Genomic DNA, 92,225 nt, shown 5'->3' on the forward strand with positions numbered 1-92,225 from the left:
TTGGGCACGGCTTGGCGAAGCGCTTGTCGACAGCCGGGACGCTATCGTCAGTGAGCATCAAGCCATGCCGGCGGCTCTGCAGGCAGGAGGGCGCCCATGAAGTTGGAACTGCGCCCTCAAGTTGCCAACACCGTCAAGGGCCAGTCAATCTGGTCGCTGGATTATGGTCGCCGCACCATTGGCCGCTCGCCGAACTGCGACTGGCAGGTGGCCGACGATCAGTGCCGTGTCTCCAAATTGCATTGCACGATTGCCCGGGACCGCGACGGCTATGAGCTGAGCGACCAAAGTGCCAACGGCACGCTGGTTGACGGAAAGCTCCTGCTGGAAGGCGACAAGATCCGCCTGCGCCACGGGGCTGTCATCGATCTGCGCGGCCACCGCTTTACCGTGTCGATCGTCGGCGAGCCATTGCCCGATTCCGCTGATGCCGATCCCGCCGTACCGCTTAGCAATGAGACGCCGACTATTTCGTCCATTCTGGCTGATATCGCACCGAACGGAACGACGGCGCGCAGCCTGCTTGGCGAACGTCAGGTGGAAGAGCCCTGGAAGCGGCCCGCGCAGGGAGACAGTCATTTCTCGGTTAGCTCCATTATCGGGAAGGCAGGACCGCAGAAGGAAAAAAGCATAAGCCGTAATGTTGATATCGGCTGGAGCGGCCCGCCTCAGGTCGACGGTTTGCAGCCTGTGCTGCCTGAAAACTGGCTCGACGACGATGCCGATGGCAGCAGCATGGAGCATCTTGCAGCTCCGAAGACCTTTGTGACCATTGCACCGCCGCTGCGCCGGGAAAGCCAGCCTGCGCCACAAGAACCGCGCGAGCCTCCAGCCGTCGACGATTTCGATGCCGTATTCGCCGATCGGCAAGAAGCGGCGGCTGCGCGTCCCGCCGGGATATCGCCAGCTGATCTCCAGGCGGAGCGGATGGGTGCTGCGCTTGTGCGAATTGAGGAGGCACTGGGCGACAGCATGGCGGCCTTCGATCTGCCATCGGACGCCCTGCCCTCTCTCTCCGTTGCGACGGGTGGTGGGATTGCCGACCGCCTCGAGGCAATAGCCGAACGGCAGGAGGCTCTGGCCGCCCTGCTGCAAACAATGATGCAGGTGGCGGGACGGGTTTTCGATCCGCGCCTCCTGGAGGCGCGGGTGGATGCGGCAATGCCGGTGCGGCTACCTTTCCTGGCCGGGCGCGATTACTGGGCCGCCTATCGGCAGATGTTTGAAGCCGAAGGTCGAATTTTGTCATTCAGAGATTTCATGCGTCGCGCCGCAACCGGCGAAACCGCACCGGAGACGGCTGCGGAACCAGCCGAACAGGCGCCGACGGAACACGTAATGGGGGTAGAACCGTCAAATGAGACATGAAAACAGGGTTGCCTGGAGCGAGGGCATGTTCCTTCGCGTGCAGCATTTCCAGCAATCGGATCGATGGACGGAGCGGCTGGTGCGCTCGGTGTCGCGCAGCCTCTCACCCTATCCCTGGGGCATTCTTGAGATCGGTCTCGATCGCAGCGCGCTCGCCATCGGCCAATTTGCCCTGTCCGGCCTGCGCGGCATCCTGCCCGATGGCACGCCCTTCGATGCGCCCGAAGATACCGATCTGCCGGCAGCACTCGAACTCGACGAATCCGTCAAGAACGCCATCGTTTACCTGGCGCTGCCGGCCCGTCAGCCCGGGAAAGCCGACATGGCCCAGACGGGAGCCGCAGCGGCAAACAGCGTACGCCTTCTCGGCTCGCCCTATGAGGCCCCGGATGCCAATGTCGAAACCGACTTCATCGCCCCTATCGATGTTGCGAGGCTCAATCTGCGGCTTTTGAAGACCGGCGACGATCTGGCTGGATACGAGCTGCTGGGTCTTGCGCGGGTGACGGAAGTGCGCTCCGACAAAGCGGTGCTGCTCGACCCGGATTTCATTCCGCCGAGCCTCAACTGTATGGCATCGTCCCGCCTCAACGAATTGATGACCGAATTGCTTGGCATCGTGCGTCACCGGGCCGAGGCAATTGCCGAGCGGATCGGCGATCCCACTATTCGCGGCACGGCTGAAGTTGGCGATTATTTCTTGCTGCAGATCCTCAACCGGGCTGACCCGATGCTGAAACATGCGCTCGCCAATGCGACGCGGCTGCATCCCATGAGCTTTTACGAGCTGTGCATTCAGCTGGCCGGTGAGCTCGCAACCTTCACTATGGACAGCAAGCGGGCGACGGATTTCCCTGCCTACCGTCATGACGACCTGAAGGCGACCTTCGGCGCCGTGTTCGAGGATCTGCGTACATCGCTCTCTTCGGTATTGGCCCAGTCGGCGGTTGCCATCGAACTGGTCGAACGTCGCCACGGCGTGCGTGTCGGCACCATCAACGACCGCACTCTTCTGCGCGATGCCGGCTTCGTACTGGCGGTTCGCGCCGACATGTCGGCGGAAGACGTGCGCCGCACCCTTCCAGCCCGCATCAAGATCGGTCCGGTCGAGCGCATCGCCGAACTCGTCAACGTCGCGCTGCCGGGCATTCCGGTCCGACCACTCCCTGTTCTCCCGCGCCAGTTGCCTTACCGCGCAGGCACGATCTATTTCGAACTCGATACCAAGACACCGCTGTGGAAACAGCTGGAAACATCAGGAGCTATCGCCCTGCATCTTGCCGGCGATTTCCCTGGCCTTGAACTCGAAATGTGGGCCTTGAGAGAATGAGCAACGACCGGCCTTCTTCTTGGCAGGATCTGCCGACCGTGGTGGAAGTAACGGAGGAAAAGCGCCTCCAGGACGACACCGCGCGCAAAGTCGCTGACCTGCTCGACGGTGAAACAGCACCTGCGGCGGCCGCCGAAAGCGGTCCGCGTTTGGCGGTCGCCCATTTGATCGACGATTTCCGCTTCGGCAGCAACGAGATGCCCGTTATGGTGCGATCGGCTGCACCGCTGCTCAATGTCGCGCATGAACTGCGGCTTCGGGCCGAGCAGCCCGATATCGCCGAGTTGCGTCAGGTGTGCATCAACGCTGTCAACCGCTATGAGCGCGATCTCGCCAGCGCCCGCATCAGCCCGGAGCGGGCGCGCGCCGCCCATTACGTGGTCTGCGCCACCATCGATGATGTGGTTCTCTCCACCCCCTGGGGAGTGCGAGCCGGTTGGGCGCGCTCGGGCCTGGTCTCGACCTTCCATAATGACGTAACCGGCGGCGACCGGGTGTTTGACATCCTAGACCATTTCCACCAGTCGCCAGGCGCCTCTAAGGACCTTCTGCTGCTGATTTACCTTTGCCTGTCGCTCGCCTTTGAAGGCCGCACCAGGGTTTCGTCCAAGGGTGCGCTGGAACTCGCCCGTATCCGCGACAGTCTCTACAAAACCTTGCTTGGCCAATATGGCGTGTTCGAGCGGGAACTGTCGCCGCATTGGAAAGGTGTCAACGCCCGCCATAAGCCGCTCCGCACTATGGCGGCGCTCTGGACGGTGCTGTCGCTGCTGGCCTTGGCGCTCGGGCTTGGCTACCTATTCTTCACGCTGACGCTCAACGACAGTTCCGATCGGACCTTCGAGCGGCTGGCAAAGCTTGGCCCAACCGACACGCCCGGCGTTCTGATCACCGTTCCCGTGCGGGAGGAGCCGGTTAAGGCTCAAGAGCCACCACCTCTGGTGGTCCCACCGATAAAGCAGACGCCGCCGCAGCCAAGCCGGCTGCAAAATCTCATAACCTTCCTCCAGCCGGAGGTGCAGAAGAACCTCGTTTCGCTCTCCGACGCAAATGGGCGGCTCAGGGTGCGCATCAACAATTCGGGTCTGTTCGACGTCGGCAGTGCCGATGTGAAAGACCAGTTCAAGGATCTACTGCAACGGATCGGTGGCGCCTTGGCGGCAGAGAAATTCCGTGCCGTGGTCATTGGTTACACCGATAATGTTCCGATCAAGACGATCCAGTTCCCGTCGAATTGGCATCTGTCGCAGGCCCGCGCCAAGGCCGTTGGTGATATTCTCTCTGCCTTTACCGGTCCTGATGCGATCCTGACCGAAGGTCGGGCAGACAGCGATCCGATAGCCAGTAACGACACGCCGGAAGGCCGTGAAAAGAACCGGCGCACCGAAATTCTGGTGCTGACCAACCCGGACGAAAGGATCACCGATGCCGGCATTCTGACGCCAGCCATCGAAAGCAAAGACCCCAACGACAATAATCAGGCTCCGGGCACGGGTGCCGGAGCGCCGCAGGGAGGCAAGCCGTGATCAATCCACTCAGCTGGTTCTATACGATCCGCTCCTATGTGGATTCCTATGCCGGTGTGCTCGGGCGGCGGTTCATTTCGCTGATCTGGGTCATCGCGCTCTGCGTCCTCATCTGGTTCTACGGCTATCTCGCCGCCTTCGGCAGCTTCAAGCCGCTGGCCAGCGTATCGGCTCGCATCTGGACCATGGTGGCGATCTTTGCCATCTGGGCCGCTTATATGATCGTTACCCTGGTGCGCGCCAAGCGGCAGGACAAGGAACTGGTCGACGATATCGAGGCGCAGGCCTTCGCCAACCGCGAGGCAGAAGTCAGCGAAATCCGCAATCGCTTGCAGGAAGCGCTGGCGCTGCTGCGGCGCATCACCAAGCGCCGGTTCGGCTATATCTACGAACTTCCCTGGTACGTGATCTTCGGCGCTCCCGGCTCCGGTAAAACGACGGCGCTCACCAATTCAGGCCTGCAATTTCCGCTTGGAGATGCGCTCGGCAGCGATGCGGTGAAAGGCATCGGCGGCACGCGCAATTGCAATTGGTGGTTCGCCGACCAGGCAATCCTGATCGACACCGCCGGACGCTACACCACCCAAGACGACCTTGATGGCTCATCCAAGGCTGGTTGGGAAGGATTTCTCAGCCTGCTGCGCCGTTACCGCCGCTCGCAGCCGGTCAATGGTGCCTTGCTGACGCTCTCGATCGGCGATCTCATGACCCGCGATCCGGAAGCCCAGCGCGAGGAATTAAGGGCAATCCGCAAACGCCTTGCGGAATTGGATGAGCGTCTGGGCGCCAGGGTGCCGGTCTACGTCCTGTTGACCAAAGCCGATCTTCTGACCGGGTTTGTCGAGTTCTTCGACAGCTTCAATAAGAGCGATCGCGAACAGGTCTGGGGCATGACCTTCGGGCTTGAGGAAAGCTACGGCGCCAAAACGCTGCCCGAGCGGTTCGGTGAAGAATTTGCCCTGCTGCAGCAGCGTGTCGACGCGATGTTGATCGAGCGACTGCAGCAGGAGCAGAGCGCCGACCTGCGCGGCCGGATCTTCCGCTTTCCGGCCGAACTGGCGGGCCTCCAGGAAAAGCTTGGCGAAGCGATCAGTGAGCTCTGCACCGGCTCCTCCCTCGTTGAAGCGCCGCTGATCCGTGGCATCTATTTCGTCTCGGCCACCCAGCCGGACGAGAGCCTGTCGCGCGCCATCGTCAGCCGCACGCGGCGCAGTTATTTCCTGCCGCGTCTGTTCAGCGAAGTAATCTTCAACGAAGCGGCGCTGGTTGCCCGTGACAAGCGGCTATCCTCTCGCCAGGTTCTTTTGCGTCAGTCCGTCTGGGGTCTGGCAGTTGCGGCCGTCGTCATCGTCTTTGCCGGCTGGACAGTCACCTTCTTCCAGAACCGGGCAGCCCTTGCCCAGGCGGAAGAGCATCTCGACGCCTATGACAAGCTGATCCAGGACGTACAGGTCCGTAATGTCTCCGATGCGGATTTTCTGCGCGTACTCCCGGCGCTGGATAATCTGCGTGCCGTGCCGGCGGGCTTTGAAAATCGTCCAGTTTGGGCCGCGAGTTTCGGTCTGAGCCAAGGCGACAAGATCGCTGGCCGCCAGCGTGATGCCTACCAGCGGGCTCTGAACGGTTTGCTGTTGCCGCGTATGCTGGTGCAGTTGCAGAAAGACCTAACGGTCGAACATGACGTGACGCGCACCTTCAACGCCCTGAAGCTTTATGAAATGCTCGGCGGCCTTGGACGGCTGGATCGCGATTTTGTCTCCGCTCAAGCGGCGCAGATGTTTAATGCGCTCTACCCCGGCGAAGGCCGGGCGATGGCTCGTAACGCTTTGATCCAGCATGCAAGCGCCATGGCGGGCGGTGTGCTACCGCCGGTCGAACTCGACAAGCGGCTGATCGACAAGGCGCGGGAAACGATCCAAAATCAAACTGTTGCCGAGCGCGCCTTCGACATTTTGGCGGGCTCACGCGCGGCCCGGGCATTGATGCCCTGGCAGCCGTCGCTGGCATTCGGTGGCCTTGGCGAAAAAGCCTTCATCCGCAAAACCGGTGCGCCACTAACCGATGGTGTGGAAGGCCTGTTCACCTCGACAGGTTACCGGACCGTGGTTCTTCCGCGTCTTGCCGATGCGGCACGGGAAGCCCTGCAGGAAGAATGGGTGCGCGGCTCCAATGCGCAGTTGCGTGGCCAGACTCTGGAATCGGTCGCCCAGGCTGCGATGCAGATCTATTATGATCGGTTCGAACAACGCTGGACCTCGGTGCTGGGGGATGTCGCTGTGCGCCCATCTCAAAACCTCAGCGATGCCGTCGAAACCACCCGCATTCTGTCCAATGAACGTAATATCGTTGCCCAGGCAGCGCGCTCGATTGCCGACGCCACGGATCTTCGCCCGAAGGGCGATACGTCAGGCATGTCGGTTCTGGTATCGTCTGCGAGCGGTGACACGGTTGCGGCCATGCTCAGTTCCTCGATGGCCGCGCCTGATCCGTTCGGCCGGCTACGCGAGGCGCTGGATACGCCGGCAGCGGATGATGGCCGAAAAGCTGCGACGACGTCCAAGAGCGGGAGCGACAAGCCGGCTTCTCAGGTCGATGCAGTGCTGCCTGTCATCACAGCCTTGCATGACCAACTCGCCCGAGCTGTGACCACCTCCGCTGAAGTGGCAAAGGTCTTCGACGTCGACAGCCAATTGACCCGCGCCAACCAGGACCTGTTGCAGGACGCCCGCCGCCTGCCCGGGCCGCTGGATGTGTGGATGGCTGGCCTTGCCGCCGATACCGGTTCGCTGGCCGTCAAATCGGCACGCGGCCGGATTTCCGATCTGTGGTCCACGGAAGGAGCAAGCCTTTGCTCGTCGATCGTCACCGGACGCTATCCTTTCGACCGATCGTCCAGCCGCGATGTTGCGATGAACGACTTTATCCGGCTGTTCGGGCCGAAGGGGCTGTTCCAGAGCTTCTTCAAACAGCGAATGGAGGCTTTTGTCGATCAAACCGTCTCGCCGTGGGCATGGAAGGGCACGTTTGGCGCAGCCGGGATGGCAAGCGATGGCGTTGCGCAGTTTGAGCGGGCCGACCAGATCACCCGCGCCTTTTTCCCCAATGGCAGCGAAACGCCGTCGATCGCCATCAACGTAAAGCCGGTATCGCTTGGGGACTCCTCGACAGCTGTCATGCTTGAAATCCAGGGAGAGCGGGTGGTGTATTTCCATGGTCCGGTGCAGGCAAAGACCATTACCTGGCCCTCAAAGGATGCCGCAAGCATGTCCCGCATCGCCTTCCAGCCAGGCGGCTGGCAGCAGGCGAAGACGGAAAACGGTGACTGGTCGGCGTTCCGGTTGTTCGACGACGCGCAGGTCGAAAATCAGAGTGACGACCTGTTCCGGGCGAAGTTCACCAACGACAATCAGGTAGCCGAGTTCGACGTACAATTCGGCTCGGTGCTGAATGCCTATAGGCTGAAGGCACTGAACGAATTTGCCTGCCCGACCCAGTTCTGATGTTGCGCCTCTGATCCCAAGCGATCAGGGGCCGGCAAACGATAGCCCGTAGCGAAGCTGCGGGCTGCACCGTTAGGAAAAAAGAGGCAATCCATGGCATTGCGACCTGCCCCGACAGAAAAGGCACCCGTCGCCGACCGGATCGGCTTTTTCGGTAAATTGCCGAGCCATGGCGACTTCCTGTCCGAAGGGCTGGAGCGCGATATGGTCGCGACGCTGGACGCTTGGATCAGAGGCGGTCTCTACGCCTGCGAGCAGGAGTTCGGCGCGGCTTGGGCCGAACTCTTTGCCGCCTCACCGCCATGGCGGTTTATCGTCGAGAAAGGCGTGTGGGACGGTGCCGCTCATGCCGGGGTGATGGTCCCGAGCCGCGACAGGGTCGGGCGCAGTTTTCCACTCATCGTCATGGCGCAGATGCATCGGTTCAGCTATCACCCCCGCACGCTGTTTCTTGACCATACCTGGTTCATGGCCGCCGAAGGCCTCGCAGAGTCGACGCTGACGAGGGAGTTCGATCTCGGTCGCTTTACCGAAAACCTGAAACGCATGCGGCTGCCGCGTCCGCAGGAAGATGAAGGTGCCGCCACCGCCAGCAAGGATGGCACGGCCCTGTGGTGGTATATCGATCCGCAGACTGCAAAGCCTCAGGGACTCCGGTTATCGGGCCAGCCAAAGCCTGAAGACTTCCTCAGGCTTTTCCGGCAGAGCACCGCAGCGCGGCAGCCAGCACCAGCAGCGCCGCAAGCTCCCTCACCTGCGTCCCCCGTTCCGGCGCGTGCGGCCACGGCCGCCGCACCTGTGCCGCCACCGCAGCGGGCGGCCACCACCTCTCGCCCAGTCACGGCCCGCTACAGCTACGCCAGCCACGCCGGTACACGCTTTTCCATCAATGCGGACGGACTGTTTTTATGTGACAAGCCAGCCGTATTCGCGATTGCCGACGGCGTGGGCGACGACACCGCTGCCCAAGAGGCTGCCCGCCATACCGCCGGTCAATTTGCGGGTATCGATGATGCTGGCGATCCCGAGGGCATGCTGCAGGCCATCAAGGGCAAACTTGGTCGCGCAAATAGCCTGCTTCTCGCCCGCAGCCAGAGAACCGACGGAAGCGCGCCGGCCGCAAGCGTCGTAGTCGCATCTGTCGTTGCGGATCAGCTCGTGCTGGTCTGGGCTGGCGACGCGCGTGCCTATTTGCTGCGCGACGGAACGATGGTGCCCCTTACCCGTGATCATGTGTCGGTGGGACTGCAAAAACGCCTGCGCCGTGGCGTCGGTTTGGAGCAGCAATTTCTGCCGGAGACATCGGTGAGCGCTGTTTCGCCGGGTGATCGCCTGCTGCTCTGCAGTTACCCGCTGGTGCAGGTCCTCTCCGAGCGTACGGTTGCGGAAATTCTGCAGGACTGTCATGGGAGCGACGGCGCCGAGCAATTGGTGCAAGAAGCATTGATTGCCAATGTCCGCGAAAATGTCAGCGCAATCCTCATAGACCCGGCGCCGCAACATGCTGGCAGCTGAGGAATTCGCCGAGATCGCGGCCCGCTTCACGACGCTGATGCATGCGGTCCGCGGTTTGGAAGGAGAGGGTCGACGTCTCGCGATTGACCAATTGCGCAACGCCCTTGACCGACAGGCAGAAGCACTATTCCCTTCCGAGCCCGGCTTTATCGCTGGCACGTTTTCCGTCGAAGACCTAATGCATCAGGGTCAGCATAGCCGGATCTTGAAGCTGCGCCATCGCGATATCGGTACGCTGCATGTCTTGAAAACCTTGGCAACAAGCGCCGCGATGGCTGGACCGAGCGAGGTCGAGCGGTTGATCGGCGAGGCGAAAATTGGACTCAGCTTGAACCACCCTACGCTGACGGCATGCACGATGCTGCTACGGCTACCGGATGGCAGTCCCGGCCTCCTTCAGCCGTGGGGAGGGCATTCGCTGCTACACCATCTTGAGGTGCGGCGCAGGAATGCTCTGGGTCTCGCTCAGTCACGGCAACAGACTGGTTCAGCTACGGGCACGACGGAACAATCCAGGCTAGATAAGGCGGATGGGCCTCCCGATCCCCGCCAGATCCTCACCGCTCTGTTGTGCAGCGTTGATGCCTTGCATAACAAAGGCTTGGTCCATGGTGATATCAGCCCTGCAAATATCCTAATCAACGAGACAGTCGACAGCGCGTCACCGGCAATCACCCTGGCAGATTTTGGCCTGACGATAGAAATCGGGCGCCGATGGAGAGATCTTGGTCTCGCATCGATCGGGACACCTGATTACAGCGCGCCGGAACAGAGCGCCGATACACCGGCGACACCAGCAATGGATCTCTTTTCGGCTGGCCGCGTGCTACAGCGAATTCTTGACGCGCTTGGTGACCAGTTTAGCCCCTCAAGCGACCGCGATAGACTCGTTGCTATCTCTGCTGAATTAACGGCCGCCGATCCTGCCGCGAGACCAAAAAGCGCCAGAGAAGCTCTGGCGCTTTTACAAGAACGATCAACAATCTAGAGGCTGTCGCTTTAGTTTGCGGAAGAGCCCGGCAGCGGTGCTGCAGAGGTTGACGGAACCTTCTGATAAACCGTCAGCAGTTTTGCCGCATCGACCATGCCGGAATTGTTGGCATAGAGCACGTCGCCCTTCTGCATCTGGAACAGCTGCATCAGCATGATGCTCGATGCGTCCTTCATATTGACGTGGTAGATGACAGGCTTGCTAGTCGTGACCATGGTCACGGGACCCTTGGCACCACCCGCCATCGTCGTCGAGGTCGGCACCTGGATCAACTGATTGCGGAAGACATAGACATTGCGAGCATCGGCACGGTCGTCGAGCAAGCCGCCGGCTCGTCCGACAGCCTGGGCAAGCGTCAACTTGCCGGTTTCGAACTGGAATTCACCCGTGCTCTTGAAGGCGCCGAGCGCGGTATAGCTCGCCGCGTCGCCATCGACGATCAACTGATCACCCGGCATAAGCATGATATTCTGCTTGTCATCGTTCATGACCCGCTCAAGCGTCGTCGTGGCGCGCTCCCGGCCTCTGATCACCGTGACCTTGGCAGCCTGCGGCGCAACTGAGGCGCCGCCCGACTGAGCAATTACGTCAAGCACGCGCTCGCGGCGAGCTGTCAGAGGAACCTTGCCAGGTGTTTTGACGCCGCCGCTGACGATCACGGCGCTGGAAGGCTTGTCGACAACAGTGACAACGGCCTGAGGATTGACCGCCGAGCCTTTCATACCCTGAACGACACGGTTCTGCAGGCCTTCGGGTGTGGAATCCGTAACGCGTTGCTTGCCAACGAAGGGCATCGTCACATAGCCCTGCTGATCAACGGTGAAGCGACCCAGGTTCAGGGTGCTGCTATGGGTGGAGGAGAACAGTCCCTCCTCACCGGTATCGAGCAGCGTCACATCGATGACATCGCCCGGCCGCAATCTTTGCTGGTTATAAACGCCACGCAGCGCGGTTAAGCCGGCATCGTTAGCCGCCATTTGTGGCGGAGCCGCCGTAACGGCCGGCGCCTTCGACAGCTCGATCACAGGCACCTTGCTGTTGCTGCCTGGAAACGTCGTGGAGCGGATAGCACTGGCGCTCGGCCCATCCGATGGTCTTGCGCAGCTCGACAAAACCGCGATCAGAAGGACTGGCAATAGCTTGCGCATTCAATGCTCCAATCTAAGAATCAATATCGGAAAATAGATAGCAGTGATGCGCTAACGAACAATTGTAAAAACGGCGACATGCCGCAAAAACGACATTCAAAAGACACATGTGGCTTTTCCGCAACCCTTGCGCAAGAAGCGCCTTATGCGCCTGGTCTTGATGAACAGCAAAACCAAATATCGCACCGGGAATGACGGCAATGGAGGCGCGGTAAAAGTCGCTTTAAATGCAACGAGCGGTGCCAGCAGCGAGGTGACATTCACTGTTTCACTTTTATGGTGTTGGACGAAGCCGGTGGCGTCGGCTCACCGTCAAATTGCTTGACGTTCAGATACCGCAGACAATCGTTTGCCCCGTCAGCGTAATCGCGGCCTTGCGGACTTCTATGGGCCTATGAAATTCATCCACCGACCGGTTCCTCATGAAGGGCGTGCGCTTAGAGGCGGCACAGAGGCTTGCCTCGCGTCAGAATAGATAAGACTTATCGAATGTCATTTTAATCGGCATATTTTGGGTCTCGCACCATAGTTCGATAGGAATGTCTTATCGATGCGATCAATAAATCCAACTTAAAATTAACATCAACCTCCTTTAAGAAGGAGTTGGGAGGACGTCCGTCAGGCCATTGAAGCCGCGTCCCGCTCAAAAGGATGAACCGTCACACACGAGTCGATTGTTGGCGGTACACTCTTGAACGGTCGACGGAGCGGGCCCCTTTTGGACAAACATTATTCAAGGAGACTCCTATGGATACTAAGGTTGAAACTGGCGGAAAATGTCCTGTTGATCATGGCCAGGGCAGTGCCAAGGGTCGGGGCAACAAGGACTGGTGGCCCGAGCAGCTGGACGTGCAGATCCTGCACCAGAAAAACAAGATCGCCGATCCAATGGGTCCCGACTTTGATTACGCTGAAGAATTCAAATCGCTCGACTATCAGGCGCTGAAGCAGGACCTGCACGCGCTGATGACCGATTCGCAGGATTGGTGGCCGGCAGACTTTGGTCATTACGGCGGCCTGTTTATCCGGATGGCCTGGCACAGCGCCGGCACTTATCGCATCACCGACGGCCGTGGTGGCGCCGGCGCCGGCCAGCAGCGGTTTGCTCCGCTCAACAGCTGGCCTGACAATGCCAACCTCGACAAGGCCCGTCGCCTGCTGTGGCCGATCAAGCAGAAATACGGCAACAAGATTTCCTGGGCCGACCTATTCATTCTGACCGGCAATGTCGCGCTGGAATCGATGGGCTTTAAGACGTTCGGCTTTGCTGGCGGCCGCGCTGACACCTGGGAGCCGGAAGAGCTGTTCTGGGGGCCGGAAGGCACCTGGCTGGGCGATGAGCGCTACAGTGGCGAGCGTGAACTTTCCGAGCCGCTCGGCGCCGTGCAGATGGGCCTGATCTACGTCAACCCGGAAGGCCCGAATGGCAATCCCGATCCGCTCGCGTCGGCCCGCGACATCCGCGAGACGTTCCGCCGCATGGCCATGAACGACGAAGAAACCGTCGCCCTGATTGCCGGCGGTCATACCTTCGGCAAGACCCACGGCGCCGGTGACCCGTCGCTGATTGGTGCCGATCCGGAAGGCGGCGCGCTGGAAGACCAGGGCCTCGGCTGGAAGAGCAAGTTCGGGACAGGCTTTGGCGCGGACACGATCACCGGCGGCCCTGAAGTCACCTGGACGCAGACGCCGACCCAGTGGAGCAACTTCTTCTTCGAAAACCTGTTCGGCTTCGAATGGGAACTGACGACGAGCCCGGCCGGCGCGAAGCAATGGCAGGCGAAGAATGCGGAAGCAACGATTCCGGACGCACATGACCCGTCCAAGAAAAAGCTTCCGACCATGCTGACCAGCGACCTCGCGCTGCGCTTCGACCCGGCTTACGAGAAGATCTCGCGCCGTTTCCTCGAAAATCCCGCTGAGTTCGCTGATGCCTTTGCCCGCGCATGGTTCAAGCTGACCCACCGCGACATGGGTCCGAAGGTCCGCTACCTCGGTCCGGAAGTCCCTGCCGAAGATCTGGTATGGCAGGACGTCGTGCCCGCCGCCGATCATCCTGTCGTCGACGACAAGGACGTGGCCGACCTGAAAGCCAAGGTTCTCGCGTCCGGCCTCTCGGTGCAGGAACTGGTGTCGACCGCCTGGGCTTCGGCCTCGACCTTCCGCGGTTCCGACAAGCGCGGCGGTGCAAATGGCGCCCGTATCCGCCTTGCCCCGCAGAAGGACTGGGAAGTCAACCAGCCGGCTCAGCTCGCCAAGGTGCTTTCGGTGCTTGAAGGCATTCAGAAGGATTTCAATGCTGCCCAGACTGGCGGCAAGAAGATCTCGCTGGCCGACCTTATTGTTCTGGCCGGTGGCGCTGCCGTTGAAAAGGCGGCAAAGGCTGGCGGCAACGACATCGTCGTTCCGTTTACGCCTGGTCGGGCCGATGCCTCGCAGGAGCAGACGGATGTCACCTCCTTCGAAGCGCTGAAGCCGCGTGCCGATGGGTTCCGCAACTACCTGAGCGGCCGTCAGTTCATGAAGCCCGAGGAATCCCTGGTCGACCGCGCCCAGTTGCTGACCCTGACGGCGCCTGAAATGACGGTTCTCGTTGGCGGTCTGCGGGTTCTCAAGGCTGGCGATCCAAAGCATGGCGTGCTGACCCACACCCCGGAAGCGCTGACCAACGACTTCTTCGTCAACCTGCTCGACATGCGCAATCAATGGGCGCCGGTCGAAGGCGAAGATGGCGTCTATGAAGGCAAGGATCGCAAGACCGGCGAACGTCGCTGGACCGGCACCCGCGTCGATCTGATCTTCGGTGCGCATTCGCAGCTGCGTGCGCTTGCTGAAGTCTACGCCCAGTCCGATATCAAAACGAAATTCGTCAAGGACTTCGTGGCTGCTTGGACCAAGGTGATGAACGCCGATCGTTTCGATCTGGTCTAATCCAATTCATCTTCCCGGGCGCGGCGAACGCCGCGTCCGGGAGGGTCTTAATATTCCGCGAGGGTCTTAATATATTGCGTCAGAACCGGTCGATGACGCTGATACCAATATCGCGTGATTGGTCCATCGCCATGAGGATCGGCACTGCTTCGGAGAGGCTCACCCGGTTGCCTATAAGCTTTTGTGGACTAATCTGGCCGGTCTCGATCATCGCCATCATCGCATCGTAGCGCCAGGCCTGCATGCCGTGGCTGCCGTAGATCTCGAGTTCGTGAGCAATGACCTGCGCCATCGGTATTTTTGCCGTCGCGTGCTCGCCAAGCATCAGGCCGACCTGAACATGCCGCCCGCGCCGTCTGAGATTGCTGATCGAGTTGAAGCTGGTGGTCGGATTGCCGAGCGCATCGATGGAGACGTGGGCGCCGCCCTTCGTGATTTCTCTGATGGCCTCTACCGTATCGGCAACTGCAAGCGAATTCACCGTCGCAACGGCTCCGCATTCTCTCGCGAAAGCGAGTTTGTCATCAAAAATGTCTACCGCAACAACATTTGCGCCTAGCGCCGTGGCGATCATGATCGCCGAAAGCCCGACGCCACCGCAGCCATGCACTGCCACCCAGTCTCCTGGACGGGTCCGAGCCTGATCAACGACAGCGCGGAAAGACGTGGCAAAGCGGCAGCCGAGGCTCGCCGCCGTGGCATCGTCGACACCATCGGGCAACGTCACCAGATTGGTTTCGGCATAATCGATTGCGACATATTCAGCGAAGGACCCCCAGTTGGTGAAACCGGGCTGGAACTGGTTTGGGCAGACTTGCTGGTTGCCGGAGTGGCATTCTGCGCAATGGCCGCAACCGGACACGAAGGGCACCGTCACGCGGTCGCCTATCTTGAAACGCGACACCAGCTTTCCGACCGCAACAATTTCGCCGGCAAATTCATGGCCTGGAACATGCGGCAGGCTGATATCGGTGTCATGCCCCATCCAGCCATGCCAGTCACTGCGGCAGAGCCCTGTCGCCCCAACCTTGATGACCACGCCGTTTTGCGTCGGGGTCGGATCCGGCACCTCGAGAATTTCAGGGGCCTTTTCGAACAGTTCGAAAAGCATCGCTTTCATTGCACAACCTCCACATTCTGCCGCGAGAAAGCGGGTAAATACCTACCCGAAAATCCCGCTGCGAACAGCTGTTATGGAGGAGAAACCGAAAGACTTGAAGGCTGCGATGGCTGGGGAAGTCGAAATTTTGACGTCTGCAAAACGACCAACTCATTTTCACTGCTACGGCAACCGTCGCAGGCAGAACAGACGACCGAGTCAGATCACCACGGGCTGTCACCTCGCTTTTTGCGCATCCTGACCGAGTTGCAGCGCGGATGCGAAATCCGTCAGGATCTGCTGGTAGTCCTCGACTTCGAATTCGTAAGGCAGTTCCAGGCGCAGTTCCGAAACTCGTGGCAGCACGGGATCTTGCGACAGGATCTCGGCAATTTCTTCGATCGAGCCAATGATATCAGGAAGAAACAGCGTCTGCTTAGGGCCGTTAGGCGCTAGGGTACGCGCGGTTCGGCGTTCGACAAAGTCCGCATAACGCCTCCGGGTCACCGCATCCGCACCGTCAGTGGGAAGAATGACCCGTCCTAGCCCAATGCGTGGCAGCGTCTCCTGCGTCCAGTTCTCCAGAAACCTGTCTATCAGCCGTTGCTGGGCAGTCAGAAAATCGTCGGTCCCTTCGCCGGTGATAATGTTACCTGTCAAAAGATGGAAGCCTGCCCTCCCCGCCCAGGTGGCCGAGGCAAGCGAGCCGCCGCCATACCACAGGCGTTGGGTCAGACCACTGGCGAACGGCCGCAGGCGGGGCACTTGTGAACCCGCGGCATTGCCCGCGATCGCTTCATTTGCAAGTGGCGCGCTCGAGAGAGCTCTCGCCAGACGCTCTGCACGCGCATAGCTGAAGTCCAGTTCCTCGACCGGATCGATGAGATCGCCAAGCAATTTGGAGAAGGGCGGCGGCCCGGCTGAAACGCCGACATTCAGCCGGCCTCTGGAGAGCACGTCAACCGTAGCAAGGTCCTCCGCAAGGCGAAATGGATTTTCGTAACCCAGTTGGATCACAGCGGTCCCAAGCTCTATGTGTCGAGTGCGCTGGGTTGCCGCTGCAAGAAAGGTGGCCGCAGACGAAATGCCACGTTCCAGATGCCGCTGTCGCACCCAAGCGCTGTGATAGCCAAGACGTTCGCCAAGCTCGATCAGGCGAAGCGTCTCTTCCAGGCCGGAGAATGGATCGTCGTCGCGATAGTTGCCGGGCACAAGGAATGCAATGTTGCGAAGATGGGCAAAGGGCATGCTGGATGATCCCGTCCTTATTCCGCTGCCTGATGGAGCGCGAGCCGCGCTTCGATCTTCCGTGCTTGCTCTGCCTTGATGCTGTTGACCCGATCTGTTGCAGCATCAAACGACGCGGCGGGTTGCGCGACAGGCGTCTGGCTCACCTCGCCGGCTCGGCGGCCGATCATTTTTTCGAATGGCAGAGAGCGGTACAGCGCGGGATCGGCTTCAAGGTCAAAGAGTGGCCGGTAGCCAAGCGAGAGATAAAGAGAAACGGCTTCCGGCTGCAGAAATCCGGTTGTCAGATATGCACGGCTATAGCCAAGGGTCGCGGCACTTTCCTCCAGTGCGATCATCACCTGGCGGGCGAGTCCTTGCCGGCGCAGCGCGGGATGGGTCCAGACCCGCTTGATCTCGGCGACGTCATTGTCATGGCTCATGAAGGCGCCACCGGCAACAGTCTCCCCATCACGCTGAAGCAACAGAAAGTCGCCGAAAGGCGGCGCGAATGCTTGCGCCGGATAACGCTCGACTTCGGCCCGAGCGCTGCCGGGGCGCTGGTTCACATGTCCGTATCGACTATCATAGTCCTTGATCAGCGCGTCGATGAGAGGACGGGCGATCTCGGAGTGAGGCGAGGAACGAAGAATGACGGTTTCGGTCATATCTGTCTCCGTTGAAAGAGTGTCGCTGGGAAGGACGCCCGCTACAGCAGCTACAAAAGATCCGTAAATGCAGCAGGCGAGCGTACGATCAATATTTCGGCAAGCCCGGCGGATTGGTCTCAGACTTTGCCAATCTCTCATCAGCCAGCCCCCACCGATCCAGAATTTTGGCATAGGTGCCATCCGCGATCAGTCCGTTTGTGGCTATCGTCAGGGCATTGGCCAGCCCCGAGCCTTTGCGGGTGACGATCGCTACGTCCGAACGCTCAGGCCATCCGGCAGACAACAATCCGACAGCGCGGATGTTCTTGTCACGTTTGCTAATGAAGACGAGCGTCGAATATGGCTGCACGATCACGTCCGCTCGGCCTGACTGTAGCGCAATGAGTTGAGTGGCCTCATCATCATAATATTGCAGTTCAAGCGGCTTCAGACCTGCCTTGCGGTTTTCCTCGCTCCACCGCAACAGGATGCGCTCCTGATTGGTACCGGCCCCCACGATTACCCGGAGCCCGGCTGCATCCTTTGGCTCGGAAATAGCTTTCACCGCACTATCCAACCGCACGAAAAAGCCGTGGCCGCCACGGCGATAGGTAGAGAAGTCGAACTTCTCCTTGCGTTGCTCCGTGACCCCGACATTGGAGATGACGGCGTCATACTTGCCCGATGTCAGCCCCAGTGGCCAATCCGCCCAGGCAACTGGAATGATCTGCAGCTGCAACCCGAGGCTCTCGGCAATCGCCGACGCATAGTCGGGATCGGAGCCAACCACCGTCTGAGCGTCCGTGGCGTATGTATTCAGCGGCGGCCCGCCAACCGCAGACGCCACGGTGAATTTACCGGGCGTCGCAAACCTGAAATTCTCAGGAATGGCGCCGATTGCCTCCGCATTTCTTGTCGCATGAACACGGCCATTCTGCTCCGGCGACAGGTCGTAACCGTCGGCGGCCAGAGCCGGCAACGCAAGTGCCGCGGCGATAGTGGCAAGAGCGCTGATCGCAAGAGATCTGAATTTCATCATGATTGTCATCCGCCTTTGACGTGGGAAGACATGCGCGGGCGGCGCCGCGCATGCGGGGTTCGGCTTAGGATTTCGGAAGGCCGGGCGGGTTGGTGCGCGATTGTGTCACCGCTTCAGCCGAGAGGTTCCAGCGGGCAAGGACCTTGGCATAATTGCCATTTTTGATCTGCTCATTCACCGCAGCGGTAACCGCATCGGCAAGGCCCGCACCTTTTTTGGTCGCAACGGCTATTTCCGCGGTTTGGGGCCAGCCGCCGGAGAATGTGCCGACAAGCCTGGTCTTCTTTTCCTTCGCAGATTTGTAGGCTGAGGTCGCGTTCGGTCCCAGATAGGCGTCAGCACGTCCGGACTGTAGCGCGACGTCCAGTACGGCTTCGTCGTCGTAATATTGAACATCGGTCGCAGCCAAACCCTTGGCCTTGTTGGCCTCGATCCAGCGCAACAAGATCTGCTCCTGATTTGTGCCGGATGCGACGATCACCCTTAGTCCGGCCACGTCTTCCGGCTTGGAAATGCTTGTAATCTTGCTGGCCACCGGCACGTAAAAGCCAAGCAGATCATTACGATAGGACGAGAAGTCGAATTTGAGCTTTCGCTCTTCCGTGACTGTGATGTTGGTGACAGCGGCATCGAAACGACCGGAGGTGACGCCCAGTGGCCAGTCGGCCCAGGCGATCGGCACGAGTTCCAGCTGCAAACCCAAGCTGTCTGCGACCAGCTGGGCAAGATCCGGCTCGCTACCAATGGCGGTCTTGGTGTCGCTGGCATAGGCGGCAAACGGAAGACGGCCAGGATTGGTCGCGACGGTCAGTTTCCCAGGTGTGACGAACTTGTAATCGGCCGGGATCAGCTTGATTGCGGCATCGACCTTTTCGACGCGGATCCGATCATTTTGGTCTGGGTTAAGATCGGCATCCTGGGCGCTTGCACCTGACACGACGAGGGAGAACAGGCCGGCTAGGGCGAGTCGGAGCAGACGAGATTTGCGATACATGAAGAGTTTCCTATAGGTGTCGATGTTTAAAGGACTTTTGCGAGAAATTCGGCGGTGCGCAGATGTTCGGGCGCATTGAAGATTTGGTCAGGACGGCCCGTCTCCAGGATTTTGCCGCGCTCCATGAACACCACCTGGTCAGCGACTTCGCGGGCAAAGCCGATTTCATGGGTGACGATGATCAACGTCGTGCCGGAGCTAGCCAGTTCCTTGATGACATCGAGGACTTCGTTGACAAGTTCGGGATCAAGCGCCGAGGTCGGTTCGTCGAACAACAGCACCTTGGGCTTGAGCGCCAGGGCCCGGGCGATGGCAACACGCTGCTGCTGGCCGCCGGAGAGCTGGCGCGGATAAGCTTGCGCCTTGTCGGCCAACCCGACCCGCGCCAGAAGATCGAGCGCCTCGGCCTCAGCTTCCTTGCGCGGCGTGCCACGCACGGTCACCGGTGCCTCAACGATGTTTTCAAGCACGGAAAGATGCGGGAACAGATTGAAGTTCTGGAAGACCATGCCGACTTCGACGCGACGGCGAAGGATGTCCTTCTCCTTCAACTCGAACAGCTTGTCGCCGTCCTGCCGGTAACCGATCAGCTCGCCATCAATAGCGATGAAGCCGCCGTCCACGCGCTCGAGATGATTGATCGAACGCAGCAGCGTCGATTTGCCTGAACCGGATTGGCCAAGGATGACAGTCACGCTGCCCGCCGGAACCGTCAGCGTGACGTGATCGAGAACTTTCAACGTGCCGTAGCTCTTGGACACGCCATGGATGGTGACGGTGCCTGCGCGCGCGCGTACCGGCGCCTGCTCCGCTTTTATAATCTTCGGCTTGGACGCATCGGCGACTGCGGGGGGTGACGCTGGTGCTTGCGCGGCACGCCGATAGAACCGGGCGAAGATCGATGGTGGCAGATTGCGCAACGCGCCGCGCGCATAATGCCGCTCGATATGGTGTTGCACGATCGACAATACGGTGAGGATGACAAGATACCAAACGGTCGCAACCATCAGCAACGGCACGACTTCGAGATTGCGGCGGTAGATGATCTGGATGGTGTAGAACAGCTCCGGCAAGGCGAGGATGTATACCTGTGACGTCCCCTTCGCGAGACCGATGATGTCGTTGAAGGCAGTCGGCAGAATGGAGCGCATGGCTTGCGGCAGGATGATGCGCCGCGCCTGATGGCCCCGGGGAAGGCCCAGCGCAGCTGCAGCCTCGACCTGCCCCTGGTCCACCGACAAAATACCGCCACGGATGATTTCAGCTGCGAAAGCGGCCTGGTTGAGGGTCAAGCCAATCACACCGGCAGCAAAGGGCGTCACGAGCTGTGTCGTGTTCCAGCTGATGAAGCTGATACCGGTATAGGGCACACCAAGTGTAATTGTTTCATAGAGATAGCCGAGATTATTAATCAGCAACAACAGAACGACGAGCGGGATCGAGCGAAACAGCCAGACGAAGGCCCACGATACGGCAACGAGAAGCGGAGAGCGGGAAACCCGTGCCAGCGCAATGGCGGTTCCGAGCGAAAAGCCAAGCACCGCACCGAGCGCCGTCAATAGTAGGGTTCTGCCAAGTCCTACGAGAACCGGCTCGGCAAAGAACCATTGAGCAAAGACATCCCAGCCCCAACGTGGATTGCCCAGCACGGAATGAAGGATCGCGGCGATCAGCAAAATGGCAAAGACCGAGCCGATCGTCCGCCCTAGATAGCGGGCAGGCACGATCCTGAACTGAGAGTAGTCACCGGTCGTGCGAGCACGATTGCGAACTGCGAGTTCGCCAGGAAAATCGGAAGCAATGGTCACGGATGAGCACTCCTCGTGTTCTGGAGTTGGCTTGCATGCGATCCACGCGCGGCTAGCGCGGCGGCCGGCAGATCGAGATATTTTTCGAAGGGAAGCGTTTGGCGCAGCGTTTCAGGATCGATGCTGGTATCGAACAGCGGCGTATAGCCAGAGGTCAGATAAAGGCCGACAGCTTCAGGCTGGCGAAAACCGGTCGTAAGGAAAGCTTTCGTATAGCCCTGTCTTGCCGCCTGGTCTTCAAGCTCTTGAAGAACCTTGCGGGCGAGGCCTTGACGCCGCAAACGCCCGTCGGTCCAGATCCTCTTGAGCTCGGCGGTGTCAGGTCCGTGACGCATGAAGGCGCCGCCCGCGATCGCGACACCATCACGGATAAGCAGAAGAAAATTGCCATGCGGCGGCTGGAACGCCTCCGGTGCATAGCGGTTCATCTCGGCTTTCGGCCCTTCGGCATCGAAGAACGTGCCGTAGCGGCTCTGGTATTCACTCAACAGCTCGTCAAGAAGCGGTCTGGCGCGCGGATCGGCCGGTGACGTGTAAAGAAAACTGTCGCTCATGGCTGTGGTGTTTCCTTTTCGAAGGTTGGGGAGAGAAAGCTTTCAGCGAGTTTCACCCACAGACGGGCGGCTGGCTCGATGATGGCGTCATTGAAACGGTAGTGCGGGCTGTGCAGCGGGGCGCCGTCCCCATTGCCCACGAAAAAATAGGAACCGGGGCGTTCCTCGAGCATGAAAGCGAAGTCCTCGCTGGCGGTGCGGGGTTGGAAATTGTCGAGAATGCTGGCTTCTGGAAAATGGCGCTGTGCAACTTCCCGTACGAATTCGGTCTGGTCAGCATGGTTGATGACCGGCGGGAAACCGCAGCGGAAATCTACGATGGCGCTGGCGCCGAAGCTCTCAGCCTGTGCCTGGGCAAGGCGGATTAATCTCTCTTCGAGAAGCAGCCGCACCTCCGGCCGGAAAGCGCGGCAGGTAATCTGCAATTCTACGCTTTCGGGAATGACATTGGAGGCCGTGCCTCCGTGGATTGAGCCAACCGTGACGACGCCCATGTCGCGCGGATCGACGTTGCGCGAGACGATACTTTGAAGAGCTGTCACGATGCTCGCAGCCGCCAAGACCGGATCGATGGCCTGCTGGGGCTCGGCACCATGTCCGCCTTTGCCGATAACGCGCACGACCGCCTTATCGACAGAGGCCATGGCCGGTCCTTCGACAAAACCGAAAGCGCCTGCCGGCACGCCGGGCCAGTTATGCAAACCAAAGACGGCATCGACCGGAAATCGGTCGAATAACCCGTCCCGGATCATGGCCTTGGCCCCGGCGCCGACCTCTTCTGCCGGCTGGAAGATCAACGTCAAGATTCCGTCGAAGCGACCAGATTCCGCCAGATAACGCGCGGCGGCAAGTAAGATCGCTGTGTGACCATCGTGGCCACAGGCATGCATCACGCCCGACTTTTCCGACGCATAAGGCAAACCAGTCTGCTCATCGATCGGCAGCGCATCGAAATCGGCGCGCAGGCCCAGCCGCCGGCTGCCCTGCCCCCGTTTCAGCGTCGCGACAACGCCGTTGCCGCCGACCCCTTCATGCACGTTATAGCCGTAGGATAGCAGGTAGCGGGCTATGATGGCCGCCGTCCGCCTCTCCTCGAAAGACAGTTCAGGGTGCCGGTGGAGGTCTTGGCGCAGCGCGATGATCTCTGGAATGAAGGCACGGATCTCCCGTGCGGCGGCATCGTCGCGATAGCCGCCGTCAATATGGATGTTCATGGAGTTTGTTTCTCCTTGCCGTCAGCGCGGATTGCGCGTCGGTGAGGTCTTGTCAGGCACGCGCCTTTTCCGGCACGGCCTCCTGGCTATAGCGGCTCGCCCTGTAGGGCAGCCCGAGATTCTCGCGCAATGTCGTTGCCTTCAGGGTGCCATCAAAATAGCCACGCTGCTCCAGGATCGGCAGCACGAGGGTGACGAAGTCGTCCAGACCTTCGGCGATCACGGGAAAGCCGAGGATGAACCCGTCAGCCGCACCGGCATCGAACCAGCGGATCAATTCGTCCGCGATCGTGTCCGGTGTCCCAATGAACTGATCGCGCGGCGAGGCGGCGGCCAGAGCGACCTCCCGCAGGGTCTGGCCCTTTTCCCGCGCCACCTGCTTGATACGGTCAGTGGTCGAGCGGAACGAGTTCTTGCCGATGTCACCGAGTTCTGGAAAGGGCGCATCTAGATCATACTGGCTGAAGTCGTGGTGATCGAAGAACCGACCGAGATAGGCAAGCGCATCCTCAATGGTAATGAGATTGCAGATGACGCGATATTTTTCTTCCGCCTCTTCCTGCGTGCGGCCAACGATTGGCCCTATGCCGGGAAAGATTTTGACGTCGTCGGCGCTGCGACCGTGGGCGACCGCCGCGTGCTTGACCCGAGTAAGGAAGGTCTTGTTTTCCTCCACCGATACGGCGTGCGTGAAGACAGCGTCGGCATGGCGGCCGGCAAGCCCGATGCCAGCATCAGACGACCCAGCCTGGAAGACGACCGGCTGGCCCTGCGGCGAGCGTTGAATGTTGAGAGGTCCTTCCACCTGGAAGAACCGGCCCTTGTGATCGAGGCGATGCAGCTTGGCGGGATCGAAGAACTGCCCGGTCTGCTGATTTCGCAGGAATGCGTCGTCGTCCCAGCTATCCCATAGGCCTTTCACCACATCGAGATATTCCTGGGCGATCTCGTAGCGCAGCGCGTGCTCCGGGTGCTGGCGGCTGTAGTTGCGCGCGGTGCCTTCAAGCGGCGTTGTCACCGCATTCCAGCCCGCGCGGCCACCGCTCAAGAGATCAAGGGAAGCAAATTGCCGCGCCACAGTGAAAGGATCGCTATAGGAGGTCGAAACGGTTCCAGCCAGACCGATCCGAGATGTGACGGAGGCCAGGGCCGAAAGCACCGTCAACGGCTCGAAGCGGTTCAGGAAATGCGGGATCGACTTTTCATTGATGTAGAGCCCATCGGCCACGAACCCAAAGGCAATGCCGGCAGCCTCGGCCCTGAGTGCCGTCTTCTTGAAAAAGTCGATGTTCACGCTTGCATCTGAGGGGCTCGAAGGATGGCGCCAGGCATGCATATGTCCGCCTGCGCCCTGAAGCATAATACCAAAGGTGATCTTCTGTTTGGTCGGGGCCATGGAATTTTCCTTATTTGTCATGGTCAGGCGGCAACGGATATGGCGCGGCGGGCCAGGAGCTCGATTGTCGCCAAGCGCTCGTCGGCTGCAACCGGCGGTGGCTCTATGATGAATTCTTCGATGCCGTAGGTTCGCGACAGACGATCCAGTTCTGCGTGCACCTCTTCGGGGGTGCCTGAGAGAATGCTGGGCTTGCGTTCCTCGATTCGGTAATTGACGTCACCGACCTGGCGGGCAAATTCCTCGGCGTGTTCGCGCCGGCCGAGATTGAATTCGGAACCATTCGACAGGAAAATTCTGAAAATCTTCAAGCCGGCGACACGTTCCGCCGCCTGGGCTTGATCGAGTGCAACATATGCGGAGAGAGCAAGAACAGGGGTCTGTCCGCCCTGCGCGCGATAAGCCTCGAAAGAAGCTTTCAGATTATCCGTGTCGCCATTGAGATGTCCGGCATGGACATAGCCCCAGCCGTGGCGGGCGGCGAGTGTGGCACTGCCAGGGCTTGCCCCAAGCAGGAAGCGTCCCGCAGGAACCGGCGGCACAGGCGTCGCCGCTAATCCGGCAAATGGTTGATCCTCAGGCACCGGGCCGTTCAGAAAAGTCGACAGCGCAGAGAATTGCGTCGCGAAGTCAGGCTTCTTGCCCTGATCGAAAGCCGCCTGGAGCGCAGACGTCGCCAGCGGCAGGCCCCCTGGCGTCTTACCGACGCCGAGATCAACGCGGCCCGGGGCAAGCGACGCCAAAACGCCAAAGACCTCCGCCACCTTGTAGGGACTATAGTGCTGGAGCATCACGCCGCCAGAGCCAACGCGAATGCGCGAGGTATTGGCGAGGATGAAAGCGATGACGACTTCGGGAGCGGAAATCGCCAGTTCCGGGCTATTGTGGTGCTCCGCCACCCAGAATCGATGGTAGCCTAATTCCTCGGCCCGGCGAGCAAGACGCACTGTCTGCCCCAAAGCCTGCGTTGCCGTGTGCCCTTGGGGGATCGGGCTCTTATCCAAAAGACTCAACCTGTAGGTCATGTCGCATCACCTCTTCGATCTATGGATTATATTCTCCATAAATTTAGTGGATTAATGAGGCACGGTTTTCTCTTTGCACGCACAGGTCGAGAAATTATTGCCCGGCTTCGGCTCACTTAAAGGATGAACTAAAATGTCCGCAGCGAATGAACATCCCGGTGGGTTATCATCGTGGGCTGCCAACTGCACATCTCGCTATCTGAGCGACCATCGCGTCGGCCAACCTGATAACTGCAAACGCTAGGCAAGCAATCACATAACGGATAGCGCGCGATCACTCCCCTTGCACCGCAGCAGCGGCGACGCGATATCAGTCCATGCCAGCTCATTTCCCGGCCGAAGCCTCTAGTCGTAAAAGCGGATTTTCTTCATGCCCAAAACACTTCACCTTACCGCCTTCATGCGTCCCGTCAGCTTGCATACCGGCGCCTGGCGCTATCCGGGCGCGATCGCCGATGCCAATTTCAGTTTCAGGCATCTGAAAGCCTTTGCTCAAAAGCTCGAGCAGGCCAAGTTCGATGCGTTCTTCATGGCCGACCATCTCGCCGTGCTCAATATGCCGGTCGAAGCGTTGAAGCGCAGCCATACCGTTACCTCCTTCGAGCCCTTTACGCTGCTGTCGGCCCTCGCAGCCGTTACCGATAAGATTGGCCTTGCCGCGACCGCCTCCACGACATTTGACGAGCCCTACCATGTGGCCCGCCGGTTTGCCTCGCTGGATCACATCAGCGGCGGCCGTGCGGCATGGAACATTGTCACCACGTCCAACCCGGACGCGGCCCGAAATTTCGGTCTTGCCGATCATGTAGAGCATGGAGAGCGTTACAAACGGGCAAGGGAATTCTTCGATGTCGTGACCGGGCTTTGGGATAGCTTTGCCGACGACGCCTTTATACGCGATCAGGAAACCGGCATTTTCTTCGATCCTGAAAAGCTCCATGTGCTCGACCACAAGGGGCTAGACTTCGACGTAAAAGGACCTCTTAACATTGCCCGCCCGGTTCAGGGCTGGCCTGTTATCGTGCAGGCGGGGCAATCCGAGCCGGGAAAACAACTGGCAGCGGAAACAGCCGAAGTCGTTTTTGCCGCTCCCCGCGAACTTGCCACCGCCAAAGCGCTTTATGCAGATGTCAAGGGTCGCATGCAGGCAATCGGTCGAGACCCTGGCCATCTGAAGATCCTGCCAGCAGCAATGATCGTTGTCGGTGACACGGTGGAGGACGCAAAGGCCAAGCGCGCCACATTGGACAGCCTCGTGCATTATGACAGCGCGATAGCCTCCCTCTCGATTGCCCTTGGCCATGACGCTTCCGGCTTCGATCCCGATGCGCCTCTGCCCGACATTCCGGACACCAATGCCAGCAAAAGCGGCCGCGCCGAGGTTCTTCGGTTGGCGCATCAGGAAAACCTGACCGTCAGGCAGTTGGCACAGAGGTATGGTGGTTATGCGGGCCTTGCCTTCGTCGGCACGGCCAAAACGATTGCCGACGAGATGGAGCGTTGGCTGCAAGAAAAAGGCGCCGACGGCTTCACCTGCGTCTTTCCGTTCCTGCCGCAGGGCCTTGACGATGTTGCGGAAAAGCTGGTTCCGGAATTACAACGTCGTGGCCTTTTCCGCACCGAATATGAAGGCTCGACATTGAGAGAGCACCTTGGCTTGCCGAGGCCGAAGAACCGCTTTTTTTCCTGACTGCCCATCCGCCGTCCGTAAGAAGGAGGCCGGGACTAGCTCTGGAAAGCGGCAGCAAAACCGTGCTGGGCATGCCGTTTTTTCAGTCAGACGATTTCCTCGGTTACCCGTCGACCTCGGCCTCCACTTCGATCTCGACTTCGTAATCGCCTATGAGGCTGCCGGCCTGGATCAGTGTGTTGGCAGGCAGCACGTCGCCGAAGACCCGGCCATGGGCGCGGGAAACCGGCTCCCATTTTTTAGCGTCGCGCAGATAGACGCGGCTGCGAACTACGTCGGCCATGCGCGCCCCAAGCGGCTGCAGGGCTGCGGCGATCTTGTCGAGAATGTAGGTCGCTTGCGCGCCGGCATCGCCCGGCGCCACACATCGGTCCGTCCCGTGCGTCGCGGTCGTTCCTGACACGAGAACCCGATTGCCAACCCTCACCGCGCGGCTATAGCCGGCAATCGGCTCCCAAATGCTGCCGGACGACACCCGCAGCCGTCCGGGCCGCCCCGGAACCGGCTCAGCCGTGTAGACGGACGGAATGGCGTCGAGATGATGGCTAAGGTCACCCGATGCAGTCAGAAAAGGCGGCTTTCGATATTCGTCCCCGCAATCGCCGGGGATCGGGTTGGTCAAGGCAAAGGCGGTTGCCAGTCTGTCATGATCTTCGGTATCGAGTGCAAATCGGAAGACGTTGAGATTGTCGTTGCGATGCTCGCTCTCCCCCAGTCTCGCGCCAATGATCGTGGCGGCCACGGCGGGATGTTCAAGCACCCAGCGGCTGGCGACATTCGAGAGGGAGACGCCATGTTTGGCGGCAATGTCCCGTGCTGCCCTGAGGATTGCCTGATAAGGCTCCCAACCGCCGGCGGCATCGATGAACCGCTTGTATTTCGACCGGCTCCAGTCCGCGATTTCGGTTGGTTCAGGCTTGTCCAGCCACTTTTCGGAAAGAAAGCCGCCACACAAGGTGCCGTAGGCCAGCAGTTTGACACCCGTTCTTGCGCAGAGCTGCGCAAGGTCGCCAGCGGCGCGCCGGTCGATCAGCGAGAAGGAGACCTGATTGCTGGCAATCTCGATTCCATCCGCAACGGCAAGCGCCAGATGAGCCGCATCGAAATTGGTCAATCCGAGATGGCCAATCAATCCTTCCTGCTTCAGAGCCTGCATCTCATGCAAGGCATCGAGCCAGGCGGGATGTTCAAACGTCCACCAATGAAACTGCAGAAGATCAATCGTATCGACGCCCAGCCGTTCCAAACGCTCCTCAACGCCGCGCCGCACGATCGCAGCCGTCATCGGGCCAGGTTCCGGGCACCATTTTGTAAATGCGCGGGGTCCGCTTTTGCGGTCATATCGCTTCAGCAGGTGGCCGGTGATAATTTCCGCCGAGCCGTAGTGATCGGCCATATCGAAACTATCAAAGCCCGCTGCCGCGTAGGCCTGGAGGGCATCTGCCCCCTGCTCCGGGTCAACAGTACTGCCGTCCTTCTCGATGTCGGCAACTTGCCACAGACCGCAGACGAGCCGGCTGATCTCCAGTCCGGGGGCCAGGACGATGCGTTCGGGTGTGTTGGTCATGCGGCTATTCCTTGCGGGCTGTGGAACGCTTGAGCGCCAATCGAATGGAGGCGGCGGTTTCGCCAAACAGGCCTTGCGGCCGCCAAAGCAGCACGAGGCACAGGCCGACACCGATGGCGACGATTTGCAGCGAGGCGGCACGCGCCTGCTGATCGGCGGGAATAAAGGCAGAGACGGCCGCAGCGCTGAGGGCCCAGAGACCCCAGACAAGGACGGCGCCTGCGATGGCGCCACGGTTGCTGCCGGAGCCGCCGACGATCAACATTGCCCAGACCTGAAAGGTCAGGATTGGCATGTAATTGTCAGGTGCGATGAAGCCGATGAAATGCGCCTGGCACGCGCCCGCCAGCCCCATGATGGCGCCACCGAGCGTGAAGGCTTGAAGGCGGAAGCGAATGGCGCGTTTACCCAGGGTCTGCGCCGCTATCTCGTCTTCACGGATGGCGCGCAGCACGCGGCCCCAGGGGCTTTTGGCCAGATGCTGCAAGGCGACATGCAGGAGCACGACGACCAGTGCGATGACGGCGAGATTGGCAAGACTGAATAGCAGGCTATTGCCTTGCAGGCTCGCGAAAGGCCGGGGAATGAAGCCGATACCGAAGGCACCGCCGGTCACACCTTGTAGGTTGAGCATGCAGAGCTGCACGGTAACGGCGACGCCGAAGGTGGCGATTGCGAGATAATCCGAGCGTAGCCGGATGGTCAGCGCACCGATGGCAAAAGACAGCAGGCCCGCGACGAGTGCTGCGCCAAGCCAACCGATGATGACGGGCAAATCAAAGCCGCCGAACCGGTCTGCAACCGGGGGCGTTGTCAGCAGTGCCGATGTATAGGCGCCAACCGCCACGAAACCCGCGATGCCGACGTTGAAGAGGCCGGTCATGCCCCATTGGACGTTAAGGCCGAGGCTGATGATGGCATAGGTCAGCGCCATCGACAGGAAGAAGGCGCCGTAGGCGAGAATATCGAGCGTCATGCGGCTTTTCCAAACAGGCCGCGCGGGCGAAGCAAGAGCACCGCGATCAGGATGATAAAGGACACCGCCGCGCGCCATTCGGCACCGACGACCTGAACAGCGAAAGCCTCGCAGATCCCGATGATCAACCCGGCAAGAACAGCGCCGGGAACGCTGCCGATACCGCCAAGAATGGCTGCGGCAAACAGAGGCAACAGCAGATCGTGGCCAAGATAGGGACGGATCTGCACCAGAAGACCGCTCATGACCCCCGCCACGCAAGCCAAGGCCGCGCCCAGGAACCAGACCATACGGATAACCTTGCGTACATCGATCCCGGCGATACCGGCAAGAGCGGGATTTTCGCTGACGGCACGCATCGATCGGCCCATATCCGTGCGCGTCATCACCAGATGCGTAACAATCACCGTCAGCAGCGCCAGCACCAGCATGAGCAATTGGTCCGGCGTGGCACGCAACCCGCCGCCGAGCTTCATGGCCATCTGTAGGGCCCGGGTAAAATAGGCCGGGCGGGAGGTGAAGAGGAATTCCAGCAGGCTTCGAAGCGCAAGCGACGCGCCAAAGCTTGCCATGACCATGATGATCACAGCGCTGCCGCGCCGGCGAAAGCTGGCAAACAGAAGCGCATCGACAATAAGCGCGAGAAGTCCAGTCATCAGCATCGCAACGACGAGCGCAAGCGGCAGCGACCAGCCAAAGGAAAATGGCGCAATCGGACGCGATAGGCCGGATGCCATAGCGCCCAGCGCGCCGCTGACGGCCATGGCAAAATACGCGCCCCAGGACAGCAATTCGCCATGGGCGAAGTTGGCAAAGCGCAGGATGGAATAGGTCAGGGTCACACCTACAGCGCCGAGCCCGATGATGGCGCCCGCCACAAGTCCGTCCATCAGGAATTGCGCCGTCATGGTGCAGCCCTTTCCTGCTCGCGGCGGCCGAGATAGATGCCCGCGATCAGCGGGTCGTCCGCGAGGCCTGTCGGGCTTCCTTCATGCCTGATCCGGCCTTCGGCCAGAATCACGGCGCGGTCGGCAATGGCAAGCGCTGCCTTGACGTTCTGCTCCACCAGAATGACCGTCACGCCGTCGGCGTTGATCGTTTTCAGCATGGAAAACACCTCGCTCACCAGTTTCGGAGACAGGCCGGCCGAGGGCTCATCGAGGATGATGACAGGCGGATTGAGCGCAAGCGCCCGCGCGACGGCCAGCATCTGCCGTTGACCGCCGGAGAGCGCGCCCGCAAGCCGCGTCGGCTTGACGGCAAGATCCGAGAAGCGGGCGTAAAGCGCATCGATACGCCCTGCCCGCTCAGAGCGCGGCAGATGCGCGACGGCAATCTGCAGGTTTTCATGGATGCTCATGCCGGCGAAAACATTTTCCGTCTGCGGCACGAAAGCCAAACCCTCGGCGACTTTGCGATGCGGCGCGACATGGGTGATATCGCGGCCTTCCAGCTCAATGCGGCCGGAAAAAACCGGAACCACCCCTGCAATCGCCTTGACGAAAGTCGATTTCCCCGCCCCGTTTGGGCCGAGCAAAACCAGCAATTCGCCTGCTCTGACATCAAGATCGACACCCTGAACGATCGGCAGGTCTGGCTCGTAGCCCGCGACCAGGGCGCTGGTTTTTAACACGCTGCGGCTCATGGCGTGCCCCCGAGATAGGCCTCGATCACGTCAGGATTGGCCGCCACGTCGGCCGGGGAGCCCTCGGCAAGATGCTTGCCACCCGCCATGGCAATAACGCGGGAGCAGAGGCGGCTGACCATGTCCATGTTGTGCTCGATCAGCAGGATTGCCGTGCCCGAGCGATTGAGTTCGACGATCCGGGAGATGATGACTTCCAGAAGCGACGGATTGACGCCGGCTGCGGGTTCATCGAGCAGGATCACGCGGGGATCCGCCATCAGCACCCGGGCAAGTTCCAGCAGCTTGCGCTGGCCACCGGACAACACCCGGGCCGGCTGCGTCTCCAGATGAGAGAGGGTGACGAAATCCAGAATGGACCGCGCCTTCTCACGCAAACGCCGCTCCTGGGCGCACACAATGCCCGGTCGCAGAAAATTGGCGATCAGGCTTTCTCCCACCTGGGCCTGCCCTCCCACCAGAAGGTTGTCGATAAGCGTCATCTCTGAAAAGGGGCGTGGGATCTGGAAGGTCCGAGCCAGTCCGTAGCCGATCCGGTCTTCCGGCGGCGCCGTCGTCACATCATGGCCGCTGATCAGCAGCTGTCCGGCGCTAGGCCGAAGGCTGCCGGCGATCATGTTGAACATCGTGGTCTTGCCTGCGCCGTTCGGGCCGATCAACCCCAGCATTTCGCCAGCACCCAATGTCAGCGACATGCCCGACACCGCCACCATGCCGCTGAACCGGCGCGTGAGGTCTATCGCCTCAACGACGTCTTCGGTCTCGGCAGCGGTTGAAGGAGCGGGGTTCATGCAAATTCGATCTTGATTTGATTTGTGATGTTTGATCAAACTTTATGGTGGGCGGAAAATCAATCGGAAATTTGTGCGAAGGTTGGGACGAGGCAGGGATGAGTGAAACCGCAAATAGCCGCGTTGTCAGTCTTGCGCCGGTCGGTCGTGAAACGGTGCAGGACCGGGTTTATGCGCAGTTGCGGCAAACGCTGATCATTGGCGGGTTCGAAGCCGGCGATGCGCTGCGGATCGTCGATCTCGCCGAGCGCCTGCAGACCAGCACTATGCCGGTGCGCGAAGCACTTGGCCGGCTCGTTTCGGAAAAGGCGCTTGAGGCGATGCCAAACCGGACGGTCCGCGTGCCCCTGATCACGCGCCAACGTCTCGACGATCTGGAACGCGCACGGCTGCTGATCGAGGGCCGTCTCGTGGAACTGGCGATTTCCCGTCTGACACAGGAGGATTTCGCAGCCCTGCGTCAGATCAACCGCGACTGCGACCAGGCCTTCGAGACCCATGGACAGGACATCGGCCCCGTCACCTCGCAATATAACCAGCGCTTTCACTTCCACATCTACCAGGCGGCCGGATCGCAGGTGCTGATCCCCATCGTTGAAAGCCTCTGGCTGCAATCCGGCCCGGTCGTGCGCGCCGCCGCCCAAATCCATGACGAGCAGGGTGGACTTGCGGCAACCCATCACCATTGGGCCTTGATCGATGCCCTCGCCCGCCAGGATCAGCAGGCCTGCCTGCGGGCGCTATCCGACGACATCGGCCGGTCCTTTGATCTCGTGCGGTCGCGTCTTGGCGCCGACGATGCGGCTGTGTGAGGAGACCTGACCATGTCGAGCGATGATTTCTTCGAACTTTTCGACCTGCGGGTAGAGGTAATCGTTCCGGAAAACGGCCCTGTCTATTGCGGGGCAAAGCCCGGCGACTATTTCGAACTCAAAGGCGAAATGCTGCATTTGCCGCCGGAACAGGGGCTGTCGATATATTCGCTTGCCTCTGTCCTGCCTCTGCTGGCCGCAAAGCAAAGGCCGACCCATCCGCACGATTGGATGACGACGGACGCAGAAATTGCCTGTCCCGACCCCAATTGCTCCACGCGGCTGCGCATCACCCGCACCGGCCTTCGCCGGTTCAGCCATGCTCAGACCACCGCCGTTCCCTTGAAGAAAGCCTGAAGAAAGTCATCTCATGCAGCGCATCAGCATCCAGCCCGGCTACGAAATCTCACGTGTCATCCGTGGCGGCTGGCAATTGGCGGGCGGGCACGGACCTGTCGATACCGAGACCGCGATCGAAGACATGATTGCCTTTGCCGATGCCGGTATCACCACCTTCGACTGCGCCGACATCTACACCGGCGTCGAGGAACTAATCGGCGCATTTCGCCTGAAATATGGAGCGTCACGCGGCGAAGAGGCTTTGAAACGCATTCGCGTTCACACCAAGTTCGTGCCGGATTTGGCCGTTCTGCCCACGATCAGCAAGGCCTATGTCGAAGGTGTCATCGACACGTCGCTGAAGCGCTTGAAGCTCGAGCAACTCGATATTGTACAGTTCCATTGGTGGGCCTATGACATTCCCGGGTGGCTGGAGACGGCGGGCTGGCTGAAAGAATTGCAGACGGCAGGCAAGATCGGCCGGATCGGCACCACGAATTTCGATAGCGAGCACATCCAAGCATTTTTCGACGCGGGCATTCCCGTTGCATCCCTGCAACTGCAGTATTCGCTGCTGGACCGCCGACCGGAAAAGCAGATGGTGCGGCTCGCCGAGGACAAGAATTTTGCGCTCTTCTGCTATGGCACCGTGGCCGGCGGCTTTCTCAGCGATCGCTGGCTTGGCGTCGCGGAGCCCGAGCATCCGCTCGAAAACCGCTCTCTGACCAAGTACAAGCTTGTTATCGACGATCTCGGCGGCTGGGATCTGTTCCAGGCGCTGCTGCGCACCCTCAGGCAGATTGCCGACCGGCATGAAACCGATATCGCCACCATTGCCAGCGCCGCCATGCTGCGGCGGCCTGCCGTGGCAGCTGTGATCGTGGGCGCGCGCAACCGAAGCCACCTCGCGTCCAACCTGGCCATTTCAGATGTGCCGCTATCCACTGAGGACCTCGCGATGATCGAGTCTGTTATGGCGCAGGCACGCGAGTTGGATGGCGATGTCTACACTCAGGAACGTGACCGCAATGGCCGTCACGGTAGCATCATGAAATATAATCTCAACAAAGGGGAATGAGATGAAGACACTGATCCTGGCATCCACAATGCTGGCCGGCCTGATGGCGACAACACCAGCCTTTTCCGCCGATTGCGACATCACAGTCGGCTTGGTAATGGAACTGACCGGCCCGGCCGGCGAATACGGCAAGGCTGGCGCCAAATCCGTGGAGATGGCATTTCGCGATTTCAACGACGCCGGCGGTGTCAACGGCTGCAAATTGCTAATGGACACCCGCGATAGCCAGAGCCAGGGCACGGTTGCCGTCGATCAGGCAACGCAATTGGTCAATATTAAGAAGGTGCCGGTCATCATCGGTGGCATCATTTCCTCCGTCTCGATCCCAATCCTCACATCGGTCACGGCGCCTGCCGGTGTCGTGCAGGTTTCGCCCGCCTCGTCATCGCCGACGCTGACCGCACTTGGCCGCGACGGCAAGACCAACGGCGTGTTCTTCCGCACCATCACGTCGGACGCCCTGCAGGGAACTGCGGCCGCGAAATACGCTATCGACCAGGGCCTGAAGAAAATCGCCATCATCCATGTCAACAACGACTTCGGCGTCAACATGGTGCGTGAGTTTTCGGCGGCGTATGCCAAGCTTGGCGGCGTGATCACCTCGACAACGCCGTATAACGAGAAGCAGGCCAGCTATTCCTCCGAAGCCAGCGCCGCGATGAATGGCGACCCGGATGCGCTCTATCTTGTCAGCACGCCGGTCGACGGGGCGACGATTGCCCGCGCCTGGATATCAGGAGGCGGACCGGCAAAGTTCCTGCTGAACGACGGGATGAATTCGAAGGACTTCATCGACAGCGTCGGCGCGCAGTACCTGAACGACGCCTATGGCACATCGTCCGGCACCAGCCCAACGGCTTCGACCGAATATTTCAACAGCCAGTATGAGAAATTCTCCGGCGGCATCTCACCATCAGCACCGGCTGCCGACAGGTCCTACGATGCAGGCGCAATCGTTGCGCTGGCCATCGCCAAGGCCGGAAAGGCTGACAAAGCTGCCATCAAGGCCGCCATTCCGCAGGTGGTGGCGGAAGGCGGAGAGCCGATCCATGCCGGCAAGGCGGAATTTGAAAAGGCGCTGAAACTGATCAAGGACGGCAAGCCGATCAAGTATGAAGGCGTCATCGGCCCGGTCAGTTTCGACAGCGTCGGCGACATCACCGGCCCCTTCCGCCTGTGGAAGCTGAAGGACGGTGAGGTCACCACGACGGGCGAAATGAGCGCCGAAGAGGTCGGCAAGATCAAGGCTTCAATCGGTAAATGACATGTGCTGCCCTCGCGGATGAAATACCGCGAGGGCTTCCATATCGCGTGGTCGTGTGGACGTCATGCGACCACGGACGTTGTTATTTGATAATGAAGGGCATTTCAGCGACGTCATCGGCCCTTACTCGGCTGACCCTTCGCCCTCTATATCGGGATCGTACTGGTTCAGAAGATCGAGGATCACCTTGTTGCCCGCGTAGCGCCTCATCAGGCGGGCAAGTTCTGCGTCGCTCCCGGAACACAAGCGCCGTAACTCTCTGTCGATTTCGGCCCGGCGGTTGGCATCATCAGATGCTTCACCGCGGAAATGGTCGCAATTATCTCGGCGGCTGATGAAGGCGCGTACCTCCTGCGGGAGATCGGCAGTTTGCGCGAACAACGGCTCGGCCAAGCCGAGAAAGCTCATCACCACGGCTATTGAGTATCTCAAAACAAGCGCGATCATTCGACTTGCATCCCCAATTGACGGGTAGCCTCTTCCTGAAACCCTTCCTCCTTCGCGATATCTGCGATCAGCGACCGCAGCCAGCGATGGGCCGGATCGGTGCGATAGCGGACATGCCAGGCGATTTCGACGGGAAAGCTGCCGAGATCGACAGGTGCCGGCAGCACCTTAAGCCTTTCGTCCCGGGCCAGCCGCTTGCAGATCAGGCGTGGCAGTGTTGCGCAATAATCGCTGACCGCAACCATTTCCGGCACCGCAAGAAAATGGGTGACGGAAACCGCGACATCCCGCTTTAGGCCACGTTGCTGCAGCGCCTGGAATAGCCCAACGCGCATCCGGCCTGGCGGCAGGACGTTGACATGCTTCATCCGCTCATACTGCTCTTGAGAAAGACTATCGCCGACATCGGGATGATCCTTGCGCACCACGCAGGCAAGACCATCATCCATAAGATGCTGGACCACCATATTATCAGGCGGATCGACGATCCTGCCGAGCACCATTTCCGTTGCACCCGAGACGGCACCGGTCTCGACCAGGTCATTTCCGAAAGGCGTGAGGCGCAGCCTTATGTCAGGCGCAACCTCCCGCAGCCGGGCAACGATCACCGGCATCAGCACGAATTCCACATAGCTATTGGGCGCGAGCGTAAACTGCCGTGTTGTCAAGGCAGGATCGAATTGCTGCTGGCCGCCGATCACCTCGTCCAGGCTCGAAAGCGCCGCGCGTACCACGGGCGCCAGCTCCTCTGCCATCTGCGTCGGCTTCATGCCGTAGCGCTCGCGAATGAAAAGCGGATCACGCAACGTGTCGCGCAGCCGGTTCAGCGCATTGGACAACGATGGCTGGGTCATACCGAGCCGCTCGGCAGCGCGGGTCACATTGCGCTCATCCATCAATGCTAGAAAGACGGGCATAAGGTTTAGATCATACTTCATCCAGTCATATTGCTGAGCGTATATCTGAAATCAAGGAGATAAATTTCCGAAATGATGCACAGCAAGGCATAATCAGTTCATCGAAACAGGCAGCAGATTGCAAAGGATCACGCTCATGAACATTTTGATGGTTCTCACTTCGCACGATAAGCTCGGCGATACCGGCCACAAGACTGGCTTCTGGCTCGAAGAGTTTGCCGCGCCCTATTACGCATTCCTTGAAGCAGGCGCCAATATCACCGTGGCATCGACGAAGGGCGGACAGCCACCGCTTGATCCGAAAAGCGACGATCCAAGCTTCCAGACTGCGGAGACGCAGCGCTTCAAGGCGGACCCGGCAGCTCAGGCCGTTCTTGCTTCGACGATCCCGCTCGCATCCGTCTCGGCGGATGACTATGACGCCGTCTTCTATCCCGGCGGCCATGGCCCGCTTTGGGATCTCGCTGAAGACAAGACCTCGATCAGTCTCATCGAAACCCTTTACCAGTCCGGCAAGCCGGTTGCCTTCGTCTGCCATGCTCCTGGCGTGTTGCGCCACGTCAAGGCTGCCGATGGCACACCGTTGGTCAAGGGCAAGAAAGTGGCCGGTTTCACCAATACCGAAGAAGAAGCCGTTGGCCTTACCAACATCGTGCCCTTCCTTGTTGAAGACATGCTCAAGCAGAATGGCGGTCTCTATTCCAGCGGTCCGGATTGGGGCTCCTATGCCGTAAAGGATGGTCTTTTGATCACAGGCCAGAACCCTGGCTCATCGGTCGAGACCGCCGGCATTCTCATCAACACGTTAAAGGCAGCCAAGGCTTCCTGATAAGCGCTGCTACGGGGTGCCGGCTGATGCCGGCCCCCCATTCGAAAGTATTGGCCTGTTCGTCTTGGGCCAACGCGGACAGCCACCACCAAGGACATCAAGTCCCGAGAATGTGAAGCCAATCACCACATATCTGGCCACAAAGTCCCTTCATTAACGGCACGGCTCCCCTAGGTACTTTCTCAGTACCGTGCCGTTATCGACCTTTGAAGGGACAGACTGATGCAGATTGGAATGATGGGATTGGGCAGGATGGGCGCAAACATGGTCCGTCGGCTTATGTGTGGCGGTCATGAATGCGTTGTTTATGACATCAATCCCAAGAATGTCGCCGACCTCGTCGCGGAAGGTGCCGTCGGTGCCGCGTCGATGGAAGACTTCGTCAGCAAACTATCCAAACCCGCCTGCGCCTGGCTGATGCTGCCCGCTGCGATCACCGGCACGAATGTGGAGAAGCTAAGCGGGCTGATGTCCGCTGGCGACGTCATTATCGATGGTGGCAATTCCTACTATCAGGATGGCGTCGATTTGGCGGAAATGCTGGCATCAAAGGGCATTTCCTTTGTCGACGTCGGCACGAGCGGCGGCGTCTGGGGCTTTGAGCGCGGCTTTTGCTTGATGATCGGTGGACCCGACGCTGCCGTCCAGCGTCTTGACCCGATATTTGCGACGCTCGCGCCCGGTGCTGGCGACGCAGGGGCTTCAACGCCGTCTGATACCGAGCATCTGCGTACGGCAAGGCAAGGCTATCTTCATTGCGGCCCAAGTGGTGCCGGACATTTCGTCAAGATGGTCCATAACGGCATCGAATATGGCATGATGGCTGCCTATGCCGAGGGGATGAATATTCTCAAAGCAGCAAATGCCGGCAACCGGACCCATGACGTCGATGCCGAAACCAGCCCATTGCGCAGCCCCCAATATTACAAGTTTGATATCGACATGGCCGCCGTCTCCGAGGTGTGGCGGCACGGCAGCGTAATTAGCTCATGGCTGCTCGATCTCACGGCAGATGCGCTTGGCCGCGACCCCGATCTGGCCGGCTTTTCTGGCCGGGTGTCGGACTCCGGTGAAGGACGCTGGACACTTCAGGCTGCCATCGACACCGGCGTCCCCGCCCCCGTCCTGTCTTCAGCGCTGTTCCAGCGGTTCTCCTCGCGTGGAGAGGCTGAATATGCCGACAAGCTGCTGTCCGCCATGCGCCTCGCCTTTGGCGGCCATCACGAAAAGCCAAAGACCGGCGCTTGAGCGGATCGAGGATACAGATGACCAATACCAGATCTGATACGTTCGTGCTGTTTGGCGCGACAGGCGATCTCGCCCACAAGAAGATCTTTCCGGCGCTCTACACCCTCGTTGCGCGCAACATGCTGCACGAACCGATCATCGGAATTGCCTTCGATGATTGGGATAAGGACAAGCTGCTCGAGCGCGCTCGGGACGGGATTGAAAAGGCAGCCGGCAGCATTGACGAACAGGTCTTTGCCAAGCTCGCGTCGCTTCTCTCCTATGTCAGCGGCGACTACAAAGACCAGTCCACCTTCGACAAGCTGAAGCAGGCGATCGGCACCGGCCGCAGCCCGCTTTACTATCTCGCCATACCGCCCAGCATGTTCGAGCCTGTCGTTCAAGGACTGGAGCAATCCGGCAGCGCAACGGCCGGGCGGCTGATGGTCGAAAAACCGTTCGGGCGCGATCTGCAATCCGCTCGTTGGCTGAACCGGATTTTGCACATCGCCTTCGATGAAAAATCGATATTCCGTATCGATCATTACCTCGGCAAGGAGCCGATCCAGAACCTCCTTTATTTCCGGTTCGCAAATTCATTTCTGGAGCCGATCTGGAACCGCAATTATGTGGAGAGCGTGCAGATCACCATGGCCGAAGATTTCGGCATCCAGGGTCGGGGGCGCTTCTACGACGAAGTCGGCTGTATCAGGGACGTCATCCAGAACCATCTCCTCAACATCATGCTGCTACTCGCCATGGAGCCGCCCTCCGGCCACTCGGCGGATGACCTGATCGATGAGAAAGTTCAGGTTCTGAAATCAATCCGACCCCTGACCAAAGCAGACGTCATTCGCGGACAGTTCGACGGCTATCTGCAGGAGCCAGGGGTGCAGCCGGATTCTGCTGTCGAGACCTTCGCCGCCGTACGACTGTTTGTCGACACCTGGCGTTGGAAGGGTGTGCCGTTCTTCATCCGGGCAGGAAAGAACCTGCCGGTTCATGTGACGGAGGTGGTCGTGCAGTTGAAGCCGCCGCCGCTTAATGTCTTCGATGAGATCAAGCCCAACGAGGCGAATTACATCCGTTTCCGCATTTCGCCGGAGGTCTCAATTGCAATCGGCGCCCGGCGCAAGGCCGCTGGCGAAGCTATGGTCGGAGAAAAGACAGAACTCTCTGCCGTAGACGACGCCAAGGGCGAGATGGAGCCCTACGAGCGGCTGATCAGCGACGCCATGGACGGCAACGCCCAACTCTTCACCCGGCAGGATGCCAGTGAACTGGCCTGGCAGATCGTCGCGCCGGTTCTCGATGATAAATCACGACCCTTCTCCTACGCGCCCGGCACTTGGGGTCCGAAGGAAGCGGTCGACGGTTTCGGGCCCGCAGGCGGGTGGATCGGACCGGGGGCATGACGGACATGCATTCCAGTAACGCCAACGCTGCTCCAGATGAGCACGCAAAGAAAACCGTGCTGAGTATCGACGTCGGCGGCTCGCATGTGAAGATCCTGACGAACCGGCCCGGAGAAGAGCCTCTCCGCGTCGAGTCCGGACCGGCCATGACGCCGGACGATATGGTGGACGCCGTGAAGACGTTGGCGAAGGATATCGACTACGATGTGATATCGATCGGTTTTCCCGGCCCTGTGCGTGCGAACCGGATCCTGCGCGAACCGGTGCATCTGGGAAAAGGCTGGACCGATTACGACTTCGCCAGCAGTTTCGGAAAGCCGATCACCCTGGTGAATGATGCGTTGATGCAGGCGGTCGGCAGCTACGAAGGCGGACGCATGCTGTTCCTGGGGCTGGGAACGGGTCTTGGCGCAGCGCTCATCCTCGAAAACGTCGCACAGCCGTTGGAAATTGCACATCTGCCCTACCGGCATAAGAAGACCATCGAAGACTACGTCGGCGAAGACGGCATGGAGCGCCGCGGCAAAAAGAAATGGCGCAAAAGCGTTGCTGACGTTGCCGACCGGCTGATGGCCGCCATGCTTCCCGACTATATCGTCATCGGCGGCGGCAATGTCGAAAAGCTGCACGACCTTCCCGACAACTGCCGGCGCGGCGACAATGCCCTTGCCTTTGAGGGTGGCTTCCGGCTCTGGCAGGGCAAATTCATCATCAACTAGTTCGCGATTTCCGGCACGGAACTCAACGAGGCTGCGGCGCTTGTTCACCGGAGCGTCGGCGTTGGTTCAATACCGGCCGTAGCGCACGAATAGACGCAAAATCAAAGATGCTTTCTGGCGCCGCCGAAAGCGCAGATTGAGGGATTATCCCATGGATCGTCGAGTGGAAGCCAAGTCTGGTGCGGATGCGCCGAAGGATGATCATCACGTGCCCCGCCGTATTGCGGATCACGGCATCATCGGCGACCTCGCCACATTGGCGCTGGTGGCCAAGGACGGCGCTATAGACTTCATGTGTTGGCCGAGCTTCGATAGTCCCAGCATTTTCGCAGCACTGCTCGACCCGGAAAGAGGCGGTGTCTTCGAACTGGCGCCCGACATTCCCGATGCCCGAATTGTGCAGCAGTATCTGCCTGACACCAACGTGCTCCTGACGCGGTGGATGGGCGCAAAAGCCAGCGCAGAGCTGATGGATTTCATGGCAGTCAAGGAAGGCAATACGGATACGCCGACCACAGTTGCCAGACGGTTGAAGGTGACGCGCGGCGAGGTCTCCTTCATCATGCGTTGCGCGCCGCGCTTCGACTACGCACGAGAGACCTTGGCGCCCGAGATGGAAGCCAAGGCGGCGACCTGGAGACCGACGGGGGCACAAGGTATCCGGCTGCTGTCCAACATGCCGCTTCTCGCCCACGGTGACGACGTCCAATGCCGGGCCTCCCTGAAGGCCGGTGAAACTGCGGATTTTCTTCTATCCGGGCTGGACGATGCGCAGATCGAAATAGAGGAGATGGATGAATTCGAGGCCGCCACCATTGTCTACTGGCAGGACTGGGCGGCCAAATCGACCTATCGCGGCCGCTGGCGTGACATGGTTAGCCGCTCGGCATTGACGCTGAAGCTGATGACCTCCCGCCGCCATGGATCGATCGTGGCAGCCGGAACGTTTGGATTGCCCGAGACAGCCGGCGGCGCACGCAATTGGGATTATCGTGCCACCTGGATCCGCGACGCCTCCTTCACGGTCTACGCATTGATGCGGCTGGGCTATCAGCAGGAGGCACAGGAATTCACGCGGTGGATCGGCAAGCGGGCAACCAAGTGCGGGGCAAACGGCCAGCTCAACGTGATGTATGCCGTCGATGGCGGCAAAGTGCCCGACGAGGTAACTCTCGAACACCTCAGAGGCTATGGCGGCGCGCGTCCAGTGCGGATTGGCAATGCTGCTGTCGATCAGATCCAGCTCGATATCTATGGCGAGTTGATGGACGCGGTCTATCTCAGCAACAAATATGGCCATGCCATATCGCATGACGGCTGGAACGGCGTTCGTGATGTCATCGACTATCTCTGCAATCACTGGGATAAGCCAGATGCGGGAATATGGGAAATGCGCCGCGAGCCGCAGCACTTCCTGCACTCCCGCCTGATGTGCTGGGTCGCTGTCGACAGGGCCATCCGTCTCGCGCAAAAGCGCTCGCTGGCCGCTCCATTTGGCCGATGGGTCGATGTGCGAAACCAGATTTACGACGATATCTGGACCAATTTCTGGAATGAGGAAAAAGGTCATTTCGTGCAGACCAAGGGCGGAGATACGCTCGATGCCTCTCTTCTGTTGATGCCGCTGGTACGCTTCGTCAGCGCTACTGATCCCAGATGGCTGGCGACGCTCGACGCAATCGGCAAGACGCTGGCCGACGACGGGCTTGTCTACCGCTACAAGAGCGACGATGGCTTGAGCGGTGAGGAAGGTTCTTTCTCCGCCTGCTCCTTCTGGTATGCAGAGTGCCTGGCGCGGGCCGGAGATCTGAAGAAGGCACGACGCGTATTCGAAGCAGTCCTGGGCTACGCAAATCACCTAGGCCTCTATGCCGAGGAGTTCGACGCTCGCGCCGACCTGATGGGCAATTTCCCCCAGGCCTTCACCCATCTGGCACTGATCAGTGCAGCTTTCTACCTCGACCGTGAGCTTGACGGCAGAAGCCCGCAGGAATGGCGACCATAGGGACGGACGGCGGCGAAGCCCTTACACCGGTCAATGACACGGCGGCCCCCTGAGCCGCTGGAGTCGCGAGGCGATCTGCTCCCGCGACATATCGGATAGATGACTCATGGCAGCGTGCCTGCCATGAGTGAATTAAAATCACGGATAATGATTAGACTTAAACTCACCTGATCCTAAGCGCGGCTCACGATCAACCAAGGCTCCGCGAAAGCGCAACCTTTGCTATCCCTATCTAAGCCGTGCGCCATTCCCGTCAAAGAAGAAGCTCTTGTCCTGCTGGAAGGTGAGATAAATCGTCTGGCCGCTCGAATAGTCGTGGCCGCCCCGTTGCTCGACGACAAGCGCCTGGCCATCCTGCAGGAAGCAGTAGAGATAACGCGTGCCACCGAGATATTCTGCAAAATCAATCACCGCCTTCAATGTGTTGCCGGGCTTATCCGACACCTGGATGTTCTCGGCGCGGACGCCGAGCACGACCTTCTGTCCGGCGGTTTCAACGGCTCCAGCAAGGCCCGGTGTGACAATGGCCTCTCCGAACTGGGCTTTGCCGTCGGCAAGCCACTTTCCTTCGATGAGATTGATGCGCGGCGAGCCAATGAAACCCGCGACGAAGACATTGTCGGGATCTTCGTAAACCTCACGCGGCGTGCCGACTTGCTCGATCCCGCCGTCGCGCAAGATGACGATGCGGCTAGCGAGGGTCATCGCCTCGGTCTGATCATGCGTGACATAGATCATCGTATTGCCAAGCGTACGATGCAACTTGGCAATTTCGACACGCATTGAAACGCGCAGTTCCGCATCGAGGTTGGAAAGCGGCTCGTCAAAAAGGAACACGTCCGGCTCGCGCACGATAGCGCGGCCGATGGCGACGCGCTGCCGCTGCCCACCTGACAACTGACCCGGTCGGCGATCTTGTAGATGGGTGATCTTGAGGATGGATGCCGCAGCCTCCACCCGCCGGGAAACCTCATCTGCCGGAGTGCCCGCCATCTTCAGGCCAAAGCCGAGATTTTCCAGCACTGTCATATGCGGATAAAGCGCATATGACTGAAAAACCATAGCAATGCCGCGATCCGAAGGATCGAGATACGTCACATCACGGTTTCCGATGGAAACCTCGCCGTCGCTCACGTCCTCAAGGCCCGCAATCATGCGCAGAAGCGTCGATTTCCCACAGCCGGACGGACCGACAAAGACGATGAACTCGCCGCCCTTGATGTCCAGGTCGATACCGTGGATGACATCGAGCGATCCGAATGACTTGCGGACATTTTCAAGCCGAACGCCCGCACTGGCCCGATCCAAGGCTTTCATGGCTGCCTCCGTCATTGCGCCTGAAACCAGACGAGCATCGCACCTGGCGCGCGGTTGTCCCACAGATGATAAGGTACAAGCCTAACCTTAGCGGGCTCCGCCTTGGGTGGGGCGCTACGGTAAAGCGTCGTGCCCCAGTCCTCAATCTTATTGCGCTGGACTTCGATATCAACCGCAAGCGCTCCATTGAGATCGTTCAGAACCGCCGTGCCTGCAATTGCTGGCGTATCAACAACGCGAACCGCGCTGAGGTCTGCGCCATTGTCTACTTCTTCGGCGCAATAGACGAGCGGGCCGCGCATCAAAGACACGCGGCCGGCATCCTGGCGCACCTTTGGATTGGCGTAGAGAGGCCGCAATTCCAACGGCAGTTCCAGAAGGACGGCATCGCCATCCTTCCATTCCCGCTCGATCCGCGCATAGCCGTCAATCTCGACCGATGAGAGATCAAGTGGCTCGCCATTGACCGCGAGCTTGGCGCCAGCCGCCCATTCGGGGATGCGTAACGACAGTGTGAACCGTGCTGGCGCTGCAAGACCAAGCGACAGAGCGATGGCGCCGTCATACGGATAGGCCGTCTTTTGGCTCAGCTGAACCTTAGCACCACCCGCAAGTTCAAAACTGGCGGAACTCTCACCATAGAGATGGACTGCAATCTCCTTATCGGAACCCGCGTACATATAGGAGCCGACGGAGGCGACAAGGCGGGCAATATTCGGCGGGCAGCAGGGGCAATGGTGCCATTTCCATCTGTGATGCTTGCCCGTCGATTCCAGCGGATTGTCATAGAAGAATGTCTTACCATCCATCGAAAGGCCGGTCAGCGCACCGTTGTATAGAGCCTGCTCCATGATGTCGGCAAAGCGGCGGTTGGGGCCGCGGCCCAGCATGCGGCTCGCCCAGAAGACCAGCGCGACGGAGGCGCAGGTCTCGGCATAGGCAGTGTCGTTGGGCAGGTCATAGTAGTCGGTAAAGCCTTCATTGCTGGCAGAGGGACCGATGCCGCCCGTGATATACATCTGCTTGGTGGTAAGGTCGTCCCAGAGGGTTTCCAGCGCCGAGGTCAGGCTGTCGTCCTGATATTCGGTCGCGAGATCCGCCATGCCGGAATAAAGATACATGGCCCGTACGGCGTGGCCGACGACCTTCTTCTGCTCCCGGACAGGAAGGTGGGACTGGCTGTATTCATAATTGCCAAAAACATAGGCTTTGGGTTCGCGCCCGTCACGCCGTGCCTCCTCATCGAAGAAATGCGGTTCGGTGCCACGCTCGTCGACAAAGAACTTCGACAAATCCAGGTATTTCTGGTTGCCCGTGACACGGGCTAGCTTGACCAGCGCCAGTTCGATTTCCGGATGGCCGCAATAGCCGGGCAACTGATCCTCACCATGGCCGAAAACCGTCAGCATATAGTCGACATAGCGGCACATGATGTCGAGGAATTTGCGTTTGCCGGTCGCCTGGAAATAGGCCACTGCGGCCTCAATCATGTGGCCGGCGCAGTAAAGCTCATGATGGTCCCGCAGATTGGTCCAGCGGCGGCCAGGCCTGATGCGCTGGAACCAGGAATTTACATAACCATCTTCCTGCTGCAGCTTCTCATAGAGATCGATGATGTCATCGGCGCGCTTTTCAAGCTCGGCATTGGGTTTGCGATAAAGCGCGTAGGCGATGGTCTCGATGGATTTTGCGAAGTCGCTATCCCAGAACATCTGCGTCGAAACCCGCGCCTTCTCCTCGGTTTCCGGCATGGTCGGGCTCATGCTGTGAAAAGGGATGACGACGCCCGGGCTCGGTTGCGTCACGTCGATCGCCTGCAGCATGCCCGCTGCGATGCAGCGGTCGAGCAGGATCGAGGCGGTCTCGTCGCAGACGGCATCTTGCCACTTGCCCCAGAAGCCACCGACGGTTACGGCCGGAACGGCCAGAGGGCGAAATTGCTTGTCACTCGAAGTCATCGAAACATCCTTCAGGTTATTTCACCGCGCCGGCCGTCAGGCCGCGCATGTAGTAGCGTTGCAGGAGCAGGAAAACGATCAGGCAGGGGATGATCATCACCACCACGCCGGCCTGAACCGCTCCCCAGTTGATCGAGCCCAGCCGGCCGACACGCACCGCCGTCATCAAAACGGGCAGCGTGTATTGGTCATTGCTGGAGAGAAAGATGAGAGCCGCGAGAAACTCGTTCCACGCGTTGAGGAAGGCGAAGATCGCCACGGTCGCAGCGCCCGGCATGACGAGCGGCAGAAGCACCCGCGTCAGGAGCCTGAGATCGCGAACGCCGTCGACACGCGCCGCCTCCTCGATCTCCTTCGGCACAGCGTCGAACGCATTGCGCATCATGAACACGGAAAATGGCAGCTGCAGCGTCACATAGACGAGGACAAGGCCAACCAGCGAATTGTTGAGCCCAAGCTTCGCCAGCATGATGAAGAGCGGCGTCAGGATCGACTGAAACGGGATCATCAAGGTTGCCATCAGCAGTACGAACAGCGCGTTCTTCAACGGAAAGCGGTAGCGAGAGAAGCCGTAGCCGGCAAACAGGCTGACGACGACTGTAATGACCACCGTGGCGAGCGACACGATGAGCGAATTAAAGGTGTGCTGCCAGATCCCGGCACCGAAGGAGTCAAGCGCGCGATAGGCGTCCAACGAAAAACCGCTTGTCGGCCAAGGTGGAATTGGCGGGTTCGACGCCTCCTGCCCGCGCCGGAATGAGCCCAGGAAGGCTATGATGAAAGGCGCTACAAACAGTAGTGAGAGGACGGAAGCGCTGCCGTGGAAGGCGACGTTCCCGAAGAAACGCCGACGCTTGAAGCTTTGACGGGCATTGGTCATGCGCGCTCTCCCTTATCACGCAACAGCCAAAGCTGGGCGACACTCAAGATTAGAAGAATGACAAGCACCACGATGGACAGAGCTGCGCCATAGCCGAGATTGAAGGACACGAAGGACTGATTGACGATGTAATAGACGATTGAGATCATACGGTTCTGAGGTCCACCGCTGGTCATAATGTAGAACTGGTCGAAGGCGAGGATCGATCCCGTGACAGAAAACACCAGGGCCAGCGCCAGCGTCTTGCGGATGAGCGGCAGCGTTAGATGGCGGAATCGCTGCCAGCGCTTGGCGCCGTCGATGCGGCTCGCTTCGACGAGTTCAGTGGGGATAGACTGCAGCCCGGTCAGAAGGATGATCATGGTGAAACCTGCAATTTTCCAAACCACCATGGCGATGATCGTCCAGAAAGCGAGATCGAAGGTCGCCAGCAGATTGACCCGACCGCTTGTCAGTCCCAGCATTTCCATCAGCGGAGAGAAAAAACCGCTATCGACGTTGGAAAGCCATGTCCAAAGCAGCGATGCCGAGGCAAGACCCACGACCACTGGAAGAAAGAAGAAGGTGCGGTAAACCGGTACCGCGCGCCGCTTCTGCTCAACCAGCATCGCCATAGGAAAGGCGAAGGTAAAGATCACGACGGTCACCACAATCGTATAATAGGCGGTGAAGCCAAGAGCGTCGAAGAAGCGCTGGTCAGAGAACATCCGCGTGTAGTTGCGTATCCCGATCCATTGCGGCGTGCCGAGTAGCGGCCATTTATGGAAGCTCATCCAGACGGTGAACCCGACGGGGAACACAAAAAACATCAGGACAAGGATCATGGCGGGCGCGATGAAAATCATGCCCTTTAAGGCTTCTTTCCTGCGCCTGTTCGGCGGGCGCATCCGTCCTTCGACGGTTTTGCGGTTAACTGTCATGGTCATGGAGCTCATATATCGTCGGGATGAGGGTCGGGAACCGGTCCCAGAGACCGGTTCCCGATGAGGCGCAAGTCGCCCCCGGGGAGAGGGAGAGAGGATCGGGGGTTTACTGCGCGTCGTCGATGATTTGCTGCATCTGTTCCTGTGCATCCGAGAATGCTTTGGTCTCATCGCCAAAGATTGCGGCGTGCGTGAAGGCGGCCCAAGGACCGTTGGCGCTGTTGATCAGGTCATTGAACTGCAAGGTATAGGGCGTCTTGGCTACAGCAATGGCATCGACGCCAACTTTCATGCGCGGATCAAGATCGGCGAGCACTTCCTGGGCGAGATCCCCGCGAGTTGGCAGGCTGCCATACTTCGCCATGATCTTCTGACCTTCGAGCGAATAGACATATTCGAGGAAGCCTTTGACCGCCTCCAACTTCTTCGTACCCTTGGTCACGACAAAATTGTCCCCACCCGCAAAGGAAGAGGGTTTGCCATCGACACTCGGGATTGTCGTCACGCCGAAATTAATGTCTGGGTGCTGGGTGATAAGCGTGCCGATAGAAAACGCGCCTAGCGACTGCTGACCGATCTTGCCACTGGTGATCGACAGGAAATTGGTCCCGCTGTCCGTTGCCGCGCCCTGCGGCACCAGATCCTTCTTGACCATGTTGCGATAGATTTCGACAGCCTTGTGCATCTGCGGCGTATCAAGCGTCGCCTTCTTGCCGTCCTGCGACAGGATATCTGCACCCGCGCCCCAGACGAGGGGGGTGAAGGTGAAAATCATGCATCCGCCACAGCTGCCGCCGGAGAAGTAGAAACCATAGGTATCCTTGCCCAACGCACGAATTTTTTCCGCATTCGCGGTGATTTCTTCCCAGGTTTTCGGTGCCTTTTCCGGATCGAGGCCCGCTTTCTTATAGAGATCCTTGTTCCACGCGAAGATCGATGTCTCGACGGACAGCGGCATGCCGTAAACATGATCTTGATATGTGCCGAGGCGGACATGTGACGGCGGGAGCGACTTGAAATAAGGCAGTGACCGAGCCCAATCCGTCAGGTCCTCCAGCTGCCCCGATGCCGCAAAGGATGGAGTGTAGATAAGGTCGAGCGACAGCGCGTCGGGGGCCTGTCCACCGGCAATGGCGGTAGCGTATTTTTGCACCAATTCGGAAAAAGGCACCTCGGTGAGTTCAACCTTGTCCTTGTGGCCGGAATTGAAGGCTTTCACCGTCTCCTTGAAGCTGTCACCGATACCGGAGCGGACCCACATTTGAATGGTATCAGCCCATGCGGCGGGCGCGAACAGCAGGGCTGCCAACGCTGTCGTGGCAAGCAATTTCTTCATGATATTTCCTCCCTTGACGGGCTCTCCTCAGCCCGGAAACATTGACGTCTTGTTCTTGCGCATATCCGGGCGGGAAACCGGTTCCCTCTCAGTCCCGGAAATGTTCTGTTTATTCATCGATTGGCGCGTGGCTGCAGGAGCCGCGTACCACCAGCGAACAGCCAAGCTTGCGGAGCCCGGGCTCCAATATCTGACCCTCGCCGAGAGCCAGTACCGTCAGCCCCGCCTGCCGGCCGAGCTCTTTCAGGTTCATATCAACCGTCGTCAGTGGCGGTCGGGACTGGGATGCCACGATTTCCCAATTGTCGAAGCCGACCACAGAAACATCGCCAGGAACCGACACGCCCAATTCACGCAAACCGTCGATCACGCCGCGAGCAATCATGTCGTTGCCGCAGAAAATTCCATCGGGCCTGCCGCCTTGCCGCCAGAGATCGAGGACAGCCTCCCGCCCTGACGATTCCGTCCATTGCCCGTACAGAACCGGCGCCCCCTCCCCCGCGAGTTTCCGGAATGCTTCAGCGCGCTCGACCGCAGCGATGAACATATCCGGACCGGTGATATGCACGAGCCGTGTACGACCGAGCGACAGAAGGTAAGCCACGGCCAGTTCCGCACCCTGCGCATCGTCAGATGCATAGGTGATGCTATTTGGAGGCCCTGCCGTAAAAGCATAGACGACCGGAACAGGAAGGTTGGATAGGTCGACTGGCAAAGCCCGATCGATCCGCTTGCCGGTCGCAATGATGCCATCCACCTGCTTGTCGAGCATCGCCTCCACATGAACGCGTGCGCGCTCTGGATCATCTTCGATGGCACACAAAAATACCGACACGCCCTTATCCACCAAGGCCTCTGAAACGCCCGCCATCAGCGGCAGCGTAAAGCGGCCATAGGTGTCATTCGTCAACAATCCGATCGTAAAGGAACGGCGAGACAAAAGACCTCTTGCCAACGCATTCGGACGAAAACCGATTTCTTCGGCAATCCGCTTGATCCGCGCCCGTGTGTCTTCTCCCATACGACCGGTATCGTTCAACGCTTTCGAGACAGTCGATACGCTGACGCCAGCAACACGAGCTAAGTCGTGGATCGTCGTCCGAGAACTTTTCTGTTCCTGCGCCAGCGTTGCCTCCCATCGCTTTATGACGTGAGAAAACCTTTTTCCATGGCACTAGTCAATATGAGAAAACGTTTTCTCAAAAATATTCTCAAACTGCAGCCGGAGCGCTGTATCCGGCGTTTCGGCAACCGTTCAGCGGCCGGCGCTGGGGGAGTAGTCACCCAGGGGCCTTGCAGCTTTCAGCAAAAAAGGGGCCGCCAATGAAACGAAGCTGGCTCAATGCTGTGCCTGCGTGAGGTCTGATGGCCGATAATGATTGGCACAAGAACCTCTTTGGGAAATCGATGACAACTTTTTGTAGCATCGCGCGTTCTTAGACACTTGAGATCTTTCAAAGGATGCCACCATGCCCCAAGGGTCAAAGTTCGAACTTCTTGCCAGATCAGGCTATGTCGCGCGCGGCATAGTCTTCTTGCTTGTCGCTGGCTTAGCGCTCCTCTCCGGCGTTGCGGGAGGAAAAGCAGATACCAAATCGGCGGTTTCGGAACTGCTTCAGCAGCCGTTCGGGCGAATATGGGTAGGTCTTATTGGGCTTGGCCTTCTCGGCTTCGTTGCCTGGCGTCTTGCCCAGTCACTCGCAGACAGCGATGGCCACGGACGAGACAAAAAAGCAATCGCTATCCGACTTGCGTTGCTCGGAAGTGCGGTCACCTACATCTTCCTGGCATTCTTCGCGCTCAACCAAGCATTTTCGGGCATAAGGGGTAGCGAAGGGGGCGGAGAGAAGGGCGTGGCGCAGTGGGTTATGTCGCAACCTTTCGGACCCTATATCGCAATGGCAATCGGCTTCGGCCTCATCGTTGGCGGTGTCGTGACCTCCGCGAAGGGTTTGACGCGCAAATTCGAGAGATATCTGCACCTTCCCGATACCAAAGGGATCCTCGGCATGGTCTGTGTCTACGGACTTGTGGCACGCGGGTTCGTTTTCGCCATCACCGGCGTTCTCTTTGCCTATGCAGGATTTACCGTTGATGCCGAGCAGGCAGGAGGTATGTCGGACGCTCTATTATCGCTAAGACAACTCCCGTTCGGTGCTGCCATATACATTGTCGTTGCAGCAGGACTGGCAGCTTTCGGGATCTATAATCTTGTTGAAGCACGGTACCGCATCGTGCGCGGGCCATCCGTTAGCGATGTAAAGCATTCGCTTTCCGAGAAACGAATTTGAACCTCATCCAGTCGCAGATCTGCGATGGGCACGGATGCTGATTACAAAAGCAGCCAATCTCTGGGTGGTGGTGCAGCAAGAGCTCCGACCTTTGAAGGTGATCGCAAGGTCGATACGCTGAAAGGAAAGCAATGCACCCTCATTCGCATCTTAGGGCATTGCTATCCTCCTGTCTGGCATCACTCCAGAATGCGCTGCGGACTGCTGATGCTTGCATACATTCCGCTGGTGCGAAAATCGCTTGGGTTGGTCCCGTAAAGTCGGCGGAAAACTTTGGAAAAGTAATTGGGATCGTCGAAGCCGCAGAGGGCCGAGACTTCCTTGATGGGCAAGTCTGCGGTCTTTGTCAGCAATTTCGCGGCACGCCGTAGGCGTTTTTGCAAAACGAATTCGGCAGGCGGCAGACCTTCGCTGGCCGCAAAGATGCGCGAAAAATGCGCCCGGCTGAGACCTGCCACTTTTGCGAGATCCGCTACGGATAATCGCTGATCGAGATTGTTCTCGATATGGCTGAGCACATGCTGCAATGAGCGATATTCCTGGGCGAAGGTCGGATGTGAACCAAACACATCGTCATAGAGAGCCATAGCCGCCTCGTAAGCGATAGCGGAGGCTGCTCCAGGCGTCTCACCGCCGGTGACCAGCCGGTGGCAGCAAAAAGCCAGATGGTCGATCGTTGCCGGCTGCAGTTTCAGCACAGGGCCGGTAATGGCGAGGATCGAACGATGGATCCGCAAAGCTTCCTCACCATTCATTGAGATCCAGAAAAACTCCCAATGGTCGCCGTTTTCCAACCAATAGCGGTGATTGTGCGGCACGACCACCAGAAGCGTTTCTCCTGGTTTTACCTGCATGGCGCGGCTCTCGTAGTGAAGGTTACCGCGCCCGCCGATCGTGTGCTGCAGGACCGTGAATGGCGCCAGCCCGCGCTTGCGGCCGTCCCAATCATACAGGCAGTTCTCACGAATTTCGTAGCCACTACTGGTCGGCATCGTGTGCAGTGACTGACGCCCTCGCGGCAGGGAAACCGTGCGCATGGCCGGGCCGGCTTTCACCAGATCATCGAGCACAAAATTACCCATTAAAGCATAATCCTTCTCTGTTCCCGTTTAGAAATATACGCATAATCGCTTTTCAAGGAGAAGCCCAACGGAGAGAAGAGGTCTGGAATCGTCATAAAGGCCGAGCCTTTAGTCGATTTTCGGCGCAAATTTGCGCGCCATACGTGCAAGATGCGTCGCATTTCTGTTGGATCCGATTTTAAGAGGAGGAGAGGACGAATGAGTTTCAAAATTGCTATTATCGGCGCCGGCAGTGTTGGCTTCACCAAGAAGCTCTTTACCGATATCCTCTGCGTACCGGAATTTCAGGACATCGAATTCGCACTCACTGATATCAGCGAGCACAATCTGGGCATGATCCGTGAGATCCTGGAGCAGATTGTCAAATCCAACAATTTGCCGACCAAAGTGACGGCCACTACGGATCGGCGCCGTGCACTGGAAGGTGCGCGCTATATTATCAGCTGCGTGCGGGTTGGCGGGCTGGAGGCTTATGCCGATGACATTCGCATTCCGCTGAAATACGGCATCGATCAATGCGTCGGCGATACGATCTGCGCAGGCGGCATCCTCTACGGCCAGCGCAATATTCCTGTCATCCTCGACTTCTGCAAGGACATCCGCGAAGTGGCAGCTCCGGGCGCCAAATTTCTGAATTATGCCAACCCGATGGCCATGAACACCTGGGCGGCGATCGAGTATGGCAAAGTCGACACGATCGGCCTTTGCCACGGAGTTCAGCATGGGGCGGAACAGATTGCCGAAGTGCTGGGCGCTTCGTCTGTCAAGGAACTTGATTATGTCTGCTCCGGCATCAACCATCAGACATGGTTTGTCGATCTCAGGCTAAACGGTCGTAAAATTGGCAAGGATGAGCTGATTGCCGCCTTTGAGGCGCATCCGGTCTATTCACAGCAGGAAAAGCTGCGCATTGACGTGCTGAAACGCTTCGGTGTCTATTCCACCGAAAGCAACGGCCATCTTTCGGAATATCTACCCTGGTACCGCAAGCGGCCAGACGAGATTACCCGCTGGATCGACATGTCCGACTGGATCCATGGAGAAACGGGCGGCTATCTGCGGTACTCCACCGAAACGCGCAACTGGTTCGAAACTGAATTTCCGCAGTTTCTGGAGCAGGCCAAGAAACCCATCGATCCGGCGCGTCGCTCAAACGAGCATGCGAGCCATATTTTGGAGGCGCTGGAGACCGGTCGGGTCTATCGCGGCCACTTCAACGTCAAGAACACAGGCGTAATCACCAATCTTCCGACAGATGCGATCATCGAGTCGCCAGGATTCGTCGACCGCTTCGGCATCAATATGGTGTCCGGCATCACGCTACCGGAAGCCTCTGCCGCAACCTGCATTGCATCGATCAACGTGCAGCGCATGTCGGTTCATGCCGCTGTGACGGGTAACATCGATTTACTGAAACTCGCCGTTCTGCACGATCCGCTCGTCGGCGCCGTCTGCACGCCAGAGGAAGTTTGGCAAATGGTGGACGAGATGGTCGTGGCCCAGGCTCGTTGGCTGCCGCAATACGCCGATGCGGTGCCTGGCGCCCAGGAACGCCTGTCGAAAGCGAAGGTGAAGACCCGCGATTGGGCGGGTGCTGCGCGCCGCCAGGTCAGATCAATTGAGGAACTACGGGCGGAAAAGGCCGCACTGAAGGCTACCGGCTGACGACCTGAGGCCGCCTACCAAGCGAGATCAGGATTGCGGAAAGAGGAGTTCTGCAATCATAAGATGACGAGGAGCGGCGCACCGGGGGGTGACGTCGAAAGGGAGGAATTGGTATGCTTCATCACCGAAAGATCAGCAGAATTGTGGCGCTTAGTCTCAGCGTTTCAATCTTTGCGCTTCAGGCTCAGGCCTTCGAGACCAGCACTCCCCCTGAGCCACCGCCTCTTCCAGCCCAGGGCAAGATCACCTACGTGGCGCGTGATTCCATCCTGGAGTTCAAGGCTTTGCCCTCCTATAGCGAGCCTGACTGGATGGCAGACAAATTCGAGAAAGCTGGCAAGTTGCCACCTTTGAAGGATCGTCTGCCGGAGGAGCCGCTCGTGTACAAGACAGGCAACATGCCGGATGGCGTGGGCGTCTATGGCGACACTATGCGCCACGTGATCGGTGGGCGCCCCGAAGGCTGGAACTATATCGCAGGACAAAGCCAAGGCTGGGGCGGTATCGACATCGCTCTCTCGGAATGCCTGACGCGCACGGCACCATTGTTCCAAGTCGATGCCAAGGATACCGAGCCCCTGCCGAACCTCGCCAAGAGTTGGGATTGGTCGACCGATGGCCACAAGTTGACCATGCATCTGGTCAAGGGTGCGAAATGGTCTGACGGCGTTCCCTTCACGGCCGATGACGTGATCTTCTATTGGGAAGACGCGGTGATTGATCCCAATGTTTCGCCGCTCGGCGGCGGTGCGTCGCCTGAAGCCTTTGGGGAAGGCACGACGCTGCGCAAGGTGGACGACTATACGGTGGAATGGACCTTCAAGGCTGCGTTCCCCAAGCAGTATCTCTACACCATGGCCTACCCCAACTTTTGCCCGGGTCCGGCGCATATGTTGAAGCCGAAGCATCCAAAATACTCCAAGAACACCTACGAGCAGTTCAGGAATGCCTTTCCTCCGGAATATATGAACATGCCGGTCATGGGCGCTTGGGTACCGGTTGCATACCGGCCAGATGACATCATCGTTCTGCGTCGTAATCCCTACTACTGGAAGGTCGATGAAAAAGGGCAGCAGCTGCCCTATCTCGACGAGATACAATACAAGCTGTCGACCTGGGCCGACCGAGACGTGCAAGCGGTGGCAGGGTCAGGCGATTTCTCGAACCTCGAGCAGCCGGAAAACTTCGTCGCATCGCTGAAGCGTGCGGCCGAGCCAAATGCGCCGGCACGCCTTGCTTTCGGGCCGCGCCTGATTGGCTATAATCTTCTGATGAACTTTTCCGCCAATGGCTGGGGCACTCCCGATGAGCGCGAACAGGCGGTGCGCGAGCTGAACCGCAATTTGGAATTCCGCCAGGCCGTGACCTCCGCCATCGACCGAAAGGCTGTTGGAGACAGTCTCGTCAAGGGTCCCTTTACAGCAATCTATCCTGGCGGCCTGTCCTCGGGCACCAGCTTCTACGATCGCCAATCGACGGTCTATTATCCCTACGATCTCGAAGCAGCCAAGGCGACGTTGAAGAAGCTGGGCTTGGTCGACACGGATAACGACGGCTTCGTCAACTTTCCCAAGGGGACGGCAGGCGGCAAGGATGTCGAGATCGTCCTTCTCGTCAACAATGGCTACGCGACGGACAAGAGCCTTGCCGAAGGTCTTGTCGGCCAGATGGCAAAGCTTGGGCTGCGCGTGGTGATAAACGCCCTCGACTCCAATCAACGTGACGCTGCTCATTACTCGGGACGGTTCGACTGGGCCGTGCGGCGTAATTCCACCGAACTGTCGTCGGTAGTGCAGAATACAGAGCAGCTGGCACCTGTCGGCCCACGCACGAGTTGGAACCATCGCGCGCCCGAGGGCAAGGAACTGGACATCCTTCCTTTCGAGCAGCAAATGGCCGATCTGGTCAAACGTTTCATCGCCTCGCAGGATAATGCCGAGCGTGCCGATCTGATGAAACAGTACCAGAAGCTCTACACCCAGAACCTCTATACGGTCGGTCTGACGGAATATCCTGGCGCGTTGATCATCAACAAGCGTTTCTCCAACATTCCGCCGGGCACGCCGATCTACATGTTCAACTGGGCTGAAGACGCGATTATGCGCGAACGGGTCTGGGTCGCTGCCGGCAAGCAGGGCAAGTATGAACTCTTCCCGCAGCAGCTTCCCGGAAAGCCGGGCGATCCCGGCCCGACCAAATGATCTCCTCCCTTATGAAAAACGCCGGCCGCGTGGAAAACGCGGCCGGACAAGCGGACAGATGGCCAAAGCGGCTTTCGACGGTGGAGATAATGCCATGTTGAGATTTCTCCTGACGCGGATCGCATCGGCTGTGCCGGTGCTGTTGATCCTCAGCATCGTTACGTTTGCGATCATTCAGGCCCCACCCGGCGACTATGCAGACTACATCCGCTCGCAACTCATGAACCAGGGTGGCGCTTCCTTCGAGCAGGCGCAAGCAGAAGCACAGGCCTACCGGGTAGAGCACGGGCTCGATAAGCCGATGGTCGTGCAATATGCCAATTGGATCACCGGTATCGTGACCCGCGGCGACTTCGGCTACAGCTTCTATTATAACAAGCCAGTGGCGGAGGTCGTGGGCGAAAGATTGCCGCGCACGCTGGCGCTTGCTCTTGTGTGCCATATCCTGGCATCGGTCTTTGGCATCACTTTCGGCATCTGGGCCGCAACCCGCCAGTATTCCTGGATAGATAATGTTCTGTCGGCGGTCTCGTTTCTGGGGATGACCATTCCGCGCTTTCTGATGGCGCTCGTGCTTGTTTACCTGATGGTATTTCATTTTGAAGTGTCGGAGATCGGCAGCTTCTTCTCGCCGCAATATGGGGGAGCCCCCTGGTCATTCGCGAAGATCGCGGATCTGATCCATCACATCTGGCCGGTGGTCGCCATCGCCGTCTTCGGCGGGCTCGCCTACAATATGCGGGTGATGCGCGGCAATCTCCTTGATACTCTGAACGCGCAGTATATCGAAACCGCCCGAGCCAAGGGTCTGTCGGAAGGCTCCGTCATCCTGCGCCATGCCGTGCCGAATGCGCTGCACCCTCTCGTTATGTATCAGGGGGTCGTACTGCCGTACATGCTGAGCGGCGAAATCGAAACCGCGATTATCTTTGCGCTGCCGACCGTTGGGCCCGCGATCGTCGGATCTATGGCGGTTGGCGATGTCTATGTCACCGCAACATTCATGATGGTGCTGGCCGCAACGCTTGTGGTTGGCAATATCATCGCCGACATGCTGCTGGCACTGTTGGACCCAAGGGTTCGCGAATTCGGGAGGGCGTAGGATGGTGGCTGTACACGGATCCGAGACCGAAGCGACCGTTGTGGACAACCGGCAGAAGGCCCACAGCAACGAGAGATACGCCGCGCTGGTATGGCGACGTTTTCGCCGCTCCATTACTGGCATGATCGGGCTCATTCTTATCGTCATGCTGGTACTGATGGCGGTATTCGCTGACTTTTTTGCACCGATGAACCCGATGGAAACGCATGAAAGCTTTTCGCCCCCGCAAGCGATAAGCTTTCACGATAAGGACGGAAACCTCACGCTCACGCCGCGGGTCTATGCCACGGCCGAAACGGGGGAACTCGACCCCGTCACCTTCCAGCCAGTCGTCGGACCTGATCTCGAGCATCCGCGCCTACTCGGCTTCTTAGTGAAGGGAGCGGAATACCGCTTGTTTGGCTTCATCAGCATGGACCGTCATTTCTTCGGATCAACGGATGGCCAGCCGGTGCATCTGCTCGGCACCGATAAATTCGGTCGTGATGTGCTGTCCCGTGCCATTCATGGGGCGCGCATCTCGCTGGCAATCGCGCTGAGCGTTGTCACGGTCGTCACGGTGGTCGGAACCAGCGTCGGCCTGGTTTCCGGCTATTTCGGTGGCGCAGCAGATGCCTGGATACAGCGTTTCGTGGACATAGTTCTGGCTTTTCCGCAATTGCCGCTTTACCTGGCGCTGACTTCGCTAATTCCGGTCACGGCCCCGACCAACGTGTTTCTCACCTTCGTGGTCGTCGTCATGTCGGCGCTCGGTTGGGCCCAGATGTCGCGTGAGGTGCGCGGCAAGACTCTGGCGCTTGCCCGAATAGAATATGTGCGGGCAGCAATCGCCGTCGGTGCCAGCGATCGGCGGATCATTTTCCAGCATATTCTACCGAATGTGATGAGCCACGTCATCGTGGCGGTGTCCCTGCAAATACCGACAGTCATCCTGTTGGAATCCTTTCTTGGCTTCCTAGGCTTTGCTGTGAAGCCGCCGCTGATCTCATGGGGCCTGATGCTACAGGACACGGCCACCTATTCAGTCATCGGTTCCTATCCCTGGATTCTCTCACCCGTCGCGTTCGTGCTCGTCGCCGTCTTCGCCTTTAATGCGCTGGGCGATGGTTTGCGTGATGCCGTCGATCCATATTGAGGAAATTGCCCTATGGCTCTTGCAAGACTGAACGCCTTTGCGCCCGAAACGCGGTTCGATCACGCAAATAGAAATGGAGATCCCATTCTGGATGCACGGCACGTCGCTGTGACATTCAAGGTGGAGCATGGGCAGGTCGAGGCCGTGAAGGACATCTCGTTTCAGCTGTATCAAGGTGAAACCATTGCCATCGTTGGCGAATCCGGTTCAGGCAAGTCGGTCACGGCCCGCACGGTAATGGGGCTCTTGACCAAACGCGCGCGGGTTTCGGCTGATGCGACGATCACTTTCAACGGGCAGAATATCCTGAAATTTTCTCCAAAGGCCCGTCGCGCGCTGCGCGGCAACCGGATCTCGATGATTTTCCAGGAGCCGATGAGCTCGCTGAACCCGCTTTACACGATCGGCAGCCAGATCGTCGAGGCAATCCGAGTGCATTCAAGGATCAGCCGCACAGAAGCAGAAGCGCGTGCCCTTGAACTGCTGCGGCAGGTTCAGATCCCTGAACCCGAGGCGCGTTTGAAACAGTATCCGCATCAGCTTTCCGGCGGCCAGCGGCAGCGCGTGATGATCGCCATGGCGCTGTCCAATGACCCTGATGTGCTAATCGCCGACGAACCAACCACCGCGCTTGATGTCACGGTGCAAGCTCAGATCCTCAACCTGATCCGTGATCTCCAGCAGGCGCGCGGCATGGCGGTGGTGCTGATCACACACGACCTCACCATCGTGCGTAAGTTCTCCGACTATGTCTATGTGATGCAGCATGGCGAAATGCGCGAGCACAACACGACGCAGGCTATATTTGCCGATCCTCGCCATCCCTACACTCAGAAGCTGCTTGCATCGGAACCGCAGGGCCGTGCGCGGCCGCTACCGAACGGGGCTTCGCCGCTTCTGATTGCCCGCGGCGTGAGGGTGTCCTTCATGATGCAACACGGCGGCTTCTTCAAGCCGGACATGCGCGAACTGGTGGCTGTCGACAGCTTGGGATTGACCCTTTGCCGCCATGAAACTCTTGGGATCGTCGGGGAATCCGGTTCCGGCAAGACGACCTTCGGACAATCGCTCCTGCGCCTCAACGAGCCGGCAGCCGCCGAGATCCTGTTTGACGGAGAGCGGGTCGATGGCCGCACACGCAAGCAAATGCAGCCTTTACGCGCCCGCATGCAGATCGTCTTCCAGGACCCGTTCGCCTCGCTCAATCCGCGCATGACCATCGGCCAGATCATCGAAGAGGGCTTGATCGTCAACGGCATCGGTAAAACCCGGGCAGAACGGTTGGACCGGGTTCAGGATGCCCTTGAGGCTGCCGGCATGCCGGGTAATATCCTTTCTCGCTTCCCACACGAGTTTTCCGGCGGCCAACGTCAACGCATCGCTATTGCGCGGGCCGTTGCACTGGATCCTGAATTCATTCTGCTGGACGAGCCGACCTCGGCACTCGATCTGTCGGTGCAGGCGCAGATCATCGAATTGCTGCGTAAGCTGCAAGATGAACGTGGGCTTAGCTACCTCTTCATTTCCCACGACCTCAAAGTGGTGCGGGCGCTCTGCCACCGCGTTATCGTCATGCAGCATGGCCGGATCGTTGATGAGGGTCCCGTAGCCGACGTGCTGTCCAATCCCAAGACCGAATACACCCAGCGGCTTGTAAAGGCCGCCTTCGAAATCGCCTGATTGCAGGAGGACTGACATGGCAAGACATCCCAGAATTACATTCATCGGCGCAGGTTCTACGGTGTTCATGAAGAACATCGTCGGCGACGTATTGCAAAGGCCAGCTCTTTCAGAGGCCACCATTGCGTTGATGGATATCAATACGCAGCGCCTGGAAGAGAGTGCCATCGTCGTCAATAAGCTGATTGCCACACTTGGCGTAAATGCAACGGCCGAGACCTACACCGACCAACGTCGCGCGCTTCAAGATGCGGATTTCGTCGTTGTTGCCTTCCAGATCGGCGGCTATGAGCCTTGCACGGTGACCGATTTTGAGCTGCCGAAGAAATATGGTCTACGCCAGACGATTGCCGATACGCTCGGTGTGGGTGGCATCATGCGGGGGCTTCGCACCGTGCCGCATCTCTGGAAGATCTGCGAGGACATGATGGCGGTCTGCCCCAACGCCATTATGCTGCAATATGTGAACCCGATGGCGATCAACACATGGGCCATTGCGGAAAAATATCCTGCCATCCGGCAGGTCGGGCTCTGCCACTCGGTGCAGGGCACGGCGATGGAACTGGCGCACGATCTTGATATTCCATACGAAGAAATTCGCTACCGCTCCGCCGGTATCAATCACATGGCTTTCTTTCTGGAGTTCGAGCATCGCCAGAAGGACGGCAGCTACCGTAACCTCTATCCGGATCTCGTGCGTGGCTACCGCGAGGGCCGCGCCCCCAAGCCCGGCTGGAACCCGCGCTGCCCCAACAAGGTGCGCTATGAAATGCTGACACGCCTTGGCTATTTCGTGACTGAAAGCTCGGAGCATTTTGCCGAATACACGCCCTATTTCATCAAAGAAGGTCGGGAAGACCTGATCGAAAAATTCGGCATTCCGCTCGATGAATATCCCAAGCGCTGCATCGAGCAGATCGACAGATGGAAGGCGCAGGCTGCCGAATACCGCTCTGCGGAGCGGATCGAGGTGCAGCAATCGAAGGAATACGCGTCCTCCATCATCAATTCGGTCTGGACCGGCGAGCCGTCCGTCATTTACGGCAACCAGCGCAACAATGGCTGCATCACCTCTCTGCCGGCCGATTGCGCTGCGGAAGTGCCATGCCTGGTCGACCATAACGGCATTCAGCCCACCTTCATCGGCGATCTGCCCCCGCAGCTGACGGCCTTGATGCGCACCAACATCAACGTGCAGGAACTGACAGTGCGTGCACTCATGAGCGAAAACCGCGAGCACATCTATCATGCTGCCATGATGGATCCTCACACGGCCGCCGAACTCGACCTCGATCAGATCTGGTCGCTTGTCGATGATCTTCTTGTCGCCCATCGGGCTTGGCTGCCGGACTGGACACAGACTAGCGGCGGATACGCAAAAGCGAGCTGAATGGCCGGCATCTAGGAAGCGCGAAACTGCATTTAAGACCGCAGTTTCGCGGCCCTGTTCAGAATCAGGTTCTCGTTGCGGGCCATGACCGCAGCGGTTCAATTTGCTGTTTTAGATCTCCAACCGTTCTCACCGCAATGCTCTAGAGCGTTCGGATGGAGGAATGCGGAGCGGATAAGGTGCGTCCGTTTCCCTGAAGTGACGGACCACCCAAAATCTGGCGAGAGTCCGGAGTCTCATGTTGGAAGCAGCCGGATTATCTCTGCATCGAAAACCGAAATTGACATCTCTTTCAGTCACTTAATTTCAATTTATACGTAAAAAATTTGCCGAAAGTTGCAATTTCGGAACGTACATCAAAGTCGCAAATGCGTATTGATGCTTGGTATTCCAAGTGAACCGACCGAAAGAAAGAACATGAAACTAATCCTCATGGTGCCCTTTTCTCTGGCAGTCATTTCCCTCAGCGGATGCACTACTGTGCCACAGTCCCCGCAAGGTTCCGTAAAGGCTGCTGATGCTTGCGGTGCCTCCCGATATCAGAAATACGTCGGAGGCCCATCTTCAGCGACGGCAGGCTTAAAGATTCCCGACGAGTCACGGCACTACGGTCGGAATGAACGTGTCGCTACTGATACCCCCTCGCGCCTGAATTTTGTTCATAGCGGCACGGCAACGGAAGCTGTGACGGATCCAAAGTCGACTGTGATACGCGTTTTCTGCGGTTGACGGCTACAAAGACGTTACGACTTGTCTGAACGCAATATACCCCGCCGCAATAGCGGCGAGGCCTCTTCAGTCTGCAGATCCGCACCTGATTTCTATTTTTTGACGAGCGCATCCATGGGGACTGGCTCTGAAATGGTCCAGTTGCCAACGACACTCGGCTTGCCGTTCTTTGTTTCGACAATCAGGTAGCGGGCCTGGTTCTGATGATGCAGTTCCTTGGTAAAAGTGCGTGGCCCGAAGAGCGTCGGTTCGGCATTCATTTTTTCAAGCTCACTCACAACGGCGTCGGCGTCCGTTGTCTTGGCTCGTTCGACTGCCTTTGCCCACACATCGATCATCGAATAACCCGGATAAACGTATTGGCTGGATGGATCCGTGCCGGTCTTTTTCTTGTATGCTGCGTTGAATTTTTGGACTTCCGGGTTGGGGTCGTCACCGTAGATGGAGCCCTGGACCGGGGTGTAGAAGTTCGACAGGTCAGGCACAGCCGATAGCCAGTAGCTGCCATCGACCCCTGAACCGTTGAGGATCATCGAGTTGATGCCGGCGGCACGGATCTGTTTGATGGCCGAGACAGCGCCCGGCATCATCGTGCATAGCATGATCGCGTCAGGTTCCTGGGGCAGCGATTTGATGCGTGTGATCTGTGCGGCAATCGAGGCATCGTCGTTCTTGAACGTGTCCTGGCCCACGAGCTTGGCGCCCTGAGCTTCAAGTTTCGGCATCATCCAGTCGAAGCCGTCGCAGATGCCCTTGTTGTATTCCGTCCAGGTGTCGAGCAGGCGATAGAAGGTCTTCGCCTTTTTATCCTTGAATGCCCATTCCGCCATCGTCGCACCCTGCACTGCGGCAAGAACTGACGCCGAGAAGCTATGCGGGCCGACACCCTGTATGCCCGCCTTGACCGATTCAGCGCATAGGAAGAAGGATATAAGGCCGGCATCTTCGGCTGCGAGCGCAGCCGGCGCGCCGAAATCGTAGTCGCAGGAGACCACAACCAGCTTAGCACCTTGGTCGATGACCGACAGGCCGGCCTTTGCACCTTCGGCACGGTCAGACTTGGTGTCGGCCGAAACCACTTTAATCTTCTTGCCGAGCAGGCCGCCGGCCGCGTTGATCTCGTCGATACGGATCATCGCAGCGTCCTCTGCAGGCTTGTCGTAGGCTTCCATGAAGCCGGAAGAGGCGGTGGCGAAGCCGACCACGATTTCACTGTCGTCGGCCATTGCGGGATGGGCGCCGATGGCGAATACCAGGGCGAAAGCTGACGCGATAAAACTTCTCAGGTATGCCATTAGCTGTTCCTTTTTTATCACCAGAGGGATTTCCGCCGGCTATTTATGGCGATTGCGATTGAAGAACGTGATCTCGCGATTACCGATCAGACCGGCCGGTCGAAGCGCGAGAATCACGATCATGATGACGCCGAGGGCGATTTCCTGAAGCCCCTTTGGAAGCGCAAGAGTGATTGAGCCGATAGGCACGCCCGCCTCAAACCAGCGCAAAGCTTGGATGAGAGCGGAAAGCAGGACGACCCCAATCACCGCACCCGACAGGCTGCTCATGCCACCGACGACGAGCATCGACAGCGTGATGAAGGTAAGACCGAGGTAGAAGGTATCTGGTGTGACGACACCGATGGAATGGGCCATCATTGCTCCGCCGAGGCCTGTGACTGCACCGGATATGGTGAAGGCAACCAAGCGCTCTTTGGGAATATCGACGCCGGAGGCCGCAGCGGCCGTCGGCTCGTCACGGGCGGCGCGCAGAGCAAGGCCGGCACGTGAAATAGCATGTGCCCAGGCGATGAAGATTGCGACGACGGCGGCGATGACGTAAGGCCAGATGGCTCGAACGATCGGAATGCCGACGACCGACGACGTGGCGCCCGTCACATTTTCCCAGTTGGAATAGACGGTGTTGATCATGGCAAGTACGGCGAAGGTGGCGATTGACGCTGCGATGCCGGATAGGCGCATCAGGACTTTTCCCAGTATCAGCGCCGCCAACCCGGCAAATAGCGCAGCAAATACAGCGGATTCCCAATAGGGTAGCTTGGTGTCCAGCAACCAAGCCGGCAATCCCGGCAAAGCACTCTTTTTCATCATAGGGCTGATGGTCAGCCATGCAGCGGCATAGGCGCCCAGACAGGTGAAGCCAATGTGGCCGAAACTGAGCACACCGGAGTTGCCGATGAAGATATAGAGGCCCACAACGAGCGTCACTCGGACGAAAACGTCGATCACCGCCTGGTTGAGGGGCCTGGAGCCGGTCATGACAGTCAGACAGGCTATCACCACAATCAGCAGTGAAAGCAGGATCGGCGTCATTATTGTCTTGCGCGCAAGCCAGAAGCGCGGCGGCTTTTTCCGTGGAGCGAGTTCGTCCGGCAAGGTGGGAACAGTGACTGTTGTCATGGGATCAGACCCTTTCCTTGGTGCCGCGCGCGGCGATCAAACCTTGCGGACGGAAGAGGAGGATGAGGATAACGGCGCCGTATACAAAGGCATCACGAAACGGACGTGCATCCACCGGCAACACGACCTGCATGACGACGGACGCAGCGCCGAGCAGGAAGCCGGCAAGGACTGCGCCAGCCAGGCTGCCGAGACCGCCGATCACGGTGGCGATGAAAGCCATCAGCATGATCGAAGCGCCCATCTGGATGTCGGCCGTCCCGGTCTGGCTGCCAAAGATCATTGCAATAGCGCCAGCAAGCGCTCCGGAAAGGGCAAAAGCGGCCATAATCACGCGATTGGCTCGGACGCCAAGCATACGGGCCATGGAGAAATTTTCTGCTGCGGCCCGCATTTCAAGGCCGAAGCGGGTCCGCCGCAGGAACAGCGAGAGACCAATCAGGATAAGCACCGTCGCAACGATGGTCATTAACTGCAGCAGCGGAAGCCGGGCTCCGAAGATCTGCACCGGCTGCGAAAGCGCAGGCAGTAGTGAGATGGACTTGGGTCGGCTTGTGAACAGCATCAGCAGGAAGTAGCGGATGACAAAGCCGAGCGCGAAGGAGGCGATCATCATCGTCGCCGGATTGGCGCGGCGGAAGTGACGGAAGACGACGATCTCGCAGAGCACAGACAGCCCTGCCCCGACGGCGAGAATCAGCGGGATCAGCAGGAACCATGGCAGGTTGCCGGCAAAGACAAGGGCTATCGCGTCCGTGGAAGGCCATAGCAGCGCAAAGATGCAAAAAGCGATGACATCGCCATGGGCAAAATTGACCAGCCGCATGACGCCAAAGATCAGCGCGATGCCTAGCGCGCCAAGAGCATATAGAGATCCAAAAGACAATGAATCGAAGATAATTTGGAGCATCTCAGTGTTCCTCGTAGCCGAAATATGCGGCCTGAACGGCTTCGCTATTGCCGAGGACGCGCGCGTCTCCGTCGAGCACTATCTCGCCGCCGCGCATGAGGATCATGCGACCGCCAACCATGAGTGCACGGGCGAAGCTTTGCTCGACGATCAGCAGCGTCAGGTTACGCTGCGCTTGCAGCGCGATCAGCCGCTCATAGACTTGATCGGTGATGTTCGGAGCTAGCCCGAGCGATGGCTCGTCAATCGCGATCAGGCGGGGATTGGTCATCAGCGCGCGGCCGATGACGAGCATCTGCTGCTGGCCGCCCGAAAGTAGGCCGGCCTGGCCGTTGCGGCGCTCCTTCAGGATCGGGAAGATATCATAGACAGCTTCGAGTTCGGTGGCGGCACGACCGCGCCAGCCGCTTTCGCGAGCGCGCATGCCTGTGCCGACCATAAGGTTCTCCTCAATTGTCAGAGAACCGAAGACCTCGCGGCCCTCCGGCACCATGGAAAAGCCAAGGCGGGCGATGTCTTCCGGCGCCATGCCGGTGATATCTTGTCCCGCGAACTCTATTCTTCCCGCTGCCGTGGGCGTCACGCCTGCGATGGCGCGCATCAGCGACGATTTACCTGCACCATTCGGGCCGGTAATGAAGAGGATTTCCCCTTCCTGCATTGCAAACGACACGTCGCGTACGGCGGTGAGCCGCCCATAGCGGATGGCGAGATCTGAGACAGCAATTATGCTCATTGGAGCGTCTCCGCGACGGGCAAATCGTTGGTGGCGGCAGTGCCCATGTATGCATGCCGCACTTTTTCGCTGGCACGGATGGCGGCTGCCGTTCCCTCCTCAATGACCGCGCCGGAATCCAGCACGACGATATGGTCGCAGAGCCCGAGGACGAGGCCGACATTGTGTTCAATGATCAGCACACCGCAGCGAAGCTCGCGGGCGATCCGACGCACCAGCGCCGACAATTCAGCCGCTTCGTGACTGCTCATGCCGGCGGCAGGCTCGTCGAGAAGAATATAGGCCGGGCGGCCTATCAGGGCGCGTCCGATGGCAACCCGCCGCTCGTCGGTGTAGGGCAAGGTCCCAGCGATGCGCGAGCCGAGCGCGCCGATGCCGATCCACTCGAGCATGGCTTCGGCTTCCGCAACGGCGGTGCGTCGGCTCATACCCAATCCGACGCCGGTCACTTCCAGATTGTCGATGACCGGCAGATCGCGGAAAAGCCGTCCGCCCTGAAAAGTTCTTGCAATCCCTCGGCGCCGCACCTGATGAGGTTTGAGGCCTGCGAGCGACGATCCGTCAAGCTTGATTGCACCCTCGGTCGGCGCCTGAAATCCCGTCAACACATTGACCAGCGTGGTCTTGCCGGCTCCGTTCGGACCGATCAAACCGCTGATGTGTCCCGGCGTAATGTCGAGCGTCACCGATGACAGCGCCTTGAGCCCGGCAAAGGTAACGGAAACATTGTGCGTACTTAATTGATTCATAAGGCCCAGTTCCTTGTATTGTGACGGAATGGGCATGCGGAGACGGGCCGTATTCGGCCTTTAAATCTCGACAATGTTCCCCATCGGTTCCGGCGATCTCTTCGGATCACTTGCCGCCCAACTTCACGCCGTTTTACTGCTTCGTCTTGTCGCTGCGCGTGCCGGACTTTGTCATTCAGCGTTAAGAAGAGCCGCAGTTGGCCGATCGCCCCTCTCCGCGTCTCCGCCCCCGCCGGAGCCGTACCGAGCGCCTCAGACGGTTGGACCACCTTTGCGTTCGCGTTCATCGCTTGACGGCCGCACGAACTGCCGACCAGATAGACGCAGGAATTGGCTATCTCTGCACTGCGGAGCGAGAAGTGCGGCATAAAGCGAATAAACCGCGTCCCTGCCGATATGCAGGCTTACTTCGGCGTCCATCCCCGCCAAACCGCGGAAGGTGCATTCCTCGGTCATGCAGCCCATCAGGGCGCCGATGTCCCGCGCACGAGTAACTGGTGAAGAATGTCGAGCCGTCGGCGGTTAGGGTTTCCTTGACCGGGGCATCATCTCGCCGCCGCTCAAGCCAGGCCTTCTGCAGCGACGGCAGCCGGAAGTCGATCAAGTGTCCTGCCCATGCGCGCCATGATCTCAGTGATGTCGTCCGACGTGACGATCAGCGGCGGGCAAAGCGCCAGCTGGTCGCCGATGGCGCGGAATATAAGCCCTTCTTCATGCCCGATGGCTGAAGCGATGGCTCCTGCCCTGCCGATCTTTTCGAATGGCTTGCGCGTGGCCTTGTTGGAAACGAGCTCAACCGCGCCGATCAAGCCCGCGCCGCGGGCCTCACCCACGAGCGGATGGTGAGCGAAGGCCTGAAGGCCGGCCTGAAACTGCGCTTCGAGCCGCGCCGCACTGCCGATCAGGTCGCGTTCCTCAATGATCGCAAGGTTTTCGAGCGCAACCGCCGAGGCTACGGGATGACCGGAGGCGGTGAAGCCATGGCCGAAGACACCGATCTTTTCCGAATTGTCTGCAATCGCCTGATAGATAGCGTCGGAAAACATGACGGCGGCAAACGGCATGTAGGATGACGTGATCTGCTTCGACAACGTCATGATATCGGGCGTGAAACCGTATTTCTGGCAGCCGAACGACTTACCAAGGCGGCCGAAGCCGCAGATGACTTCGTCGGAAACGATGAGAATGTCGTTGGCCCGGCAGATGCGCTCAACGCCTTCCCAATAGCCGGCCGGAGGTGGCAGCACGCCGCCCGCCGCCATCAGCGGCTCCCCGATGAACGCGGCAATGGTGTCGGCCCCCTCTGTCGAGATGACGGTTTCCAGCTCGGCAAGCAGGCGCGCGGTAAATGCTGCCTCGTCTTCGCCTTCGGCACCGAAGCGGTAGAAATGGGGGCATGTCAGATGATGAACCGGAATGGCCGGCAAATCGAAGTCGCGATGGTTCACCGGCAGCCCGGTAAGGCTACCCGAAGCTATGGTAATGCCGTGATAGCCCTTGATGCGTGACAGGAACTTCTTTTTGTTAGGGCGGCCGAGCGCATTGTTCATGTACCAGACCATCTTGACGATAGTGTCGTTGGCTTCCGAGCCGGAGGAGGTGCAGAACACGCGATTGATGTTCGGCGGGGTCATTTCCACCAACTTCTCGGCAAGGCGGATTGATGGTTCGTGCGACTTGGAGGAGAAGGTGTGATAGTACGGCAGCTTTAGCATCTGCTTGTACGCAGCCTCTGCCAGCCGTGGTTCGGAAAAGCCGACGGCGACGGACCAAAGGCCAGCGAGCCCCTCGATATACTCCTTGCCCCGCTCGTCATAGACGCGGATGCCTTCCCCGCGATCGATAACGAGCGGACCGGTGCGCTCGTGCTGGCGCAGGTTCGTGTTTGGATGCAGGGTCGTAGCAATGTCTGCGGCGGCAAGTGAATTGGAAAGAACGGTCATCTCAAGATCTCACAGGCTGGAGCTGATAGTGGTGATGGTTTGCATTCAAGAGTTCTTCGATAATCTACGTCCAGACGTCGCGACCAAGCAGGTTTGTTTGGCGCCGCCAAACGGCGAGATCGCGTTGGATCAGGTCGTCATCGATACCGCTCACGCCCGTCGAACGCATGGAAGCCATGGGCAATGTTGGACAGGTGCACTGTGGCATGATCTCCGCATCGTTGCCGAAGCGCGAGTTGCCGTAGCTCTCGCATATGTCGCAGTGCCACCTCATCAGAACCTTTACTTCTTGTACTGACGTCACCCGCCCCGCAGTTTATCTCAGCCCAGCGTATTGGCCGCCCAGCTCACCGCGATATGTGGATGGACGGGAGCGGGTTCGCGGTCATGTATCAACTGCAGTACCCGCGGTGGTGTAAGCGGCAGCTGCGATACAGGCTTGCCGATCGCGCGGGCAACGGCGCAGGCGATGGCCGAGCCGACAGCGAGGATCGGAACCTCGCCAGCCCCCTTGGTGCCGAGCGGCCCCATCGACGGTGCCCCCTCATAGAGGTCGGCGACAACGGGAACGACATCCTGAGCGAGCGGCAAGCGATAGGTTTCGAAACTATCCTGGGCGATGCGGCCATCATCCGTGATCGTGATCTCCTCGTGGAGCGCGTAACCAAGCCCCTGCACAACGCCACCCTGGATCTGGCCCATGATGGCGCGTCGGTTGAGGGCGCGGCCGACATCCTGCACGACTCGGTAGGCGAGCACTTCGACGTGCCCGGTATCCGCATCGACTGCCACCTCCGCCTCGTGAACGACAAAGACCGGGATATCCAGAGCATCGATGAAATGGCCCATCGCGCAACCGGACATGGCCGGCGTATTCTTAGCAGTGAAGCTGCCTGTGCCGCTGATCGGCCCTGTTGTCGCCTGCGCATGGGCGACCACTGTTGGAATTGATATTCCGGAACCGGGGCGGTCAACGATTTCCACCCGGCCCTCTCGCAAGACGAGCCTTTCTGGCGCGGTTTGCAACATCTCGCTTGCGGTACGCAACAGCTTTTCCCTAACTTCCGCAGAGGCATCGATGCTTGCCGCACCGATGGAAACCGTGGTGCGACCGCCTCCGACGCCCGCGTCGAGTCCTGCGGCGTCCGTGTCGGCCTCGCGGACCACGACCTGCTCCGGCCGCAGTCCAAGCTGTCCGGCGACGATCTGAGGCAGCGACTGCATCATCGTGCCAGAACCGATTTCGACACCTGACGTTACCAGCGTCGCGCTGCCGTCGGCATTCAGGTTGATTGTTGCGGCAGAGGGCCCGACGAAGATGAACCAAGTGCCGACTGTCGTTGCGCGACCGTAAAGACGGCGATCCGCCTTTTCCTCAACCGTACCAGTCGTTGCCCGCAACACCTCCATGCGCTCCAGCATCGGACGTAGAACGCTGCCTTCGAAGACCTGGCCCGTCGGCCCCAGGTCGCCATTGCCTAAGACATTGCGTTTGCGGAATTCCAGAGGGTCTATGTCGAGCGCGGCGCAGATTTCATCTGTATGCCGTTCCAACGCGAAGCCGTTGTAGACACCATTACAGGCGCGAAAAGCACCATTGGGTGGCGTGTTCGTATAGACCGCGCGGCTGACCAGCCGCACGGCGCCCAGCCGATAGCTGCCGCCAAGCGTATGCGATGTCATGGTGGTGAGAAAAATCTGCTCACCGCCATAGGCACCACAGTCCATCAGCACGACCGCCTCGCGTCCGACGATCTCGCCATCGGCCGTCAAGGCTGACCGGATGGCAATTTCCGCGTTCTCGCGACACAAGCATGTGGCCATCTCCTCCTGCCGGCTGTTCTCGATCATAACCTTGCGGCCCGTCAACCGGGCAAGAAGCGCTGCGATCGGTTCGATGGAGGCATCAAATTTAAGCCCAAACGCGCCGCCCACAGGCGGGACGGTGACCCGCACGCGGCCGGGCGGCAGCTGCATCACCCGACCGGTGACGTTGCGCACGGTCCATGGCACCTGAGTGGACGCCTCTATATGGGCACGCCCATCCTCCCAACTGCCAATCGCCACGCGGGGTTCAAAGGGAACATGGCTCTGCCTGCCCACCGTGAAGCAGCTTTCGATGATGGTTACGTCATCACGCGCGAAGGCGGCATCGACATCCCCGCGGACCGACTTCGCCTCCCAGGCAATGTTGCCGGCACGAGCGCCCCCCTCTGAGAGCACGTCGTAGCTGCGCCAGTCCTCGTGCAGGAGGCGCGCACCTGGAGCCAGCGCCTCGGCCATCGTCAGGATCGGTGCCAGCGGCTCTACTTCGAGGATGATTGCCGCAAGAGCGGCCCGGGCCTCTGCTTCGGTTTCGGCTGCAATCGCGGCAATCGGCTCTCCATTATATCGGATGACGTCGGTCGCAAACAAAGGATGATCGGCGATACCTATGCCGTAGTTACCGGGCGCATCCAAGCCTGTCGCAATGCCCAGAACACCGGGGCAAACTAAGGCTGCCGACACATCCAGCCGCACGATGCGTCCGGATGGTACGTTCGAGCGCAGTAGAACGGCATGCAGCATGTCCGGGCTGGTGCGGTCGTTTGTATATTTGGTCCGTCCACGCAGCTTGTCACGCGCATCGCGGCGCGGAAGATCCATAACGGTCGCCGAAACATCATCCATGGACTGGTCCTTCTTTCGGCATGGCGAGGAAATCCATGATCGCATCGATGATGCGCTCGTAGCCCGTGCACCGACAGATGTTGCCCACCATCGCCGCTTTCACTTCTGTCCGGGTCGCAGATGGATTTTCCCTTAGGAATGGAGAAAGGCTCATGATCATTCCAGGGAAGCACATGCCGCACTGGACAACATCGGCGGCCAGGAAGGCGGCCTGGAGTGAATGAAGCGGACCGTCGCCCGTCGCCATCGACTCTATCGAGTTCACGATCGCCCCATCCAGCAGGCCTATGGGCCTGAGGCAGGACATGACCGCCTGTCCATCGATATCGACAGTGCAGGCCCCGCAGAAGCCCTCACGACATACAGCCTTGGTGCCCGTCAGGAAACGTTCACTCCGCAGAACATCCACCAGCGGCGTCATCGGATCGCCGCTGAAGCGGTAGGAGGAGCCATTGATACGAAGTGACACGGTCATCGACCGACCTCCCTGTTTAAAAGGACCGACATACTGCGACGGACAAGGGCCGGGAGTACCTGCCTGCGATACCAGCCATCCGCCTCGATACCGTCCCGGCCTTTGAAGTCATTGCTCTCCACAGCCAGCGCTTCGGCACTTTTGGCGTCAGCAGGCCTGCCGCCGGGCTGTGCGGCAAACGCCTTTTCAAGGGCTGTCCAGCGGCGCCCGACATCTTCGACAGACCCGACCGCCGCGCAGATTTTTCCGTCGGCACAAAGCGCGAGTGAAACGATGGCTACAGGATAATCGCCAGCCCGGCGCAAAGGCAACCGCGCGTGGGCACTGGCAAGGATATCGCGGCGGAGGAACACTTTGGATAACATCATATCGGTCAGGAGCCTCTTGCGGTCCGCAAGAAATGAAAAGAATGGAATGACCAAGGTGCCGTCCACGCCTTGCAGTTCGACTGTCGCCTCTACCGCCAAAAGCGCTGGTACGAGGTCCGCAGCGGAGAAATCCTGCGTGCAAAGATTGCCGCCAATGGTCGCGACTCGACGCACCGCAGGGTTGGCTGCGCTCGCTGCAGCAGCAGCCACAGCCTCCAGCCCGGCGAAGCCTGCCAGAGACCGACCCAGTTCCTGATGGCTCACCGCCGCGCCGATCACGATGCGATCTGCTTCAATATCGACAGTGTTAAAGCCGGCTAGCTTGTGCAGAGAGACCAAAGCGCTGGGAAGCGGACGGCCACGCCGCGGATCGCGCATCAGCCATGTACCGCCAGCCAGAATCTTTGCGCCCTGCCCAACTGCGGCAAGCGCTTCTTCGATACTGCCCGCAACGATCAACGACCGGTCCCGATTATCGAACATCCTCTAGTAACCTCAAATGCCGTCTTGTGCGGCGTTGCAGCCTACTGTCTCAGTTAAGCGCTCATGTGAAATAGGAGTCTCTCTTGAATTTGATATCGGTAAACCGACAAGAGACCGGCGGGCGCGACCTAAGCGAGCGCCAATCGCCAGCATCTGGTTCACGTCCAGTGGGCTACACTGCGCTTCTCGAAGCTTTCCCGGAACTGGGCCGTCGTCTTTTCCAGCACGTCTCCGCTTTCCCATTCGAGGATGACGGCAAAGCGGCGAACAGCATCGAGGGCGTTTATCTCGCCAGCCTTGTAACGCAACGAAACCTCGGTCGGGTCCATTCTAGCCCATTCCTTCCGCTGGCGGCGGATGTCGGCCCGGACTGCTTCCGTAGCGGGCAAGTCGATCTCGTATGCGCAGATGTCGCGGTCTATCACCACCAGCACCACCCCATAATCGACGACCGCCCGTTCGATCGAAACGTAATCGTCGATGACATCCTCCAGCACTTGCCGCGGATCACGCTCCAGCGGATCGCCAAAGCCTCCCCCGCCAGCCGTCGGGCGGGCGAATTCATCACCTGTAAAGACTGGATAGTCGGAGAATACCGAGCCGAGCCATGTATCGGTCTCTTCACCGGCGCGGCGAATTGTCAGGCCGTGGGGCATGGACGGGAGCCCACCCTCGACGCCCCAAACCACTGCACGCTCTCGGTCGCAGATGTAGGACATGACAGCGTTCTCGGCTTCCAGCAGCACGGACGTCTTCTGAACGCCCACGCCGCCGCGCCACTTGCCCGGACCGGCCGAATCCTGCTTGATCTGGAATTCGACAGTTCTTGTGGGATTGACGCGTTCATTGCCTTCGTTCGGCTGGGACATGAGACCTGTGCCGAAGCAAGCGGTGGTCACGTCGGCACCGTCCTTGCCGTTGCGTCCGCCCCAGCCGCCCGGCAGCCACTCATAAAACATGAAGATCGGCTTTTCTGGCTTGCGCGCATCGCGGCCACCGGCCAGCAGATACTCGAGATTGAAAGCGCAGGCGATCGCCCGTTCAGGCATGATCTGCGACCACATCTCAAAAATCGCGTTCATGATCTTCTCAAATGGCATGAGAAAGCCGGTGACCGCAACCGGCCACTCGGCGCTGACGACGCTATTGTTCGGTGCCGTCAATTGGATCATCCGGTAAAAGCCGCTGTTGAGCGGCAGATCCGGGAAGAAGGTTTTCATGCCAGCGACAACAGCGGAAAATGTCGCTCCTGGCGCGGAGTTGTACATGGAAGCGATCGTCGAATGACTGCCTGTGAAGTCGTAATGCACAGCGTCGCCCTTGATCGTCATCTTGATGCGGATCGGGATCATTCCCTCTCCTGCCCCCAGATCACGGTCGATGTAATCGACAGTCTCCCAAGTGCCATCGGGCAATTCGGCCAGACGCTTGCGCACGGCGCGCTCTACATAGTCCTGCACTTCCTCCATTCCGCGGGTGACCTTGCCGCGGCCATACTTCTTGACCAGCCGCAGGAGTTCACGCTCGGCGGCCTGTGTCGCTTGCGCCTGTGAATGGATGTCGCCGATGATCGAGGCAGGATCACGGGTATTGGCAGCAATCAGATTGGCAACATCCGAGCAGAAACGGCCGGCCTGGAACAGCCGAACCGGGGTAATGCGCATGCCTTCCCGGAACATATCGCGCGCCGTGACATCAAACGAGCCGGGCACAGAGCCGCCGAGGTCCGACCAGTGCCCGTTGGATTGTGAAAAGCCGATCAGCACGTCCTCATCGAAGATCGGGCGAACGAGGCGGACGTCGCTGAAATGGGTGCCGCCAGCATAAGGGTCGTTAATTGCATAAACATCCCCAGGCGCCATGTCATTTTCGAAAACGCGGATCACCTCTTTGCAGGTATTGTGCAGCGTACCGACGTGGACGGCGATGTCGTAGTTGCCCTGCGCCACGGAATTGCCGTCGGCATCATGCAGCGCGTTGGAGAAATCGCGATTGTAGATGACAAAGGAATAGCAGGTACGCAGCATCTGCTCGGCCATCTGATCGACGGTGGTGATGAAGGAGTTCTTGAGGACTTCAAAGGTGACTGGATCGAGGCTCTGTTCGGGTTCCATAGGATTGGTCATCTCTTAGCCTTTCGTTCCGATTAGAATATTCAGGTATCCATCAATGCGGGCGCTCATGTCCGGCGGGATGACCGTGGTGGAATCGAACTGTTCCACGATGGCCGGACCACGAAAGTTCGCCCCTGCTGTGAGTGTTTCGCGCTGATAGACGGCTGCCTCGTAAGCAACTCCGTCAAACCAAACAGGTCGGCGTCCTACGGGGTCTGGAGCATGCTCGCGGATTTCGTATTTCGGGAGTTCCGCCTTCGGAACGATGCCGATGGCCTTGATGGCGATGCGGAAGATGGAGACTGGCGCCTCATCACGGCGATAGTTGAATTCGCGCTCGTGTTCGGCATGGAACGCCTCGATCAACATGCCGACGCTTTCGATCCTGGCAGGGGCGTTGACGCCAAGCGAACGCCACTGGCCCTGGTACATCATCTCGACCGTGCGCTGCATCGCCATGTCTGCCGCCGCGATACCCTCGTGGGCAAGTCGCTCGGCGGCCTGCGTTTCCATGCGGACGAACGCGATCTCCATCTCCTCCGCCGACACGATGGAAGCGTCTGTCATAAAACTTTCGGAAAAATCGTGCTGCACATCCACAAGCAGGCAGCCGAGTGCTGAGGTAACCCCTGGATTGGGCGGAACGATAACCGTTGGAATCGAAAGCTCCTTTGCTACCGCTGCACCGTGCAAGGCGCCCGCACCGCCGAAAGCGACCAACGCGAAATCGCGCGGGTCGTAGCCTCGGCTGATTGAAAGCAGCCGTACCGCATTCGCCATATTGGCATTGGCGACGTATACGATGGCTTCGGCAGCCTTGTGCAATTCCATGCCGAACGGCACGGCAACCGTTTCCTGGACTGCTTGCGATGCAAGAGCGGGATCAAGCGTGATCTTGCCACCTGCAAGGCTGTTGCCGAGGCGGCCGAGCACCACATTGGCATCTGTGTTCGTCGCCACACTGTTACCGTTGCGATAGCACGCTGGCCCTGGATAAGCGCCTGCAGACTGGGGGCCGTTACGCAGCGAGCCACCCTCGTCCTGCCAGGCCAGTGAACCGCCACCGGCGCCAATGGTCAACACCTCGATCGAGGGGAAGCGTATGGGGTAGCCAAACTCTATATACCAGTCCTTGGTGATGCGTGATTGACCGTTCCATGCCAGCGACACGTCGGTACTGGTTCCACCCATGTCGAACCCGATGGAATTGGGAAAGCCGCAAAGATTGCCGATGAAGCGACTGGCAATGGCACCTGCAGCAATACCGGAACCGGCGAGCCGCGCCGAAAAGTCCCTGACGCTGGTCGGGGTCATGACGCCTCCGCCCGAATGCAGCAGCAACAGGTCGCGTTGGTAGCCGCCGGCTGCCAGTTTTTCGCTGAGATGAGACACATAATCGACCACGACCGGCGCGCAGACGGCATTTGCCATGGTGGTCGAAAACCGCTCATGCTCGAAAATCTCCGGCATAACCTCTGACGAGATCGAGACCGGCAGGCCTGGCATCACTTCCTTGATGATCTCCCGCATGCGGCGCTCATTGACGCCATTGACATAGGAATTCATGAAGCAGACTGCGATCGACTTTACCTCGCGCCTTTTAAGGATACCCGCCACCCGGTAGGCTTCCGTTTCATCCAACGGCTGCAACACGACGCCTTCGGCATCGACGCGTTCGCCGACGGTCAGGCGGTCGCGGCGGGGGATGTAGGGTTTGGCGACGTCCTTATAGGTATCCCAGAGGTCTTCCTTATTGGCGCGACGGATCTCCACGACGTCGCGGAATCCCTCGGTGCAGATCATCGCCGCTCGCGGCAGACGGCGGGTGATCAGGGCATTGGTCGCAACGGTCGTGCCATGGGAGAACATTGTCACCTTGGAGAGGTCGATCTTTGCCTGCTCGATCCCGTTTAGAATTGCGCGCATCGGGTCGTCGGGCGTCGATCCAGTCTTCTCGATGCGGATCGCCCCGGTTTCCTCGTCCATGATGCAGATGTCGGTGAAGGTTCCGCCGACATCCACGGCCACTCTAGTCTTTGTCATGCTCAATCCTCTCGGCCCGGTCGGCCAGGCACAATTCGCCGTGGCCAGCCCCGTCACAGGGCGTCGTGTCTTTTGTTGTTAGCTTAGGAGGGATGTCGAACTATCCGCAGACGCGCAGATGTTCACGCTCGTCGTCAACGATAAGACGACGGCCCCCAAGGTTCTCGGATGTTCAATGAATTACGGCTTCAGCAACGTCAGTGCCGGAGCGATATTCCCGCCGCTCTTGCTCGCAGTGCGGCTTCCCGACGGGTGTCCCCCGGAGAGCAGCCAAAACGCGTGCGATAATGTCGGGAAAATTGCGACTGGTCGGCAAAACCCCACCGATAGGCGATTTCCGCGATCGTCGCTGTCGACGTCACAGACATTAGTTCTTCGGCGCAGTGGTCAAGTCGACTGTCGCGAATAAAGCCATTGATGGACTTCTTGTTTTCCTGGAAAAGTCCCTGAAGGTAGCGAAGCGAGATGCCGCCATGATCCGCGACTGCCTGCGGACCGAGCCCGTGGTTCTTGATGTTGTCGCGGATATACTGCTCAGCGCGATGGAGATGCCCAGCCCTGATCGAGGAGACGTTGCTGTCGAGTACACGGTCGTCGCTGACGATCGACAGGCACAACATTTCGAGAATATAGCGACCGGTCATTTCCCGGGCTGCCTCATCAATCTCGCCAACGCGACCGATCGTGGTGCGGACGGTGTCGAGGAAAAGTGCCGCAATGCCGCGTGTCGCATCGAAACTCAGGGCGCTGAAGCGGTCGGTCGAGCCTATGCGTGACCGCACACCAGAAGAGGGAACCTTCAGGACCCAGAGGGCATTTCGCTGGCTATGCCAGAATTCATAAGGTGCATCGCCGCGCTCCAGGATGAAGCCACCAGGCTTGCACTTAACGCTGCGGGAGCCCTGCGAAAAATTGACTTCGCTCAACTCAGGCACTGAGATCAGAAGGCTGGCGTGACGTTCGTTCACGAAATGCCGTCGGTGGCGTTTATAACTAACCGCGTCGCATGTCATTCTCGAGACCCCGATCAGACCGAGGGACCACGTTTCCAGTTCACCGCTGAATTCGCACCGGTTGCGATACTCGGTATCGAGCGGGAAATATGTTTCGGTTACCGCAGCCTGCCAAGCGTCACCCCCGGCACGGCCTCCAATAGAGTCGACTGTGTATCTCATGCCTCGACATTCCCCTGATGGCCCGGCTTTCCGGTTCCTGTTATTGACAGCACGATACATCAATTTTTCCGGCCGTATTGGCAGAAAACGCACAAATTTGTGGAGCTCTCTGCACTCCCCGTGCGGCGATCAGCAGTGCACCGAGGCCCAACGGAACCTGACCTTTCACTAAGTCAGCGCATATTGGCATGGCGACTCCCGCAGCTCGGTCTCGGCTTTTGAAAGCTAGGATAGAAAGTCAGACAATGAGCAACTGGACCCGTGGATCTAGCTTCTCTCAGGTTCAATTGACGAGAAGCGTTCACAACCGAGATCGGTTGCCGGGCCGCAAGACGGCTAAGCCATCGACACTCGCCGCATTGCGAAGGAACTAATACACGCAGATGTAGTTAGAGGGTCTCTATAACCGAAATTATGAGGAGACCTCCAATGGGCCGCGGCATATTACTCTGGATGCTAGGTGTTCCCCTTCCAATCATCGTCCTCCTCGCTATCTTTTTACGATAGGAATGGTGATGTCCTTAACGAACAACGCAGGCGTAATGCCTGTTGAATCCTCAAAAACGGCAATGGCTTGGGGGCCGATCATTGGTGGCGCGGTTGCGGCAACAGGGATCACGCTGATCCTGCTCCTTCTCGGCTCCGGATTTGGTCTCACCATGGTCTCTCCGTGGTCGGGAGAGAGCAGTTCAGCTGCCACTCTTGGCGTTACGGCAGCGATCTGGCTAGTCGCGGTTCAGTGGTTGTCTTCCGCCCTCGGTGGCTATCTGACCGGACGTCTGCGAACGAAGTGGGCGGCGGTCCATACTGACGAGGTGTTTTTCCGTGACACCGCACACGGTTTCTTAAGCTGGGCACTCGCTACTATACTGGTTATGGGTTTCCTTGCTTCATCTCTGACGTCCCTTGCAGGTGCTGGTGCATCCGCTGTGGGATCTGCAGCATCTGTGACGACCATGGCCGGAGCGGCGTCGTCCGCGGGTTCGACCAATTCCTCTGATCTGTCGACGTCTTATTTTACAGACGCACTATTGCGGCCTGAACGTGTATCGGCAGAAGCAAGAACAAATGATGCAGCTGCAACGTCCGAAGTATCCCGCATTCTTCTCCACGGCGCTGTAAATGGCGAAGTTCCAGAACCCGATCGCGCCTACGTCGCCAATATAGTCTCGGCGCGAACAGGTCTAAATGAAGCGGACGCCCGCGCTCGTGTAGATGCAGTTCTGGGACAAATTGATGCTGCAAAGGCTAAAGCAAAAGAAGCCGCTGACACCGCTCGAAAAGCTGCCGCGACCACTGCACTTGTTGGGGCAATATCGCTGCTGGTTGGAGCGTTCATCGCTTCGGCCGCGGCGGCTCTCGGCGGCAGACAGCGTGACGACGAAGAAGACCTATTAATCTCACGCGGCTAATCACTGCTCGACACAATAAATGGGGTGCCAACGGCATCCCATTTTTTTTGGACAACGACGAAACCGCTCATCCGTAGCGCAGTTGTCGGCACTGTCGTCAGGTCATGACTGCATTGCGAGGCGTACCCAGTTCTTTACGCATTATGCACCACGCAAGCATGGCCTTGAAGCTGTTCATTGGGCCAATACGATTGGTTGGGCTCCGGACGTCCGCTCCGGCGAATGGTTTGGAAGATTGCCCGTAGCCGCGAAGGTCTGAGCAAATGACGCGATAGCCACGCGTGACGAAAGCCGGAGCGATTTTCACCCAAAGCGCCTTGTTCTGCAAAAAGCCGTGCAGCAAAAGCACAGGCTCCTCCTCCCCGGCTGCGACGTAGGGGATCTCTATGCCATTGGCCGCCAAGCGGCCCGCTTCGAAATCATCGAACATGCGGCTCTCCCCGTGTCTTGGCGGTCTACAGCGTCTCAAGAGCGAGAGCGATCCCCTGCCCTCCACCGATACAAAGCGTCACCATACCCTTTTTCAGCCCGTCCCTTTGCATGGAATGAATGAGGCGCGTCACCAGAACGGCACCTGTCGCGCCGATCGCGTGGCCATGGGCGATGGCGCCACCATCGACATTGACGATGTCTTCCGGTAATCCGAGTTCCCGAATGACGGCAAGTGGAACGACGGCAAAAGCCTCATTGATCTCGATGCGCTCGATATCACCGAGCGACCATCCCGCGCGTTCCAGAGCACGACGCACTGCGGGCACGGGCCCAAGTCCGAACATGCCTGGTTCAACGGCGCCGACGCCATAGCCTGCCAGACGTGCAACAGGTTCGATACCCGTCCTGTCCGCAAATCCCCGTTCGGCGACAACCATAGCCGCCGCGCCGCTGTTGAGGCCCGGCGCATTCCCAGCTGTGATCGTCCCCTCCTTGCGGAAGGCAGGCTTGAGCCGGGACAGTGTCTCGAACGTCGTCTCAGGTCGCACCGCCTCATCGGCAGCGAAGGTCGATACGCCGTTGCGATCCTTGATTTCAACTGGCACAATCTCGGCGTCGAAATGACCGGCAGCCTGCGCTGCGGCAAAGCGCTGCTGCGAGCGCGCAGCGAATGCGTCTTGCGCCTCGCGTGTGATCTGGAGGTTCTTGACCAGATCCTCAGTGTGCCAGCCGGAATGCTCGCCGGAGAAAGCGTCGTGCAGTCCATCAGTCAGCATACTGTCGAGAATCTGCGCCGGCCCCATGCGATATCCCCAACGTCCGCCATCCATCAGATACGGAGCGCGATCCATGTTCTCCATGCCGCCCGCAACAGCCGCATTGATATCGCCACTGGCAATCTCCTGGGCAGCACTGACGATGGCCTGAGCGCCGGAACCGCACACCCGGTTTACCGTCAAAGCTGGGACGGATACCGGCAGGCCGCCATGAATGGCGGCCTGCCGGGCAGGATTCATGCGATTTCCTGCCTGAATGACATTACCCATGACGACCGAACCGATAGCGTCGCCAGCAAGGCCGGCGCGCCGTAAGGTCTCTCTCACCAAGATAGCGCCGAGTTCAGTGGCAGCCACTGCTTTCAATGCGCCGTTGAATGTGCCGATCGCCGTGCGCACCGGCTTCGCTAGAATGATCTCTTTGCTTCGCATCGGATTTTTCCCCTTGGTTGGTCATTGGGTGATGAGATCGCCGTTCATGCAACGACCTTGTTGACTGCCACGCCATAGTCCTGCGAACTTACAGCCTGGGTCGCCACAGCACGTGTAAGACTGCTGACTTCGTTGAGGCGACGGATCTGATCTTCCGAGAGGCTGATGGAGACTGCACCAATATTGGCCTTCAGTTGATCGAGGGATCGCGGACCGATCAGCGGAATGCTGCCATGACTGATCGACCAGGCGATCGCCACACGATCCGGGCTCGTTTCGAGTTCCTCAGCAATGTCGAGAACGGTGTCGAGAATGCGGGTTCGCTGCTCGCTGTTTTCCGCCTGGAACACGCGTCCACCCATCTTTTCGGCGCGGCCCGTTTCGCCCTTGCGATATTTGCCTGTCAAAACACCGCCGCCGAGCGGAGACCATGTCACAACACCGAGACCAAGCGCTTTGGCGGCGGGAACAGATCAACCTCAGGTTCACGACGCACGAGGCTATGCTCAAACTGTACGGCGGAAATCGGAACCGCGCGCGTGAACTCGGCAATAGTGACGGCACGCGAAAGCCGCCATGCAGGAAAGTTTGAGAGACCCGCGTAAAGGATCTTGCCGGCGCGCGCGAGATCATCCAGTCCACGGACAATTTCTTCAGAAGGCGTCAACCCATCGGGATGGTGGACCCAGAAGAGATCGATGCGGTCAGTCTTAAGACGCTTCAAGCTCGCTTCGAGCGAGTCCACCATGGCCTTGCGGCTATTGCCGGTTATCAGACGATCCGCATCGGGGACGGCTCCGCTGGTGTATTTCGTCGCCAGCAAAAAGCGTTCGCGCCGGCCGGCCAATAGGTCACCGACGATCTCTTCCGACTGTCCGAATTGATAGATGTCGGCGGTATCGATGAAGTTGCCACCGGCCTCAGCATAGGCATTGAAGATGCTTGCGCTTTCCTCCGCTGTGGCCCCATGCCCCCAGCGCATTCCAAAGTTCGCAGTTCCAAGCGCGATCTGCGAGACGCGAAGACCGGTGTTTCCAAAGAGGGTGTAATTCATGGTGTTTCCTTCCTGCGAGAGGATCAAGCCAGTTGCGGCTGATTGACTGTTGAGGATTTCTGGAGCGCAAACACTGCAATCGCAGCGGCCAGGCAAATGGCCCCGGCGATGTAGAAGGCGGGCAGATAAGTGGCGTAGAGCTCCGAGCCATACCGGTGCCCCAGGCGGCCATTGCTGCGCCGATCTGATGGCCAAGAAAGACCCAGCCGAAGACGATGGTGGCGTTGGCCCCGAACTTCTCGGATGTGAGCTTGACTGTGGGGGGAACGGTCGCCAGCCAGTCAAGACCATAAAACAGCGTGAAGAGGCTCAACTCGTAGAACCCGAAATCCGTATAGGGCAGGTAGAGAAGCGAGAGGCCGCGCAGCCCGTAGTACCAGAAGAGCAGCCATCGGCTATCGAAGCGATCAGAGAGCCAACCTGAACCGATCGTGCCGATGAAGTTGAACGCGCCGATCGCCGCAAGCATCCCGGCCGCAGTGACCGGCGCAATACCGAAATCGCCGCAGATCGCCACCAGATGGGTCTGAACGAGTCCCGTGGTGGTCGCTCCGCAAATGAAGAACGTTCCAAACAGGATCCAGAAGGATCCGGATCGAACAGCTCGGCCCAGCACCCGGAGTGGAGCGACGAGCGTGGCCAACAACGAAGGAGCCTCCGGCTCTGGCTTCGGTACCTCTGTTGCGCCGTAAGGCAGCAGACCGACATCCGCAGGCCGGTCACGCATCAACAGAAGAACGACGACGGAACTCACGGCAAGCATCGCCAGCAGCAGGCCAAGAGCAATGCGCCAACCCCAGGCCTCGGAAAGTGCGGCAAAGGCGGGGAGAAAGAGCACCTGTCCTGTGGCGACGCTTGCACTGAGCAAGCCAATGACCAGACCGCGCTTGGCAACGAACCATCGTGTTGCAACGGTCGCGCCTAATACCATAGCCGTAAAGCCAGTTCCCAACCCGACGACGACACCCCAGAACAGAAAAAGCTCCGTCAAAGTCGTCATCGTAAACGAACCGACCACACCGGCAGCGATAAGCAGGAGTGCAAACAGGGAGACACGTTTGACGCCAAAACGACCGAGGAATGCTGCCGCAAATGGACCGACAGCACCGAACAGAAGGAAGCGAATGGCAAAAGCCGCAGAGATCTCGGCCACGCTCCAGCCGAACTCCTTCTGCAGGGGACCAATCAGAACCCCGGGCGCGCCAACGGCACTGGCTCCCACCATCATGGTGAGGAAGGTTGTCGCGACGACGACCCAACCGTAATGGATACCCCTTTGCGAGAGATATTTCGCGTCCGGTGATATATGCAGTTCTGGCATCCAAAATCTCCCAAATATGCGGGTATATACCCACATAATGCCAAAAGAATCAGAGGGAACGAAGAATGTCCTGCAACGCCGTGATCTTGACTGGCCCAAGCCGGGCCTCCATCTCGCTTTGGCAGTCCTCCCAGATCGGACCGGCCTTATTGAGCATTTCGACACCTCGAGCGGAGAGCGTGATCATCGTCTCGCGTTGGTCGACATCGCCATGGCCAGACTGCACAAGTTCAATGCGTTCCAGCACCCGAATATTGCGTCCGATCGTCGACCGATCCAGTTGTGCGTTGCGGGCGAGATCCGTCATACTGACAGGCTGAAGCCGCTCGATTCGCCGAAGCAACGAAAATTGGGCAATGTTGATTCCAAACGGAGCCAGCGCTTCGTCATAAAGGGTCGACACCTTTCGGGCCGCTTCGCGCAGTATCATCGAATAACATCTGGTCATGATAGTGGGTATATACCCCTATTTTCAGCATGTCCACGTCTCTTGACGGGTCAGAAGTGGCAGGAAGCAGCCCCGACAAACCAAGTCTCTTGAAGTCGGCCATTGAGTAAGATGCTATTCATCATATATAACTATCACGCAACCAACTGAGACGAATGCCATGAAAGTGACCAAGGAAAAGGCTGAGGAAAACCGACAGCAGGTGATCGAAACCTCCAGCCGTCTGTTTCGCGAAAAGGGTTTCGATGGCGTCGGTGTGAGCACGCTCATGCAGGCTGCGGGGCTGACCCATGGTGGCTTTTACAAGCAGTTCGAATCCAAGGACGACCTCATCGTAAAAGCCACGAAAGCCGCGCAGGATCAGATAGCCCAGCGCATGGCGGCGTTGGTCGGCAAGGACAAGCATGCATCGTTGGAAAAGGCTGTCGGGCTTTATCTTTCCAGCCAGCACCGTAATGGTGTTGCAGAGGGCTGTGCTTTTGCAGCACTCGGCCCCGATGTTGCACGCCATGGTCCGGAGGCCCGTCGTGTGATGCAACGGGGCATCGAGGACCAGATCGCACTCCTGGAATCGCTGGTTGAAACCGAAGGAAAGGGTTCCAATCGGGAGGAAGCGATTGCGACCATGGCGACAATGGTGGGCGCCTTGGTCATGGCACGTGCAGTGGAAGACACAGCGCTTTCCAGCGAAATCCTCGAAGCAGCGGCCCACTCCATTCTTCAGAAGTGAAACGACGCGACAATCGGGACACCTTTGAACGCGAGATCTATACGCCCGTTAGAGCAGTGTCTTCGGTATTAGGCCGCGCCAGAGTTAAAGCCACAAGACTGCGCGTTTCCTCAAGGATTCGGTCCGAGAGATCTGGGTCATCGACAGCTCGGGCAAGGATCATGGCTCCGACCATGGCCGCCCAGCTACCAATGATGGAAGGTCCTGTACCAGCCCGTGTATCCTGATCGCCGGCCATCCGGCTGACGAGTGTCCGGGCGCCATCGGACATTACCATCCGCGCATCACGCCCCTGCCTCTGGACATAGGCCGCAAGCGCGGCAAACGGACAGCCATCGGCTGGATTGTCACGGTGCTCGGGCGAAAGGTAATGCGCCACATAGGCCTGTAGATCGAAGGGCTCATCGCTTCCCATCGTCAGGCAATGCGCGAGCGTCTGTTCGATCAGATCATCCTTCGACGAGAAGTGCCCGTAAAATCCGCCATGGGTCAATCCGGCGCCTTGCATGATCTCAGCGACCGTGACGCTATCAAAGCCTTTGGCACGGAAGAGCCGGCTTGCCGCATCGAGAATCCGACCTCTGTTTTCGGTGACCTGTTCGCGCGTGACTTTCGTCTCATCCCTCGGTTCGTTGGCTGCGACAAAGAGTGGTTTCGCGTCCTTGCCGGAAGAACAGACCTCTATGAACGGCAGAGGGCACGTGGTGCCCCCTGGCTAGGCCACTCAATCACTTCGCGTTAAGCGCTTCATGCAGTGAGCAACTTCATGCGTTCACGTCGACAACGGTGCGACCCTGGATCTCGCCTTTGAGAATTTTCGGAGCAATCGCTGCAACGTCAGTCAGTCCAACTGTGCTGACCGTCCTTGCCAGCTTGGCAAAATCGAGATCTGTCGACAGGCGCTTCCACGCCTCAAGACGCACCGACTGAGGAGCGTTGACAGAATCAATCCCGGCCAACGTGACGTTTCTCAAAATGAAGGGGAGCACCGTGCCCGGTAGGTCCATGCCCTGAGCCAATCCACAAGCCGCCACGACACCGCGATACTTTGTCTGTGCCAACACGTTGACCAGCGTATGGCTACCAACGGAATCGACAGCGCCTGCCCAGCGCTCAGATCTGATCGGGCCCTTGGCAGGTTCCGAGAGCTCTTTGCGATCAATGATTTCGGCGGTGCCGAGTTCGCGCAGATAGTCTGCTTCCTGGGGTCGCCCGGTTGAGGCAACGACGCGGTAACCGAGACCGGACAGGAGCGCAATCGCGATCGAACCGACGCCACCGTTGGCTCCCGTCACGAGAATGTCGCCCTTGTCAGGCGTCACACCACCATGTTCGAGCGCAAGAACACAAAGCATGGCCGTGTAGCCTGCCGTGCCGAGCGCCATCGCATCCTTGGTCGAGATATTCTCCGGCAGCTTGACGAGCCAGTCGCCGCTGACCCGCGCCTTTTGCGCATAACCACCGTGATGGGTTTGGCTCAGGCCCCAGCTATTAGCAACGACGCGGTCACCGGCATTGAGGCCGGGATAGATGGACGTTTCAACGACGCCTGAGAAATCTACACCCGCAATCAGCGGAAAAGTCTGGATGATCGGTGCAAATCCCGTCAAGGCCATGCCGTCCTTGTAGTTGACCGTGGAGTATTCCACGGCCACGGTCACATCACCCGGCATCAGGTCTTTCTCGTCGAAATCGACCACATCTGCGGACATCACATCACCGGCCTTGGTCGCCAGCAGCGCTTTGAAAGTCATCTTGTCGATCCTTCAATCAGGAAAATTCTGGTGGCGATGGGTTATTTCGCTTCGAGGTAACGGCTGGCGGCAGTTGTATGTCCGGTATCCTGCAAAAGTGCCTGGCGCGCGGTTTCCAGCGTCTGCCAGCGCAGTTCCTCATGCAGATGAGGAATCGTTACGGCCTCACGACGATCGAAGCCAACAAGCGCGGCATCGACCAGTTCGGCCACTTCCATCAAGGGCGGACGCTTGTCTTCATCGACGAAGTTCCAGATCTCGGTGCGTGTGGCCGCAGGAAGGACGGCCTGGATATAGACGCCCTTCTGGCCAAGTTCCGCCTGCAGGGCCTGGGACAGCAACAGAACGAACGATTTTGTCGCCGTGTAAACAGAGGTTTGCCATTCCGGGGCAAAGGCCAGCACGGAGCTGATGTTGATGATCGAACCTTCGCCCTTTTCTGCGAACCGCGGGGCGACCGCATGCGAGAGACGCAGAACGCTCGTTGCGTTGAGGGTTACCAGCTTTGTCAGGTCATCGATGCGCTGCGTGACGAAGGTGCCACCGACATTGCTGCCTGCATTGTTGACGAGAATACCGATCGACGAGTCATCGCGCAGTCGTGCTTCCACAGCGAGCAAGCCTGCCTCAGTCGTCAGATCTGCCGGCAGAAGTTCGACGGACACGCCCGTCTCCTGGCGCAGTTCAACGGCATTCGCCTCAAGCTTTTCGACCGAACGCGCCACAAGCACCAGATCGTGGCCGCGCTCGGCGAACCGCTTTGCATAGGTGGCGCCGATCCCTGTCGATGCACCGGTGATGAGAACTTTGACTTTGGAAGACATGTATCATTTCTTTCGTTTGTTGACTGATCGCAATAATTATGATTGCAATCTAAAATAATAGATGATGACCGTCATATTTGATGTCAAGAACCTGTCTGAAGGAAATTGCTCCAACGGCGAGGCAGGACAGTCAACGCGGCAGAACCATCACCGTCGACGTTCCGTGGGCCAGCACGCGGCCCTCACGATCGATGATCTTGCCTTCGGCAGAGATGATCGTGCGGCCTTTGCTGACCACACGCCCCTCGGCGCGAACCAGCCCCGTATCCGCCTTAATCGGACGTGAGAAATTGGCCTTGGTCTCGATGCTGGCGTAGCCGACACCCGCAGGCAGCGTTGAATGCGCGGCACATCCCGTCACCGTGTCGATCAGCGTCAGCGCCCAGCCGCCATGCACACCGCCCATTGGATTGAGAAGCTCGGGCCCCGGAGTGGCTTCGAACAAAACCTCGCCGTCGCCGACCTCCACCATCCTGAACGACATGGTTCTGGCAATCGGCGGGGCCGGCAAAGCTCCGTCGATGATCGCCTGCAGATGCTGCTTGCCGGACATGTCCGAGACCTGTTCCAGCGTCGCGATGCCGAATAGTGGTTCCGTGTTGTTGCTCATGGCTTGCTATTGCACCTCGATAACGACTTTGCCCTTGGCGCGCCCTGTCTCGACATAGGCCAGAGCGTCAGCGGTTTTTTCAAACGGGAAGACCCTGTCCACGACAGGTTTGATCACCCCATTCTCAATGAGCGAGGCAATCTCGGAGAGTTGCTGACCATCGCCACGCATGAACAGAAAGTCGTAGCGCAGGCCACGCTTCCGTGCCTCTTTGCGCACGCCTCTGCTGAGCACGGTGAAGAGAAGTTTCAGCACGACATTCAAGCCCAGTGTCTTTGCAAATCGCTGGTCCGGCGGCCCCGAGATCGAGATAAGATGGCCGCCTGGCTTGAGGATCCGAAGCGATTTCTGCAATGCCTTCTGATCCTGGCTGTGGAGCACAAGGTCATAACCGGACAAGACCGCCTCGAAATCCTGCGTCTTGTAGTCGATCACTACGTCAGCGCCGAGGCTCTTGATCAGTTCGATGTTCTTCGCGCTGGTGGTGGTGGCAACAAACGCACCCAGATGCTTGGCGAGCTGGATGGCAAACGTACCCACGCCGCCAGATCCCGCCTGAATAAACACCTTCTGCCCCTTGCGGAGCTTGGCAAGTTCCACAAACGCCTGCCAGACCGTCAAACCAACCAGAGGAATGGAAGCAGCCTCGACCCAGGAGAGGTTCTTAGGTTTCAGCGCAAGATCTGCCTCATGCACTGCAATGCGCTCTGCGAAGGTACCAATTCGGTGGTCTCGGGGGCGCGCATAGACCTCATCGCCGACCTTGAAGCGACGGACATTTGAACCCAGCGCGATGACTGTGCCTGCGAAATCGTGGCCAAGGATGAACGGCGGCTTGTAGGCCAGAAGCGGCTTGAACTCGCCATCCCTGATCTTGGAATCCAGCAGATTGACAGCGGTCGCCTTGATCTCGACCACGACATCATTCGACCCAGGCACGGGCTCGGCCGCATCGACCATGCGCAGCGGACCGTTCTTTTTGTATTTTTCGACAGTAAAAGCCTTCATGGGCTTGTTCTCCAATTTCATGAAACCGGCCGCGGACGCCTTGGGGCAGCCCCTAGCCGAGACCAAACTGCTTGTGCAGCACCTTGTCGAAGAGGCCACGCGGCAGGAAGCGGCGTGCAAAAGCGCCTTGCCGCGCCACGTTGCCGGAGGGATAGCGGAGCTTCGGCGCCTTGTCGGTCGCGGCCCGGACAATGGTGTCGGCAACGCTTTGTGCCGTATCCGCCGCCGCCATCGCCTTGGCATAGGCGACGTTGTAGCCGACACGCAGACGATCGTAGTCTCTGAGCGGAGCGTCTGCGGGGACAGAGCTTGCCTCGAAGGACGTGGCCGTCGTACCCGGCTCGATCACCAGCACACGAATGCCAAAGCCCCGGACTTCGTGATCGAGCGATTCTGAATAGCCTTCCAGCGCGTGTTTGGTGGCAGAATAATGCGTGTTGAACGGTGCGGGGATGAAACCAAGGCCCGACCCGACGTTCAGAATGCGACCACTGCCTTGCGCACGCATGATCGGGAGCACAGCGTTGGTCACACGCACGACACCGAGGACGTTAGTGTCGTAGAGCGCGCGCACCTGCTCAATCGAACTCTCTTCTGCGGCACCAACGATCCCGAAACCGGCATTGTTGATGAGAAGATCGATACGTCCAAGCTCAGCATGCGCTGCTGCCACCGCCTCTGCAACAGAAGCTTCCGAAGTCACGTCGCAAGCGATCAGACGGATCCCATCTCGGATTTCGCCAGGCTCTGCGGTCCGGCTCGTGCCGATGACCCGATATCCAGCCTTAATGAGCGATGCGGCCGTGGCCTTGCCAATCCCGCTCGATGCGCCTGTCAAGAATGCTGTCTTCTGTTGCCTGCTCATGCGGCTTGCCTCTTGGTTTACGCTGGCCGGCCTCAGGGCAACCAGATTTTGATTACGTTCATCATCATTAAATATGACGACCATAATCAAAAGTCAAGAGTGGCTCCGCAGGCCGGCATCGTTAGTTCGGAAATGCCGAGTTACGAGCGCAGCGCATTGCTAGGGAAACAATTTCATTTGGTCAGGAATGGCACCTACGGGACAACAACAGACTAACTGGGCTTAGTCTTATACCTTGAAAGGATTCGAATCGGGGCCCCTTTTTACGCAATCGATTTGCCGACAGGACCCCATACCGGCGGGCGCTCCAGCCAATACGTGACGGCTGGAACATGGGTTCGACGAAGCTTGAATTCAGCCGAAGAGCCTTGAAATTGGCAGTCGAAGGGATTTTTTAATAGTCGAGAGCGGACCCGAGCCGCCGCAAGCTTCCGAGTGCGAGGATCCGCATGCGAACAATCAAAACCGATACTCTTGAAATTGCGTATTTTGAGCATGGTTCGCCCGAAGGCTGGCCGGTGGTGCTCTGCCATGGATTCCCTTACGACATCCACGCCTATGATGAGGTCGCGCCTCGCCTGTCGGAAGCGGGTGCGCGGGTGATCGTACCTTACCTGCGTGGCTTTGGCCCGACGCGCTTTTTGTCGAGTTCCACAATGCGCAGCGGTCAGCAGGCAGCTCTTGGCAAGGACGTCATCGGATTGCTCGATGCTCTTGGCATCGAAAAGGCCATTCTGGCCGGATACGATTGGGGTGGCCTTGCCTCATGTGTTGCAACGGCGTTATGGCCTGAACGAGTGGCCGGGCTGGTCTCCTATGCGGGCTACGACATCATCGATGTAGAAAGGCTTACCCACGCCTACGAGCCAAGCCTGGAACAGGCTGTCTGGTATCAACACCTGTTTCAGCACGAGCGCGGCCGCGAATGCTTGTCTCTCCACCGCCGCGATTTGTGCCGGATTCTATGGCAACAGTGGTCTCCAAACTGGGCGTTCGACGACGAGACGTTCCAGCGGACAGCGGCGTCATTCGACAACCCGGACTTCGTGGAAGTCGTCATCCATTCCTATCGCTTCGACTTCGGTAAGGCTTCAGGAGATCCCGTCCTGGCTAAACTGGAAGCCCGGCTCGCCGCAAAACCACCCATCACCGTTCCCGCGATCACCATTGACGGCAGGCAGGACCCACTGAAGCCGGGCGGAACGGCAGATCATGCCCCCATGTTCCAAGCCAGACACGCGCATCGGGTTGTTGACTGCGGACACAATTTGCCGTGGGAAGCGCCAGAGGAGTTCGCTGACGCTGTAACCACCGTGCACGGTTGGGCCGCCTAAGGGGGCACGGCGCACGTGCGCTAGCCAACTGCTCGTGAACGAAGTTCCATAGCCTAGACAGGGTTTCCTTTCCTAAGGCTCTCTGTCTGCCGACACTTACGGTCGGAAAAACGAACAGCGTTTCACGAACGATTATTGGCGCGCGCGCCTCAAGCGCGTTCCAGCAACCCGATGATCAAGTTCGCGATGCTCTCCTAAAGGTAGGATCGGAGAAAGGCTGTTGGGAAGCGTGGCTCCCAATCTCGGCCAGTTCCTCCCCCTCAGTTTCCGACAACCAGTCGGAACCCTTAGCGCAGGTATTGATGCAATACAGAGTAAAGCAAAATCACCGCCAAGGATAACGCCATGACGAGGATTATCCGCCTGTTTTGTCCGCGCACCTCATGCGGTTCCGGCTGCTTTGCGCCGCAACGCGGA

At 59.0% G+C, this 92,225-nt stretch carries 75 protein-coding genes and 2 pseudogenes (1 of these 77 cut by a window edge); 28 read left to right on the forward strand and 49 right to left on the reverse strand.

Annotated elements, in window-relative coordinates; genetic code table 11:
- The 7 genes from tssG to BJF91_RS04800 all read left to right on the forward strand — a co-directional run.
- Positions 1-100, forward strand: the 3' portion of a protein-coding gene (tssG, locus tag BJF91_RS04770; RefSeq protein ID WP_075613330.1) for a type VI secretion system baseplate subunit TssG. It extends 959 nt beyond the left edge of the window; the window shows 100 of its 1,059 coding nt (coding positions 960-1,059); its start codon lies off the left edge, out of view; its stop codon occupies positions 98-100.
- Positions 97-1,368: an FHA domain-containing protein gene (locus BJF91_RS04775; protein WP_075613331.1), complete on the forward strand. Its 1,272-nt coding sequence runs from the start codon at positions 97-99 to the stop codon at positions 1,366-1,368. The genes tssG and BJF91_RS04775 overlap by 4 nt, the downstream gene beginning before the upstream one ends.
- A complete protein-coding gene (gene tssK, locus BJF91_RS04780; protein ID WP_075613332.1) occupies positions 1,358-2,698 on the forward strand; it encodes a type VI secretion system baseplate subunit TssK in 1,341 nt (446 codons plus the stop codon). The genes BJF91_RS04775 and tssK overlap by 11 nt, the downstream gene beginning before the upstream one ends.
- Complete coding sequence (gene tssL / locus BJF91_RS04785; RefSeq protein ID WP_075613333.1) at positions 2,695-4,224, forward strand: type VI secretion system protein TssL, long form; 1,530 nt, start codon at positions 2,695-2,697, stop codon at positions 4,222-4,224. The genes tssK and tssL overlap by 4 nt, the downstream gene beginning before the upstream one ends.
- A complete protein-coding gene (gene tssM, locus BJF91_RS04790; protein ID WP_075613429.1) occupies positions 4,224-7,724 on the forward strand; it encodes a type VI secretion system membrane subunit TssM in 3,501 nt (1,166 codons plus the stop codon). Before tssL ends, tssM begins: the two co-directional genes overlap by 1 nt.
- Positions 7,725-7,817: 93 nt before the next feature.
- The gene (gene tagF, locus BJF91_RS04795; RefSeq protein WP_075613334.1) at positions 7,818-9,239 is read left to right on the forward strand and encodes a type VI secretion system-associated protein TagF; all 1,422 of its coding nucleotides are present in this window, start codon (positions 7,818-7,820) and stop codon (positions 9,237-9,239) included.
- On the forward strand, positions 9,226-10,227 hold the full coding sequence (locus BJF91_RS04800) for a protein kinase domain-containing protein (protein WP_075613335.1): 1,002 nt from the start codon (positions 9,226-9,228) through the stop codon (positions 10,225-10,227). The genes tagF and BJF91_RS04800 overlap by 14 nt, the downstream gene beginning before the upstream one ends.
- Positions 10,228-10,238: 11 nt before the next feature.
- On the opposite strand, the gene BJF91_RS04805 is transcribed toward BJF91_RS04800, so the two are convergent.
- On the reverse strand, positions 10,239-11,378 hold the full coding sequence (locus tag BJF91_RS04805; RefSeq protein WP_075613336.1) for a polysaccharide biosynthesis/export family protein: 1,140 nt from the start codon (positions 11,376-11,378) through the stop codon (positions 10,239-10,241).
- Between the two features lie 747 nt (positions 11,379-12,125).
- On the opposite strand from BJF91_RS04805, the gene katG reads away from it, so the two are divergent.
- A complete protein-coding gene (gene katG, locus BJF91_RS04810; protein ID WP_075613337.1) occupies positions 12,126-14,309 on the forward strand; it encodes a catalase/peroxidase HPI in 2,184 nt (727 codons plus the stop codon).
- A 79-nt stretch (positions 14,310-14,388) separates the two neighbouring features.
- Here katG and BJF91_RS04815 read toward each other — a convergent pair whose 3' ends face one another.
- The 10 genes from BJF91_RS04815 to BJF91_RS04860 all read right to left on the reverse strand — a co-directional run bounded on the left by BJF91_RS04815 (position 14,389) and on the right by BJF91_RS04860 (position 25,315).
- Positions 14,389-15,429 (reverse strand): zinc-dependent alcohol dehydrogenase family protein, encoded by a 1,041-nt coding sequence (locus BJF91_RS04815; RefSeq protein WP_075613338.1) that lies wholly within the window; start codon positions 15,427-15,429, stop codon positions 14,389-14,391.
- A 216-nt stretch (positions 15,430-15,645) separates the two neighbouring features.
- On the reverse strand, positions 15,646-16,656 hold the full coding sequence (locus BJF91_RS04820) for an LLM class flavin-dependent oxidoreductase (RefSeq protein WP_075613339.1): 1,011 nt from the start codon (positions 16,654-16,656) through the stop codon (positions 15,646-15,648).
- 17 nt (positions 16,657-16,673) lie between these two features.
- On the reverse strand, positions 16,674-17,303 hold the full coding sequence (locus tag BJF91_RS04825; protein ID WP_075613340.1) for a GNAT family N-acetyltransferase: 630 nt from the start codon (positions 17,301-17,303) through the stop codon (positions 16,674-16,676).
- A gap of 88 nt (positions 17,304-17,391) precedes the next feature.
- The gene (locus BJF91_RS04830) at positions 17,392-18,324 is read right to left on the reverse strand and encodes an ABC transporter substrate-binding protein (RefSeq protein WP_075613430.1); all 933 of its coding nucleotides are present in this window, start codon (positions 18,322-18,324) and stop codon (positions 17,392-17,394) included.
- A gap of 64 nt (positions 18,325-18,388) precedes the next feature.
- The gene (locus BJF91_RS04835) at positions 18,389-19,318 is read right to left on the reverse strand and encodes an ABC transporter substrate-binding protein (protein WP_075613341.1); all 930 of its coding nucleotides are present in this window, start codon (positions 19,316-19,318) and stop codon (positions 18,389-18,391) included.
- A gap of 26 nt (positions 19,319-19,344) precedes the next feature.
- Positions 19,345-21,126 (reverse strand): amino acid ABC transporter permease/ATP-binding protein, encoded by a 1,782-nt coding sequence (locus BJF91_RS25465; protein ID WP_075613342.1) that lies wholly within the window; start codon positions 21,124-21,126, stop codon positions 19,345-19,347.
- Positions 21,123-21,680 (reverse strand): GNAT family N-acetyltransferase, encoded by a 558-nt coding sequence (locus BJF91_RS04845; RefSeq protein WP_075613343.1) that lies wholly within the window; start codon positions 21,678-21,680, stop codon positions 21,123-21,125. Before BJF91_RS04845 ends, BJF91_RS25465 begins: the two co-directional genes overlap by 4 nt.
- Positions 21,677-22,894, reverse strand: a complete 1,218-nt coding sequence (locus BJF91_RS04850; protein WP_075613344.1) for a M20 aminoacylase family protein — start codon at positions 22,892-22,894, stop codon at positions 21,677-21,679. Before BJF91_RS04850 ends, BJF91_RS04845 begins: the two co-directional genes overlap by 4 nt.
- Before the next feature lie 52 nt (positions 22,895-22,946).
- Entirely contained in the window at positions 22,947-24,290 is a 1,344-nt protein-coding gene (locus BJF91_RS04855; protein ID WP_075613345.1) for an LLM class flavin-dependent oxidoreductase, read from the reverse strand.
- A gap of 23 nt (positions 24,291-24,313) precedes the next feature.
- Positions 24,314-25,315, reverse strand: coding sequence for an LLM class flavin-dependent oxidoreductase (locus tag BJF91_RS04860; protein ID WP_075613346.1), 1,002 nt, complete (start codon positions 25,313-25,315; stop codon positions 24,314-24,316).
- A 370-nt stretch (positions 25,316-25,685) separates the two neighbouring features.
- Between BJF91_RS04860 and BJF91_RS04865 the strand changes: the two genes are divergently transcribed.
- Complete coding sequence (locus tag BJF91_RS04865; RefSeq protein WP_075613347.1) at positions 25,686-27,005, forward strand: LLM class flavin-dependent oxidoreductase; 1,320 nt, start codon at positions 25,686-25,688, stop codon at positions 27,003-27,005.
- Positions 27,006-27,108: 103 nt separating this feature from the next.
- Here BJF91_RS04865 and BJF91_RS04870 read toward each other — a convergent pair whose 3' ends face one another.
- From BJF91_RS04870 to BJF91_RS04890, 5 genes are read right to left on the reverse strand one after another with little or no spacing between them, the layout of a single operon-like run.
- Positions 27,109-28,572 (reverse strand): aldo/keto reductase, encoded by a 1,464-nt coding sequence (locus BJF91_RS04870; RefSeq protein WP_075613348.1) that lies wholly within the window; start codon positions 28,570-28,572, stop codon positions 27,109-27,111.
- Between the two features lie 4 nt (positions 28,573-28,576).
- Positions 28,577-29,548: a branched-chain amino acid ABC transporter permease gene (locus tag BJF91_RS04875; RefSeq protein WP_075613349.1), complete on the reverse strand. Its 972-nt coding sequence runs from the start codon at positions 29,546-29,548 to the stop codon at positions 28,577-28,579.
- Positions 29,545-30,456: a branched-chain amino acid ABC transporter permease gene (locus BJF91_RS04880; protein ID WP_075613350.1), complete on the reverse strand. Its 912-nt coding sequence runs from the start codon at positions 30,454-30,456 to the stop codon at positions 29,545-29,547. The genes BJF91_RS04875 and BJF91_RS04880 overlap by 4 nt, the downstream gene beginning before the upstream one ends.
- A complete protein-coding gene (locus tag BJF91_RS04885) occupies positions 30,453-31,193 on the reverse strand; it encodes an ABC transporter ATP-binding protein (RefSeq protein ID WP_075613351.1) in 741 nt (246 codons plus the stop codon). Before BJF91_RS04885 ends, BJF91_RS04880 begins: the two co-directional genes overlap by 4 nt.
- The gene (locus tag BJF91_RS04890; protein ID WP_075613352.1) at positions 31,190-31,984 is read right to left on the reverse strand and encodes an ABC transporter ATP-binding protein; all 795 of its coding nucleotides are present in this window, start codon (positions 31,982-31,984) and stop codon (positions 31,190-31,192) included. Before BJF91_RS04890 ends, BJF91_RS04885 begins: the two co-directional genes overlap by 4 nt.
- 98 nt (positions 31,985-32,082) lie before the next feature.
- Here BJF91_RS04890 and BJF91_RS04895 point away from each other — a divergent pair, with 98 nt between their 5' ends.
- Genes BJF91_RS04895 through BJF91_RS04910 form a run of 4 tightly spaced genes read left to right on the forward strand, consistent with a single transcriptional unit; the run spans position 32,083 to position 35,477 of the window.
- Positions 32,083-32,796: a GntR family transcriptional regulator gene (locus BJF91_RS04895; protein WP_083943139.1), complete on the forward strand. Its 714-nt coding sequence runs from the start codon at positions 32,083-32,085 to the stop codon at positions 32,794-32,796.
- A 12-nt stretch (positions 32,797-32,808) separates the two neighbouring features.
- Positions 32,809-33,153: a TIGR04076 family protein gene (locus BJF91_RS04900; RefSeq protein ID WP_075613354.1), complete on the forward strand. Its 345-nt coding sequence runs from the start codon at positions 32,809-32,811 to the stop codon at positions 33,151-33,153.
- Between the two features lie 13 nt (positions 33,154-33,166).
- On the forward strand, positions 33,167-34,213 hold the full coding sequence (locus BJF91_RS04905; protein WP_075613355.1) for an aldo/keto reductase: 1,047 nt from the start codon (positions 33,167-33,169) through the stop codon (positions 34,211-34,213).
- A gap of 1 nt (position 34,214) precedes the next feature.
- Positions 34,215-35,477 (forward strand): ABC transporter substrate-binding protein, encoded by a 1,263-nt coding sequence (locus BJF91_RS04910; protein WP_075613356.1) that lies wholly within the window; start codon positions 34,215-34,217, stop codon positions 35,475-35,477.
- Positions 35,478-35,600: 123 nt separating this feature from the next.
- On the opposite strand, the gene BJF91_RS04915 is transcribed toward BJF91_RS04910, so the two are convergent.
- A complete protein-coding gene (locus BJF91_RS04915; protein ID WP_075613357.1) occupies positions 35,601-35,924 on the reverse strand; it encodes a hypothetical protein in 324 nt (107 codons plus the stop codon).
- Positions 35,921-36,862: a LysR substrate-binding domain-containing protein gene (locus tag BJF91_RS04920; RefSeq protein WP_075613358.1), complete on the reverse strand. Its 942-nt coding sequence runs from the start codon at positions 36,860-36,862 to the stop codon at positions 35,921-35,923. The genes BJF91_RS04915 and BJF91_RS04920 overlap by 4 nt, the downstream gene beginning before the upstream one ends.
- A gap of 115 nt (positions 36,863-36,977) precedes the next feature.
- On the opposite strand from BJF91_RS04920, the gene BJF91_RS04925 reads away from it, so the two are divergent.
- From BJF91_RS04925 to BJF91_RS04945, 5 genes are all read left to right on the forward strand, one after another.
- Positions 36,978-37,670, forward strand: coding sequence for a type 1 glutamine amidotransferase domain-containing protein (locus BJF91_RS04925; RefSeq protein WP_075613359.1), 693 nt, complete (start codon positions 36,978-36,980; stop codon positions 37,668-37,670).
- 222 nt (positions 37,671-37,892) lie between these two features.
- On the forward strand, positions 37,893-38,918 hold the full coding sequence (gnd, locus tag BJF91_RS04930) for a phosphogluconate dehydrogenase (NAD(+)-dependent, decarboxylating) (protein ID WP_075613360.1): 1,026 nt from the start codon (positions 37,893-37,895) through the stop codon (positions 38,916-38,918).
- A 17-nt stretch (positions 38,919-38,935) separates the two neighbouring features.
- Positions 38,936-40,312: a glucose-6-phosphate dehydrogenase gene (gene zwf, locus BJF91_RS04935; protein ID WP_075613361.1), complete on the forward strand. Its 1,377-nt coding sequence runs from the start codon at positions 38,936-38,938 to the stop codon at positions 40,310-40,312.
- Positions 40,309-41,031, forward strand: a complete 723-nt coding sequence (locus BJF91_RS04940) for an ROK family protein (protein WP_234801543.1) — start codon at positions 40,309-40,311, stop codon at positions 41,029-41,031. Before zwf ends, BJF91_RS04940 begins: the two co-directional genes overlap by 4 nt.
- A gap of 151 nt (positions 41,032-41,182) precedes the next feature.
- On the forward strand, positions 41,183-43,036 hold the full coding sequence (locus BJF91_RS04945) for a glycoside hydrolase family 15 protein (protein WP_075613362.1): 1,854 nt from the start codon (positions 41,183-41,185) through the stop codon (positions 43,034-43,036).
- Positions 43,037-43,264: 228 nt separating this feature from the next.
- Here the strand turns inward: BJF91_RS04945 and BJF91_RS04950 are convergent, their stop codons facing one another.
- The 6 genes and pseudogenes from BJF91_RS04950 to BJF91_RS04975 all read right to left on the reverse strand — a co-directional run bounded on the left by BJF91_RS04950 (position 43,265) and on the right by BJF91_RS04975 (position 50,597).
- Complete coding sequence (locus BJF91_RS04950) at positions 43,265-44,353, reverse strand: ABC transporter ATP-binding protein (protein WP_075613432.1); 1,089 nt, start codon at positions 44,351-44,353, stop codon at positions 43,265-43,267.
- A gap of 11 nt (positions 44,354-44,364) precedes the next feature.
- Positions 44,365-46,311 (reverse strand): glycoside hydrolase family 127 protein, encoded by a 1,947-nt coding sequence (locus tag BJF91_RS04955; protein WP_075613363.1) that lies wholly within the window; start codon positions 46,309-46,311, stop codon positions 44,365-44,367.
- 16 nt (positions 46,312-46,327) lie between these two features.
- Positions 46,328-47,104, reverse strand: a pseudogene (locus BJF91_RS04960) (carbohydrate ABC transporter permease); the annotation flags it as partial.
- Between the two features lie 83 nt (positions 47,105-47,187).
- Positions 47,188-48,111, reverse strand: a complete 924-nt coding sequence (locus BJF91_RS04965; RefSeq protein WP_075613433.1) for a carbohydrate ABC transporter permease — start codon at positions 48,109-48,111, stop codon at positions 47,188-47,190.
- Positions 48,112-48,220: 109 nt separating this feature from the next.
- A complete protein-coding gene (locus BJF91_RS04970; protein ID WP_075613365.1) occupies positions 48,221-49,453 on the reverse strand; it encodes an ABC transporter substrate-binding protein in 1,233 nt (410 codons plus the stop codon).
- Positions 49,454-49,559: 106 nt separating this feature from the next.
- Positions 49,560-50,597: a LacI family DNA-binding transcriptional regulator gene (locus BJF91_RS04975; RefSeq protein WP_083943141.1), complete on the reverse strand. Its 1,038-nt coding sequence runs from the start codon at positions 50,595-50,597 to the stop codon at positions 49,560-49,562.
- Positions 50,598-50,919: 322 nt separating this feature from the next.
- Here BJF91_RS04975 and BJF91_RS04980 point away from each other — a divergent pair, with 322 nt between their 5' ends.
- Positions 50,920-51,741: a DUF1206 domain-containing protein gene (locus tag BJF91_RS04980; protein ID WP_075613367.1), complete on the forward strand. Its 822-nt coding sequence runs from the start codon at positions 50,920-50,922 to the stop codon at positions 51,739-51,741.
- 179 nt (positions 51,742-51,920) lie between these two features.
- Here the strand turns inward: BJF91_RS04980 and BJF91_RS04985 are convergent, their stop codons facing one another.
- Positions 51,921-52,823, reverse strand: a complete 903-nt coding sequence (locus BJF91_RS04985) for an AraC family transcriptional regulator (protein ID WP_075613368.1) — start codon at positions 52,821-52,823, stop codon at positions 51,921-51,923.
- Positions 52,824-53,021: 198 nt separating this feature from the next.
- On the opposite strand from BJF91_RS04985, the gene melA (BJF91_RS04990) reads away from it, so the two are divergent.
- The 6 genes from melA (BJF91_RS04990) to melA (BJF91_RS05015) all read left to right on the forward strand — a co-directional run bounded on the left by melA (BJF91_RS04990) (position 53,022) and on the right by melA (BJF91_RS05015) (position 61,996).
- Complete coding sequence (gene melA / locus BJF91_RS04990) at positions 53,022-54,488, forward strand: alpha-glucosidase/alpha-galactosidase (RefSeq protein ID WP_075613369.1); 1,467 nt, start codon at positions 53,022-53,024, stop codon at positions 54,486-54,488.
- Positions 54,489-54,601: 113 nt separating this feature from the next.
- Positions 54,602-56,689, forward strand: a complete 2,088-nt coding sequence (locus BJF91_RS04995) for an ABC transporter substrate-binding protein (protein WP_075613370.1) — start codon at positions 54,602-54,604, stop codon at positions 56,687-56,689.
- A gap of 94 nt (positions 56,690-56,783) precedes the next feature.
- Entirely contained in the window at positions 56,784-57,791 is a 1,008-nt protein-coding gene (locus BJF91_RS05000) for an ABC transporter permease (RefSeq protein WP_075613434.1), read from the forward strand.
- Between the two features lies 1 nt (position 57,792).
- Positions 57,793-58,926 carry an ABC transporter permease gene (locus tag BJF91_RS05005; RefSeq protein ID WP_075613371.1) on the forward strand — a complete coding sequence of 378 codons (1,134 nt, stop codon included), beginning with the start codon at positions 57,793-57,795 and terminating at the stop codon, positions 58,924-58,926.
- A gap of 12 nt (positions 58,927-58,938) precedes the next feature.
- The gene (locus tag BJF91_RS05010) at positions 58,939-60,606 is read left to right on the forward strand and encodes an ABC transporter ATP-binding protein (RefSeq protein WP_075613372.1); all 1,668 of its coding nucleotides are present in this window, start codon (positions 58,939-58,941) and stop codon (positions 60,604-60,606) included.
- A 16-nt stretch (positions 60,607-60,622) separates the two neighbouring features.
- A complete protein-coding gene (gene melA, locus BJF91_RS05015; protein ID WP_075613373.1) occupies positions 60,623-61,996 on the forward strand; it encodes an alpha-glucosidase/alpha-galactosidase in 1,374 nt (457 codons plus the stop codon).
- An 821-nt stretch (positions 61,997-62,817) separates the two neighbouring features.
- On the opposite strand, the gene BJF91_RS05020 is transcribed toward melA (BJF91_RS05015), so the two are convergent.
- The 12 genes from BJF91_RS05020 to BJF91_RS05080 all read right to left on the reverse strand — a co-directional run bounded on the left by BJF91_RS05020 (position 62,818) and on the right by BJF91_RS05080 (position 78,868).
- A complete protein-coding gene (locus tag BJF91_RS05020; RefSeq protein WP_075613374.1) occupies positions 62,818-64,020 on the reverse strand; it encodes an ABC transporter substrate-binding protein in 1,203 nt (400 codons plus the stop codon).
- A gap of 39 nt (positions 64,021-64,059) precedes the next feature.
- Entirely contained in the window at positions 64,060-65,142 is a 1,083-nt protein-coding gene (locus BJF91_RS05025; RefSeq protein ID WP_083943143.1) for a branched-chain amino acid ABC transporter permease, read from the reverse strand.
- Positions 65,143-65,146: 4 nt separating this feature from the next.
- Complete coding sequence (locus tag BJF91_RS05030) at positions 65,147-66,052, reverse strand: branched-chain amino acid ABC transporter permease (protein ID WP_083943145.1); 906 nt, start codon at positions 66,050-66,052, stop codon at positions 65,147-65,149.
- Between the two features lies 1 nt (position 66,053).
- The gene (locus tag BJF91_RS05035; RefSeq protein WP_075613376.1) at positions 66,054-66,788 is read right to left on the reverse strand and encodes an ABC transporter ATP-binding protein; all 735 of its coding nucleotides are present in this window, start codon (positions 66,786-66,788) and stop codon (positions 66,054-66,056) included.
- Positions 66,785-67,537: an ABC transporter ATP-binding protein gene (locus BJF91_RS05040; RefSeq protein WP_075613377.1), complete on the reverse strand. Its 753-nt coding sequence runs from the start codon at positions 67,535-67,537 to the stop codon at positions 66,785-66,787. Before BJF91_RS05040 ends, BJF91_RS05035 begins: the two co-directional genes overlap by 4 nt.
- Before the next feature lie 560 nt (positions 67,538-68,097).
- Complete coding sequence (locus tag BJF91_RS05050) at positions 68,098-69,480, reverse strand: aspartate aminotransferase family protein (RefSeq protein ID WP_075613379.1); 1,383 nt, start codon at positions 69,478-69,480, stop codon at positions 68,098-68,100.
- Positions 69,481-69,801: 321 nt separating this feature from the next.
- Positions 69,802-72,150 carry a xanthine dehydrogenase family protein molybdopterin-binding subunit gene (locus tag BJF91_RS05055; RefSeq protein WP_075613380.1) on the reverse strand — a complete coding sequence of 783 codons (2,349 nt, stop codon included), beginning with the start codon at positions 72,148-72,150 and terminating at the stop codon, positions 69,802-69,804.
- Positions 72,143-72,625, reverse strand: a complete 483-nt coding sequence (locus BJF91_RS05060) for a (2Fe-2S)-binding protein (RefSeq protein WP_075613381.1) — start codon at positions 72,623-72,625, stop codon at positions 72,143-72,145. The genes BJF91_RS05055 and BJF91_RS05060 overlap by 8 nt, the downstream gene beginning before the upstream one ends.
- On the reverse strand, positions 72,622-73,476 hold the full coding sequence (locus tag BJF91_RS05065; protein WP_075613382.1) for an FAD binding domain-containing protein: 855 nt from the start codon (positions 73,474-73,476) through the stop codon (positions 72,622-72,624). The genes BJF91_RS05060 and BJF91_RS05065 overlap by 4 nt, the downstream gene beginning before the upstream one ends.
- A gap of 158 nt (positions 73,477-73,634) precedes the next feature.
- The gene (locus BJF91_RS05070) at positions 73,635-75,602 is read right to left on the reverse strand and encodes a hydantoinase B/oxoprolinase family protein (RefSeq protein ID WP_075613383.1); all 1,968 of its coding nucleotides are present in this window, start codon (positions 75,600-75,602) and stop codon (positions 73,635-73,637) included.
- Positions 75,603-75,605: 3 nt separating this feature from the next.
- Complete coding sequence (locus BJF91_RS05075; protein ID WP_075613384.1) at positions 75,606-77,633, reverse strand: hydantoinase/oxoprolinase family protein; 2,028 nt, start codon at positions 77,631-77,633, stop codon at positions 75,606-75,608.
- A gap of 197 nt (positions 77,634-77,830) precedes the next feature.
- A complete protein-coding gene (locus BJF91_RS05080) occupies positions 77,831-78,868 on the reverse strand; it encodes a helix-turn-helix domain-containing protein (protein WP_324615704.1) in 1,038 nt (345 codons plus the stop codon).
- A 449-nt stretch (positions 78,869-79,317) separates the two neighbouring features.
- Between BJF91_RS05080 and BJF91_RS05085 the strand changes: the two genes are divergently transcribed.
- Positions 79,318-80,220, forward strand: coding sequence for a hypothetical protein (locus BJF91_RS05085; protein WP_075613386.1), 903 nt, complete (start codon positions 79,318-79,320; stop codon positions 80,218-80,220).
- Between the two features lie 97 nt (positions 80,221-80,317).
- Here BJF91_RS05085 and BJF91_RS05090 read toward each other — a convergent pair whose 3' ends face one another.
- The 6 genes and pseudogenes from BJF91_RS05090 to BJF91_RS05110 form a co-directional block, all read right to left on the reverse strand.
- Positions 80,318-80,650 (reverse strand): alpha/beta fold hydrolase, encoded by a 333-nt coding sequence (locus tag BJF91_RS05090; protein WP_075613387.1) that lies wholly within the window; start codon positions 80,648-80,650, stop codon positions 80,318-80,320.
- Between the two features lie 25 nt (positions 80,651-80,675).
- Complete coding sequence (locus BJF91_RS05095) at positions 80,676-81,860, reverse strand: thiolase family protein (RefSeq protein ID WP_075613388.1); 1,185 nt, start codon at positions 81,858-81,860, stop codon at positions 80,676-80,678.
- 44 nt (positions 81,861-81,904) lie between these two features.
- Entirely contained in the window at positions 81,905-82,297 is a 393-nt protein-coding gene (locus BJF91_RS25430; protein ID WP_267890140.1) for an aldo/keto reductase, read from the reverse strand.
- Positions 82,294-82,842, reverse strand: a complete 549-nt coding sequence (locus BJF91_RS25435; RefSeq protein WP_267890141.1) for an aldo/keto reductase — start codon at positions 82,840-82,842, stop codon at positions 82,294-82,296. Before BJF91_RS25435 ends, BJF91_RS25430 begins: the two co-directional genes overlap by 4 nt.
- Positions 82,843-82,937: 95 nt before the next feature.
- Positions 82,938-84,235, reverse strand: a pseudogene (locus tag BJF91_RS05105) (MFS transporter).
- Between the two features lie 49 nt (positions 84,236-84,284).
- A complete protein-coding gene (locus tag BJF91_RS05110) occupies positions 84,285-84,683 on the reverse strand; it encodes a MarR family winged helix-turn-helix transcriptional regulator (protein WP_075613389.1) in 399 nt (132 codons plus the stop codon).
- 160 nt (positions 84,684-84,843) lie between these two features.
- Here BJF91_RS05110 and BJF91_RS05115 point away from each other — a divergent pair, with 160 nt between their 5' ends.
- Positions 84,844-85,413, forward strand: coding sequence for a TetR/AcrR family transcriptional regulator (locus BJF91_RS05115; protein WP_075613390.1), 570 nt, complete (start codon positions 84,844-84,846; stop codon positions 85,411-85,413).
- Positions 85,414-85,450: 37 nt separating this feature from the next.
- Here BJF91_RS05115 and BJF91_RS05120 read toward each other — a convergent pair whose 3' ends face one another.
- The 6 genes from BJF91_RS05120 to BJF91_RS05145 all read right to left on the reverse strand — a co-directional run bounded on the left by BJF91_RS05120 (position 85,451) and on the right by BJF91_RS05145 (position 90,474).
- Positions 85,451-85,987 (reverse strand): TetR/AcrR family transcriptional regulator, encoded by a 537-nt coding sequence (locus tag BJF91_RS05120; RefSeq protein WP_075613391.1) that lies wholly within the window; start codon positions 85,985-85,987, stop codon positions 85,451-85,453.
- Between the two features lie 190 nt (positions 85,988-86,177).
- The gene (gene acuI, locus BJF91_RS05125) at positions 86,178-87,167 is read right to left on the reverse strand and encodes an acrylyl-CoA reductase (NADPH) (protein WP_075613392.1); all 990 of its coding nucleotides are present in this window, start codon (positions 87,165-87,167) and stop codon (positions 86,178-86,180) included.
- Positions 87,168-87,208: 41 nt separating this feature from the next.
- Positions 87,209-87,991, reverse strand: a complete 783-nt coding sequence (locus tag BJF91_RS05130) for an SDR family NAD(P)-dependent oxidoreductase (protein ID WP_075613393.1) — start codon at positions 87,989-87,991, stop codon at positions 87,209-87,211.
- Between the two features lie 130 nt (positions 87,992-88,121).
- On the reverse strand, positions 88,122-88,601 hold the full coding sequence (locus tag BJF91_RS05135; protein WP_075613394.1) for a PaaI family thioesterase: 480 nt from the start codon (positions 88,599-88,601) through the stop codon (positions 88,122-88,124).
- A gap of 6 nt (positions 88,602-88,607) precedes the next feature.
- The gene (locus BJF91_RS05140) at positions 88,608-89,609 is read right to left on the reverse strand and encodes an NADP-dependent oxidoreductase (protein WP_075613395.1); all 1,002 of its coding nucleotides are present in this window, start codon (positions 89,607-89,609) and stop codon (positions 88,608-88,610) included.
- Positions 89,610-89,661: 52 nt separating this feature from the next.
- Positions 89,662-90,474 carry an oxidoreductase gene (locus BJF91_RS05145; protein ID WP_075613436.1) on the reverse strand — a complete coding sequence of 271 codons (813 nt, stop codon included), beginning with the start codon at positions 90,472-90,474 and terminating at the stop codon, positions 89,662-89,664.
- Between the two features lie 449 nt (positions 90,475-90,923).
- On the opposite strand from BJF91_RS05145, the gene BJF91_RS05150 reads away from it, so the two are divergent.
- On the forward strand, positions 90,924-91,808 hold the full coding sequence (locus BJF91_RS05150) for an alpha/beta fold hydrolase (RefSeq protein ID WP_075613396.1): 885 nt from the start codon (positions 90,924-90,926) through the stop codon (positions 91,806-91,808).
- Positions 91,809-92,225: the final 417 nt, after the last annotated feature.

The sequence above is a fragment of the Gillisella taibaishanensis genome (genome assembly GCF_001938985.1).
In the GTDB taxonomy this organism is placed as follows: Bacteria; Pseudomonadota; Alphaproteobacteria; order Rhizobiales; family Rhizobiaceae; genus Allorhizobium; species Allorhizobium taibaishanense.

What these genes read in the sequence shown, in the direction of transcription:
- BJF91_RS04775 (WP_075613331.1), top strand. Translation starts at nt 97, where the DNA reads ATGAAGTTGGAACTGCGCCCTCAAGTTGCCAACACCGTCAAGGGCCAG.
- tssK (WP_075613332.1), top strand. Translation starts at nt 1,358, where the DNA reads ATGAGACATGAAAACAGGGTTGCCTGGAGCGAGGGCATGTTCCTTCGC.
- tssL (WP_075613333.1), top strand. Translation starts at nt 2,695, where the DNA reads ATGAGCAACGACCGGCCTTCTTCTTGGCAGGATCTGCCGACCGTGGTG.
- tagF (WP_075613334.1), top strand. Translation starts at nt 7,818, where the DNA reads ATGGCATTGCGACCTGCCCCGACAGAAAAGGCACCCGTCGCCGACCGG.
- BJF91_RS04800 (WP_075613335.1), top strand. Translation starts at nt 9,226, where the DNA reads ATGCTGGCAGCTGAGGAATTCGCCGAGATCGCGGCCCGCTTCACGACG.
- BJF91_RS04805 (WP_075613336.1), bottom strand. Translation starts at nt 11,378, where the DNA reads ATGCGCAAGCTATTGCCAGTCCTTCTGATCGCGGTTTTGTCGAGCTGC.
- katG (WP_075613337.1), top strand. Translation starts at nt 12,126, where the DNA reads ATGGATACTAAGGTTGAAACTGGCGGAAAATGTCCTGTTGATCATGGC.
- BJF91_RS04815 (WP_075613338.1), bottom strand. Translation starts at nt 15,429, where the DNA reads ATGAAAGCGATGCTTTTCGAACTGTTCGAAAAGGCCCCTGAAATTCTC.
- BJF91_RS04820 (WP_075613339.1), bottom strand. Translation starts at nt 16,656, where the DNA reads ATGCCCTTTGCCCATCTTCGCAACATTGCATTCCTTGTGCCCGGCAAC.
- BJF91_RS04825 (WP_075613340.1), bottom strand. Translation starts at nt 17,303, where the DNA reads ATGACCGAAACCGTCATTCTTCGTTCCTCGCCTCACTCCGAGATCGCC.
- BJF91_RS04830 (WP_075613430.1), bottom strand. Translation starts at nt 18,324, where the DNA reads ATGATGAAATTCAGATCTCTTGCGATCAGCGCTCTTGCCACTATCGCC.
- BJF91_RS04835 (WP_075613341.1), bottom strand. Translation starts at nt 19,318, where the DNA reads ATGTATCGCAAATCTCGTCTGCTCCGACTCGCCCTAGCCGGCCTGTTC.
- BJF91_RS04845 (WP_075613343.1), bottom strand. Translation starts at nt 21,680, where the DNA reads ATGAGCGACAGTTTTCTTTACACGTCACCGGCCGATCCGCGCGCCAGA.
- BJF91_RS04850 (WP_075613344.1), bottom strand. Translation starts at nt 22,894, where the DNA reads ATGAACATCCATATTGACGGCGGCTATCGCGACGATGCCGCCGCACGG.
- BJF91_RS04855 (WP_075613345.1), bottom strand. Translation starts at nt 24,290, where the DNA reads ATGGCCCCGACCAAACAGAAGATCACCTTTGGTATTATGCTTCAGGGC.
- BJF91_RS04860 (WP_075613346.1), bottom strand. Translation starts at nt 25,315, where the DNA reads ATGACCTACAGGTTGAGTCTTTTGGATAAGAGCCCGATCCCCCAAGGG.
- BJF91_RS04865 (WP_075613347.1), top strand. Translation starts at nt 25,686, where the DNA reads ATGCCCAAAACACTTCACCTTACCGCCTTCATGCGTCCCGTCAGCTTG.
- BJF91_RS04870 (WP_075613348.1), bottom strand. Translation starts at nt 28,572, where the DNA reads ATGACCAACACACCCGAACGCATCGTCCTGGCCCCCGGACTGGAGATC.
- BJF91_RS04875 (WP_075613349.1), bottom strand. Translation starts at nt 29,548, where the DNA reads ATGACGCTCGATATTCTCGCCTACGGCGCCTTCTTCCTGTCGATGGCG.
- BJF91_RS04880 (WP_075613350.1), bottom strand. Translation starts at nt 30,456, where the DNA reads ATGACGGCGCAATTCCTGATGGACGGACTTGTGGCGGGCGCCATCATC.
- BJF91_RS04885 (WP_075613351.1), bottom strand. Translation starts at nt 31,193, where the DNA reads ATGAGCCGCAGCGTGTTAAAAACCAGCGCCCTGGTCGCGGGCTACGAG.
- BJF91_RS04890 (WP_075613352.1), bottom strand. Translation starts at nt 31,984, where the DNA reads ATGAACCCCGCTCCTTCAACCGCTGCCGAGACCGAAGACGTCGTTGAG.
- BJF91_RS04895 (WP_083943139.1), top strand. Translation starts at nt 32,083, where the DNA reads ATGAGTGAAACCGCAAATAGCCGCGTTGTCAGTCTTGCGCCGGTCGGT.
- BJF91_RS04900 (WP_075613354.1), top strand. Translation starts at nt 32,809, where the DNA reads ATGTCGAGCGATGATTTCTTCGAACTTTTCGACCTGCGGGTAGAGGTA.
- BJF91_RS04905 (WP_075613355.1), top strand. Translation starts at nt 33,167, where the DNA reads ATGCAGCGCATCAGCATCCAGCCCGGCTACGAAATCTCACGTGTCATC.
- BJF91_RS04910 (WP_075613356.1), top strand. Translation starts at nt 34,215, where the DNA reads ATGAAGACACTGATCCTGGCATCCACAATGCTGGCCGGCCTGATGGCG.
- BJF91_RS04915 (WP_075613357.1), bottom strand. Translation starts at nt 35,924, where the DNA reads ATGATCGCGCTTGTTTTGAGATACTCAATAGCCGTGGTGATGAGCTTT.
- BJF91_RS04920 (WP_075613358.1), bottom strand. Translation starts at nt 36,862, where the DNA reads ATGAAGTATGATCTAAACCTTATGCCCGTCTTTCTAGCATTGATGGAT.
- BJF91_RS04925 (WP_075613359.1), top strand. Translation starts at nt 36,978, where the DNA reads ATGAACATTTTGATGGTTCTCACTTCGCACGATAAGCTCGGCGATACC.
- gnd (WP_075613360.1), top strand. Translation starts at nt 37,893, where the DNA reads ATGCAGATTGGAATGATGGGATTGGGCAGGATGGGCGCAAACATGGTC.
- zwf (WP_075613361.1), top strand. Translation starts at nt 38,936, where the DNA reads ATGACCAATACCAGATCTGATACGTTCGTGCTGTTTGGCGCGACAGGC.
- BJF91_RS04940 (WP_234801543.1), top strand. Translation starts at nt 40,309, where the DNA reads ATGACGGACATGCATTCCAGTAACGCCAACGCTGCTCCAGATGAGCAC.
- BJF91_RS04945 (WP_075613362.1), top strand. Translation starts at nt 41,183, where the DNA reads ATGGATCGTCGAGTGGAAGCCAAGTCTGGTGCGGATGCGCCGAAGGAT.
- BJF91_RS04950 (WP_075613432.1), bottom strand. Translation starts at nt 44,353, where the DNA reads ATGAAAGCCTTGGATCGGGCCAGTGCGGGCGTTCGGCTTGAAAATGTC.
- BJF91_RS04955 (WP_075613363.1), bottom strand. Translation starts at nt 46,311, where the DNA reads ATGACTTCGAGTGACAAGCAATTTCGCCCTCTGGCCGTTCCGGCCGTA.
- BJF91_RS04965 (WP_075613433.1), bottom strand. Translation starts at nt 48,111, where the DNA reads ATGACAGTTAACCGCAAAACCGTCGAAGGACGGATGCGCCCGCCGAAC.
- BJF91_RS04980 (WP_075613367.1), top strand. Translation starts at nt 50,920, where the DNA reads ATGCCCCAAGGGTCAAAGTTCGAACTTCTTGCCAGATCAGGCTATGTC.
- BJF91_RS04985 (WP_075613368.1), bottom strand. Translation starts at nt 52,823, where the DNA reads ATGGGTAATTTTGTGCTCGATGATCTGGTGAAAGCCGGCCCGGCCATG.
- melA (WP_075613369.1), top strand. Translation starts at nt 53,022, where the DNA reads ATGAGTTTCAAAATTGCTATTATCGGCGCCGGCAGTGTTGGCTTCACC.
- BJF91_RS04995 (WP_075613370.1), top strand. Translation starts at nt 54,602, where the DNA reads ATGCTTCATCACCGAAAGATCAGCAGAATTGTGGCGCTTAGTCTCAGC.
- BJF91_RS05000 (WP_075613434.1), top strand. Translation starts at nt 56,784, where the DNA reads ATGTTGAGATTTCTCCTGACGCGGATCGCATCGGCTGTGCCGGTGCTG.
- BJF91_RS05005 (WP_075613371.1), top strand. Translation starts at nt 57,793, where the DNA reads ATGGTGGCTGTACACGGATCCGAGACCGAAGCGACCGTTGTGGACAAC.
- BJF91_RS05010 (WP_075613372.1), top strand. Translation starts at nt 58,939, where the DNA reads ATGGCTCTTGCAAGACTGAACGCCTTTGCGCCCGAAACGCGGTTCGAT.
- melA (WP_075613373.1), top strand. Translation starts at nt 60,623, where the DNA reads ATGGCAAGACATCCCAGAATTACATTCATCGGCGCAGGTTCTACGGTG.
- BJF91_RS05020 (WP_075613374.1), bottom strand. Translation starts at nt 64,020, where the DNA reads ATGGCATACCTGAGAAGTTTTATCGCGTCAGCTTTCGCCCTGGTATTC.
- BJF91_RS05025 (WP_083943143.1), bottom strand. Translation starts at nt 65,142, where the DNA reads ATGACAACAGTCACTGTTCCCACCTTGCCGGACGAACTCGCTCCACGG.
- BJF91_RS05030 (WP_083943145.1), bottom strand. Translation starts at nt 66,052, where the DNA reads ATGCTCCAAATTATCTTCGATTCATTGTCTTTTGGATCTCTATATGCT.
- BJF91_RS05035 (WP_075613376.1), bottom strand. Translation starts at nt 66,788, where the DNA reads ATGAGCATAATTGCTGTCTCAGATCTCGCCATCCGCTATGGGCGGCTC.
- BJF91_RS05040 (WP_075613377.1), bottom strand. Translation starts at nt 67,537, where the DNA reads ATGAATCAATTAAGTACGCACAATGTTTCCGTTACCTTTGCCGGGCTC.
- BJF91_RS05050 (WP_075613379.1), bottom strand. Translation starts at nt 69,480, where the DNA reads ATGACCGTTCTTTCCAATTCACTTGCCGCCGCAGACATTGCTACGACC.
- BJF91_RS05055 (WP_075613380.1), bottom strand. Translation starts at nt 72,150, where the DNA reads ATGGATGATGTTTCGGCGACCGTTATGGATCTTCCGCGCCGCGATGCG.
- BJF91_RS05060 (WP_075613381.1), bottom strand. Translation starts at nt 72,625, where the DNA reads ATGACCGTGTCACTTCGTATCAATGGCTCCTCCTACCGCTTCAGCGGC.
- BJF91_RS05065 (WP_075613382.1), bottom strand. Translation starts at nt 73,476, where the DNA reads ATGTTCGATAATCGGGACCGGTCGTTGATCGTTGCGGGCAGTATCGAA.
- BJF91_RS05070 (WP_075613383.1), bottom strand. Translation starts at nt 75,602, where the DNA reads ATGACCAATCCTATGGAACCCGAACAGAGCCTCGATCCAGTCACCTTT.
- BJF91_RS05075 (WP_075613384.1), bottom strand. Translation starts at nt 77,633, where the DNA reads ATGACAAAGACTAGAGTGGCCGTGGATGTCGGCGGAACCTTCACCGAC.
- BJF91_RS05080 (WP_324615704.1), bottom strand. Translation starts at nt 78,868, where the DNA reads ATGTATCGTGCTGTCAATAACAGGAACCGGAAAGCCGGGCCATCAGGG.
- BJF91_RS05085 (WP_075613386.1), top strand. Translation starts at nt 79,318, where the DNA reads ATGGTGATGTCCTTAACGAACAACGCAGGCGTAATGCCTGTTGAATCC.
- BJF91_RS05090 (WP_075613387.1), bottom strand. Translation starts at nt 80,650, where the DNA reads ATGTTCGATGATTTCGAAGCGGGCCGCTTGGCGGCCAATGGCATAGAG.
- BJF91_RS05095 (WP_075613388.1), bottom strand. Translation starts at nt 81,860, where the DNA reads ATGCGAAGCAAAGAGATCATTCTAGCGAAGCCGGTGCGCACGGCGATC.
- BJF91_RS25435 (WP_267890141.1), bottom strand. Translation starts at nt 82,842, where the DNA reads ATGCGCTGGGGGCATGGGGCCACAGCGGAGGAAAGCGCAAGCATCTTC.
- BJF91_RS05110 (WP_075613389.1), bottom strand. Translation starts at nt 84,683, where the DNA reads ATGACCAGATGTTATTCGATGATACTGCGCGAAGCGGCCCGAAAGGTG.
- BJF91_RS05115 (WP_075613390.1), top strand. Translation starts at nt 84,844, where the DNA reads ATGAAAGTGACCAAGGAAAAGGCTGAGGAAAACCGACAGCAGGTGATC.
- acuI (WP_075613392.1), bottom strand. Translation starts at nt 87,167, where the DNA reads ATGACTTTCAAAGCGCTGCTGGCGACCAAGGCCGGTGATGTGATGTCC.
- BJF91_RS05130 (WP_075613393.1), bottom strand. Translation starts at nt 87,991, where the DNA reads ATGTCTTCCAAAGTCAAAGTTCTCATCACCGGTGCATCGACAGGGATC.
- BJF91_RS05135 (WP_075613394.1), bottom strand. Translation starts at nt 88,601, where the DNA reads ATGAGCAACAACACGGAACCACTATTCGGCATCGCGACGCTGGAACAG.
- BJF91_RS05140 (WP_075613395.1), bottom strand. Translation starts at nt 89,609, where the DNA reads ATGAAGGCTTTTACTGTCGAAAAATACAAAAAGAACGGTCCGCTGCGC.
- BJF91_RS05145 (WP_075613436.1), bottom strand. Translation starts at nt 90,474, where the DNA reads ATGAGCAGGCAACAGAAGACAGCATTCTTGACAGGCGCATCGAGCGGG.
- BJF91_RS05150 (WP_075613396.1), top strand. Translation starts at nt 90,924, where the DNA reads ATGCGAACAATCAAAACCGATACTCTTGAAATTGCGTATTTTGAGCAT.